The sequence below is a fragment of the Pseudomonas sp. RGM 3321 genome (assembly GCF_022836805.1).
In the GTDB taxonomy this organism is placed as follows: Bacteria; Pseudomonadota; Gammaproteobacteria; order Pseudomonadales; family Pseudomonadaceae; genus Aquipseudomonas.
The window spans coordinates 346,029-444,124 of the sequence record NZ_JALHBH010000120.1 but is presented as its reverse complement, the minus strand read 5'-3'; the positions used below and the strand labels follow the sequence as shown (position 1 = coordinate 444,124).

Below are 98,096 nucleotides of genomic sequence, written 5' to 3'. Positions count from 1 at the left end.
TCAACCTGGTCTACGACCGATAATTTAAAGGCTAGCGTGTAATCGCGTTGGCTGCGCCTTTTACCCGAATCCATTAAGTCCTCCTGAGGAAAGGTCAGAAGGTGTAAACCTTATTCAGGACGGGACAGGGCGGTAAAAAAAGGGTCAGCCGAGAGGTTGACCCTTTTTTGTTGCGCCTTTTCGCCCGAAGCAAGTGCCCGCTCTTGTGCCAACGCAGAGCCTTGGCACGAGAGGGCAAGTAGCTTCAGGGGATCAGTCGATCACGGCGCAGCGTTTCAAATACCTCGAAAAACGCATCGTCACTCGCCTGGAACGCCGTGAAGCCCAGTTTGCGACTTTTCGACATATCCGTAACCACTTCGATCGGGCGACCCAGGTCGGCGTCGGTGTGCCACGGCGAAATCAGGCGGCTGATATCACTTTCCTTGAGTTGGTGCTCGCGGACAAGATCGGTCCAGGCTGCCTGATCATCGGCCATTTGCGTTTCCAGCGGGGCAGGCTGGGTCGGGAACTCGGCTGGCTGCAGGCCGAAGTACTCGGCAATCTGCCCCCACATCCAGCTCCAGCGGAATACGTCGCCATTGGTGATATTGAACGCCTGATTGGCCGCAGCAGGCGTCGTGGCGGCCCACAGTTGCTGATGGGCCAACTGACGTGCATCGGTCATGTCGGTCAGGCTGTCCCACTGCACACGCGAGCCCGGGAACACGAAGGGCCGGCCGGTTGCCTTGCAGATAGAGGCATAGACGGCTAGGGTGGTCGCCATGTTCATCGCGTTGCCGACCGCGACACCTGTCACGGTGTGCGGGCGATGGACGCTCCAGGTAAAACCGTCCTTCCTGGCGGCAGCGAAGACTTCATCTTCTTGCGCGTAATAGAAGTTTTCGATATCCAGGCGCGCTTGCGTCTCCCTGAACGGCGTTTGTGGCAGAGTGCCTTTGCCATATGCTTCGAACGGACCGAGGTAATGTTTGAGCCCGGTGACCAGCGCGACATGTTTCACACTGCCAGCGGGCCGCAAAGCGTCCAGCACATTGCGCACCATTGCAGCATTGACGCGAATGTTCTCTGCTTCAGTGGCCTGACGCGACCATGTGGTAATGAAAACGTGGGTGGGCTTCAAATCAGCGAGGGCCGCACTGACGGACTCCGGGTTCTGCAAGTCTGCAGCCACCGGAATTACGCCGGGCCGCGATGAAGGGCTACGGGAGAGGGCGGCAACCTGCCAATCGTTTTCCAGTAACAACTGTGTGATTGCACTGCCGACAATGCCACTTGCGCCAACAACCAGGGCGGTCTGAGTCATGGGGGATCTCCTGAGACGGGGATGAAGGTAATGAACCGTCTGCTGTCTCAGAACAGCATCAGGCCTGACCGTTCAACCTGATCCGGCTGATCACCCTTTGGCGTTGCGCCATATGCTCTCAGGCCCGCTGGGCATATGACTTGACGATGGTCTTGGTCGCGCTGCTGGCCTTCAAATCTGCGAGTTTCTTCGGAGCCAGCCATTTGCAGGCGGCAATCTCATTCTGTGGCGAAGGCTCGCTTGAGGCCGGGACCTGCGTAGTGAATACGTAGTGAGTAACCTGATCTTTCTCATAGACCTCGAGGTAGAGCAGATCAAGATTTTTCAAGCCTGTTTCCTCGCACAATTCGCGCATGGCGGCCTGAGCGGGCGTTTCACCGGCCTCGATCTTGCCACCTGGCAATGCCCAGCGCGATTTTGGTTTGCGTACGTAGAGGACCTGGCCGTCGCGTTTGCAGATGACTGTCGCTCGTTGTTTCATGATTCGTTCACCTGTTAAAACGTCCGTTGACATGAGTATCTGCAAGGACTTCGTGAACTTGAGACCCAGAGGCAGTCAGTGATAGTCACTAAAATGTAATAAATAGTTCATTTTTATGACCGCGACAAGTTCAAGCTGCCGTGCAGCAGCGCAAGCGCGGGCGTAGTGCCGGTGCCGACACTTACAGTGAGTATGAGTATCAGTGGGTTATTGTCTGCAAACAGTTCACGCCTTGCGACGTACGGCATGTTTTCATGCGCGCAGCCATCCGTGGCCGCGCTAGGCACTTCAGGTGCATTCAGCCCGCATCATGCGGCGTTTGAGTCAGCAGGAATTTCCTGCTTGAGGCTGGCCATGTCGATGACGAAACGATATTTCACGTCGCCTTTGAGCATCCGCTCGTAAGCTTCGTTGATGTCCTGCATGGCGATCATTTCAATGTCTGAAACGATGCCGTGTTTAGCGCAGAAATCCAGCATTTCCTGGGTTTCCTGAATGCCGCCGATCAACGACCCTGCCAGGCTGCGGCGTTTGAAGATCAAATTGAAGACTGCCGGTGACGGGTGCGGTTCTGCCGGTGCGCCGACTAGGGTCATGGTGCCGTCACGCTTGAGAAGCGACAGAAATGCATCCAGATCATGCGGTGCTGCGACTGTATTGAGGATAAAGTCCAGGCTATTGGTCTGGGCTGCCATCTGTGCCGCATCTTTGGATACAACAACTTCGTCGGCACCCAGCCGCAAGCCATCTTCACGCTTGTCGGGCGATGTGGTGAACAGCACCACATGAGCGCCCATGGCGTGGGCGATCTTGACTCCCATGTGGCCGAGTCCTCCTAGCCCGACAATGCCCACTTTTTTGCCGGGGCCGACCTTCCAGTGGCGCAATGGCGAGTATGTGGTGATACCTGCGCACAACAGCGGCGCGACAGCGGCCAGATTAGCGTCGTGAGAGATGCGCAGGACGAACTTCTCCTTGACCACGATCTTGTCGGAGTAGCCGCCGAAGGTGTTCTCGCCGCCAAACACCGGACCGTTGTAGGTACCGGTGAAGCCGCTCTCGCAATATTGCTCGTCACCCTCTGCGCAGGGTGTACATTGCTGGCAACTGTCGACCATGCAGCCGACACCCGCGAGGTCGCCGACCTTGAAATGTTTGACGTCTGCACCGACTGCCGTTACCCGGCCAACGATTTCGTGACCCGGAACCGACGGGTAAAGAGTGTTATGCCACTCGTTGCGTGCTGTATGTAGGTCCGAGTGGCAAACGCCGCAGTAGAGAATGTCGATCTGAACGTCCTCGGCACCGGGTGAGCGGCGTTCGAACTGATACGGTTTGAGCACTTCCTGAGCAGACTGCGCTGCGTAACTGTAAGTCTTGACCATGACTGTCACCTGTTCAGTGGGGGGATGTGTAACGCCGCGAGCAAGCATAGCCGAGCTCTGCTCATTTACCTTGCCGGTCGCGACACACCTGAATCTGACCCGCATGGCAGCCGGGTAGTGCCCCACGTCACATGGATGTCATCGGACAGGCAAAGGGTCTGCCAAAAAGGTATGAACTTTGCAACAATGCAGCACCACACTTGTTACCTTTGGTCATGGTTTTTAAGGATGACCGTCGTCGGCTCATGCATCTGGTGTTTCCATGACAGTCTCACATCTGGCCACGGGTATATGCCCGAGCGTAGCGTTCAGTCCAGACACCACGTTGGCTGCCAACCATGACAGATTCGCCAGTCACGCTCCCATAGACGCACTTTTGAGCGCTGCACGGGAACAGATACCGGATATCGCCTGGGCGGCCTACGCTGCAGGCGAGCTGAAATGTCTGCTCGGGCAGGGCGACCCCGCAGTCGTCTGGCCTGCGCACATCGCTGCTGAAGACTTCGACGCATACTGTGCTCAATTGCAGCTCCATCGCAGAATCGCAGGGCAGGGCGAGGGCGTGCTGGGCTGGGTGCTGGCGCCAATGGCCGAAAAAGACCATCCCGTGCTGGTGGATCTGGCTGCCAGGCTGGGCTCACTGTTGCAGACCGCTGCGTTGATCCGGGCGCAGAACACCCAGCGGGTGCTCTATGAAATCAGCCTGCTGGCCAGTTCCACGCTGGATCGCGGGGCTTTTCTGCAGGGTATTCATGAGCAGCTGGGTGCGCTGATCGATGCCGAGAACTTCTACGTCGCACTGTATGACCAGCAAAGCCGCAAGATCACTTACCCGTATTACATCGACCGTTTCGATGACGAAGCGATGGCGCACGAGACGTTCGAATTCATCGACGCCGATCGAATGTCGCTCACCGGGTATGTCTTGAGCACCGGGCAACCCTTGTTTCTGGAAGCTGCTTGTATTGAGCGGGCAAAAGGCGAAGGTCGTTTTTTCTGGGTGGGGCGTCTACCGGAGTTCTGGATGGGCGCGCCCTTGAAAAACGCCTCGGACGAAGTATTCGGCATGGTCGCGATGCAGGTCTATGACGTGTCCCGCGTCTACAGTGCTCAGGACCGCGCTTTGTTTTCCGTGGTGTCGCGGCATGTGGCGATGGCCTTGGACCGGCTGTTGCGGCGTACCGACCTGGAGCAGATCGTGGCACTGCGCACGCAACAGCTTTCGGCAGCTAACGACGCGTTGCGCCAGGAAGTGCGCGACCGTGAACGCGCCGAGCATTTGCAGAGCGCCCTGTTCCAGATTGCCGAGCTGTCCAGCCAGCCCGGCGACATGAATGAGCTGTTTCGCAGCCTGCACATGATTGTCGGCGAACTGCTGGTAGCACTCAATTTCTACATCGCCCTTTACGACAGCGCTACAGGCGAAGTGACCTTTCCTTACTACATCGACGAATACCAGCCCACGCCGCCACGTTCACGGCGTGGGCAGCGTGGCTTTACCGAGTATGTGATAGGCCAGCGGCGACCTTGTCTGATCGATTACGACGATGCCCGCAGGCTGGAAAGCCTCGGCGAAATCGAGGTGCAAAAAAATACCGGTCGTTCTTCTTCCTGGCTGGGCATTCCGTTGTTCGATGGCGAGCAAGTGCGCGGCGTTCTGGTGGTGCAAAGCTATTCGAAGGATGTCAGCTATACCTTGCGTGATCAGGAACTGCTGACCTTTGTCTCTCGCCACATCGACACGGCACTGTCCCGCCGCAGCGCGGCAGAAGCGATCCATACCGCTAATGTGCTCCTGGAAGCCCGGGTTCGCGACCGGACCCGGGAGCTGGATCAGGCCAACGCCAGGTTGCAGCATGAAAACTCCCACGACTCGTTGACCGGGCTGCCTAACCGCAGTCACTTGCAACATCGCCTGAAACAGGCATGGCAGGACTTTTGCCGGAACGGCCAGCAGCTGATTGTCATGTTCATCGATCTGGATCGTTTCAAGATGATCAATGACAGCCTTGGTCACCACTGCGGCGATATCCTTCTGGTGCAGGCCGCCGAGCGGCTGCGCAGTTGCATGCGTGAAGGGGATCTGCTGGCCAGGCTTGGAGGTGACGAATTTGCGGTGCTGAGCATCGATACGCCGTTGCAGACCGGCAAGGACATCGCTCAGCGGATCCTGACCGCGTTCGAGCAGCCGTTCGTGATCGACGATCACAGCGTCTTTTCTTCCTGCAGTATTGGCGTGGTGGGCGCCGACAGCCGCTTTCATCAGGAGCCGGCTGACCTCTTGCGCGATGCCGACACCGCCATGTACCGGGTCAAAAATGGCGGGCGTGACAGTTTCGCGGTGTTCAATCAGGCTCTGCGTCGGGAGGTTTCGGATCAGGTCGAGCAAGAGGGCGCGTTGCGCACCGCCCTGAAGCGTACCGATCAACTGATCCCCTATTTTCAGCCGGTCATCTGTGTCAGGACCGGAGAGTTGCTGGCGTTTGAAGCCCTGATCCGCTGGCGCATGCCGGATGGACGGATCGTCGGGCCGGAAAGCTTTTTGCCCGCGCTGGAGGGGTCGCCTGATTGGCCGGCTGGATATCTACATGCTCAAATGTGTGGTGAACATTTTGGCGCAACCCGAGAACGGCCACTGGCCGCCAGTGCATGTGAATTGCTCCAGCTACAGCATCACCCGTCCGGCATTCGCTGCAGAAGTGCTGGCGATGCTTGCTGAACAGAATGTTGCGCCCTGGCGTCTGTGTCTGGAACTCACAGAGGGGGCTCTTGTGGCCGACCCCGAGCAGGCACGCCTGTCAATGAAGCAACTGGCCGAGCAGGGCATGTCGGTCATGCTGGATGATTTTGGCGCGGGGTTTTCTTCGCTCAGCTATGTGCATCAGTACCATTTCAGCGGCTTGAAAATCGACAAATCGTTTATCTTCGAACTGGCCTCCAGCGTACGCAGCCGGGCCATCGTGCGGGCTATTGTGCGCATGGCCGAGTCCCTTGATCTGAGCGTCGTCGCCGAAGGGGTCGAAGATCTGGAAACACTCGAGCTGCTGCGCGAGATCGGTGCCACCCAGGCGCAGGGTTATTACTTCTCTGAACCGTTGCCGATCGAGCTTTTGACCGTCAATACCGGTCGTGCGGCAGGCTGAAAGCAGCCTGTGTCGGTGAATGTTTGCCGCAAACGGCAGAATGTATGGGTTTTTTTGACAGTGCTGATCCTGAGTGTCTGAATTTAAGTTATAAAAATCAGTGGTTTATGAATTTATTGCGCACTTGGCACTGGACTTGCTGTTGAACCTGCGCAACAGGTTCCTCAGGAGGTGAAAGATGATTATTGGCACGAGTGCGCTTGAGCAGCTTGTTTCCCGGGCTGTGGTTGGGCGCAAAACCGTAGATGAGGTGTCTCAGGACGCATTCAGCTCGGTTGCCGCCGCTGGCCTGACATCAGGTTCGGCACCGGTTACCACGCCGGTCAGCAATTCAACATCGCAAGACAGCAAGCAGGACAACAGCGGTTACAACGAATCCTTCGCGCGGATGATGATCAATCTCAAGTCTGCCGGTGATTCGTCACTGTCGGAAAAGACGGCTGATCGCGACAACGGTGTCATCGGTTCAGTGGCCAGCGCCACCAGCACCACTGACACTGCATCGACGGGTTCGGTAGAACAGAAGTTCATGGACTCTCTGAAGCAGACAGCCGAAGAGAAAGTGCGCGAGAAGCTGACGGGCGTCACCCAGAAAGACTACGACGCCATGGCACCTCAGGACCAACTGGCCATTGACCAGAAAGTCCAGGACGCGCTCAAGGACAAGCAGAACAATGTTGCGGATGACATCAACACCCGCATCAGGGGTATCAAGGCCGGCATGTTGGCTTGATGTTTGCTCGGCGACTTTGATGGCCGTTTCGTGAGCCGGGCGACGCTTCGCTTGCTCCCGAAGACTATCGTCCATACACCGCAACTGATGCGGATGTATGGCGGTAGCGTTTAAGCCTTTTCACCCCAACTGATGCCGATACGGCAGATCCGGCCCGACCTTTGTGCAGGTCAGCGCGGCTGCGCCGACGGCAAAATCCAGCATCTCGTCCAGTGTTTCCCGTGATAGCGTCGACAAGCCTTGTGGCGTATCGAGCTGACGCTCGCTGAGGAAGGTCAGCAGCGCCGCCTGAAAAGTATCCCCGGCCCCGACAGTATCGGCGGTGACCACCGTTTTTGCCGGCACCGACCAGGTGCCGTGCAGGCGGGTAAAGACGCTGGCGCCTTGCGTGCCGCGGGTGACGATGACCAGTTGCGTACGCTTGCCGAGCCAGCCTTCTGCGATTTTTTGTGGGTCGCTGTCCGGGTACAACAGGTGCAGGTCTTCGTCACTGACCTTGATCAGGTGCGCATGTTCGGCGAACGCTGCGACCTGGCTGCGCCAGCGCTGAATGTCCGGTGCCGGGTTGAGGCGCACGTTGGGGTCCAGTGAAATCAGGCGCGCCGCACTTTCGCGGGCGACCAGCGCCAACAGTGTGTCGGCAATCGGCTGCACCACCAGCGAAAACGAGCCAACGTGAATGCCGCGTACCTGCGCATCAAGTTCCGGCAGATGTTCAAGGCGCAACTGCCGGTCCGCGCAGCCGTCGCCGCGAAAGCTGTAAGTCGGCGAGCCATCGCTGCCAACGGCGACCATGGCCAGTGTCGTGGGCGCGTCGAAGTCGATCAGGTGATCGGTATTGACCGTTTCCTTTTCCAGCACGGCACGCAGACGGCGGCCCAGATAATCGGTGGACAGCCCGGCAAGAAAGCTGGCTTCCACACCCAGACGGCGCAGTCCGATCGCAACGTTGAACGGCGAGCCGCCGGCAATCGCATCGAACCCCAATCTGTTCAGGGAACCGCTGTCATCAGCGCGGGTGAAAATATCGAACAGTGCTTCGCCACAAACCAGAAACATAAGTGCTCCATGAAAAAACGGTTCAAACCTTGCGCAGTTGCGCCTGATAACGCTGATAGGCCTGCTGATAGGCGGCCACATTATGCACCACGGGGTGCGTCTCACTGCTTTGATCGAGGCTCACACAGCGTTCGCACAGTTGCCGCAGGTCCTCAGCCTTGCCGTGGGCATGCGACCAGCACCATGCGGCCTGAATGGCCGCGCCCAGCGCGGCGGCTTCTGCGTGGTCGGTGCAGATCACCGGGGTGTCCATGATGTCAGCCACAATCTGCCGCCACACCGCACTTTTGGAACCGCCGCCAATCAGGCGGATTTTCTCGCTTTTGATGCCGCTGTCGCGCAGCAGGTCCAATCCGTAGCGAAGGCCGAAGGTGGTGCCTTCGACCACGGCGCGGGACAGGTTGGCCTGGGTCAGATTGGTACTGTCCAGGCCGACGATGCTGCCGGTGGCATCGGGCAGGGCGGGCACGCGTTCGCCGTTCAGAAAAGGCAATATCAGCACGCCTTCGGCCCCTATCGGTGCCTGGGCGACGGCCTGGTTGAACCCGGCGATATCCAGAGCGAACAACTCACGAATCGCCGTAGTCGCATTGGTCAGGTTCATGGTGCAGATCAATGGCAACCAGCCACCGGAGGATGAGCAGAAGGTAGCGACCGATTCATGTTCGCTGACCCGCGCCTCATCGGCGTAGGCATAGACAGTGCCTGACGAGCCCAGGCTCATGGTGATCAGACCTGGCTGGATATTGCCCGTGCCAATGGCGCCCATCATGTTGTCGCCGCCACCACTGGACACCAGTGCGTCGGGGTTCAGATCCAGCAGTCGGGCGATTTCAGGACGCAATACGCCAACCGCTTCGTGTGCTTGCACCAGTTGCGGCAGCGCCTTGCCCAGACGGCCGCTCGGGTCGATGTGCGCGAGCAGCGGCAGGTCCCACTCACGTGTGCGCACATTGAAATAACCGGTGCCCGATGCGTCTCCGAATTCAGTGCAGCAGTGGCCTGTCAGCCAATAGTTGAGGTAATCGTGGGGCAGCAGCACCTTGTCTATGCGCTCAAACAGTTGCGGGTACTGTTCCTTGGTCCAGAGCAGTTTGGACACGGTATAGCCAGGCGCAATGACCAGACCAAGGCGTTGCAGGGAACCCTGCGCGCCGCCCAGGTAATCCAGCAAACGCTGGTTTTCCGGGGCCGATTCAGTGTCGCACCACAGTTTGGCCGGGCGCAGCACCTCACCTTGAGCATCTAGCAGCACCAGGCCATGTTGCTGACCCGATACGCCGATGCCGAGAATCTGCTGTCCCGACACACCCGATTGTGCCAAGGCATCGCGGGTGGCCAGTTGCAGCGCGTTCAGCCATTGCCCGACGTCCTGCTCGCGGCGGCCGTTATGGTCGCTGATCAGGCTATGTGAGGCCGAACCCTCGCCCAGCACAGTATCGCTTTGGGTATCGAGCACCAGCACCTTGGTACCTTGGGTGCCGCAGTCAATTCCAAGAAACATGAGCGCACCTCAAAGGCGGTTGGCCAGAAGTTTTTCCAGCGTGCCACTGACGCCGAGCTTGCGCAGGTCATTGAGGTTCTGCTCGAAAGCTGCGACAAACCCGGCTGATTTCGGAATGGCAACGCCAAATATTTCCTCAACCTGCAACAGACGCTGGGCAATCAGCGCGTCGTCGGCCACCAGTGCCTGACAGAACTCGGCGCGCGGGTCGGGAATTTTGTAGGCCGTGCCGTTCTCGTCGACACCCTTCAGATACAGCGCCCACGCGGCGACCACCAACGAGGCGCGCTCGAAATTGCCCTGATCGACGATCAGACGATTGATCGTCGGAATGGTGAACTTGGGGAATTTGGACGAACCGTCCGAACAAACCCGCTCCAGCTGATCGGCGATCGCCTGGTTGGAAAAGCGCTCGATCAGTGTGTCTTTATAGCCTTCCAGGTCGATGCCCGGCACCGACGCCAGCTGCGGCGTGACGTCGAGGTCCATGTAAGCGCGGATGTAGCGTACGAACAGCGGGTCATTCATGGTTTCGTGGACAAAACGATAACCCTTGAGGAAGCCCAGATAGGTCAGGGCAAGGTGGCTGCCGTTGAGCAGCTTGATCTTCATTTCCTCGTAGGGCGTTACATCATCGGTAAACTGCACGCCGACCTTTTCCCAGGCCGGGCGACCGTTGACGAACTTGTCTTCCAGCACCCATTGCACGAAGGGTTCGCAGACCACCGGCCAGGCGTCATCGATTTGTTTTTCGTCCGCCAGCTTCAGCCGGTGAGCAGCGCTGGTCATGGGTGTGATGCGGTCGACCATCGCGTTGGGGAAGCTTACGTTGTCTTTGATCCAGTCATGCAGATCGGCATCGCGCAAGGTGGCAAATGCAAGCAACGCCTTGCGAGTGACTGCGCCATTGTGCGGCAGGTTATCGCAGGACATCAGGGTAAAGGCTGGCGTACCTTCGGCGCGACGGCGAGCCAGTGCGGCGCAGAGGAAGCCGAACACCGTCCTGGGCTGATCCGGGTGTGCCAGGTCGTGCTGGATCTGTGGCAGATGCGCCATGAACTGGCCATTGCTGTCGTCGATGCAATAGCCACCTTCGGTGATGGTCAGCGAGACAATGCGGATGTCCGGGCTCGCCAGTTTGTCGATCAATGCCTGCGGGCTGTCGTCGGCCAGCAGCATGCCGCTGATCGAGGCAATGACGCGGGTTTCGGTATCTGGCGTGTCGCCCAGTTCGTAGAGCGTGTACAGATAGTCCTGCTGCGCCAGCGCGTCACGCACGGCTTTGTCTTCAGGTCGCAGGCCGACGCCGCAGATGCTCCATTCAAAGCCTTCGCCGCTGTTCATCAGCGCATCGGTGTAAAACGCCTGATGCGCCCGATGGAAGCCGCCAACGCCGATATGGGCAATGCCCTGACGGGTGTTTTCGAGCGCATAGTCGGGCACAGCGATGTCTGCACCCAGTTGTGACAAATTGTTTTTGGTCAGTTTCATGAAGGGCTCTCCGTAACTCAGGCAGCGACAGTCTGCAAGGCTTTGGTAATCACCAGACCTTGAGCGTCGAACAGGTGGCATTGGGCACTGTCCAGGTGCAGGTTCAGCGTCTCGCCGTACTGGCTGGCCAGGTCGCCACGAATACGCATGGTCAGCGCCTCGCCCGAGCGGGTGCGCACATGGCAATAGGTGTCGCTGCCGAGGCGTTCGCTGACATCGGCGATAACCTGCAACTGGCAATCGCTGTTCTGTGCAAGATTCAGGTGTTCCGGGCGAATGCCCAGCGTCACCGGTGCTCCGACACTCAACCCTGCGCCGTTGACCGGCAGGCTGATGCGGGTTCCGGCATCCAGTTCGACTTCACAGCTGGCGTTGTCCACTCGACTGATTTTGCCCTTGAGGAAGCCCATTTTCGGCGTGCCGAGAAAGCCTGCGACAAACAGATTGGCAGGGTGGTGATAAAGCTCCAGCGGCGAGCCGACCTGCTCGACCTTGCCGCCGTTGAGCACCACCACCTTGTCTGCCAGGGTCATGGCCTCAACCTGGTCGTGAGTCACATAAATCATTGTGGCCTGCAGCTCTTTGTGCAGGCGCGACAGCTCCAGGCGGGTTTGCACGCGCAGCGCGGCGTCGAGGTTGGACAGCGGTTCGTCGAAGAGAAAAATCTTCGGATTGCGCACGATGGCCCGACCAATCGCAACACGTTGGCGCTGACCGCCGGACAACTGCTTGGGCTTGCGTTCCAGCAACGGGCCGAGCTCCAGAATACGCGCGGCTTCATCGACCTTCTTTTTGATCTCGGCCTTGTCGCCACCCGCCAGGTCCAGCGCGAATGACAGGTTCTTGCCCACCGTCATGTGCGGGTAAAGCGCGTAGGTCTGGAACACCATCGCCAGATCGCGCTTGGCCGGAGTGACCTGGGTAATGTCGCGGCCATCGAGTTCGATGGTCCCCGAGGTGACTTCCTCCAGCCCGGCGATGAGTCGCAGCAGGGTGGATTTGCCACAGCCCGAAGGCCCGACGAAGACCACGAACTCGCGGTCATTCACGTCCAGATCTATACCCTTGATGATTTGATGACCATCAAAGCCTTTTTGCAGGTTGCGGATGCTCAGGTTAGCCATGTTGGATTCCTTCTTGTTCTTGGGGTCGGGCTATTTGACAGCGCCGAACGACAGGCCGCGAACCAGTTGTTTCTGACTGATCCAGCCGAAAATCAGGATGGGCGCACACGCCAGGGTCGAGACCGCCGACAGCTTGGCCCAGAACAGCCCTTCGGGACTGGAGTAGGAAGCGATCAGTGCCGTCAACGGTGCTGCTGCGGACGAGGTCAGGTTCAGTGACCAGAACGCTTCGTTCCAGCACAGGATCAGCGATAGCAGTGCTGTGGAAGCCAGCCCGCCCTTGCAGATCGGCATCAGCACGCGAAAGATCTCCTGGCGGGTGCTGGCACCGTCCAGCCGTGAGGCCTCGAGGATCTCGCCGGGAATATCCTTGAAATAGGTGTAGATCATCCAGACCACGATCGGCAGGTTGATCAGCGTGTAGATAATGATCAGCGCCAGCCGCGAATCCAGCAGGCCAAAGGTCTTGGCCAGCAGGTAGATCGGCATCAGCACGCCCACCGGCGGCAGCATCTTGGTCGAGAGCATCCACAGCAGGGTGCTTTTGGTGCGTTTTGTTTCGAAGAACGCCATGGAATACGCCGCAGGAATGGCGATCAGCATTGCCAGGGCGGTGGCGCTGAAGGAAATCAGCACCGAGTTCCAGGCAAAGTGAAAGTAATCGCTGCGCTCCTGAATGTGCAGGTAGTTTTCCAGAGTCGGGGTAAAGAACAATTGTGGCGGTGTCGCAAACGCGTCGATCTCGGTCTTGAAGCTGGTCAGCACCATCCAGAAGATCGGGAAGAACACCAGCGCAGCGATCAGCCAGGACAGGCTCCCGAGCAGAAGGCTTTGCAGGCGGCGTGATTGTTTGAGGGTCATCATGGCAAGGTCCTCATGACTTGTCGGTGAGGTTTTTGCCGATCATCCGGATCAGGATGATCGCCGCGATGTTGGCGATTACTACCGCGATCAGTCCGCCCGCCGAGGCCATGCCGACGTCGAACTGCAGCAGCGCCTGGATGTAGATCAGATACGCCAGGTTGGTCGAGGCAAAGCCGGGTCCGCCATTGGTGGTGGTGAAGATTTCAGCGAACACCGAGAGCAGGAAGATCGTCTCGATCATGACCACCACGGCAATCGGCCTCGCCAGGTGCGGCAGGGTCAGGTGCCAGAAGATCGCAATCGGGCCGGCTCCGTCCAGACGCGCTGCTTCTTTCTGCTCCTGGTCCAGCGACTGCATGGCGGTCATCAGGATCAGAATCGCAAACGGCAGCCACTGCCAGGACACGATGATGGTGATCGACAGCATCGGGTAATGGGCAAACCAGTCGATGGGCTGCGCACCGAAGAACTTCCACACCGCCGCGAGTACGCCGGACACCGGATGGAAAATCAGGTTTTTCCAGATCAGCGCGCTGACCGTGGGCATGATGAAGAAGGGCGAGATCAGCAGTACGCGAACGATGCCACGGCCGAAAAACTCACTGGCCTCGAGCAACGCCGAGATCAGCACGCCGAGGATTACACTGATTGCCAGCACGCTGCCGACCAGCAGCAAGGTGTTACCGGCACCCGGCAGAAAGCCGCTGTCGGTGACGAAATACTGGAAGTTCTCCAGCCCGACGAACTCGTTTTCGCCAGGTGACAGCAGGTTGTAGCGGATCAGCGAGAAATAAATGGTCATGCCCAGCGGCACGATCATCCACACCAGCAGAAGCGCCACTGAAGGACTGACCAGAAACCAGCCCGGCTTGAATCGACGGCTTTTGAGCGGTTGCTGTTCGCCGGACAGGTCCGTGCGTTCAGGGGAGGCTGAGGTATTCATGGGGAGCTCCGAACCGGATTGCACCAGAGTTGTTGCGCAGGTGAGCGGCAGGGCGAAAGCGTTGGCCTTCACCCTGGTACAGGACGGTTACTTTTTCGGGTAACCCGCTCGTTTCATGTCACGTGCAGTCGCTGTTTGCGCATTCTGCAAGGCTTGATCCACGGTGGACTGGCCTATGAGTGCTGCGGAGAACTGCTGGCCGACGCTGGTACCGATGGCCTGGAACTCAGGAATGGTGACCAGTTGAATACCCACGTAAGGCACTGGTTTGAGCGTCGGCGACTTGGGATCGACCTTTTTCAGCGATTCAAGCGTGATGTTGGCGAAAGGTGCGGCTTTCTTGTATTCATCGGTGTAGGTCGAGGCACGGGTGCCTGGCGGCACGTTGGACACACCGTCGGTATCGGCAACCAGTTTGGCGTACTCTTTCGAGGTGGCCCACTGGGTGAACTCGGCAGCATCCTTGGTATTCTTGGCGCTGGTCGGGATCGCCAGCGACCACGAATACAGCCACGACGAGCCCTTATCGGTTGCTTCATGCGGGGCGTAGGTGAAACCGACGCTGTCAGCCACTTTGCTCTGCTTCTTGTCGGTCACAAACGAACCGGCAACGCTGGCGTCCACCCAGATGGCGCATTTGCCGCTGTTGAACAGCGCAAGGTTTTCGTTGAAACCGTTGCTGGATGCACCCGGAGGGCCGGACTGCTTCATGGTGTTGACGTAGAAATTCAGCGCGTTTTTCCACTCTGGCTGATCGAACTGTGGCGTCCACTTTTCATCGAACCAGCGTGCACCATAGGCGTTGGCCAGCGTGGTGATCAGCGCCATGTTTTCGCCCCAGCCAGCCTTGCCACGCAAGCAGATACCGTACTGTTCCTTGGACTTGTCGGTCAGTTTGCCAGCGAATTCGGCAATCTGTGTCCAGGTAGGGCGCTCGGGCATGGTCAGGCCAGCGGCCTTGAACAGGTCGGTGCGGTAGTAAGTGATCGATGCTTCAGCATAGAACGGCAGGGCGAACAGTTTGCCATCCACCGACAGGCCGTCACGCACCGAGGGGAAGACATCGTCCAGTTCATAACTGGCAGGCAGGTCTTTCATTTCCTGCAGCCAGCCTTTCTGGCCCCAGAGTGAGGCTTCGTACATGCCGATGGTCAACACGTCGAACTGACCGCCCTTGGTGGCGATGTCGGTGGTCAGGCGCTGACGCAGGACGTTCTCTTCAAGCACAACCCAGTTGAGTTTGATGTCAGGGTGTTTTTCTTCGAAAGTCCTGGAGAGGCGCTGCATGCGAATCATGTCGCTGTTATTGACCGTGGCGATGGTCACGGTCCCGGCCGTGGCGCTGCCACTGAACACGAAACAGGTGCTGAGGACGGAACTGGCGAGCAGAAGTTTTGCTGAGTTCTTCATTGATCACTCCTCTTCCACGCCCAGTGAGCAGTAGAAGGATGGTTATTGTTTTTTTCTCTTCCGGAGGTGAGGAAGATGTGGATTGATTACACCGGCGTTTGGTCTGAAAGACAAATCCTGCGCCGCACTCTGACTGATACTTTTTTGCACTGATGCACGCAAGGCCGATAGAGCCGAATCGCCCATAGGCTGGCTTCGCCGCAACTGCAGCGTAGACGATAGGCGCTAGGGCAGGGTGAATCAGTACAGGTTTTGTTCGGTCAGGCGCTGCACGGCCAGGCGGCGATAATGCGAGGGCGTCATGCCCTTGAGTTGCTGGAAGCGCCGATTGAAGTTGGAAATATTGTTAAAGCCGGATTCAAAGCACACATCAGTGACCGGTTTGTCGCCATCAGCCAGCAATTCGCACGACTTGCTGATGCGCAGTCGATTGACGAACTCCACAAAGCATCGGCCTGTAGCCTGCTTGAACACTCTGGAAAAGTAGGTTGGCTTCATGCCCAGATACTCGGCAACTTCCTCCAGCGGCAGCTCCCGGCCATAGTGGGCAAAGATGTAATCCACCGCCCGGTTGGTACGATCGACGCTGTGCTCGTCAGCCGTATGGGCGACCGCAGTGCCGGAAAGCAACTGATAATCGTCGCTGGCGGCCAGCAACTCGAGAAGAATGAAGAAATGCCCCAAGCGAGTGATGCCACGTGAGTCGGCAATCTTCTGCATCTGCTTCATGGCCTGACGAATCGTGCGTTTGCAGCGAAATTCGATACCGTAGCGGGCGCGTTCCAGCAGCGGGGTGAGGGTTTTTAGTTCGGCAAACACCTGATTGCCACTTTCCAGCAGTTCATCGGTGAAGTTGACCAGCATGTCGCGCTTGGCCACAACTTCACCCTCGTCGATCTGGCTGATCCAGTTATGCGGCAGGTTGGGGCCGGTCAGAAACAGGCTGGCAGGATTGAAATTGCCGATGTAATCGCCGACAAATACCTTGCCGGAGCTGGCAACAATCAAATGCAGCTCGTATTCCTTGTGAAAGTGCCAACGCACCAGCGGACAGGGGAAACCGTGCTCGCGATAAATGATCGACAGCCCGTTGTGGTCGTCCATCAGTTCGTAGGAAGGGTCGGCGATTCTTGTTGTTTTGCTCATGGCTATGTCGTGTTCAGCAGTTGCCAGAACAATAATGTGCCTGATTTTCAGCTTCAATGCCCGGTCGCTGACAAAAATCACCTACGATCACGCGTCTCACATGATTTGCCACAGTGGAGTGGTTATCCGATGAAACAGATCCTGCTGATCGGCATGGGGGCCGGTGATCCCGAGCAGATCACCTTGCAGGCCATTGCTGCGCTGAACCGTGCCGATGTGATTTTCATACTCGACAAGGGCTATGTCGACGATGAGTTGCTGCGCCTGCGCAAAGAGCTTTGCCAGCGTCATATCACTCATCAGGGTTACCGTCTGGTACAGGTTCAGGACCCACGGCGCGAAGGCGACCCTGACGTCTACGAGCGGGGTATCGAGAGTTGGCACGAGCAGCGCGCCGCATTGTTCGAACGGCTGTTGACCGATGAGCTTGGCGCAGATCAGGTCGGCGCGTTTCTGGTCTGGGGCGATCCGTCACTGTATGACAGCACCATGCGCATCCTTGATCGCGTATTGTCGCGCGGCAGGGAAGCATTCGAGTATCAGGTAATTCCCGGCATCACCAGTGTTCAGAGCCTGGTGGCGCAACATCGGATACCGCTCAATCGCATTGGTGAGTCGATTCACATCACCACAGGGCGACGCCTGGCGACGGCTGTGCTTGAGCAGCACAGCAATGTCGTGGTGATGCTGGACGCACAGTGCACATTCGAGCGTTACGTCGGGCAGGGGCTGGATATCTATTGGGGCGCTTATCTGGGCACTGCGGACGAGATACTGGTGTCTGGCAGGCTCGATGACGTGTGCGAGCAGATCAAGCGGCTACGTAGCGAGGCACGCGAGCGCAAGGGGTGGATCATGGATACGTATCTGCTGCGCAAACCGGGCTAAGCCGGTTTCTCACCCTTGTTGCGGTTCTTCGCTTCGATCCACTGCGCCATGTACTTGGTGCTCTTGTGGTGATGGTGGCGCAGCATGGCGCCGGTGAAGTTCGCCAGCCGATGCTCGGGCAACTGGTTACGAAGGGACTGAATGCGCTCGATCAGGCTCGCGCAGTGTTGCCTATGCTGGTAACGCGCCTGCAGCAACGCCAGCCCGGCGCTCTGCGCCTCCAGCCAGCGGGGCTGGTCTTTATAGAGTCTGACCGCCGCATCAGCGATGTCTTTCGGGTTATCGGCAATGACGCCAGGCCACGCCAGCCCGCCGCTCATGGCTTCTGCGCCAATCGCAGTGGTGATTGACGGAGTGCCGCAGAGCATGGCATCCATCAGTTTGCCCTTGATGCCGGCACCGAAACGCAACGGCGCAAGACAAATACGTGCAGATGACATGACCTGCAGCGCGTCTTCGGCCCAGTGCTTCACATGAAACCCTTGTGCGCCATTGTGCAGCGCCGTTGCCTTGGGTGGCGTGTAGGCACCGTAGATATGCAGCTGCGCTTCAGGCAATTGCTGGCGGATCAGCGGCCAGATCGCGGTTTTCATCCATAACACCGCATCCCAGTTGGGGGCGTGACGGAAATTGCCGATGCTGAGGAAGTGCGCGCGCTCTGCAAAAGGCCGAAAGCTGTCAGGAACGCCGTCAATCATCAGCGGACACCAGTGCAGCAGCGAGGCGGGCAGCCCAAAGGAACCGGTCAGCAATGCCATTTCAACGTCAGATGTCATCAGGTTCAGGTCGCAGCGATACAACGATGCGACCTCGCGCTGCGCCAGCTCGCTGGAGGCTATCTGCTTGAAAAGCCGAGGCGTCGAGGCGTCACAAATATCCCCCGGATCAGCCGCCGAATCACTGTTCAGCGAGTCCTTCAGGATCTGATGGCGTGCATGGCGCAGGCTTTGAAAATCCGACGTTTCCAGAATGCGCAGAGCGTTGGGGCATTGCTGCTCGACGCGCCAGCCGAATTGTTCCTCAATCATGAACTGATCAAAAACAACGACATCGGGCTGCAATTCGCTGACAAACAGGTCAAAACTGCTGTCGTTGAGCGCAATGCGTACTTCCTTGATGCCCAGGCTGACCAGATCGGCCCGATGCTCACCTTCAGTGGCAGGGCTGGCGAAGGTAATCTGCCAGTCCTGCTCGAGGAAGCATTGAATCATTTGCATTATGTGCCCGCTGGCTGCCGAAGAACGCGGCTCGGGCCATACGTAGCCGATGATCAATACGCGTGTACTGGCGTGCGTGTCGGTGTGACTGAAAACAGTTTTGATGTCAGTCAAGGATGCTTTTTACCTTGTCACGCAACTGGTCGATGGAAAAAGGCTTGCCGATCGAGTGCATGCCTGGCGGCACGTCGATATTTTCAGAGTAACCGCTGGCGAACAGCACCGGCAATTGCGGGCGAAGGTCGATGACCTTTTTTGCCAGTGCAGTGCCCTTCATATCGGGCAACCCCTGATCGGTCATCAACAGGTCGATGTGCGTGGTGCTGTCAGCAACAAAAGTCAGGGCCGAAGTGGCGTCCTCGGCTTCCAGTACCTTGTATTCCAGCTCTTCGAGCACATCGACAATCAGCATGCGCACAATGGCGTCGTCTTCGACCACGAGAATGGTGCGGGCTGTGTCCGGCATTGTTGACTCCTTAAACCTGAAAAGTGGTGATAGCGCAGACAGCATGGAATGCCATGTTTCCTTTTCCGGCAGCTCAGAGTAACCGAGAGGCGGCCTGTCCACTGTTAATACAGTCCTTGTATCAGTAAATAAAAACCGGGTGGAAGTTCAATCAACGCACAAATACTGGGAATTGTGAGGGCGATTGACGGCTTTACGTCATGAACGCGATATGTGCGTGAGCTTATCGCCGATTTATGTGTGAAATTTCAATCCTCTATGTCAGAAATAAGAGTGTTTTTCGTTGCTTTGCGGCAAACTCTACGGTTTTGATCCACTCGTCAGGGATATTTCATGAATCGGACGTCTGTTGTCGATGAGCAACGCTTTCGAAAACTACTGGGGCGTAACGTCGGCTTGCCATTGGGTGTAGGGGTACTGAGCGCCGTTTTCTTCATTTTGCTGATCAGTTATCTGCTCACGGCCATACAGTGGGTCGAGCACACTGACCGGGTGATCAATAACACCAACCGCTCGATGAAACTGTCGATAGACATGGAAACCGGCATGCGCGGTTTTCTGCTGACCGGTGATCAGCATTTTCTCGACCCCTATGAAATCGCCAAACCCTTGCTGGTTGCCGAGCTGGACGGACTCAAGAGTCTGGTCGAAGACAACCCGACGCAACAGGACCGCTTCAGGCGTCTGTCCACAATGCAGCAGGAGTGGAATGCGTTTGCTCAGGAGATGATCAATCTACGGCGCAACAACGGCGACTATCAAACTGCCGTGCTGGCCGGACGCGGCAAACGAATTACTGATCAGATCCGCACCGAGTACGATCAGGCTGTCGAAATGGAGCAGCAACTTCGTTTGACCCGCAACGCAGAGGTCACGCGCAGTACCATTCTTTCCGTCAGCCTGTATCTGATATTCGTGGTCACTGTCAGCGCTATCCTGGCGTATATCGGGCGACGGGATTTGCTCTCGCTTTCGGCCACCTACAGCGAAAACCTCAGACTGCAGGAAATCAATGCCGAGCGTCTGCAGAAAGTCGCGTGGCTGCGCAACGGTCAGAGCGAACTGGCCGAACAGGTACTGGGACAGCTGACACTCAATATGTTGGGTCGAAACATCCTTCAGTTTCTGGCTCAGTATCTGGGCGCGTCGGTGGCGGCGGTCTACATTCGCCAGGATCACGGCGGCTTGACGCGTGCTGCTTCCTACGGTTTATCTCGCGAACAGGAGCAGCAGGATCAGACCATTCACAGCGCTGAAGGCATTGTGGGGCAGGCCGCACAACAGGACCGGATCATCACGCTGGATGAACTGCCCGAAAATTACTTCAAAGTGGCTTCCGGTCTGGGTGAAGGCTCGCCGCGCAGCATAGTGGTAGTGCCGACCAGCAATGACGATCAGGTCAACGGGGTGATCGAGTTGGGCTTTTTGCGCGAGCTCACCGAGCAGGATGTAGAGTTTCTTGAACTGATTGCGGACAACATCGGCACCTCGATTGAAGCGGCCCGTTATCGCCAGCGTCTGCAAGAGGTGCTGGCCGAGACCCAGCAACTCAACGAAGAATTGCAGGTACAGCAGGAAGAATTACGCACAGCCAACGAAGAGCTGGAAGAGCAGTCGCGTATTCTCAAGGAGTCTCAGGCACATCTGGAAACTCAGCAGGCCGAGCTTGAACAGACCAACGAGCAACTGGCTGATCAAAGTCAGGCACTGGCCGATCAGCGTGATGCGCTGGACCGCAACAACGAAGAGCTGAGCATCGCTCAGGCCGAGTTGCAGGCGCGAGCGGACGAGCTGCAGCGTGCCAGCAAATACAAGTCCGAGTTCCTTGCCAACATGTCCCATGAGCTGCGCACGCCGCTCAACAGTTCGTTGATCCTGGCCAAACTGCTGGCCGAAAACCCGGGCGAAAACCTGACCGTCGAACAGGTAAAGTTTGCCGAGTCAATCTATTCGGCGGGTAATGATCTGTTGAACCTGATCAACGACATTCTGGATATTTCCAAGGTCGAAGCCGGCAAGCTCGAAATGCGCCCGGAAAACAGCAGCGTATCTCGTCTTGTCGAAGGCCTGCGCAGCATGTTCCAGCCGCTGGCTGCCGAGAAGAAGCTGGCGTTCACGGTCGACATCCAGGCAGGCGCGCCGACCATGCTGTTCACGGATCGCCAGCGTCTTGAGCAGATCCTCAAGAACCTGCTGTCCAATGCAATCAAATTCACCGAAGCGGGTGCAGTCAGCATGGTCGTTTCGCGCCAACCTGGCGCAGGCATCGTGTTTATCGTGCGCGACTCGGGCATCGGCATCGCCGAGGAGCATCAGCAGGGTATTTTCGAGGCATTCCGTCAGGCAGATGGCACCACCAACCGGCGTTATGGCGGTACCGGGCTGGGATTGTCGATTTCCCGTGATCTGGCGGCATTGCTGGGCGGGTCCATCAGTGTCACCAGCGCGCCAGGGCAGGGCAGTATTTTCAGTCTGGTGTTGCCGGAAAGCTATGTCGAGCAAGGCTCTCAGGAGCCAGGCATTGAGCCTGCGGTTTTACTCGCGCCTCCCGCGCCACCGTTGCCGGTTCCTGCCGCGCCGGTCATCCAGCAGTCGGCCCCGCTGCAGGTGGAAACACCTGTGCCTGTATTCGCCGATGATCGTGACAAGGCACCGTTCCAGCGGCGCTGCATTCTGGTCATCGAAGATGAAGTGCGCTTCGCTCAGATCCTCTTCGATCTGGCCCATGAACTGGGTTACGACTGTCTGGTCGCGCATGCCGCGGATGAGGGCTTCAACCTGGCATCGCGCTACACGCCGGACGCGATCCTGCTGGACATGCGCCTGCCGGATCACTCGGGCCTGACCGTACTGCAGCGTCTCAAGGAGCTGGCACCTACCCGACACATCCCGGTGCATGTGATTTCTGTCGAGGATCGCCAGGAAGCTGCGCTGCACATGGGGGCCATTGGCTACGCCGTCAAGCCGACCACCCGCGAAGAGCTCAAGGATGTGTTCGCCAAGCTGGAAGCCAAACTGACCCAGAAGGTCAAGCGCATCCTGCTGGTCGAAGACGATGCGCTGCAACGTGACAGCATTGCACGCCTGATCGGCGACGATGATATTGAAATCACTGCGGTAGGTTTTGCTCAGGAGGCACTGGACCTGCTGCGCAATAATGTCTACGACTGCATGATCATCGACTTGAAACTGCCGGACATGCTCGGCAATGAATTGCTCAAACGCATGTCCACGGAAGACATCTGCGCCTTTCCGCCGGTGATTGTCTATACCGGGCGCAACATGACCCGTGATGAAGAAGCCGAGCTAATGAAATATTCGCGCTCTATCATCATCAAGGGCGCACGCTCGCCTGAGCGCCTGCTGGACGAGGTCACGCTGTTCCTGCACAAGGTCGAGTCGCAACTCTCCAACGAGCGGCAAAAGATGCTCAAGACCGCGCGCAGCCGTGACAAGGTCTTTGAAGCACGCAAGATCCTCGTGGTCGATGACGACGTTCGTAACATCTTCGCCCTGACCAGCGCTCTGGAGCACAAGGGTGCAGTGGTGGAAATTGCCCGCAATGGTCTTGAAGCGATTGCAAAGCTCAATGAGGTCGACGACATCGACCTGGTCCTGATGGACGTGATGATGCCTGAAATGGACGGCTACGAAGCGACTATCGAGATCCGCAAAGACCCGCGCTGGCGCAAGCTGCCGATCATCGCCGTTACTGCCAAGGCCATGAAAGATGATCAGGAGCGTTGTCTGCAGGCAGGTTCCAACGATTACCTGGCCAAGCCCATCGACCTGGATCGACTGTTCTCACTGATTCGCGTCTGGCTGCCGAAGATGGAGCGCATTTAAATGAGGGCTCAATGGCCGGATTTTCCGGAGCGCAAAAACGGATGGCATCATGCACCTTGATCGAAGCATCGAGATCGAGCTGCGCCTGCTGATAGAGGCGATCTACCTCCAGTACAGCTACGATTTTCGCGACTATTCCGGTGCGTCAATCAAGCGCCGCGTGATCCATGCGTTGCGCCAGTTCGATTGCGCGACCATCTCGGCCCTGCAGGAGCGTGTGCTTCACGACCCGGCAGTGTTCATGCAGCTGTTGCAGATTCTCACCATCCCGGTGAGTGAGATGTTCCGTGACCCTTCGCACTTTCTGGCGATCCGCAACGAGGTCGTGCCGGTGCTGCGCACTTACCCGTCGATCAAGGTGTGGATTGCCGGTTGCAGTACAGGCGAAGAGGTCTACTCCACGGCGATTCTGTTGCGCGAAGAGGGGCTGCTGGAGCGGACCATCATTTATGCGACCGACATCAATCCCAGCTCTTTGGAAAAGGCCAAGCAGGGCATCTTTTCCATGGATAACCTGCGCACCTATACCGAGAATTACCGTAATTCGGGCGGGCAGCGCAATTTCGCCGATTACTACACTTCCGCCTACGATTACGCGATCTTCGACAAGACACTGTGTGAGAACGTCACTTTTGCCGATCACAGTCTGGCCACAGATAGTGTATTCTCCGAAACGCAATTTGTTTCCTGTCGTAACGTGCTGATTTACTTCAACAAAAAGCTTCAGGACCGAGCTTTTGGGTTATTTCATGACTCGCTGTGTCATCGAGGCTTTCTGGCGCTGGGCAGTAAGGAAACCCTGGATTTCTCTGCGTACGGCGGGGCTTTCGAGACGCTGGTGAAACCCGAGCGGATCTACCGGAAATTATGAGAACCACCTTTGACGATGACGTGTCCTGCGGGCCGTTGCCCGTGGTCGATGCTATTGTCGTAGGCGCGTCAGCGGGTGGTGTGGAGGCCCTGCTGAAAATATTCAGAGACCTGCGGCCGGGTTTCAGTCTGCCTGTATTGATGGTGTTGCATTTGCCGGATGACCGGCGCAGCCAGTTGGCCCATGTATTTCAGAATCGCTTGGCGATTCCGGTCAAGGAAGCCGATGACAAGGAAGATATCGTGCCGGGCACTTTGTACGTTGCGCCAGCGGGTTACCACGTCTCGGTGGAGTCTGACTTTTCACTGTCATTGAGTCAGGAAGACAGGGTGTTTTACTCAAGGCCCAGTATCGACATTCTGTTCGGTTCAGCCGCGGATGCCTATGGGCCGCGACTGGCTGGCGTATTGTTGACCGGCGCGAATAATGACGGCGCACAAGGTTTGCTGCAGATCAAGAAGTATGGTGGTTTCACGGTGATTCAAGACCCCTCACAGGCCCAGGCGTCGACCATGCCCGAGGCTGGCCTGGCGTTGCACTCGCCGGATTACCTTCTTTCCCTGAACGATATTGGCCGCTTGCTGGTCGAGTTGGAACGAACCGCATGTTAAGTGAAATTCAGGCAAAACTGCTTATCGTTGATGATTTGCCGGAAAACCTGCTGGCGCTCGAGGCGCTGATCAAGCGCGGTGATCGACTCGTCTACAAGGCGCTCTCGGCGGACGAAGCGTTGTCTCTGCTGTTGCAGCACGAATTCGCGCTGGCCATCCTCGACGTCCAGATGCCTGGGATGAACGGGTTCGAGCTGGCCGAGATGATGCGCAGCACCGAGAAAACCAAGAGCATACCGATCGTTTTCGTCAGTGCTGCCGGTCGCGAGCTCAATTATGCCTTCAAGGGCTATGAAAGTGGTGCCGTGGACTTCCTGCACAAGCCGCTGGATATCCATGCGGTAAAGAGCAAGGTCAATGTTTTCGTTGATCTGTATCGGCAGCGCAAGGCCATGAAACTACAGGTCGAAGAGCTGGAGCGCAGTCGTCAGGAGCAGGAAGCCTTGCTCAAGCGTCTGCAGTCGACCCAGGGCGAACTGGAGCACGCGATCCGTATGCGTGATGACTTCATGTCCATCGTTTCCCACGAGGTGCGTACGCCGCTCAATGGTCTGATTCTGGAGACCCAGCTGCGCAAGCTGCACCTGGCCAAGGACAACGCGTCGGCGTTCACCATGGAAAAGCTGCGGGCAATGGTCGACCGCGACGAGCGGCAGATTCAGAGCCTTATCCGCCTGATCGAAGACATGCTCGATGTCTCCAGAATTCGCACCGGCAAGCTGTCGATCAGGCCGAGCCCGTTTGACTTGAGCGAACTGGTCAGTCAATTGCTGGAAAGTTTTGCCGCACAGATCGCCGCCGCCGATTCGACGATCACCCGGTTTGCCGACGAGCCGGTGATCGGTGTCTGGGACGAGTTCCGTATCGAGCAAGTGGTTGCCAATCTGTTGACCAACGCATTGCGCTACGGTGCGCGCAAACCGATTGAAGTGCATGTGTACAGCAGGGAGAGTGAGGCCTTCATTGAGGTTCGGGATCAAGGCATCGGTATCACGGCTGAAAACCAGAAGCGCATCTTTCAGCAATTCGAGCGAGTATCGAGCAACCATGCTGTTGCCGGGCTTGGCCTGGGACTGTTCATTTCCGACCAGATCGTCATGGCTCATGGCGGTCGTATCGAGGTGGAGAGCGAAGAAGGCAAGGGTTCGGTCTTTCGTATTTGCCTGCCTTTATAGATGACAGCTGCTGTCGATACAGGTGGCGGCCGGTGGCGATGTAGGTGATAGCCACTGGCAATCAAGTTTAATCACACATCGGCGCAACCTCCCATGCATGCCGTGGTCGTAATGGCAGCTATTTATAAGATCAAAGGCAGTTCAATGAGCGCTGATGCAGAAAACGTCGTATTAATCGTCGAAGACGAACCCCTGATCCTGATGCTTCTGGCCGATTATCTGTCTGGAGAGGGTTATCGTGTCCTGAAAGCCGAAAATGGCGAACAGGCTTTCGAGATTCTGGCGACCAAGCCCCATCTTGACCTGATGATCACCGATTATCGGCTGCCGGGTGGTATTTCCGGTGTACAGATTGCCGAGCCTGCGGTGATGCTTCGGCCGGAGTTGAAAGTGATCTTCATCAGCGGCTATCCGGCGGAAATACTCGATTCGGGTAGCCCGATTGCGCTGAAGGCACCCATTCTCGCCAAGCCGTTCACCATGGAAACGCTGCATTCACGGATTCAGGAACTGCTGGCCTGAAGACGCGCTTTAACCGTCGAGTGAGCAGGCTGTCTTACAGGCAGGAGTCATGCGCAGCCTGAGCGTTTCTCAGGCTTCTATCATTTCCCGCACTTTCGAGGTCAGGTGGTCGAACGCAAAGGGTTTGGTAATCAGCTGCATACCGTTCTCCAGAAAGCCTCCGCGGACGGCGGCATGCTCTGCATATCCGGTGATGAACAACACTTTGAGTTCCGGTCGCAGTTGCCTGGCGATTTCTGCAAGCTGCCGGCCATTCATGCCCGGCAGCCCTACATCGCTGATCAGCAAATCAATACGCTGGCCTGATTCCAGTATCGGCACGGCGTCCAGTGCTTCGCCGGCCTCAATGAAGGTGTAGCCCAATTCGCTCAGTACCTCACTGACCAGCGCCCGGACAGCCGGGTCGTCTTCAACAATCAGTACGGTTTCGCCATTTTCGGCGTAAGCGGCATTACTCTGGAAGCTCTGCTCGGCTTCATCTGCAAGCCCCTTAAAGCGCGGCAGGAACAGCTGTACCGTGGTGCCCTGGCCTACTTCACTCTTGATTGAAACATGACCATGCGACTGTTTGCTGAAGCCGTAGATCATTGACAGGCCCAGGCCGGTGCCCTGACCGATAGGCTTGGTGGTAAAGAACGGGTCAAACGCACGGCTGATAACTGTTTCCGGCATGCCGCAGCCATTGTCACTGACACTCAGCACCACGTAATCACCGGGCAGCAGGTTCTCATGGGCATTGGTAAACGATCTGTCCAACTGCTGATTGAAGGTCTCGACCACCAGCGTGCCGCCGTCGGGCATTGCATCACGGGCATTGAGCACGAGGTTGAGCAGGGCGCTCTCCAGCTGATTGGGGTCTGCTTCTGCAGTCCACAGATCATTGGCCATACGCAGTTGCAAATGAATGCTTTCGTTGACACTGCGCTGCAGCAGTTCGTCCATGGCATTGACCAGGTGGTTCATCTCCACCGGCTTGGAGTCCAGTGACTGGCGCCGCGAGAATGCCAGCAGGCGGTGGGTAAGTGCTGCTGCACGGTTCGCCGAGGTCACACCCAGGTCGATCAGGCTGTTGAGGTCCTCGATATTGCCCCGCGCCAGGCGTCTTCTTATCAATTCCAGGCTGCCGATAATACCGGTCAGCATGTTGTTGAAGTCATGAGCAATGCCGCCGGTCAATTGGCCGACTGCTTCCATTTTCTGTGACTGACGAAGAATGTCTTCCTTATGGCGTAACTGCGAGGTGCGTTCTTCGACCTGTTGCTCGAGTGTTTCATTGAGGCGTCGCAATTGCGACTCGGCTTGCTTGCGCTCGGTGATGTCCGAGGTTACACCGGCCAGAGAGCTGATCAGACCGTTTTTGCCGCGAATGGCGCGAGCGCGCACATCGACCCAACTGAGTGAGCCATCCGGCCAGACGTTGCGGTATTCGATGATCAGATCGACACCTGTGTCCAGGCTGCGCTGAAGTGCTGACTGCATTCTGGGCTGATCTTCGAAATACACCGCGGCGAGCCAGTCTTCGTAATTGAACGTGTCCTGCTCGTTGCGGCCATAGTGACTTTTAGTAATATCCGAACAAGTCAGTTTGAGGTATTCCGCTTCCAGCAACCACGAGCCCAGCCTGCCGGCCTTCAGCGCATTCTGCAGACGGCCTTCACTTTCGTGCAGGTCCTCCATGCGTGCCCGCGCTTCATACTGGCGCCTGCGACCGCGCACAGCCGTGACGACCAGGCTGACCAGTGTCACTGGATGGAAGGGGCGCTCGAGAAAGGTCACATTGCCCAGCAGGTTACCCATCCGTGCAGACGGATTGTGATCCGGGCCACCATGATGAGTCATCAGGACGATAGGCAGATCTGACCACGCCGGCTGGCGACCGATGAGGTCCAGCAGCGGTTTAATATCACTATTACGCAACGCCTCATCGGCGATGATTGCCAGGCCTGCGCCCGCGCTCAACTCTTTGACCAGTTCGAACAAGTCCTGGGCCACCGTTGCCAGGTAGCCTGCCTCATCGAGGATCCGCATAGCGATCTGACTGTCTCGTCCTCTCGGCGCCAGAATGACTGCGCGCTCCGACAACAGCCCTGGAATACTCACAGGTCGTCATCCTCAAGCAGCGGTTTCTTGTCGCCAAAGTATGAAGGCACCCCGCGCAGTACGCCCTGAAAGGCTTCAAGCGGCTCACCGATCTTCAGACCGCTGGCACTGATGCGGTATTCACGAATAGTGGACTCGTGAGTGCCCGTGCGCTTCTTGATGATGGATATCGCGCGCCGCACCTGACCCAAGGCTTCGAAGTAACGCAACAGAATAACGCTGTCGGCAAGGTAGGTTATGTCGACCGGTGAGCGCATGTCGCCGACCAGCCCGTGTTGTGCAACGGTCATGAAGGTCGATGCACCCTGGCGGTTGAGGTAGAGCAGAAGCTCATGCATGTGCAGAACCAGCGCACTCTCTTCCGGCATTGCAGCCTGATAACCATTGATGCTGTCGATGATCACTGTTTTTATCTGCTTACGGTCCACTGCACGCCTTACGCGATGCGCAAATTCGCCAGGAGAAAGCTCTGCCGCGTCGATCTGCTCGACCACCAGATTTCCGGTCTCCTGAAGCGCCCGCAGGTCAATGCCGAGCTTGAGCATGCGTTCGAATAGCAGGCCCATTTCTTCGTCGAATATGAACAGCCCCACGCGCTCGCCACGTGCCACTGCCTGCACCGCGAAAACCAGCGAAATGAGCGATTTCCCGGTCCCGGCAGGGCCTAGAATCAGCGTGCTGGAGCCGCTTTCCATGCCGCCGCCCAGCAGATCGTCCAGTTCCGTAATGCCACTGCTGACCTGAGTGCGAGCGTAATTGGAACGGTGTTCGGCCGCTACCAGACGTGGGAATACATGGATGCCGTTCTCGGCGATGGTGAAGTCGTGGAAACCGCCGCGGTATTTCTGGCCGCGGTATTTGACGATCTTCAAACGTCTGCGCTCGGCACCATAGGTAGGTGTCAGCGCTTCGAGACGGATAACCCCGTGGGCGACACTGTGTACGGTTTTATCCAGCGCTTCGGTGGTCAGGTCGTCGAGCAGCAATACCGTCGCGTTATAACGTGTGAAGTAATGTTTGATTGCCAGAATCTGGCGTCGGTAACGCAATGAACTTTGCGCCAGAAGACGAATTTCCGAGAGGCTGTCGATCACCACGCGAGAAGGTTTGACCCGCTCGACCACCTCGAATATCTGCCGCGTCGCTTCGCCCAGCTCCAGATCCGAGGAGTACAGCAGGCTTTGATGATGGTCCGCATCAAGCAGGCTTTCAGGCTGCGTCAGCTCGAAGATATTGATTTGCTCGTCAAGCTCCCAGCCATGTGAGGCAGCACCCGAGCGTAGCTCGCTTTCAGTCTCGGACAGAGTGATGTAAAGCGATATTTCACCCGCTGCTGCGCCTGCCTGCAGGAACTGTAGTGCCACGGTTGTCTTGCCGGTTCCGGGTTCTCCTTCAAGGAGGAAGACATGACTGCGTGAAAGACCACCCGCAAGGATGTCATCCAGACCTTCAATACCGGTTGCCGCTTTTGACGTATTCAAGTATCGCCCTCTAATAACCCATATAGGTTTTGCTATCACTGATTACTGGACCTCCCGGCATTCTGACCGTTCACACTATTTAACGGTAGCGGGTACAGTGAATATAGAAGAGCGGCTGGCACGGTCCGGCAAATGTCACTTAAGCCCGGTTACGATGATTACGCAGCTGTTGTTATAGTCCAGCGCCTGAACACTCAACATGCCCTGAGGATCACGTCGTGACCGATTATCAAAGTTTCCGGGTCGAGCTGGCTGACAGCATTGCTCACGTACAGATCAACCGGCCTGAAAAGCTCAATGCAATGAGCGAGGCCTTCTGGACCGAAATAATCGGCATATTCGACTGGATCGAGCGCAATGATGAAGTGCGGGTAGTGGTACTGAGTGGCGCGGGTAAACATTTTTCCTCGGGTATCGATCTGGCATTGCTGGCCTCGGTTGCCAACCAGATGGGCAAGGATCCAGGTCGTAATGCCCGGTTGTTGAGGCGCAAGATCCGTGACATGCAGGCTTCGTTCACGGTGGTGGCCGATTGCCGCAAGCCGGTTCTGGCTGCCATTCAGGGCTATTGCCTGGGCGGTGCCATCGACCTGATTTCGGCCTGTGACATGCGTTACGCCGCCGCCGACGCACAGTTTGCCATTCGCGAGATCGACATGGGCATGGCGGCGGATGTAGGCACTCTGCAACGTCTGCCGCGGATCATCGGCGATGGCGTGCTGCGCGAAATGGCTTATACCGGGCGTACTGTCGGTGCTGAAGAGGCGCAGAGGATCGGTCTGGTCAATCGCACCTTCGATGACCTGGAAGGTCTGTTGCAGGGCGTCTTCGCGGTGGCCGGGGAGATAGCCGGAAAATCACCCATTGCCATTGAAGGCACCAAGCAAATGATCAGCTACATGCGCGATCACCGAGTGGAGGACGGCCTGGAACACGTTGCCATCTGGAACGCAGCCATGCTGCAATCACCTGACCTGAAGCTGGCGATGGTTGCGCAGATGAGCAAGCACAAGCCGGTCTTCGATAATTGATTCATGATAGCGCTCGAGTCTGAGCAAAGGAGTTTTTCCATGGCGCGCCCGGAGCGTTGGACAACTGCAGTTCTGGATGTCGAGGCCGATGGTGGTTTGGCTGTGGTCCAGAGTGATCAAGGGTTTTTACTGGATAGCAACGGGGCAATGTTCCCCAGAAGCTGGCTGGCGGGGCTGGATTTGCCAGTGCAGAGCGAGCACGGCATCGGCTATTTTGAGGGGGAACCTGTCTACCTGTTGGTGCTTGAGCGCTCGATTGCGGTTGAGGGCTGTTCGTGGCAAGGCTTGCGTCAGTTCATGCTGGAAGGCGATTTTGCGGTTTTCCAGATGCTCGGCTACGCCGCGCAAGTCAGCACCTGGGCCAGAGAACATCGCTTTTGCGGAGCCTGTGGTCGTGCGACGGTGCAGATCCGCGGAGAGCGGGCGATGTTCTGCGAGCACGACAATCTGCGTCTTTACCCGCGTATCTCTCCGAGCATGATTGTGCTGGTCACGCGGGGCGATGAAATACTGCTGGCCCGCTCACCACGTTTTGTCAGCGGCATGTACAGCGCGTTGGCCGGGTTTGTAGAGCCGGGCGAGTCTGCCGAAGACTGCGTGCACCGCGAAGTGATGGAAGAAGTGCAGGTGCGCATCAAGAACCTGAAATACATGGGTAGCCAGTGCTGGCCGTTTCCGCATTCGATGATGCTTGGCTTCCATGCCGAATATGACAGCGGTGACATAGTGCCCCAGGTGGAAGAAATCGAAGACGCACGCTGGTTTCATGTCGATGACTTGCCGCCGCTACCGGCCAACCGCTCTATCGCCCGCTATCTTATCGAGGCGTATCTGGCCGAGCGCTCAGGCACCCCCGAACCAGTGCTGCCAGGCTAGGCGCACGGTCAGGCCCAATACCACGGTGATGAACACAGGGCGGATGAATTTGGCACCGCCCTTGATTGCAGTGCCTGCGCCGAAGTAGGCACCGAGCATTACCGCAAGGCCCATGCTCAAGCCGATGATGTAGTCCACCTGGCCAGAAAATATGAATACCGAAAGCGCCACGGCATTGCTGACGAAATTCATGCTGCGTGCCACGCCGCTGGCCTTGACCAGATCCACCGGGTAGAGCAGCAGCGTGCTGACCGTCCAGAAGGCACCGGTACCCGGCCCGGCAACACCGTCATAGAAGCCCAGTCCCAGTCCTTGCGGCAGTTGCCATTTCTTTTTGATCGGCGTATTGCTGTCCAGTGGTGCCTTGGGCGTGCCGCCAAACAGCAAGTAAAGCCCGCAACCGAACACAATGACCGGCAGCATCTGGTTCAGCCATTCGGCTGGCAGATAATGCGCAATGACCGCGCCAACTGCGGCACCCACCGCGGTGCCAACCACTGCGTGTATCCACTGCCTGGGGTGAAACAGTTTGCGGCGATAGAACGTGAAACTAGCGGTTGCCGAGCCGAACGTCGAGCTGAGCTTGTTGGTACCCAGCACCAGATGCGGCGGCAGGCCGGCCGTCATCAGGGCGGGTGTGGTAAGCAGTCCGCCGCCACCGGCGATGGCGTCTATGAAACCCGCGAGGAACGCAACGACAGCAAGAATGGCGAGGGTGGTCAGGTCGACGCTGAGTTCAAAAGGCATGGTGGCAAGCGTGCTTATAGGAAAGGCGGGAGGGGGCAGAATGGCTGCCTGAACGTGGCGCATTCTACCCCCTTGCCAAGCGTTGCAGGAAGTCAGATATCGCTGAGCGCGACCCAGCGCTGCTCGGCGGCGGCGAGGCGAATGGCAGTCGCCAGACGCTCGATCTGCCAGGCTTCTTCGAAGTCAGGACCACGGCTGCCCTTGCCGCATACCGCAAGAATCAGTGCCTGTACCTCAAGTGCCTTGAGTTCGTTGTAACCCAACTGGTGACCCGGAGCCGGGCAAAACGCCGCGTAACCGGGTTGCGCAGGACCTGCCAGAAGACGTTGAAAACCATCGCGCCCAGCTGCGCCAGTGCGATAGATGCGCAGTTCGTTAAGGCGCTCCTGATCGAATGCCAGTGTGCCCTTGGTGCCGCTGATTTCGAAACTCAGGTGGTTTTTGTAGCCGTGTTTCAGCCAACTGCTACTGAACGTTCCGCGCGCACCATTGGCAAAACGCAGCAGTGCGTGGGTCTGGTCATCCACTGCGATGCTACGCATTTCCTGGCTTCCGTTACTCGCAGGGCGTTGGCGGTGTACGGTGCTGGAGTCTGCGCAGACCGCTTCGACATCGCCCAGCAAATGGCGAGCCATCGCCAGCAAGTGACTGCCCAGATCGGCCAGTGCGCCGCCCGCATGGGCCGCTTCGCAACGCCACGACCAAGGGGCAGACGGACTACCCATGAAGTCCTCGCTGAACTCGCCCTGAAAGCTGACGATATCGCCCAGTTCGCCCGCGTCGATCATTTCCCTGGCAAGGCCAATCATCGGGTTGTGCTGGTAGTTGTAGCCAACCTGAGTAACAACCCCGGCGGACTTGGCGCTACGGCGCATTTCGTCGGCCTGGGCGAGGCTCACCGTCAGCGGTTTTTCGCAATACACCGCCTTGCCTGCGGCGATGGCGGCCATGGCCATGGGGAAGTGCAGATGATTGGGTGTTGTGATCGCCACGATTTGCACCTGCGGATCACTGATCAGGTGCTGCCAGTCAGCGTGGCTGTGATCGAAGCCCCAGGCGCTGGCGCACTGCTCGGCCCTGACGCTGTCCGCATCCGCAAGGGCGGTCAGCCGAATGCGTGCCGGCAGATCAAGGGCGGCATTGGCATTGCCGAAGGCCAGGGCGTGGGCACGGCCCATGAAACCGGTGCCGATCAGCCCGATGCCCAGTTGCGCCTGCGACGTAGAAGGGGATTCCCGCATGACATTCTCCAGAGAGGATTGTTGTTGTGCGGAAAATATATTCCATAAATTTAAAATATGGAAAATTAATTCATTTTCTAGGCGTGACAGTCAATTCAAGCCATCAGGATAAAAATCCGCCGTCTACATTAAGTGCAACGCCGGTGGTGTAGCTGGATGCTGCGCTTGCCAGATACAGGACCGCGCCAGCCATTTCGCTGGGCGCTGCGACGCGTTTCAGCGGGATCTGCGCCAGGGCCATATTTAGAATCGCATCGTTCTTGACCAGCGCCGATGCAAATCGGGTATCTGTGAGGCCCGGCAGCAGAGCGTTGCAGCGAATTCCGAACTCGGCGCATTCCTTGGCGAACACCTTGGTCATGTTGACCACCGCCGCTTTGGTCATTGAATAGACACCTTGATAGGCACCCGGCGACACTGCATTGATGGATGCAACATTGATGATGCTGCCACCGCCGCCTTCGCGCATCAGCTTGCCGGCTTCTACCGACATGAAGAAATAGCCGCGAATGTTCACGTCGATGGTCTTTTGAAACGCGCTGAGGTCGGTGTCCAGCACATTGCAGAACTGCGGGTTGGTGGCGGCGTTGTTGACCAGTATATCCAGGCGTCCGAATTGCTCGCGAATCTGGGCAAAAACGCTGGTTATCTGCTCCATCTCGCCGATGTGGCAGGCAATGGCTGTGGCCTTGCCGCCCTCGCTGATGATGGCGTCGGCAACCGCCTGACAACCGTCGAGCTTGCGGCTCGACACAACAACATGCGCGCCTTGCTGAGCGAGCAGTCTGGCAATCGCTTCACCGATTCCCCGGCTGGCACCTGAAACAAAAGCAACCTTGCCATCAAGGTCGAAAAGCTGGGTTCTGGACATGTCGTTTCCTTGTCTTGGCGTTAGCGGTCAAAGGCTGGATTTGGTGATCACATTCAGGCTCATCTGCTCCAGCAGCCTGTTCATGTCAATGAACCGGGCAAAGCGCTTGTCCTGAGTCTGTCCATGGAAAAACCGGTAGTAAATCTGTTGCACGATACCGGCCAGACGAAACAGGCCGTAGGTGTAGTAGAAGTCGAAATTGTCGATACGGATGCCCGAACGCTCGGCGTAATAGTCGACGAACGCCTGGCGCGTCAGCATGCCGGGGGCATTGCTTGGCTGGCGACGCGTCAACTGAACCGGTAGCGGGTCGTCAGCCTGGACCCAGTAGGCGAGGGTATTGCCCAGGTCCATCAGCGGATCACCGAGCGTGGTCAGTTCCCAGTCCAGTACGCCGATGATGTTCATCGGGTTGTCAGGATCGAGGATCACATTGTCGAAGCGATAGTCATTATGCACGATGCTAGAGGTGGGCGAGTCGGCGGGCATTTTGTCTGCCAGCCAGGCCTGGACCTGCTCCCAGGCCGGGGCGTCCGGGGTTCGCGCTTTTTCATAACGCTCGGTCCAGCCCGAAATCTGCCGCTGCACGTAACCCTGGGGCTTGCCCAGATCACCCAGGCCGCACGCCTGGAAGTCAACGCGGTGCAAGTCCACCAGTTTGTTGATGAAGCTCTTGCACAGGTCTTCGGTCTGTCGTGCATCCAGCGCCAGCTCGGACGGCAGGTCAGAGCGCAGGATGATCCCCTTGACGCGCTGCATCACGTAAAACTCCGAGCCGATTACCGATTCATCCGTGCAGTGCAGGTACGCTTGCGGGCAATAGGGGAAGGCATTCCTGAGCTGATTGAGAATGCGATATTCACGACCCATGTCATGTGCCGATCGCGCCTTGTGTCCGAACGGTGGGCGCCGCAGCACCAACTCGCGCTCGGGGTACTGAATAAGATAGGTCAGGTTCGATGCGCCACCGGGGAACTGACTGATCGCCGGGGTGCCATGCAGATCCGCCAGATGCGCCTTCAGGTACGGATCTATCAGAGAGGCGTCCAGTTCTTCGCCACTGCGAATCCCGGTGGACTGGTCAGTCAGTGCCATGCGTATACCTTATGTTTATTATCGTCAGCTCAAACTATTGACTAATCTAATGATCGTCCGATCCGCGAGCAAGCTCGCGGCAGCGTTATAGACTAGCGTGTTGCCGGGCAATCAGCGGCTCTGATTGCTGCTTTGTACAGAACGGCACAGACAAAAAAACCGAAGCCGGCGGGGCTTCGGTTTTTTGGTGGTGCAGCCTGCAAAGTGCCAGGTGTTTACACCGGGAACAGTTCGCTGAGCTTCATGGCCAGCATCATGTCGCCTTCGGCGCGCAGCTTACCGCCCATGAACGCCTGCATGCCATCAGTCTCGCCGCTGACGATGCCCTTGAGGGTTTCGCTGTCCATTACCAGGGTCACGTTGGCGTCAGGGTTTTCGCCTTCCTGCAATTCGCAGGTGCTGTCCTTGACGATCAGGGCGTAGTGTTTGTCTTCGTCGGTAATATTGAAGCCGAAGACCAGGTCCAGACCGGCAGCAGCAGCCGGGTTGAACTTGTTCTTCATGGTTTGTACGGCGTCTGCTACTGAGGTCATGTCTTGATCCTTTTGTGGTGAGTACTAGCGTCCGCAAGGACGTGATTGGCCGAGCTCAGCGATAGGTAATGAGCTCCGGCATCTTCAGCAGTTGCAAATGTGTGTAACCGTTGAAGGAAGCCAGGGTAACGTCGTTGCCTTTGAATTTGAGCTGATGCAGAGAAGTGTTGACGATATGCCAGTGCAGCTCCAGTGCCTTTGCTGCAGGCATTCCGGTAACAAGGTGGAGCAGGGCGGTAATGGTGCCGCCGGAGGTGAACACGGCAATACGCTCATGCGGACCTGCGTCCTGAAGAATTCTGTCCAGGCCTGCCTTGACGCGGTCCACGAAACCTTGCCAGCTTTGCAGCCCCGGCGTGTCGTGCTCGCCACTCAGCCAGCGTTTGGTGATCAGGTTGAACAACCGATGAAACCCTGCGGGGTTGCCAGCGACGTCGCGCAGAATATCCAGCGCCTGCGGCTCATCGACAAGCATCGTGGGTATCAACGCCCTGATCACGCCTTCAGCGTCGAATTCATCGAAAGCGCTGTCGAGCTGCACGGGAGGCGTTTCGATACCTGCTTCGGTGTACTGGCCCAGCACATGCTGTGCGGTATCTTTCTGGCGCAGAAGCTCACCCGATACACACCGGTCAAAGGTTATGCCCGACTGCGCGAGGTGAGCACCCAGCACCTGTGACTGACGAACACCCATAGGCGACAGTACGTCGTAATCGTCTGCACCAAATGAGGCCTGGCCATGTCGTATCAGGTAGATGCTGCCCACGTCCGTGTCGTCTCGGTACGTTGAAGGTCGGTCGAGGTTATGAGGGATGCCGGGCGACTGTCAATGAAAAAACATACGCTCGTTTGAAATCATCGTTTTAATGGTTTGTAACGCCTCGATAGCTGGTGCGTCGCACAGGGCGTCGGTATGCTGCATTCATTGCGGCCCTTGATTGGTAAGGGCCTGACGCAAATGAGGGATATTCGTGGATTTCGTTGTCGATTACGCAAGTTTTCTGGCTAAAACCGTGACGCTGGTAATCGCTATCGTGGTGGTGCTGGTTGCCATTGCGTCCATGCGTGGGAAGGGGCGTCGCAAAACGGCGGGGCAGCTCCAGGTCACCCGGCTCAATGACTTCTATAAAGGCCTGCGTGAGCGGCTTGAGCAATCCTTGCTCGACAAGGAGCGCCTCAAGGCACTGCGCAAAGAGCAGGGCAAGGCCCTGAAAAAAGAAAAAAAGCAGGCCGAGCCCAAAGCCCGTGTCTATGTGCTGGATTTCGACGGTGACATCAAGGCCTCGGCCACTGAAAGCATGCGTCATGAAATTACCGCGCTGCTGACGCTGGCCACCGACAAGGACGAAGTGGTCCTGCGTCTGGAAAGCGGTGGCGGTATGGTGCACAGCTACGGTCTGGCGTCCTCGCAACTGGCGCGCATCCGGCAGGCCGGTATTCCGCTGACCGTATGCATCGACAAGGTCGCGGCCAGTGGCGGGTACATGATGGCCTGCATCGGCAACAAGATCATCAGCGCACCCTTCGCCATTCTCGGGTCCATCGGCGTTGTTGCGCAGTTGCCCAACGTCAATCGACTGCTGAAGAAGCACGACATTGATTTTGAAGTGCTGACCGCAGGCGAATACAAACGAACCCTGACGGTGTTCGGCGAAAACACCGAGAAGGGTCGCGAGAAATTCCAGCAGGACCTGGACATCACCCACGACCTGTTCAAGAACTTCGTTGCCAGCTACCGCCCGCAATTGTCCATCGACGAAGTGGCGACGGGCGAGGTATGGCTCGGCATGGCCGCGGTCGATAAACTGCTGGTCGACGAACTCAAGACCAGCGACGAGTACCTGGCCGAGCGCGCCAAGGATGCCGACGTGTTCCACCTGCACTACGTGCAACGCAAAAGCCTTCAGGAACGCATGGGAATGGCAGCTGCAACCTCGGCGGACCAACTGGCTGCTAAGTGGTGGGGACGTTTGACTCAGCAGCGGTTTTGGTAGGTGTGGATGGCAAGGTGGCCTGAGTCGAGCCTCAAGTTACCCGATATCACAGAACCGCTGTGTGACGCAGAGCGTCACGAACTGCATGCCGACGCGGAGCGTCGGCACGATCGTCATTAGTATCTAAGCCGTGCTTTAGCCACCTGCTTTAAAGTGCTTTTCAACCGAAGGAACCCGACGAAGTCGGGCCGGAAACAGGAGCGAGGACTTTGCCTGCTTTGGTCCCTCAAAGTAGGGCGCCGAGAGGCGAAAAGGGGGCTTGAGTCTTATCTGAATCTACCTGACATCGAAGAACCCTTTTGTGACGCGCAGCGCCACAAACGAGGGCGCAGAGCGCCCACAACTGCGTTCCCACACCGGAGCGTGGGAACGATAGTCATCTTATGTGAGCGATGACTCAAAGGTGCCTGAATCAGCGGCGCCGGAACAGCGGTAGCGGCTCATCGGTTGCAGCCTGATAGGTGACCGAGAAGTCCTTGAGACCTTCCAGCGCTTCATACGGATCCTTGTCGGCACGTACCGCAAACGCATCGAAGCCACAGCGGCGCATGTAGAACAACTGATCGCGCAACACGTCGCCGATGGCGCGCAATTCGCCCTTGTAGCCAAAACGATCACGCAACAGGCGCGCGTTCGAGAAGCTACGACCGTCAGTGAACGCCGGAAAGTTCAGGGCGATGACCTGAAACTGGTCCACATCTGCGCCAATCTCTTCAGCTTCTTCATCACTGTCCAGCCATACGCCAAGGCCGCCGTCACGTGCCTTGAGTGCGTGAGCGTGTTCACGCCACAGCGCCAGCGGCACGATCAGGTCATCAGCGTTCGACAGGCTGTCAAAGGTGGTTTCCTTCGGCAACAGGTGCCAGGTTTCATCAATGACTTCGTTGTTCTTAATGATTCGCTGCATAGACGCGCTCCTTGAAAGGGTCAATGCCAATACGTTGGTAGGTGTCGATAAAGCGCTCGTCTTCGGTACGTTTTTCAACGTAGACGTCGATCAGCTTCTCGATCACGTCCGGCATCGCCTCCTGGGCAAAGGAAGGACCGAGGATCTTGCCGAGGCTCGCATCGCGGCTGGCACTGCCGCCGAGTGAGACCTGGTAGAACTCTTCACCTTTCTTGTCCACGCCCAGCACGCCGATATGGCCGACATGGTGGTGGCCGCAAGCGTTCATGCAGCCGGAAATGTTCAGGTCCAGCTCGCCGATATCGAACAGGTAGTCCAGATCGTCGAAGCGGCGCTGGATGGATTCTGCAATCGGAATCGATTTGGCGTTGGCCAGCGAGCAGAAATCCCCGCCAGGGCAGCAGATGATGTCGGTCAGAAGACCAATGTTCGGTGTGGCAAAACCATTGTCGCGCAGCTCGTTCCACAGAGTGAACAGCTCGGCCTGCTCGACGTCGGCCAGGATGATGTTCTGCTCGTGGGAAGTGCGCAGTTGACCAAAGCTGTAGCGATCGGCCAGATCGGCGATTGCGTCCAGCTGCTTGTCGGTCACGTCGCCCGGCGCAACGCCGGTTGGCTTGAGCGACAGGGTCACAGCAATGTAGCCAGGCTTTTTATGGGCCAGCACATTGCGTTGACGCCAGCGAGCGAAGCCTGGGTGCTGAGCGTCCAACGCTGCCAGTTCGGCGTGCTGGTCGCTGAGAGCCTTGTATTGCGGGTCGACGAAGTGCCGGGAAACGCGCTGCACTTCGGCTTCGGTCAGGGTGGTCTGACCGCCACGCAAGTGAGCCATTTCGGCGTCTACCTTGGCGGCAAAAACTTCAGGCGTCAGTGCCTTGACCAGAATCTTGATCCGCGCCTTGTACTTGTTGTCGCGACGGCCATAACGGTTGTAGACCCGCAGGATGGCGTCGAGATAACTCAGCAGGTCCTGCCACGGCAGGAACTCGTTGATGAAGGCACCAACAACCGGCGTACGGCCAAGACCGCCACCCACCAGGACACGGAAGCCCAGCTCGCCGGCTTCGTTGCGCAACGGCTCAAGACCGATGTCATGCACTTCGATGGCGGCGCGATCACTGGTCGAGCCGTTGATTGCGATCTTGAACTTGCGCGGCAGGTAGGCAAACTCCGGGTGGAACGTGGTCCACTGACGGACGATTTCGCACCATGGACGTGGGTCCACCAGCTCGTCTGCGGCAACACCGGCAAACTGGTCGGTGGTCACGTTGCGCAGGCAGTTGCCGCTGGTCTGGATCGCGTGCATCTGCACGGTCGCCAGTTCAGCGAGAATATCCGGTACATCTTCAAGCGCAGGCCAGTTGAACTGTACATTCTGGCGGGTACTGATGTGCGCGTAACCCTTGTCGTAGTCACGGGCAATTTTGGCCATCATGCGCGCCTGACGCGAGGTCAGCTGGCCGTATGGAACCGCCACACGCAACATCGGCGCAAAGCGCTGTACATAAAGACCGTTTTGCAGGCGCAACGGTCGAAATTCTTCTTCGCTCAGTTCCCCGGCCAGATAGCGTCGGGTCTGATCCCGGAACTGCTTGACGCGGTCCTCGATGATCTTCTGATCGTAATCGTCGTATACGTACATATAGGTCCTGTTCTCAGGCTTCGTCATGAAGCAGGGCAGCTGCGTCAGTCCAGGCACACACCCGTCACTCGCGGTAGCCTGCTTCATCTGGTCAATTCTGCGCGCACGGCCGCGCACTCCGTCGGGAGCGAAGGCGACGATAGCAGTTTGCAGATATCGATAAAAGTGATGTTTATATATATGCAAATCACTAAAAGCGATAAGCAAAAAAGGTTTGATCATATCCCTGCTTGCCGTGTGGGCAAGACTCGACTTAACTGTGCATTGACCGATGCCGAATGAGTGTCGTAACCCTTCCTTTCATATGCAATCACCCATAAGACCGACAAGAGGCGATGCGATGAGCAAGCACCCGAAAGTAACCAAGCCGGGCAGATCCGTGGACACCTGGGCCATTCTGTTCATTGTGATACTGGCCGTGGGCGCCGCGATGTTCTGGGCCAGCAGCCAGTGACAGGCTGAACAAAGAATTTGCCGGAGTCTCCAGAACCTTGCTGTAGCAGCCGATAACTCGCGTGTAGCGATAAATTCCTGCTACTTCAAGGTTCGTTGATATGAAGGCGCTATTTGTTGGCTGGCTGGTGCTATCCGGCTTTCTGTGGACCGGATCTGCATGTGCTGCCTCGGTGGTATTTCTGAGTCCCGGTACAGAAACCGATGGCTATTGGCAGAGCCATGCCCGGGTGATGCAGACGGCCGCCGATACCACCGGTATGTCGCTCAAAATTCTCTATACCGACCGTGACACCCGCAAATTGCTGGCCATGGCGCGCGAGACGCTGCAAGGGTATGTACGTCCGGATTACCTGATGTTTTCCAATGAGCTGAATGTCGCCCCTGAAATCCTGCGTATGTCTACAGGCAGCGGGGTCAAGCTGTTTGCCGTCAACAATACACTGACGGCGGATCAGATTCGTATTCTGGGTGATCTGCCGTCGCGTTATCCGGATTTCATTGGCAGCCTGGTCGGCAACGACGAGCAGGGCGGTTACCTGACGGCGAAAAGGCTTATCAGCCTTGCTCAGCCGGTCATGGATGGTCAGGGGCTTGAAATGCTCGCGTTCTCCGGCACTAACACTACGCCAGTGTCCCTGTTGCGTGAAAAAGGCATGCTGCGCGCCCTGTCAGAGCACCCGGAGGTGCACTTGCGGCAAATTGCGTTGGGAGGATGGCGTCGGGATCGCGCACTTGAGCAGGCGCGCGTGTTGTTCAAACGCTATCCGCAGACACGCCTGGTGTGGGCTGCCAACGAGCAAATGGCGTTCGGTGCGATGGATGCATTGCGGGAACAAGGCGGCAAACCGGGTGAAGATGTGTTGTTCAGCGCCATCAATGGCACCTCGCTTTCATTGCAGGCCCAGCTCAATGGCAACCTGAGCGTGGTTGCTACCGGGCATTTCACCCTGGGCGGATGGGCAATCATCCTGTTGCACCGCTATGACACTGCCCAGCGGCAAGCCCGGCAACAGGTCGGCGCACGCACTATCGATGTGTTGCACCTGGTCGAGCCGCAGGACACGCAACGCTTTCTGAACGCAACCCGCGAGGAGAGCTACCGGCTTGATATCCAGGCATTCAACGTGGGGGCTTTTGGCGAGGACTCACCATTTTCTCTGAAAAGCATGTTGCCGCCTGATCGCCCAGGCGGCAAGTAACCGGTCAGTGCTTACTCGTCATAACCCAGGTTGGGTGCCAGCCAGCGCTCGGTGACGCTCAGGTCCTGGCCTTTGCGGGCGGTGTAGCTTTCGACCTGATCCTTATCCACCTTGCCTACCGCAAAGTACTGCGCCTGAGGATGGGCAAAGTACCAGCCGCTGACGGCCGCAGCCGGGAACATTGCGTAGTGCTCGGTCAGGAACACGCCGCTTTTGCCGGGCGTATGTTCGGGTGTGCCTTCCGGCAGCGGGTCGAGCAGGGCGAACAGGGTGCCTTTTTCGGTGTGATCGGGGCAGGCCGGGTAGCCAGGAGCCGGACGAATGCCCAAGTATTGCTCCTTGATCAACGCCTCGTTGTCCAGCGCCTCGTCTTTGGCGTAACCCCAGTATTCCTTGCGCACCTGCTGGTGCAGCCATTCGGCACAGGCTTCAGCCAGACGGTCGGCGAGAGCCTTGACCATGATCGAGTTGTAGTCGTCGCCCTTGTCCTGATAGGCCTTGGCAACTTCTTCGGCACCAATGCCGGCGGTGGTGATGAAGCCACCGATGTAGTCGGTCAGGCCACTGTCTTTCGGTGCGACGAAGTCGGCCAACGAGAAATTCGGCTTGCCGTCAGGCTTTATGGTCTGCTGGCGCAGGTGATGCAGCTTCGCCAGCGGCTTGCCGTCGTCGCCGTAAACTTCCAGATCATCATCATTGATTTGGTTGGCTGGCCAGAAGCCGAACACCGCACGGGCGCTGATCAGTTTCTCGTCGATCAGCTTGCGCAGCATCTGGGTGGCGTCCGCATACAGCGCGGTGGCCGCTTCACCAACTACCTCGTCGGTCAGGATGCGCGGGTATTTACCGGCCAGGTCCCAGGAGATGAAGAACGGCGTCCAGTCGATGTACTCGGCCAGCACGTTCAGGTCGATGTCCTGCAAGACCCGCGTTCCGGTGAAGGTCGGTTGGGCAGGGGTATAGTTTTCCCAGTCGAATTGCGGCTTTTTCGCCACTGCCGCGCCATAACTCAAACGCTCGGTGCGCGCACTGCGTGCCGAGGTACGCTCACGTACTTCGACGTATTCCAGACGGGTCTTTTCGATGAAGGCCGGTTTCAATTCTTTCGACAGTAGCTGGGTCGCCACGCCCACCGCGCGTGAAGCGTCAGTGACGTAGATGACTGCGTCGTTGCTGTATTTAGGCTCGATCTTGACCGCCGTGTGCGCCTTGGAAGTGGTCGCGCCGCCGATCATCAAGGGCAGGTGGAAGTCCTGACGCTGCATTTCCCGGGCAACATGGACCATTTCGTCCAGCGATGGCGTGATCAGGCCTGACAGACCAATGATGTCGCACTTTTCGTCGCGCGCTACCTGAAGGATTTTCTCGGCAGGCACCATCACCCCGAGGTCGACGATGTCGTAACCGTTACAGCCCAGCACCACGCCGACGATGTTCTTGCCGATGTCATGGACGTCGCCCTTGACTGTGGCCATGAGGATCTTGCCCTTGGCTTCGGGTTTGTCGCCTTTTTCCAGCTCGATGAACGGGATCAGGTGCGCCACTGCCTGTTTCATGACCCGTGCGGACTTCACCACCTGAGGCAGGAACATCTTGCCTGCGCCAAACAGGTCGCCGACCACGTTCATGCCCGACATCAATGGGCCTTCAATCACCTCAATGGGGCGATTGAAAGCAAGACGCGACTCTTCGGTGTCCTGCACGATATGAGTAGTGATGCCCTTGACCAGCGCATGCTCCAGCCGCTGATTGACCGGCCAGCTGCGCCATTCTTCGGTTTCGGCTTCCTTGACGCTGCCATCGCCCTTGAACTTGTCGGCAATTGCCAGCAGTGCGTCGGTGCCTTCGGGGTTGCGGTTGAGCACCACGTCTTCGACGCAGTCACGCAGTTCGGCCGGGATCTGGTCGTAGATTTCCAGCTGGCCGGCGTTGACAATGCCCATGCTCAGGCCGTTGCGGATCGCATGCAGCAGGAACACCGAGTGGATCGCCTCGCGCACCGGGTTGTTGCCGCGGAACGAGAACGAAACGTTGGATACTCCACCCGAGGTCAGGGCATACGGCAGCTCGTCACGGATGTAGGCGCAGGCGTTGATGAAGTCCACGGCATAATTATTGTGCTCTTCGATACCGGTGGCGATGGCGAAGATGTTCGGGTCGAAGATGATGTCTTCTGGCGGGAAGCCCACTTCGTTGACCAGAATGTCGTAGGAGCGCTTGCAGATTTCCTTTTTACGCGCCTCGGTGTCGGCCTGCCCCTGTTCATCGAAGGCCATCACCACCACGGCCGCACCATAGCGCTTGCACAGGCGCGCGTGATGGATGAACTGCTCGACGCCTTCCTTCATGCTGATGGAGTTGACGATGCCCTTGCCCTGGATACATTTGAGACCGGCCTCGATCACTTCCCACTTGGAGGAGTCGATCATGATCGGTACGCGGGAAATGTCCGGCTCGCCTGCGATCAGATTGAGGAAGGTCACCATGGCCTTCTTCGAGTCGAGCATCCCTTCGTCCATGTTGATGTCGATCACCTGGGCGCCGGCTTCGACCTGCTGCAGGGCGACTTCCAACGCTTCGGTGTAGTTGTCTTCACGAATCAGACGGGCAAAGCGGGCAGAGCCAGTGATGTTGGTGCGCTCGCCGACGTTGACGAACAGCGACTGACGATCAATGGTGAACGGCTCCAGGCCCGACAGGCGGCAGGCTTTTGGAATGTCCGGAATTTCGCGTGGCGCGTAGCCCGAAACAGCCTCTGCAATCGCCTTGATGTGCGCTGGCGTCGTACCGCAGCAGCCACCGACGATGTTCAGGAAGCCGCTTTGCGCGAACTCTTCGATGATCTTCGCCGTCTGGCTCGGCAGCTCGTCGTATTCGCCAAAGGCGTTGGGCAGACCGGCGTTGGGGTGCGCAGATACATGGGCGTTGGCCTTGTTGGCCAGCTCTTGCAGGTAAGGGCGCAGCTCGCTGGCACCCAGTGCGCAGTTCAGGCCGACCGAGATTGGTTTGGCGTGGCTGATCGAGTTCCAGAAGGCTTCTGTGGTCTGTCCCGACAGGGTGCGTCCCGACGCATCGGTGATGGTCCCGGAAATCATGATCGGCAGTTCAAAACCCACTTCTTCGAACACGCCCTGCACGGCAAAGATCGCCGCCTTGGCGTTAAGGGTGTCGAAAATGGTTTCGATCAGGATCAGGTCGGCACCGCCCTCGATCAGCCCCTTGGTGGCTTCGCTGTAGTTCTCGACCAACTCGTCGAATGTGACGTTGCGATAGCCAGGGTTGTTGACGTCCGGCGACAGCGAGCACGTGCGGCTGGTAGGGCCGAGCACGCCGGCGACGAAGCGTGGCTTGTCCGGGGTTTCAAGGGTCTTGGCATCTGCGACCTTGCGCGCCAGGCGTGCGCCTTCGACGTTCAGCTCGTAGACAATCGACTCCATACCGTAGTCGGCCTGGGAGACCTGAGTGGCGTTGAAGGTATTGGTTTCAAGGATGTCGGCGCCGGCATCCAGATAAGCCTTCTCAATGGCGCCGATCACGTCAGGGCGGGTCAGGATCAAAAGGTCGTTATTGCCCTTCACATCGCTTGGCCAATCGGCGAAGCGCTTGCCCCGATAATCCTGCTCTTCAAGCCTGTAGCTCTGAATCATGGTGCCCATGCCGCCATCGAGGATCAGAATCCTCTGTTTCAGAGCAGTGAGAAAGGCTTGATGGCGGGCGCTGCGGTCAGACATGGGGGCTACCTTGAGAAGGTCGATACTTTAAAGGACGGGATGATAGCAAACCGGAACGGTTTTGGTGGTGCTGCGGCTTTTGCATGAAAATCATTCATGTTGGAGTCGATTACGGCCTTGTAGAATTGTCCGATTTTAATAGCAGAGCCTACGGGATATGCCGCACCGTTTGTTGGCAAGCATCGCCTTGCTTTTTATATGCTGTGCTGCACAGGCCCAGACAACTTCAGCCACACCGGCAACCCCGGCTATTTCCTACGTAAAGGATATTCAGCCGATCCTTACCGAGAAATGCGTTGCTTGCCATGCCTGCAACGACGCTCCCTGCCAGTTGAACCTGGGCAGCGGGGAAGGCGTGAGCCGTGGTGCCAGCAAGATCCCGGTCTACCAAGGCGAGCGCAGTGAGGCGGTAGCGCCAACCCGACTGTTTTATGATGCGCGTGATACCGAGGCTTGGCGCGGCAAGGGTTTTTACTCGGTGCTGGAGGCCCAGGGCAGTCAGGCAGCCCTGATGGCGCGCATGCTCGATCTGGGGCGCAGCGCGCCGTTGCCGGCCAACAGCAAAATTCCGGACGAGATCGCACTGGGCATCAATCGCGAAAATATCTGCCCGCTGCCCGGCGAATTCAACGCCTATGCCGCAGCTCATGCGCAACAAGGCATGCCACTGGCGGTCGCCGGCCTGACCGATGCCGAATACCAGACCCTGCAGCGCTGGCTGGCTGCCGGTGCGCCGGTGGAGCAGCAGACCATTACCCTGAGTGTCACCGAGGCCGCGCAGATCAATGCCTGGGAGGCGCAGCTCAACGAGCCTGGCGCGAATCAGGCGCTGGTCGGTCGCTGGCTGTTCGAGCACCTGTTCCTGGCGCACATCTATTTCGAGGGTAGTGAGGCGGGGCACTTCTTCCAGTGGGTGCGCTCGCGAACTCCGAGCGGCAAACCTGTGGACCTGATCGCTACCCGTCGTCCCGACGACGATCCGGGCAGCGACTTCTATTACCGGTTGATCCCCGTGCAAGGTGTGATCGTTCACAAGACCCACATTACCTACGCCATGAGCCCGCAGAAACTGGCGCGGGTCAGGCAGTTGTTCTACGGGGCCGACTGGAAAGTCAGCGCATTGCCGGGTTACGGCCCTGGCCATCGTGCCAATCCGTTTCTGACCTTCGAAGCCATCCCTGCGGCGGCGCGTTATCAGTTCATGCTCGACAACGCCGAGTATTTCGTTCGTACGTTCATTCGCGGGCCGGTCTGTCGCGGGCAGATCGCCACAGACGTGATTCGCGATCAATTCTGGGTGCTGTTCCAGGACCCGTCGCACGATCGCTACATCACCGATGCGACGTATCGCGGGGAGGTCACGCCATTGCTGGCCATGCCGGGTCAGAACGATGACGTGGGCAGCGTGCTGGGCCTGTGGCTGTCCTACCGCGACCGACGCAATGAGTATGAAGACCTGCGCCGCGACAGTTACGCGAAAATGCCAGCGCCGGGGTGGAGCACGCTGTGGGCTGGCAATGACAATGCCTTGCTGACCGTTTTCCGTCATTTCGACAGCGCTTCGGTCAATAAAGGCTTGATCGGCGACGTGCCGCATTCCATGTGGTTGTTCGACTTCCCGCTGCTGGAACGCACCTATTATCAGTTGGCGGTGAACTTCGATGTCTATGGCAACGTTTCACATCAGGCACAGACCCGGCTGTATTTCGATTTGATCCGCAACGGCGCTGAAATCAACTTCCTGCGCCTGATGCCTGCCGATCGCCGGGAAGACATACTCAGCGATCTTTATCAGGATGGCGGCAAGATCAAGATGTGGCTGGATTACCAGAAGATCGACGACGATACGCCGACAGGTATCAAGCTCGATGAAAAGGCCGCGCAGCGCGACTTTGCGTTCAAGCTGATCGAGCGTTCCGGCAGCCTGAATGCCGCGCCTGATCCGATCAATCGCTGCAGCGGGGCCTATTGCTCCAGGCCGAACCTCGATAGCAGTTTTGCCCAGGCGGAACAGGCACTGAGCCGTTTGACGTCACGCCCGGCGGCGGGCCTGAAAGTCATCGATCAATTACCGGAAGCAAGCATGCTGCGTATCGAGGGCAGCAACGGCAAACGCATGATCTACAGCATGCTGCGCAACCGTGCACACAGTAATGTCGCGTTTCTGCTGGGCGAGTCTTATCGCTATATCCCGGGGCTGGACACACTGACAGTCTATCCGGGCGTACTCAGCAGTTACCCGAACTTCATGTTCAACATTCCTGTCACGCAGGTGCCTGCTTTTGTCGACGCCATGCAGCAGAGCAAGGACCAGGCAAGCTTTGAGCAGATCGTCCAGCGTTGGGGCGTGCGGCGGACTCATCCGTTGTTCTGGACCTACTTCCACGATCTGAATCGCTATATTCAGGAAACTGAACCGCATGAAGCAGGCGTGCTGGATATGAACCGCTACGAGAACCTTTAAAACCGGCGTCATTCAACCGCAGGCCATATAAAACATGGCCTGCGGCCATCGTTACTTCCTGAACGAAATGTATCTTGCGCGACCTTTTTTCCAAAAAGGTGGTCCGAAATGGTGCGCGTCATAGGCCGGTTTATTCAGCGGCTCATGATTGAAAGTCAGGAAGTAGAGGTTTTTTGTGATGTTGATTTCAGTTCAGGCGCTACGGGCGTTCGCAGCGTGGGTCGTGGTGTGTCATCACTTCATGCAGATTTTTTTCGATTTCAAGGCGAGCAGCCCGGTAGGGCAGTTCTTTGTCTCGAAGGGCGCGGTCGGCGTTGATATCTTCTTCGTCATCAGTGGTCTGGTTATCTTTTTGTCTACGCAGAACAGCGATATGCCTGCACGGCGCTTCATTCTGCATCGTCTGATTCGCATCGTTCCGGCCTACTGGCTGTACACCGCCGCCATGGCGTTGTTGTTGCTGATTGCAGCGCCGATGCTCCCGCATCAGGTCATCGGCTGGCAGAACTTCCTCTTGTCACTGGTATTCATTCCTTCCGAAAACCCCGGTGGTTATGGCCTCTACCCAACGCTTAACGTCGGCTGGACGCTCAACTATGAGATGTTTTTCTACCTGCTGTTCTCGATGGTGTTCCTCTTCCAACAGCGTCACCGGCCGCTGATCATTGCCGCAGCGCTGTTTGCGGTCAGCGAGGTTCTGGCTCGCGCCGGGCTGATCAGCCGCTTCTACGGCAACGACATCATTTACGAATTCCTGCTGGGGATCGGCATCGGCATTCTCTATCGCCGTGGCTGGATCAAACAGGCGCTATGGCTGCCGCTGGCGGGCATTGCGGTAGGGCTGTATGCGATCAATAACCTGACCAACGAGCAGCGTCTGCTCAACTGGGGCCTGCCGAGTGCCTTGATCGTACTATCGTGCATCTCGCTGGAACCGTATTTCCAAGGCAACAGGCTGCTCAAGGTACTGGGCGACTGCTCGTACTCGGTCTACCTGCTGCATGTGTTGGTGCTGTACGGCGGGTTGCTGATGGCGCAACGCTTTGGCCTCAGTCCTTATGTGGTGTTCGCGTTCTGTGTGCCGATTATCGCCATCGGTGCCTGGGTCAGTTATGAATGGATCGAGAAGGGCCTTTACCGACGGATGAAGAGCTGGCTGGACGGGCGCCGAGCGGTCAGCCAGGCGCAGGCATTAACCTGACAAAAATACTAGGACTTTGTGTGGCGGTGCCGATTGGCGTAAACTGCCAGCACGTCTGCGAGGAATTTTCATGACCGCTATCACTATTACCGATGCCGCCCACGATTATCTGGCCGATCTGCTGGAAAAGCAGAACACCCCGGGCATTGGCATCCGCGTATTTATTACCCAGCCCGGCACTCAATACGCTGAAACCTGCATTGCCTACTGCAAGCCGGGTGAAGAAAAGCCGGAAGACAAGGCTATCGGCCTGAAGAGCTTCACAGCCTGGATCGATGGTTTCAGCGAAGCCTTTCTGGATGATGCCGTGGTTGACTACGCCACTGATCGCATGGGCGGCCAGTTGACCATCAAGGCACCAAACGCCAAGGTGCCGATGGTTAATGCCGACAGCCCGATCAACGAGCGCATCAATTATTATTTGCAAACCGAGATCAATCCGGGCCTTGCCAGTCACGGTGGCCAGGTCACGCTTATCGATGTGGTCGAAGAAGAGGCGAAAAACATTGCCGTTCTGCAATTCGGTGGCGGTTGCCAGGGTTGCGGTCAGGCTGATGTCACGTTGAAGGAAGGTATCGAGCGTACGTTGCTTGAGCGCATTCCCGAGCTGTCGGGCGTTCGCGATGTGACTGACCATACGCAGAAAGAAAACGCTTACTACTAAGCCGTTCTCTGCTGCGCAAAACGCCCTGACTGTTCAGGGCGTTTTCGTGTGCGGCCGTCGCTGATGGTCAGGTCAGTTCCACCAGTACTGCGCCTTCGTTGACCATCTCTCCCTCATGGCAGTAAAGCGCTGTGACAACGCCGGCACTGGCAGCGCGGATGCTGTGTTCCATCTTCATGGCCTCCAGCACCACCAGTTGCGCCCCGATCTCGACCGCCTGACCCACGTCAACCAGCACGCGCACGATGCTGCCATTCATGGGCGCTGTCAGGCCGCCATGCTGGCCATAACCGGCATCGGCCTGCGCGATGGGGTCAAGTCGGGTGATGATGTGCAGGTCGCCTTGCCATTTGAGGTAAAGCGCATCGCCACGGCGTATCGCCAGATGTGAGCGGCGCACGCCGTTGTGTTCGACAGTCAGATGCTCGTTGCTGAGTTTGAACGGTGAGTCGCTGCTGTTGCGCAGGTAGACGGTTCGGGTTTGACCATTGCAGTTCAGTCGCAGATCCGTCTCTGCAGGCAGGCCTGCGCGAAAGCCTGTCGTGACCGCCCAGGGCGAGTGCAGGTCGGCTTGATCGACGCGTGCCGTTTCGCTCTGGCTGAAGGCCTCGGCGGCGGCCTGCCAGAGTTCCTCACATAGTTCACCCGCTTGCGGCAGCAATTGATCCTGATGGCGGGGGATGAAGCCAGTGTCCAGTTCAGTGGCGGCAAACGCCGGATGGGCGATAATTCTGCGCAAAAATGCCAGGTTGGTTCTGACACCGCCCACTGCGAACTCATCCAGCATGCCGAGCAGGCGCAAACGGGCCTGCTCACGGTTTTCGCCCCAGGCAATCAGCTTGCCGAGCATGGGGTCGTAGAAGGGTGAAATGTTGTCGCCCTCGCTAACGCCGCTGTCCACACGCCTGCCGGAGCCAGACGTGGATTCTCTGTAGAGCGCCAGCGTGCCGGTTGCGGGCAGAAAATCGTTGGCCGGGTCTTCGGCATATAGCCGGACCTCAATGGCGTGGCCGATCAGTGGCACTTGTTCTTGAGTAATGGGCAGTGGTTCGCCTCTGGCCACCCGAATCTGCCATTCCACCAGATCCAGGCCTGTGATGTACTCGGTCACCGGGTGTTCGACTTGCAGGCGGGTATTCATCTCCATGAAGAAAAACTCGCCGCGCGCGTCCAGCAGGAATTCCACCGTGCCTGCGCCCACGTAACCGATGGCCTGTGCGGCCCTGACCGCCGCTTCACCCATGGCCTTGCGCAGTTCGGGTGTCAGGCCGGGCGCAGGTGCCTCTTCGACGACCTTCTGGTGTCGGCGCTGAATGGAGCAGTCGCGCTCATTGAGGTAGAGACAGTGACCATGGCGGTCGGCAAACACCTGAATCTCGACGTGGCGCGGGGTGAGGACGTATTTCTCCACCAGCATTCGCGCGTCGCTGAACGAAGAAAGCGCCTCGCGTTGAGCAGAGGCCAGCGCTTCGGCCAGTTCGCCGCTGTACTCCACCACCTTCATGCCTTTGCCGCCACCGCCTGCCGTGGCTTTCAACAGCACGGGATAACCGATGCGTTCAGCGGCGCTGCGGAACGTCTCGATGTCCTGCGCGTCGCCGTGATAGCCAGGCACCAACGGCACGCCAGCTTGATCCATCAGCGACTTGGCGGCAGATTTGCTACCCATGGCGTCAATGGCCGAGGCGGGTGGACCGAGGAAAATCAGCCCGACCTCTTCGATGGCGCGGGCAAAGTCGGCATTTTCGGACAAAAAACCATAACCGGGGTGAATCGCCTGCGCACCGCTTGCCCTGGCCGCATCGATAAGCTTGTCGATAGCCAGGTAGCTTTCTGCTGCCTTGCTGCCTCCAAGGTCCACACGGACATCAGCCTCACGGCTATGCCGAGCATCACGGTCAATGGCACTGTGCACGGCGACCGTGGTGAGCCCCATGGTTTTCGCGGTACGCATGATGCGACAGGCAATTTCACCGCGGTTGGCGATCAGCAGCGTGGTCAGCTCGGGAGTGCTCATGATTGCGAGTCCTTCTGTGATTCTTGCCGGGCTGCAAGCTTTGCTGGCGATTGATCGCAGCCTGGCTGCCAGGCGGATGTGCGTTTTTGCAGGAAGGCGCGCAGGCCTTCCTGGCCTTCGGCGCTGGTGCGGATGCGCGCGATGGCGCTTTCACAGTAGCGACGCAATGCAGGTGTGAGTTCGCCGCTGCCGACTTCGCGCAGCAACTCTTTGCTGACTCGCATGGCCTGAGGGCTATTGAGCAGCAGGTTGTCGACCCACTCCTGCGTGCGGGCTTGCAGGTCGGCAGCCGGGTAGCACTCGGCTATCAGCCCCATCTGCTGCGCTCGCTGGCCATCGAAACGCTCGGCGGTCAGCGCGTAGCGCCGCGCCGCGCGTTCGCCGATTGCCTGCACCACAAACGGACTGATAACCGCTGGAGCCAGGCCGATGCGTACTTCCGACAGGCAGAACTGCGCATCCGTTGCCGCAATGGCCATGTCGCAGCAACTGATCAGGCCAAGCGCTCCACCGAAAGCTGCACCTTGCACCACCGCAAGCGTCGGAATTTTCAATTTGGCGAGGCTGTACATCAGCTCTGCCAGTTCACGGGCATCGTCCAGATTGGTGTTGTAGTCCAGCTCTGCTGCCTGCTGCATCCAGGCCAGATCGGCACCCGCGCTGAAATGCCTGCCACGCCCGCGCACCAGCAGGAAGCGCAGGCTGGCATCACTTTGTACCTGGTCCAGCGCGAGGATCAGCTCGCGAATCATCTGCGCATTGAAGGCATTGTTCTTGTCCGCTCGATTCAGCCACAGCGTGGCGAAGCCACGTGGGTCGGTGATCAACTCTACGGTTGTGAATGAGGTCGACGTCATGGTGATTTCCCGTCTTACATCCGGAACAGGCCGAAGGTAGTAGGTTCGATGGGCGCATTGAGCGAGGCGGACAGGGCCAGCGCAAGAATGTCGCGGGTTTGTGCCGGGTCGATTACTCCGTCGTCCCACAGGCGGGCGCTGGAGTAATAAGGGTGGCCTTGATGCTCGTACTGATCGAGAATCGGCTGCTTCAGTTCGGCCTGCTGTTCGGCGCTGAAGGCCTGGCCGGCACGTTCCGCCTGCTCGCACTTGACCTGCACCAGCACGCCCGCTGCCTGCTCGCCACCCATCACGCCGATTCGCGCGTTGGGCCACATCCATAGAAAGCGCGGGTCGTAGGCGCGGCCACACATACCGTAATTTCCTGCACCGAAACTGCCGCCGATAATGACCGTGAACTTCGGCACCTTCGCGCAGGCAACGGCGGTCACCAGCTTGGCCCCATGCTTGGCGATACCCCCGGCTTCATACTTCTGACCGACCATGAAGCCGGTGATGTTCTGTAGAAAGAGCAGGGGAATTCCCCTCTGGCAGGCCAGTTCGATAAAGTGCGCGCCTTTCTGGGCGGCTTCAGCGAACAGGATGCCATTGTTGGCCAGAATCGCGATCGGGTAGCCATGCAGGCGGGCGAAGCCGCAGACCAGCGTGGTGCCAAACAACGCCTTGAATTCATCCAGTACCGAGCCATCCACCAAGCGCGCGATGACTTCGCGTACGTCAAACGGCTGTTTTGTGTCGGCTGGAATGATGCCGTACAGGTCCTCGCTGGCGTACAGCGGCGCAATGGGCGTGACAGCGTTCAACTGGCCCTGTTTGCGCCAGTTCAGATTGGCAATGCTGCGTCGCGCCAATGCCAGCGCGTGCTCGTCGCTGTCGGCATAATGGTCGGCCACCCCGGATGTGCGGCAATGCACATCCGCACCGCCCAAGTCTTCAGCGCTGACTATTTCGCCGGTGGCGGCTTTTACCAGTGGCGGGCCTGCGAGGAAGATGGTGGCTTGCTGGCGCACCATGATCGCTTCGTCGGCCATGGCTGGAACATAGGCCCCGCCTGCGGTACAGGAACCCATGACCACGGCAATCTGGGGAATGCCTTGTGCGCTCATGTTGGCTTGATTGAAGAAGATGCGCCCGAAGTGTTCGCGGTCCGGAAACACTTCGTCCTGGCGCGGTAGGTTGGCACCACCGGAATCCACCAGGTAGATGCACGGCAGGCGGTTTTGCTGGGCAATGGTCTGCGCACGCAGGTGCTTTTTGACGGTCAGCGGGTAATAGGAGCCACCTTTGACCGTCGCGTCGTTGGCGATGATCATGCATTCGACGCCCTCGACCCGGCCGATACCGGCAATTACCCCCGCGGCCGGAACCTCTTCGCCATACACCTGATGGGCGGCCAGTTGGCCGATCTCCAGAAACGGTGATCCGCTGTCCAGTAAACGGTTGATACGCTCACGGGGCAGCAACTTGCCGCGTGACGTATGGCGCTCCTGGGCCTTGGGCCCGCCGCCTTGGCGAACGATGCTCAGCAGCGTACGGAGTTCTTCGACCTGCTTGAGCAGCGCGGTGCGATTAAGGGCAAATTCCTGCGAGCGGACGTTGATGCGAGTCTGCAGAATAGTCATGGTAGCTCCGCAATCAACGGGTTTCGTTGAACAGTTCGCGACCGATGAGCATGCGCCGGATCTCGCTGGTGCCTGCACCGATCTCGTAGAGTTTGGCGTCGCGCAACAATCGACCGGCCGGGAACTCGTTGATGTAGCCATTGCCGCCCAGAATCTGGATGGCATCCAGCGCCATCTGCGTGGCGCGTTCGGCGCTGTAGAGGATCACGCCCGCTGCGTCCTTGCGCGTGGTCTCGCCACGATCACAGGCCTGGGCAACCGCATACAGGTAGGCGCGACTGGCGTTGAGCTGGGTGTACATGTCTGCGACCTTGCCCTGAATCAGCTGGAACTCGCCGATGCTCTGGCCAAACTGCTTGCGGTCGTGAATGTACGGCACCACCACGTCCATGCAGGCCTGCATGATGCCGGTCGGCCCGCCAGACAGCACCACCCGTTCATAATCGAGGCCGCTCATCAGGACTCTGACACCACCATCAAGCACGCCCAGCAGATTCTCTTCGGGCACCTCGACATCATCGAAAAAAAGCTCGCAGGTATTGGAGCCGCGCATGCCCAGCTTGTCGAACTTGCTGCCGCGGGAGAAGCCTTTCCAGTCCCGCTCGACGATGAATGCGCTGATGCCATGCGCAGCCTTTTGCAGATCGGTCTTGGCGTAGATCACATAGGTGTTGGCGTCCGGCCCGTTGGTGATCCAGGTCTTGCTGCCGTTGAGTACGTAGTGATCGCCGCGCTTGTCGGCGCGCAGCTTCATCGATACCACGTCCGAGCCTGCATTGGGTTCGCTCATGGCCAGCGCGCCAACGTGCTCGCCGCTGATGAGCTTGGGCAGGTATCGGGCTTTCTGTGCCGGGCTGCCATTGCGGTTGATCTGATTCACGCACAGGTTGGAGTGTGCGCCGTAGGAAAGCGCCACCGATGCCGAGCCACGGCTGATTTCTTCCATCGCCACCACATGCGCCAGATAACCCAGGCCTGCGCCACCGTATTCATCGCTGACGGTGATGCCGAGCACGCCCATCTCACCGAATTTGCGCCACATGTCGACAGGGAAAAGGTTGTCCTTGTCGATCTGCGCAGCGCGAGGGGCAAGCTCTGCGGCGACGAAGGATTGCAATTGATCGCGCAGCATGTCGATGGTTTCGCCCAGGGCGAAGTTCAGGCTGGGGTAACTCATGGGTAGCGTTCCTGTTTTATTCTTGGAGATGGTTCTATGTGGATTGGCCATGACCTTTACGTTAACGTAAACCTGCGGGTGTGTGCTGTCAATCAGGCTTGTGCGCGGAGGGTGGGGGAGGGTCGGGAGGCAAAAGCAAACGCTGGAAAGCACGAAGGGGAGCCTGGGCTCCCCTTCAAGGTATGTATCTATGCTCTTTTTTGTTTTTCGGGTGGCCTGTTGTTGTTTTTGGCGACCTGGCCCTTCACTGCTTTTTTGAGCGGTCCGCATGCGGGACCAAGAGCAAACGTATTTTTTTGAGCGCTGATCAAGCTTTCATCATGTTGATCCAACCAGTTCCGGAGCTGCCTCAGGGCAGTTTTGTTGTTCTCTGTCTGGCTGCAGAACGACTTGCAATGCAAGCAGTTCAGAAAAGCTGTCCACTTCAAAAAAATCTGTTAGCTACGTCTCTGTCCGTGTTGTTCTTGTTATGTCAGAGCCGGTACGTGTTGTTTTTATTGGGTTGCTGCGTGTTTTTATTTTTGTTGTACAAGTGATATAGCAGGACCCGTGCCAGTTTTTTAAAAGCCCCGTAATACCGGGAGCTGAACGTCTTTTTCGGGCATCGGGCCATCTGATTCGGTTGTCGAGTGTTTCCGTGTTACCCGTTTGTCTAGACTGGACGCGGGGCAGGGTAACACTGTGTGACAAGTTGTCGCACCCTGTTACCGACAGGTGACAGTCGTTAAGCAGACAACCGCGCCTTGGCCACGCGCGAGCCATTGCTGCGTTGCAGTACGTCGCAGATGCGCTGGCCTGCGGCAATGACCTGGTCCAGATCTACCCCGGTTTCAATGCCCATGCCCTGCAACATGTACAGCACGTCCTCGGTGGCAACATTGCCGCTGGCACCCTTGGCGTACGGACAGCCGCCGAGGCCTGCCACGGAACTGTCGAAGACCTGAATACCTTCCTCCAGGCTGGCGTAGATGTTCACCAGCGCCTGGCCGTAAGTGTCATGGAAGTGCCCGGCGAGCTTGCCACGCGGGATCTGCGCAGAGACAGCGTTGAACAATGCCCGCGTGGCACCCGGCGTGCCGGTGCCGATGGTGTCGCCCAGCGAAACTTCATAGCAGCCCATTGCGTAGAGTTCGTTGGCAACGGCGGAGACCTGCTGAGGCGAGACACTGCCCTCATAAGGACAGCCCAACACGCACGACACATAACCCCGAACCTGCACACCATGCATCCGCGCCGCCGCCATGATGGGCGCAAAGCGCTCCAGGCTTTCGCTGATCGAGCAATTGAGGTTACGTCGGGAGAACCCTTCGGTTGCCGCTGCAAACACCGCGACCTCTCTGACGCCCGCCACCAAAGCATCTTCGAACCCGCGCAGGTTGGGTGCCAGGGCAGAGTAGATAACGCCTTCACGCCGCTGGATATTTTCGAACACCTGGGCGGAGCCAGCCATCTGTGGCACCCATTTGGCCGAAACAAAACTACCGACTTCAATGTGGCTCAGTCCGGCTGCCGTCAGGTCATCCACCAGACGCACCTTGTCGCCGATACTGATGGGTTGTGCTTCATTCTGCAGGCCGTCACGCGGGCCGACTTCAACGATATTTACCTTTTGTGGAAGAAACATGGCAGCGCCTTGTGGTAGTCAGTGTGAAGTGGCAGCAGTTTTATCGAGCGCAGCCCGGCAACGCTCTTCGGCGGTGTCCAGCTCCAGTTGCATTTGCCGGATGTCCAGCAATTGTTGTTCGAGCTGTTCACGTCGTTCGGCGATCTTGCCGAGCATGGTCTGCAACTGTTTCTGGTTGCCACCGGCAGGGTCGTAGAGCGAGATCAGGTCCTTGCATTCAGCCAGCGAAAAACCGATGCGTTTGCCGCGCAGGATCAGTTTCAGGGTGACTTTGTCACGGGCCGTGTAGATGCGCTCCAGGCCCTTGCGTTCGGGGCAGAGCATGCCTTGCTCTTCGTAAAAGCGGATGGCGCGGGTGGTGATATCCAGCTCACGGGCGAGCTCGGAAATGCTGTAGGTCTGACTGTTCATGGTGTCGCTCGGCGAGGTATGCAGCACTCAACCTACGGCTTGCTTTACGTAAGCGTCAAGCAGAAGTCGTGTTGTCAGGGCGCGCCAAGAGGCGCCCGCCAGGTTAGAAACGACTTTAATAATTTAATATATTTTATTTGAAAACAATTACTTATTAGATTTATCTCATGCTTTATCGAGGCTCTGTTCCTGCGCCACGACTCGCTGTGAAAGCTCGATGATCTGCTCGCGCATCCAGCGGTTTGCCGGGTCCTGATCAGTGCTTTCATGCCAGTACAGATGGGTTTCGACCGAAGGCACATCGTTGACCGGCAGGTAGACATAGTGCAGATCGTTACGGCGGGCGAAGCGTTCCGGTATGGTCATGACCATATCGGTCTGCTGCAGCACCTGTGTCGCCATCAGGTAATGCTGCGAGCGCAACGCAATCCTGCGCTGAATGCCCATCTTGCCCAGCGCCAGGTCCACATGCCCCAGTCCGCTGCGCCGACTGGAAATATGGATGTGTGCCTGGCTCATGTAATCATCCAGCGTCAGCGTGGCCTTGTTCGCCAGCGGATGCGCCTTGCGCATGCCGCACACATAGCGGTCTTCCAGCAGCTTGACGTGGCGAACCTGCGGGTCGGTATTGAGCGGTGCATCCACGGCGAAGTCGAGGCGCCCGGCAGCCAGCTCCTTGGTGGTTTCCCGACGCTTGGACAGAAAGCTTTCGATGGTCACGGCAGGCGCAAGGCGCCGCAGCCGCTGGAACAGCGTCGGCAGGATCACGGCCTCGGTCAGGTCGGTCATGCTGATGCGGTAGTTCTTGTTGGCCTGCAACGGGTTGAATATACGGCTTTCCTGCACCGAGACCCTGAGCAATGAGAGTGCGTTGCGCACCGGGCCGATGATGTTTTGCGCCATCGGTGTCGGCACCATGCCTTGGGCCGTTCGCACGAACAGCGGGTCGTTGAAGGTCTCTCGCAGCCGCGCCAGTGCGTTGGACACCGCAGGCTGGGTAATGCCGACGATCTGCCCGGCCCGGGTCAGATTGGCTTCGGTGTAGATGGCGTCGAAGACAATGAAAAGATTGAGATCGACCTTGCTCAGGTTCATTGATGGGCGCCTCGTGCTGTTATTTTGATTCGCTGTTCGGCAGGCTGGGGACGCCGCAGCGGTGATGGATCATATATCGGTTATGAATGTTTATACACGCCGAGAATAGATTAGATAAATGTACGGCGTTTCTCTAGCATCAGGATCATGCATTCGACACCCTGATCGAGAAGGTAGTGGCCCATGGATTTCGCGTATTCCCCGAAGGTGCAGGCATTGCGTGAGCGCGTCACCGCGTTCATGGATGCATACGTTTATCCGGCCGAGCCGGTTTTCGAACAGCAAGTGGCCGAAGGCGACCGCTGGCAGCCCACCGCGATCATGGAAGAACTGAAAGCCCGTGCAAGAGCCGAGGGGTTGTGGAATCTGTTTTTGCCGGAGTCTGCGCTCGGTGCCGGCCTTAGCAATCTGGAATACGCGCCGCTGGCGGAAATCATGGGGCGTTCGATGCTGGGCCCCGAGCCATTCAACTGCTCGGCACCCGACACCGGCAATATGGAGGTGCTGGTTCGCTATGCCAGCGATGAACAGAAAGCTCGCTGGCTGGAACCGTTGCTGCGCGGCGAGATTCGTTCTGCTTTTGCCATGACGGAGCCCGACGTGGCGTCATCGGACGCCACCAATATGGCCGCGCGCGCCGAGCGCGATGGTGATGAATGGGTAATTAACGGTCGAAAATGGTGGACTTCCGGTGCCTGCGACCCACGCTGCAAAATCCTGATTTTCATGGGTCTGAGCAATTCTGACGGCCCACGCCATCAGCAGCATTCGATGATTCTGGTCCCGGTCGACACGCCGGGCGTGAAGATTGTCAGGCCGCTGCCTGTGTTCGGCTACGACGACGCGCCCCACGGGCATGCCGAAGTGGTCTTCGATAACGTCAGGGTGCCGTTTGAAAACGTCTTGCTGGGTGAGGGGCGCGGCTTTGAAATCGCCCAAGGCCGATTGGGGCCTGGCCGCATTCACCACTGCATGCGCTCCATCGGCATGGCTGAACGGGCACTTGAGTTGATGTGCAGGCGCTCCGTCGACCGGGTTGCCTTCGGCAAGCCGCTGGCCAGGCTGGGTGGCAACATCGACAGGATCGCCGATTCACGCATGGAGATCGATATGGCCCGCCTGCTGACCCTGAAGGCGGCCTACATGATGGACACGGCAGGTAACAAGGTCGCCAGAAGTGAAATCGCGCAGATCAAGGTGGTAGCGCCGAACGTGGCGCTGAAGGTTATAGATCGGGCGATCCAGATGCACGGCGGGGCGGGTGTTTCCAATGATTTCCCCTTGGCCTATATGTACGCCATGCAGCGCACACTGCGTCTGGCGGACGGTCCGGATGAGGTGCATCGCGCCGCTGTCGGCAAGTATGAACTGGGCAAATATCTGCCGGCGGACAGGGAACGCAGCCAGTCCTCAGCCGGTAGCCGATAACTGCGCCCAGGCTACTGCACCCAGACTTCGACCCGACGGTTCTTGATCCGGCCGTCATCAATGTCATTGGTAGCTACCGGCATCTCATCCCCCAGGCCAACGATATCGCGAAATGTCACGCCGCTTTTCAGCAGCTCGCGGCGCACTGCCATGGCGCGCAGCCTTGATAGCAGGGCTGCCCGGGCCGGGTCGCTTTTGGCATCACCAAAGCCGACCAGCGTGACGTGTTGATTGAGCTTGTCGCTGGTTTTCAGGTACTCCGCCACTCGCTTGAGGTCCTGCTGCGCCTTGTTATCCAGCTTCGCACTGCCCTGGGCAAAGCGAAAGTTGACCGACAGCCGTTCGGCCTTGCGCGCCAGCGCCTGGTAATCCGCAGGCATCTGCGCGGTAGGCTGCACCTTGAGTGCCTGCACGGTCTGCGCGACAAAGCCGCTCTGCGCCACGATGGCCTGACCCTCGGCGCTTTGCGCGAAACGGACCAGCGCCTGCGCCCAGCGTTGATGAGCTGAGGTGGGCACATAGAAGTAGAGCCGTCGCGACAGAGGATAGTCTTCGGTGGCAATCAGACTGACAGTCGGGAGCATGGGGCTGGAATCACCATCGGCAATGGCCACCGCTTTGGCACGCCTGATGGACGGTAGCCCGATAAAACCGATGCCATTGATGTCCTTGCTGACGTCGTCGGAGAGCTGCTCGCTGGATTCAAAGCGGGCGGCTGTGCCGGACAGGTTCTTGCCGTACTTTGCAAGTATCAGGTCCTTGAACGTTTCGTAGGTGCCGGACTTCTCATCGCGAACATAAAGATGAATAGCTCCCGGATTTCCGCCCACTTCTGCCCAGTCCCTGACTTCCCCGCTGAAAATGCGCGCCAGTTGCAGCGTATCCAACTGTCTTACCGGGTTGCCTGGATGCAGAATCACGGCAACGCCATCGATAGCAATGGTTTGCTCGCTTGCTGCGCTTTTCAGGTCGCCCAGGCCGGTCAGGTCCTTGGCTTCCTGATCCTTGATAGGTCGGGAAGAGGCGGCGATATCGGCATTACCTGCTTTGAGCGCAGTAAAACCGGTGCCTGAACCATGTGCGGCGATTTCGATGCTGACCGTCTGCCCTGTGGCGGTAGTGCCGACGACGCGCTGTTCATTCATGGCATTGCCAGCAACAGTCTGCACCGATTGCAGGCCTTGCTTGCGCATCAATCCCTCAACCAGCGCGGGGCCCAATTGAGCATTGATGGTGTTTGAACCTTGAATGCGCAAGGCAGGTATTTCGCCCGCGGGCAGCGGCAGTGCTGCCAGCGCAAGGGCGGGCAGGGTGGCGCTCGACAGAGTCAGCGCCGTTAGCAAAGCGCGCAACATCGGCGTCACCATGAGTCACGGGAGGGTGCCGGGAGAATAAGACAGAAAGATTTCCGGAATATGACGATTGCTCGACCACTGCGCGCACGACCCGTTTCTGCATAAAGCCGGGTCGCGCGCGAGGGCATTTTTTCAGTTCAGTTCCAGCCAGATCGGCGCGTGGTCCGACGGCTTTTCCATGCCGCGCAAATCGTAGTCCACCCCGGCGGCCTTGATGCGTGGCTGCAGGCCGGTAGAGGTCATGATCAGGTCGATACGCAGGCCGCGTTTGGGTTCGTCTTCGAAGCCGCGGCTGCGATAGTCGAACCAGCTGAATCGGTCGACGACCTCCGGGTACAGATAGCGGAAGCTGTCCACCAGGCCCCAGTTTTTCAAGCGTTCCATCCACTCGCGCTCTTCGGGGAGAAAGCTGCACTTGCCGGTTTTCAGCCAGCGCTTGGCGTTGTCTGCGCCGATGCCGATGTCGCAGTCCTGCGGAGAAATGTTCACATCACCCATCACGATCAGCGGCTGTTCATTGCTGAAACAGCTCTCCAGCAGGGTCTGCAGGTTCTCGTAAAAACGCTGTTTGGCTGGAAATTTGGTCGGGTGATCACGGCTCTCGCCCTGCGGAAAGTAGCCATTCATGATGGTGACCGGTTGCCCATTGCTGTCGGCATACGTGCCCCAAATGAAGCGCTTCTGCGATTCCTCGTCGTCGCCGTCAAAACCCTTGTGCAGGGCCAGCGGAGGGTTGCGTGATAGCAGGGCAACGCCGTAATGGCCTTTCTGGCCGTGGAAATGCACGTGATAGCCCAGCGCTTCGACTTCAGCGTGGGGGAACTGCTCGTCAGAAACCTTGGTTTCCTGAAGACCGATCACGTCAGGCTGGTGTTTGTCGATCAGCGCCGCCAACTGATGAGGTCGAGCGCGCAGACCATTGATGTTGAACGAGACGATTTTCATAAAACAGCGGTCCTGAGCAAAAACAAACAGCGATGCTAGCTGACCTGTGGTTTCAGGACCAGCACCGTGTCAGACACCGCCCAAACAGAGGCCCGGACAAATCGTTGGAACTGTTATCAAGTGCCATCACTCGAAAGCCTGCTTGCCAAAACTGCTGCGCCAGACGCAGTTCCGTTAACACGAGGCCCTTTATGTCCCTACCTGCTGCCATCACGGGTGAAATTCGCCAACTCGACAGTGGTTATTCCCGTGAAACCCGCTCCTTGCTGTTCAGGGGCTATCGGCACGATCCGACGTTTGCCTATCTGTTCAACGCCGAGCGTGAGGGATATGAGCAACGCGTGTTGGCGACCATTCGCCAACTGGTCAAACAACACTTCCTGCAAGACCAGCCTGCACTCGGTCTGTTTCTGCAGGATCGGCTGGTCGGCGTAGCGCTGATCGCGCCACCGCAACGTCGTCTGGGTGTGACTGAAAGCTGGGCATGGCGTCTGCGCATGGTGATGGACACCGGCCTGGGTTGCACCCAGCGTTATCTGGCTTATTACAACGCGGTGCTGGCCTGTGTGCCGTCCGAAACCGTGCATGTGCTGCCCTTGATAGGCCTGGATCCGGAATTTCAGGGCCAGAAGCTGGGGCAGGATTTGAGCGAACAACTGCTTGGGGCGCTGCACGATTGGTGCGCGGTGGATGAGCACTCTCAGGGCATCGTCGTAGACACGGGAAATCCTCGTTATCTCGAGTTCTATAAGCGACAAGGCTATGAGGAAATCGGCGAGATTGCGGTAGGACCTGTCCGAGAGCATGTGTTCTTTCATCCCAATCCTCAGGTTTCACTGCCGGTCCCCGACGTAACGGTCTGAATCTCCGACAATTCATGGGCTTCCAGTGCCGCCCTTCGATCGTGTTAGCATCTACGCCCATGAAGCTTTTCAGACTATTCAGCAGCCTGTTTCTGATGACCATGAGTGCAGCGGCGCTTGCCCAGGCCCGTCTTGACGTCAGGATCAAGCCCGCCAACCCGGAACTCAAGGCCAACGTCCAAGGGTATGTGGGGGACTTGGGCGAGCGTGACGTTCCGGCATTGCGCAACTTCAGCCTGGGTGCCGAGCAGCAGGCAGAGAAAGCGGCTCAGGCGCTTGGTTATTATCAGGCGCAGATCGACAGCGAGATCAAGGACGAAGACCAGCCACGTCTGGTGATCAATATCCAGCCGGGCGAGCCGATTCACCTGCGCAATGTGGTAATCCGCGTCGAGGGTCCGGCAGCATCGCTGAAAGCCTTTCGGGTACCCAAAAGCGACGCGCTGAAAACCGGCGCGGTGCTCAATCATGGCAATTATGAAGATGCCAAACGCCTGATCCAGAATCAGGCGTCGCGTTACGGTTTTTTCAGCGGCCACTTTACCAGCCAGCGCCTGGCTATTGACCCGCGAGCCGGGGTTGCCGACATCGAGCTGGTCTATGACAGTGGTCCGCGCTACTCGCTGGGCAAGGTCATGTTCAGTGGCAATGCGCCCTTCGATGACGATTTGCTCAAGCGCATGGTGCCGTTCAAGGAAAATACCCCTTACGACTCACAACTGATCGCCGAATTGACCCAGGCCATGCAGGGCAGTGGCTATTTTGAAGGCGTACGGGTCGATGCCGCGCCTACGGCAGCTGAACATCAGGTCATTCCGGTGACCGTTCAGCTCGAAACCCGCAAACCCCGCACCATGGGCCTTGGCCTGGGCTACTCGACCGATGTCGGCCCGCGTGGCAAAGCCAATTGGACCCGGCACTGGGCCAATCCACAGGGCCACAGCTACGGGTTCGAGTCGGAAATATCCGCGCCTCGACAGAATGTCGGCCTGTGGTACGACGTGCCGCTCGATCCGCCGTTGACTGATAAACTGCGTTATGCCGGTGGCTATCAATACGAAGAGATTGCCGGAACCGACAGCCTCAGCAAGCTGTTGACTGCAGGCCCTGAATGGCACAGCAAACTGCCCAGCGGCTGGGAGCGAGTCATCTCGCTGAAATGGCAGCGTGAAGAGTACCGGCTGGGCGACGATTCGGGCCTGAGCACGCTGTTGATGCCCGGTATCAGTTATTCGTACCTGCGCAGCGATAACAGTATCGACCCCCACAAAGGCTACCGTTTGCAATTCGACACCCAAGTGGCCAAGGAGGGCATGTTGTCGGATGCCAATCTGGTGCATGCCAATGTGCTGCTCAAAGGTCTGACGACAGTCGCTCAGAATCATCGCCTTCTCGGCCGTGTGCAACTGGGTGGCAACCTTACTGATGGTTACACCTCGATACCGCCGTCGCTGCGTTTTTTTGCCGGTGGCGATCAAAGCGTACGGGGTTATGACTACCAGAAACTGTCACCAACCAACGCTGACGGCGACCGCATTGGTGGACGTTACATGTTTGCCGGGAGCGTCGAGTACCAGTACTCCATTGCGGATAAATGGCGGCTCGCGACCTTCATCGATCAGGGCAACTCATTCAACAGTCTGGACAAGCCAGACCTGAAAACCGGCGTCGGTTTCGGGGTGCGCTGGGTATCTCCGGTGGGTCCGTTGCGTCTCGACCTGGCGCACGCGCTGGATGACGAGGGTGGCATCCGCCTGCACTTCTCGATGGGGCCGGAACTTTGAACAGGATGAACATCAAGCGTGTTGCAACGATTGCCGGACTGAGCGTGATCGCGTTATTGCTGCTGGTGATCGTCAGTGTCGGGGTACTGCTTGGAACCCAGGCAGGCAGCCAATGGGCGCTGGCCCGCGTGCCCAGCGTGCAACTGGAAAACTTCCAGGGTCGCCTGGGCGGGCAGTGGAGTGCCGAGCGCCTGGTGTGGCAGCAAGGCGCAGACCGTGTCGAGGTGCATTCTGTCGATTTCGCCTGGACGCCCGCCTGCCTGCTGAAGATGACCTTATGCATTGATCGCCTGCACGCGGGGCAGGTACTGCTGCGTTTTCCTCCGAGCGGTGCGCCGAGCAACGAGGGCCCCGTGAATTTGCCAGTCGTCAAGTTGCCGCTTGCCCTGCGCCTGGGTGATATACAGCTGAGCAGTCTGCAACTGGATGGCGTCGAACAGCTGCGCGACCTCAAGCTGGCTGCGCACTGGACCGCCGAAGGATTACAGATCGACAGCGCGCACCTGCAACGCGATGCGTTGGTGCTGGACCTCAATGGTCTGCTGAAGCCTGAGGGCGACTGGCCATTGAGCGTAAAAGGTCAACTGCAACTGCCGCCTCAGGACGGTAAGCCCTGGACGCTGGCGCTGGATATTCAAGGTGACGTGCTCAAGACCCTGCTACTCAAGGCTGACAGTAGCGGCTATCTACCAGGACAACTGACCGGTGAACTGCAACCTTTGGCTGAGCATGTGCCAGCACGATTGAAACTGACTGCAGAGCATTTCAAACCCGGCGCGGCATTGCCCGATACCCTGCAACTCGACCAACTGCTGTTGACTGCCGAAGGCGATCTCGACTCGGGTTACCAGATCAACGGCACTGCCAGCCTGCCCGCAGAAAAAGGCCCTGTGGCGTTGTCGTTGCAGGGGCGTGCGGATGCTAATGGGGCAACTATCGCAGCGCTTGATCTGGCCGCCAACGATCAACAGCGTCTGGCCATCAACGGCACGTTGAACTGGCAGAGTGGTCTCTCGGCTGATGCGAGCATCGACTGGCTGGATTTCCCCTGGCAGCGTCTGTATCCGCTGGAGTCCGAACCGCAAGTGTCGTTGCACGCCTTCAAAGGTGAGATTTCCTACACCGACGGCAATTATCTTGGCAATTTCAACGCCAGCCTCAAAGGGCCTGCTGGCGCGTTCACGCTGATCAGCCCCTTCAGTGGCAATTTGCAGGAAGTCCATCTGCCGCAACTGGAGCTGGTCGCAGGGCAGGGCAAGGCCAGCGGTTTCCTGAACCTGCAATTTGCCAATGGCGTTGGCTGGGACACCGCACTGGACCTGAGCGCGCTGGACCCTTCATTCTGGGTTGCCGAACTGCCCGGGACGCTGGCAGGGCCCTTGCGCAGCAAAGGTCAATTGGTCAACGAGCAGCTCGAACTTACCGCCGACCTGGACCTCAAGGGACGTCTGCGTGGCCAGCCCGCGCTGCTGCAAGCCAAGGCTGACGGTCGTGATCAGCAGTGGAATGTCAGCAACCTGAACATTCGATTGGGTGACAATCGGGTTCAGGGTAATGGCAGTTTGCAGGAGCGTCTCAAAGGGCAACTGGATCTTGATCTGCCGCGTCTGGCTCAATTGTGGCCGCGTTTGCAGGGGCAGGCCAAAGGCAGGCTTGACCTGACGGGAACGCTTCAGGCACCACAAGGGCAACTGTCGTTGCAGGGCAGTCAGCTAGCGCTGCAGGACAATCGCCTGCAAAACCTGACACTCAATGCCCGTCTGGATCAGTCGCAGCGCGCGACCATCAACCTCAAGGGCGTTGGCATTCAGGCTGGCGACACCGGGTTGGGGACGTTGCTGGTGGACGGTCAGGGTACGCTCAAGGCGCAACAATTGAAGCTGGACCTGCAAGGGCCGTTGCTCAAGCTTGCTATCGCACTGGACGGCGGCCTGGACAAGGGCGACTGGCGCGGTCGGCTGGCCAGCGGCACGGTACAGAGCGGCGGACAAAACTGGCGTTTGCAGCAACCGGCAAAGATCGAGCGTCTGGCCGATGGTCGGCTGAACTTCGGTGCGCATTGCTGGCTGTCCGGTGCTTCCAGCCTGTGCGGTGGCGATCAACGACTGATGCCGGAGCCACGTTTGCGCTATCAGCTGAAGAATTTCCCGCTCGACAGCCTGGCGCAATGGATGCCAAAGGACTTTGCCTGGAAGGGCGCGCTGAATGCCGACGTTCAGCTTGATCTTCCGGTAGCAGGTCCCACCGGCAAGGTTACGATTGATGCGGGAGGCGGCACATTGCGGGTGCGCAGCAATGACCAGTGGCTGGACTTTCCGTATCAGACACTCAAACTCGACACCACACTGGCACCCAGACGTATCGATACGCGGCTGGATTTCGAAGGCGGCAAGCTGGGCCGGTTGCTGCTCAATGCGCAGATCGATCCGCTGGCCAAAGACAAGCCTCTGTCAGGCGATTTCGGTCTCTCCGGGCTGGATATCTCGGTGGCACGACCCTTTGCGCCAATGGTGCAGAAACTCAATGGCCGCCTGAACGGCAATGGTCGATTGTCAGGCAGCTTGCTGGCACCTCTGGTCAACGGCAGCGTGACACTTGAAGGCGGTGAAGTGGCGGGTGCCGAGTTGCCGATGGAACTGCATGACCTCAAGGTGCAGGCGTTGATCGCCGGGGAGAGCGTACAGCTAACCGGTGGCTGGAAAAGTGGCAGCACCGGGCAGGGGAGCATCGGCGGTCAGGTGGCCTGGGGGCAGAATCTGAACGTTGATGTGAGCCTCAAGGGCGCGCGTCTACCGATCAATGTCGAGCCCTACGCGGAAGTGGAGGTAGCGCCTGACCTGAAAATTTCCATGCAGGGTGAGCGGCTGGCCATTTCCGGCAAGGTGCTGGTGCCCAAAGGTGCGATCACCGTGCGTGAGCTGCCGCCGTCCACGGTCAAGCTGTCGGGCGACACGGTGATCGTCGGGCAGCAGACCGAAGAGGGCGCGCCACCGCTGGCAGTCGCCATGGATATCGATGTGGAAGTCGGCCAGGAAAAACTCGGTTTCAGCGGTTTCGGGCTCACCGCCAATCTGGTCGGACGTGTGCACATTGGCGACAACCTGGACACCCGTGGCGAGCTGAACCTGAACGACGGCCGCTATCGTGCCTATGGACAGCGGCTGACCATCCGCAAGGCGCGCCTGCTGTTTGCAGGCCCTGTGGACCAGCCCTATCTGGATATCGAGGCCATTCGCCAGACAGATGATGTGATCGCAGGCATTCGTCTGACCGGCAGTGCCGAGCAACCCACAACCGAAGTGTTTTCCGAACCCGCGATGAGCCAGGAGCAGGCGCTCTCCTATCTGGTCATGGGCAGACCGCTGAGTACCTCGGGCGAAGACAACAACATGGTCGCTCAGGCTGCACTGGCGCTAGGCGTTGCCGGCAGCTCGTCGACCACCGGCAAGCTCGCGGACAATCTGGGTATCAAAGACTTCGAACTGGACACCTCGGGAACCGGCGACAAGACCAATGTGGTTGCCAGTGGAAAGATCACCGAGAAGCTCAGCCTGCGTTATGGCGTCGGCGTTTTTGAACCGGCCAATACCATTGCGTTGCGCTATCTGCTCAGCAAGCGCGTGTACCTTGAGGCGGCAAGCGGTGTTGCCAGTTCGCTGGATATTTTCTATAAAAGAGACTTCTGAATACTGGCCAGCGGCTGTAATGGCACTGGCCTGCGTTCAACCGGTTTACCCTGTTAAAACAGTGTGACCCATCACACGCTCTCTCTATTCAGGCTGCCGGTAATCATGGATCGATTCAACGCCATGCGCGTATTCACCCGTATCGTCGAGCTGGGCGGTTTCGCCAGGGCGGCCGAGAGCTTGCACATGCCCCGTGCATCCGTGACGATTCTGATCAAACAACTGGAAGCTCACCTGGGTGTGCAGCTCTTGCAGCGCACTACGCGTCAGGTCAGCACCACGCCTGACGGCAAGGCCTATTACCAGCGCTGCGTAAGCCTGCTGGCCGATCTGGACGACGCCGAAGCGTCCTTCTCAGCGGCGGGTGCCGAGCCCAAGGGGCTGCTGCGCGTCGACCTGCCGGTCAGCCTGGGGCGCATGGTCGTGATACCCGCGTTGCCTGAATTTGCACGGCGATACCCTCAGATCCGGTTGGAGATCGGCATGAGCGACAGACCGGTCGACCTGATCCGCGAGGGCGTGGACTGTGTCTTGCGCGCCGGAGCAGCATTGGATGAAACGCTGGTCGCCAGGCCGCTGGGCAGCCTGACCCAGATCACTTGTGCCAGTCGCGAGTACCTGCAGCGATACGGTACGCCGCTGAACCTGCCGGACCTCGCGCAACATCAGGTAATCGAATATTTCTCGACCAGCACCGGCAAACGCTATGGCCTGGAGTTCATGGCCGATGGCGTGGAGGTCGATCAAGCGTTGGCCTGTTCTATCTCGGTCAACAGTGCCGACGGTTATGTAGCGGCTTGCGAGGCGGGTTTCGGCCTGATACAGGTGCCGCGTTACCATGTCGCCGCACAGTTGCGCAGCGGCATACTGGTCGAGGTGCTGCGGTTACATCGTCCGCCGCCGCTGGCGTTGACGGTGCTTTACCCACCTCATCGTCAGTTGTCACGACGCATCAGGGTATTCGTCGATTGGCTGGTGGAATTATGTGCCCACCCAGATATCAGGGACAGGCTGGTTTCCTGAGAAAATTCGGAATTATCCGATATAGGACACGGCACACTTTCGTGTTTAACTTCCGGTTCTTTTATTCATTTCAAAAAAGGAATGTGTTTCATGGCTCAAGTAACCCTCAAAGGCGGCCCTGTTCAAGTCAATGGCAAGCTGCCTGAAGTCGGCAGCAAGGCACCTGCCTTCACGCTGGTGGGTGAAGGTCTTGCCGACAAGACCCTGGCTGACTTCGCTGGCAAGCGCAAGGTGCTGAACATTTTTCCGAGCGTCGATACACCGACCTGTGCAACGTCGGTACGTAAATTCAACGCCCAGGCAAACGAGCTGAGCAATGCCGTTGTTCTGTGTATCTCTGCTGACCTGCCGTTTGCCCAGGCCCGCTTCTGCGGCTCCGAAGGTCTGGAAAACGTCAAGAACCTGTCTTCTTTCCGCGCAACCGATTTCAGCCAGCATTACGGTGTTGCAATTGCAGACGGTCCGCTGAAAGGTCTGACCGCTCGTGCGGTGGTTGTTCTGGACGAAAACGATAAAGTGCTGCACAGCGAACTGGTAACAGAGATCGCTCACGAACCCGACTACGACGCTGCATTGGCTGTGCTTAAGTAACTTTCCGCAACACTTCGACGGCCTGAATCCGCTCAGGCCGTTTTTTTGTTTGTGCTTCATACGTTTATCGAAAGTAAGCGCTTGGTAAAGGCGCTTTGCTTGTAACGCATCTGTGCTTATTGTTCAGCCTTCTGAAGAAGCCCCCACCTGTAATGGTTGATTTATTCATGCAATCGTCTGGCTCTCGTAAATCCCGTCGCTGGTTGATCAGTTTGTTGGTTCTGTTGGTCATTGTTGCGCTGTGCTGGTGGTTCTGGCCTGCCTCCACTCCCGGCAAAGGGGCCGAGAGCAAGAAGCATGTTGCAGGTGGCATGGCGCGGCCTGGCTTCGGTGCATCGGCTGTCGCTGTCCCGGTGCGGGTTGCACCGGCAACCGAAGGCGATTTTCCTATCTACTACAAGGCGCTTGGCACGGTAACGGCGATGAATACCATCAATGTGCGCAGCCGGGTGGCGGGAGAGCTGGTCAAGCTTTATTTCCAGGAAGGGCAGATGGTCAAGGCGGGTGACCTGCTGGCGGAAATCGATCCGCGCAGCTATCAGGTGGCATTGCAGCAGGCCGAAGGTACGCTCGCCACCAATCAGGCGCTGCTCAAGAATGCTCAGCTCGACGTACAGCGTTACCGTGGGCTTTTTGCCGAGGACAGCATCGCCAAACAGACTCTCGACACTGCCGAGTCGCTGGTCAATCAGTACAAGGGCACGATCAAGACCAATCAGGCGGCCGTGGCTGATGCGAAGCTGAGCCTGGACTTCACACGCATTCGTGCGCCGATTGCCGGTCGTGTCGGCCTCAAACAGCTGGACGTCGGCAACCTGGTTGCCGCCAACGACACCACCGCGCTGGTGGTAATTACCCAGACCCAGCCCATTTCGGTCGCCTTCACACTCCCGGAAAAGGACCTGTCGAAAGTCATTTCCCGCTACCGCACCGGCGACAAGCTGCCCGTCGAAGCCTGGGACCGTGGCGATACGAAAATGCAGGCTTCCGGTGTACTCGCCAGCCTTGACAACCAGATCGACGTGGCGACCGGCACACTGAAGTTCAAGGCTCGTTTTGATAACGGCGACGAGATCCTGTTCCCCAACCAGTTCGTCAATGTGCGTCTGCGCGCCGATACGTTGAAACAGGTGACGCTGGTGCCAACGGCCGCCGTGCAGTTCGGCACCGACGGGACCTTTGTCTATGTCCTGGACGGTGACAAGAAGGTCAAACTCAAACTGTTGAAGACCGGCCCGAGCGACGAGACATCGACGGTGATCACCGAAGGTCTGGCAGCCGGCGAACGTGTCGTGCTCGAAGGTACCGACCGTCTGCGCGACGGTGCTGAAGTCGAGGTCGTCAACGACAGCAAGGATGTACCGGCGGGTCCCGTTCAGAAGTTGCAGGGCAAGCCTGACAGCAAGACAGACAAGTCGGCAGCACTCGGCAAGGTGGAAAAACCAAACGTATGAACATGTCGCGCCTGTTCATCCTGCGTCCGGTTGCCACCACGCTCAGTATGCTGGCAATCGTTCTGGCGGGTCTGATTGCTTACACACTGCTGCCGGTGTCGGCGCTGCCTCAGGTCGACTATCCGACCATTCGTGTGATGACGCTGTATCCCGGCGCCAGTCCGCAGGTCATGACCAGCTCCGTCACTGCGCCTCTTGAGCGTCAATTCGGGCAGATGCCTGGTTTGACCCAGATGGCCTCGACGAGCTCGGGCGGCGCGTCGGTCATTACCCTGCGTTTCAGCCTCGAAATCAACATGGATGTGGCTGAGCAGCAGGTGCAGGCAGCGATCAACGCGGCCACCAATCTTCTGCCTACCGATCTTCCGGCACCCCCGGTCTATAACAAGGTCAACCCGGCAGACACGCCGGTTCTGACCCTGGCGATTACCTCGAAAACCATGCTGCTGCCCAAGCTCAATGATCTGGTTGATACACGCATGGCGCAGAAAATCTCGCAGATCAGCGGCGTCGGCATGGTCAGCATTGCCGGCGGGCAGCGTCAGGCTGTGCGGATCAAGGTCAATCCGGAGGCGCTGGCCGCCAACGGCCTGAACCTGTCTGATGTGCGGACCCTGATCGGCGCGTCCAACGTCAACCAGCCCAAGGGTAACTTCGACGGGCCGACCCGGGTTTCGATGCTCGATGCCAACGATCAGTTGAAGTCTCCAGAGGAGTACGCCAACCTTATTCTGGCCTACAAGGATGGCGCTCCCCTGCGTTTGAAGGATGTGGCCGAAATCGTCGATGGTGCTGAAAACGAACGCCTGGCGGCCTGGGCCAATCGTAGTCAGGCGGTGCTGCTGAACATTCAGCGCCAGCCGGGCGCCAACGTGATCGAGGTGGTCGACCGGATCAAGGCATTGCTGCCGTCAATCACCGAGAACCTTCCGGCCGGCCTCGACGTTGTGGTCCTGACGGACCGCACACAGACGATTCGCGCGTCGGTAACCGATGTTCAGCACGAGTTGCTGATCGCGATCATTCTGGTGGTCCTGGTCACGTTCCTGTTCCTGCGTCGCTTCAGCGCGACGATCATTCCCTCCATCGCCGTCCCGCTGTCACTGGTAGGCACCTTCGGCGTCATGTACCTGGCGGGCTTCTCGGTCAACAACCTGACACTGATGGCCATGACCATCGCGACCGGTTTCGTTGTCGATGACGCCATCGTGATGCTGGAAAACATCTCCCGGCATATCGAGGAGGGCGAAACACCTCTGCAGGCCGCCCTGAAGGGCGCGAAGCAGATCGGTTTCACCCTGATTTCCCTGACCCTGTCGCTGATTGCAGTCCTGATCCCGCTGTTGTTCATGGCTGACGTGGTCGGGCGACTGTTCCGCGAGTTCGCGATTACCCTGGCGGTCGCCATCCTGATATCGCTGGTGGTATCGCTGACCCTGACGCCCATGATGTGCGCGCGTTTGCTCAAGCGCGAGCCAAAGGAAGAAGAGCAGAGCCGTTTCTATCGCGCCAGCGGTGCCTGGATCGACTGGCTGATCAATATCTACGCGGGCGGGTTGCGCTGGGTGCTCAGGCATCAGCCACTGACCCTGCTGGCGGCATTGGCCACTCTGGCACTGACTGTGCTGCTGTACATCGTTGTGCCCAAGGGCTTCTTTCCGGTGCAGGACACCGGCGTGATCCAGGGTATTTCAGAAGCGCCACAGTCGGTCTCCTTTGCTGCCATGAGCCAGCGCCAGCAAGCGCTGGCTGACATCATTCTCAAAGACCCTGCGGTGGTCAGTCTATCTTCCTACATCGGTGTCGACGGTGATAATGCAACGCTCAACAGCGGGCGTCTGCTGATCAACCTCAAGCCCCACGCAGAGCGTGACCTTACCGCATCCGAGGTGATCCAGCGCCTGCAGCCAGAGGTAGACAAGCTTTCGGACATCCGTCTGTTCATGCAGCCGGTGCAGGACCTGACCATTGAAGACCGGGTCAGTCGTACTCAGTATCAGTTCAGCATGTCATCGCCCGACGCCGAGCTGCTGACGCTGTGGAGCGAAAGGCTGGTCGAGGCGCTCGGCAAACGGTCCGAGTTGACGGATGTGGCCAGTGACCTGCAGGACAAGGGCCTGCAGGTGTATCTGAACATCGATCGTGATGCGGCCAGTCGGGTAGGAGTCACCGTTGCGAATATTACCGATGCGCTTTACGACGCATTCGGTCAGCGACAGATTTCCACCATCTATACCCAGGCCAGCCAGTACCGCGTGGTGCTGCAAGCCGCGTCGGGCAGTGAGCTCGGCCCTGCCGCACTTGAGCAGATCCACGTCAAGACCACCGATGGCGTACAGGTAAAACTGTCGAGCCTGGCACGCGTCGAGCAGCGTCAGGCACAGTTGGCCATCGCTCACCTCGGGCAGTTTCCGGCAGTGATGATGTCGTTCAACCTTGCGCCCGGTGTCGCGTTGGGCAAGGCGGTGCAGGTCATCGAACAGGTTGAGCAGGACATCGGCATGCCGATTGGTGTGCAGACCCAGTTTCAGGGCGCTGCCGAGGCATTTCAGGCATCGTTGTCGAGCACGTTGCTGCTGATTCTGGCGGCTGTAGTGACCATGTACATCGTGCTGGGCGTGCTCTACGAGAGTTATATCCACCCGATCACCATTCTCTCGACACTGCCGTCGGCAGCAGTGGGTGCCTTGCTGGCCTTGCTGATCAGCGGCAATGACCTGGGGATGATCGCGATCATCGGCATCATTTTGCTGATCGGCATCGTCAAGAAGAACGCGATCATGATGATCGACTTCGCGCTCGACGCAGAGCGCAACCGGGGTGTTGCTCCGGAAACGGCGATCTACGAAGCGGCGCTGCTGCGTTTCCGGCCGATTCTCATGACCACTCTGGCGGCATTGTTCGGCGCCATTCCGCTGATGCTCGCCAGCGGCTCAGGCGCAGAGTTGCGTCAACCGCTCGGGCTGGTGATGGTCGGCGGTCTGCTCGTCAGCCAGGTACTGACGCTGTTTACCACGCCGGTCATCTACCTGTATTTCGACCGGCTTGGCCGTCGCTGGAGTCGCAGGCCTGCCGACCCGGACCGACTGGAACGGGCTGACACATGAACCTGTCAGCGCCGTTTATCCGTCGCCCGGTTGCGACCGTACTGCTGAGCCTGGCGATCATGCTGCTGGGCGCGGTCAGCTTCCGCTTGTTGCCGGTCGCGCCATTGCCGAACATGGACTTCCCGGTAATTGTGGTATCAGCCAGTCTGGCGGGTGCCAGCCCCGAGGTGATGGCCTCCACCGTGGCCACTCCGCTGGAGCGTTCGCTGGGCAGTATTGCCGGGGTCAATACCATGACCAGCAATTCAAGCCAGGGCACGACACGGATCATTCTGCAGTTCGATCTCAATCGCGACATCAATGGCGCGGCGCGGGAAGTGCAGGCGGCAATCAATGCTTCGCGCAACCTGCTGCCCAGCGGTATGCGCAGTATGCCGACCTACAAGAAGGTCAATCCGTCCCAGGCGCCGATCATGGTGTTGTCGATGACGTCGACGGTGCTGGAAAAAGGTCAGCTTTACGACCTGGCATCCACCATCCTGTCACAGAGCCTGTCGCAGGTTTCCGGGGTCGGCGAAGTGCAGATCGGCGGCAGCTCGCTGCCAGCGGTGCGTATCGAGCTGGAGCCACAGATGCTCTCCCAGTACGGCGTATCGCTTGACGACGTGCGTACCTCGATAACCGGTGCGAACGTACGGCGTCCAAAGGGCTTTGTGGAGGATGACCTGCATAACTGGCAGGTGCAGGCCAACGACCAGCTGGAAACCGCCAAGGACTATGCGCCGCTGATCATTCGCTACAAGGACGGGGCGACCTTGCGCCTCAAGGACGTCGCGAAAGTCAGCGATGCCGTGGAAGATCGCTACAACAGCGGGTTTTACAACAATGACCGGGCGGTGTTACTGGTCGTCAACCGGCAGGCGGGCGCCAACATCATTGAAACCGTGGCGCAGATCAAGGCGCAATTGCCAGCCCTGCGGGCCGTGCTGCCCGCCAGCGTAAGCCTCAATGTCGCGATGGACCGCTCGCCGGTGATCAAGGCGACGCTGCACGAGGCAGAGATGACTCTGCTGATTGCCGTGGTTCTGGTAGTGATAGTGGTGTTTCTGTTTCTCGGCAGCTTTCGCGCATCGCTGATCCCCACTCTTGCGGTTCCGGTATCGCTGGTAGGCACCTTTGCGATCATGCACCTGTTCGGTTTTTCCCTGAACAATCTGTCGTTGATGGCCTTGATCCTCGCCACCGGGCTGGTGGTGGACGATGCAATCGTGGTGCTGGAAAACATTTCCCGGCATATTCACAGCGGTCTCGACCCCATGAAGGCGGCATTTCTGGGGGCTAAAGAGGTGGGGTTCACCTTGCTGTCGATGAACGTCTCGCTGGTGGCGGTGTTCATTTCCATTCTCTTCATGGGTGGGCTGGTGGAAAGCCTGTTTCGCGAGTTTTCCATCACCTTGTCGGTGGCGATCGTCGTCTCGCTGATCGTGTCCCTGACCCTGACGCCGATGTTGTGCGCGCGCTGGCTGAAGCCCCACGAGCCTGGCAAGGACAATGCCTTTCAGCGTTGGAGCGAGCGTGTCAACGACCGCATGGTCGCCGGTTATGACCGCTCGCTAGGCTGGGTCATGCGTCATCGCAGGCTGACATTGCTCAGCCTGCTGATTACCGTTGTGGTGAATGTTGCGCTGTATGTAGTGGTGCCCAAGACTTTTCTGCCACAGCAGGACACCGGGCAACTGATGGGTTTTGTACGCGGTGACGACGGTCTTTCGTTCTCGGTCATGCAGCCGAAAATGGAAATCTTCCGCCGCTCGATTCTGGCAGACCCGGCCGTGGAGAGCGTTGCCGGTTTTATCGGCGGCAGCGGTGGCACCAATAACGCCTTCATGATCGTACGCCTCAAGCCGATTGCCGAGCGCAAGCTGTCTGCCGAAAAAGTGGTCGAGCGCCTGCGCAAGAACATGCCGCATGTGCCCGGCGGCAGGCTGTTCCTGGCGCCTGATCAGGACCTGCAACTGGGTGGTGGTCGCGAGCAGACCAGTTCGCAGTATCAGTACATTGTGCAAAGTGCAGACCTGAGCAGCCTGCGGCTGTGGTATCCGAAGATCGTTGCGGCGCTCAAATCGATTCCGGAGCTGACGGCCATTGACGCCAGGGAAGGGCGCGGGGCGCAGCAAGTGACCCTGGTAGTCAATCGCGATACGGCCAAACGGCTGGGCATTGACATGAACATGGTCACGGCGGTGCTCAACAATGCCTACAGCCAGCGTCAGGTATCGACCATCTATGACAGCCTCAACCAGTACAAGGTGGTCATGGAGGTCAGTCCCAAATACGCTCAGGACCCGGTGACGCTGGAGCAGGTTCAGGTGATTACCGCCGACGGGCAGCGCGTACCGCTGTCGAGCATCGCTCATTACGAGCGCAGTCTGGCGAACGATCGGGTTTCGCATGACGGTCAGTTCGCTGCTGAAAACATCTCCTTTGACCTGGCCGAAGGCGCCAGCCTCGACAAGGCGACTGTGGCTATCGAGCGCGCAATTGCCGCAATCGGGCTGCCGTCCGACATCATTTCCAAGATGGCCGGGACCGCCAACGCCTTCGCCTCGACCCAGAAAAGCCAGCCCTGGATGATTCTCGGTGCGTTGCTGGCGGTGTATCTGGTGCTGGGGATTCTTTATGAAAGCTACATCCATCCATTGACGATCCTCTCGACGCTGCCATCGGCCGGTGTGGGCGCATTGCTGACGATCTATGTGCTGGGCAGCGAATTCAGCCTGATCTCCCTGTTGGGGCTGTTCCTGCTGATTGGCGTGGTGAAGAAGAACGCAATCATGATGATCGACCTGGCCCTGCACCTTGAGCGTGATCAGGGAATGACGCCGCAAGATTCGATACGCAGTGCTTGCCTGCAACGCCTGCGCCCCATTCTGATGACCACGATGGCCGCCATTCTGGGTGCATTGCCGTTGCTGCTGAGTACCGCGGAGGGCGCTGAAATGCGCAAGCCGCTGGGCCTGACCATTATTGGTGGGCTGATCTTCAGCCAAGTCCTGACCCTCTATACCACCCCGGTGGTTTACCTTTATCTCGACCGTCTACGCCATCGTTACAATAAATGGCGTGGCGTGCGTACCGATGCTGCTCTGGAAACCCCGCTATGACCGAACGCCTGGCCTTTATATCCCGCCCGACCGGGCTGATTCGTCCACTCGCGCTGGGGCTCTTCGTTGTGCTGCTCAGCGCTTGCGCTGTCGGTCCGGATTACCAGAAACCGTCGATGGCCGCGCCTGCGCAGTTCAAGGCCGCTGAAGGCTGGCGTGCAGCTACACCCAGTGATGCGACGGCCAAAGGTGCATGGTGGGAGGTGTACAGGGATCCGCAACTGAATGCGCTGGTCGAACGGCTCAACACCTCCAACCAGACCGTCGCCCAGTACGATGCGCAGTACCGGCAGGCACAAGCACTGGTGCGCAGCTCCAGAGGCGCATTTCTGCCGACACTGGACCTGACCACCGGCAAGACCCGCTCGGGGCAGGGCACAGGTACATCGAATACCGGTACGAATACCAGCGCCTCGGGAATTCGCAACAGTTACAACGCGCAGTTGGGCGTCAGTTGGGAAGCCGATGTATGGGGTAAATTGCGTCGCGGGCTGGAGGCTGACACCGCCAGTGCGCAAGCAAGTCTTGCGGACCTGGCAGCGATGCGCCTTAGCCTGCAATCGGAGCTGGTGCAGAATTATCTGCAATTGCGGGTCATTGACGAACAGAAACGCCTGCTGGAATCCACTGTGGACACCTATCAGCGCTCTCTGACCCTCACCCAGAATCAATACCGCGCCGGTATTTCAGGAAGTGACGCTGTCGCCCAGGCGCAGACACAGTTGAAAAGTACTCAGGCCGACCTGATCGATCTGGCCTGGCAGCGTGCGCAATTCGAGAACGCCATTGCCGTGCTGATGGGCATGGCGCCCGCAGACTTCAATCTGCCGGCCAGCACTTCGATTCCGCAATTGCCGCAGATCCCGCCAGGGCTGCCGTCCCAGTTGCTTGAACGCCGACCGGACATCGCCGCAGCCGAACGCTCGGTGATGGGCGCCAATGCCAACATCGGCGTCGCTAAGGCCGCTTACTATCCAGACTTCACGCTGAGCATGAGTGGCGGTTACAGCAGCAGTACGTTCGCCAACTGGATCAGCCTGCCCAACCGCTTCTGGTCGGTAGGGCCGCAACTGGCGCTGACGTTGTTCGACGGTGGCAGGCGGACGGCGGAGGTCGATCGTACCGAGGCCGTGTATGACCAGACTGTCGCCCAGTACCGGCAGACCGTGTTGAATGGTTTTCAGGAGGTCGAAAATTACCTGGTTCAGCTCAAGGTCTATGAGCAGGAGGCCGCCGTGCGCCATGAAGCGCTGGTGTCGGCGCGTGATTCGCTGCGCCTGACCAACAACCAGTACAAGGCCGGGCTGATCGGCTATCTTGACGTCGTCAACGTACAGGCTACTGCTTTGAGCAATGAACGCAGTGTGCTGAACGTGTTGCAAAGTCGCTTGATTGCCAGCGTCCAGCTGATTGCCGCATTGGGTGGCGGCTGGAATGCTGAAACGGGTTTGACCCTCAGGGAGTAAGTGCTTCACGGGGCAAAGGCGGTTTTTCTTGAACTGTTCGTGATAAATAAAAAATTAATAGCTAGTTGCCATCTTTTCGACCAGATACCGCGACATTTGGCAGCGATTGCGTACAATCATCCCCCGCAGTATCGGCATGGACGCGCTCATTGGGCTCCAGGTGCGTTTTATGTTGATTGGTAGCTATACCCCGTCGCTCGTCGTGGTCTCCGTTCTCGTCGCAATTGTTGCTGCATACGCTGCTCTCGATCTGGTTGGCCGTATTATTTCGGCCAGGGGCCGCGCCGTTTATGTATGGATTGCGGGCGGCGCATTCGCAATGGGCGTTGGCAGTTGGTCGACGCACTTCATCGGTATGCTGGCATTCGTCCTGCCTATCGACGTTGGCTATGATGTGCCGCTGGCACTCTTGTCCTTGCTGATCGCAATACTGTCTTCTGGTTTCGCGCTGTGGCTGGCCGCCCGGCCGCTGTTGTCCGCCGCGCAGTTTGGCCTGGGTGGGTTGTTGCTGGGGCTTGGTATCAGCGCCATGCATTACACCGGCATGGCGGCAATGCGCATGCAACCTGGCATCGAATACACGCCCTGGTTGTTTGCGCTTTCCCTGGCTATCAGCATTGCTGCCTCTGCGGCGGCGTTATGGATAGCGTTTCGTCTTCGCCAGCAACGGCCCAGGGTATACCTGATGCGCGCAGTAGCGGCAACTCTGCTGGGCACGGCCATTATCGGTATGCATTACACCGGGATGGCGGCGGCCACCTTTGCCGATGGCAGCTTTTGTGGTGCGTTGCCCGAGGGGTTGAGCAGCAATGGACTGGACCGAATTGTTCTGGTCGCCAGTCTTTCGATACTGGGTATCGCGCTGCTCAGTTGTATTCTCGACTCCCACCTCGAAACACGTACCGCCGTCCTGGCCAATTCCCTGACTGAAGCCAACCAGGAGCTTACTCACCTGGCTCTGCATGACAACCTCACCGGGCTGCCGAACCGTGTGTTGTTGACGGATCGCATCGAGCAGGCGATGAAAAAAGTCAGCGAGAGCGGCGGTTGCTTTGCGTTGATGTTCATGGACCTTGATGGTTTCAAACCGGTGAATGATGCGTTCGGCCACCATACCGGGGACTTGCTGTTGCGGCAGGTCGCTTTGCGTCTTCGTCACAACCTGCACCGGCACGACACGCTGGCAAGGATCGGTGGTGATGAATTCGTGCTGCTGGTCGAGCTGCATGACCAGCAGGATGCGTTGGCTGTCGCAACACGTCAGGTCAATGAAATAGGCAATCCGTTTACCATCGGCGAGCATCAATTGCAGATTTCGCTGAGTATCGGCATCTGCATGTACCCCGGCAATGGCAATACCCAGCACGAACTTCTGATCAACGCCGATGCCGCCATGTATCACACCAAAGCGGCCGGCAAGAACGGCTACAGCTTTTTCGATGCATCGATGAACAGCAACGCACGCAATCAGCTGCAGATGTCTCAGGACTTGCGCAAGGCGATCAAGCACAGGCAGTTCTGTATCTATTACCAGCCCAAGTTCGACGCCTTGACCGGACTGCCCCTTGGCGCAGAAGCGCTATTGCGCTGGAACCATCCGGAACAAGGCGTTATGGGCCCCGACCAGTTCATCGCCATGGCAGAGAAAACCGGCCTGATCATTCAGATCGGCGAGTGGGTACTGGATGAGGCTTGCCGACAGATGCGTGAGTGGTACACCCAGGGCTACGCGCACTGGCGCATTGCGGTAAACCTGTCAGCGCTGCAGTTCTGCCATGCCGGTTTGGTCACTGCGGTGGCGGATACCCTGGCCAGGCATCAGCTCCCGCCCAATTGCCTTACCCTGGAAATCACCGAGACTACGGCCATGCATGACGCCGATGCCAGCCTGGCGGTGTTGCAAAGGCTTTCGGAAATGGGTGTGGATCTATCGATTGACGATTTTGGCACCGGTTATTCCAGCCTGATGTACCTGAAGCGCCTGCCCGCCAATGAAATCAAGATTGATCGAGGTTTCGTGCGCGACCTTGAGCATGACACCGACGATGCCGCCATCGTGTCGGCCATCGTGGCGGTAGGGCAGGCGTTGAACCTGCGGATTGTCGCCGAAGGCGTGGAAACCGCGGTTCAGAAGCGCTTCCTGACTCACTTGGGATGCCACTCCCTGCAAGGCTTTCTGCTCGGATATCCTTTGCCTGCCGAGCAATTTCTCGACGAAATTCGCGCCGCCGAAGCGAAGGCGGCAGTCGACGTGCCTGATGTCGGGCAACCGGCTTTCTGAAGCGCGTGGATGGCGCTGGACGGCAAAGGCTGGCACGATCAGAACCGTTTGGCTAACCTGCGGGTGTTAGCTGGGCCTTGATGCTGGCTTCTGAGAAAAATCATGGAAAAAGTCTTCATTATTACCGGTGGCTCGCGCGGAATCGGCGCAGCCACTGCGCGTCTGGCTGCTGTACAGGGCTATCGGATCTGTATCAATTATCTGTCTGATCATGCCGCAGCCGAAAAAACAGCAGGGCAGGTCAGGGCTCTGGGGGCTCAGGCGATTACCCTGCAGGCCGACGTCAGCAACGAAGACGAGATCATGCGCCTGTTCGCCAGGGTCGATTCGGAACTCGGCCGCGTTACCCATCTGGTCAACAATGCAGGCACGCTCGCTCAGGCTTCAAGAGTCGAGGACATGTCCGAATTCCGCATGCTCAAAATGATGATGACCAACGTCGTCGGGCCGATGCTGTGCAGCAAACATGCCTTGTTACGCATGCTGCCGAGTCACGGCGGGCACGGTGGCAGCATCGTCAACGTATCCTCGCTGGCGGCCCGTCTGGGCTCGGCAGGCGAATATGTGGACTACGCGGCTTCGAAAGGCGCGCTGGACACGTTCACCATCGGGCTTTCCAAGGAAGTGGCCGGGGAGAACATTCGCGTCAACGCGGTGCGGCCAGGGTTCATCTTCACCGACTTTCACGCCCTGAGCGGCGATCCGTTCCGCGTCAGCAAGCTTGAGGGCGCATTGCCAATGGGCCGTGGCGGTACTGCCGAGGAAGTGGCCGAAGCCATTCTCTGGTTGCTGTCGGACAATGCGTCTTATGCCACGGGAACGTTCATCGATTTGGCGGGAGGGCGCTGAAGGCGTCCATACTCGGGCAGACCCCTTCAGACCCTGCTTACTGGTCACACCGTGACGGGCGGCGCATTGGCTGGCGGATCGCCAACTGGCGTTTCATTGGGTGGCGGCGTGGATGGCGGCGGCTCCTGCTCGGGCACTGGCTCGGGCAGGACGGGGTCATCGATGTTCGGATCGGGTACTTCTACCGGGTTGGGTAAGGTCATGGTTGTTGCCTCTAGCTGGAGAAAACAGTGAAATCATAGCTCATTACGGAATGGCTCTGAATAAAAGCTAGCCATGGAAGAGTTGATAAATGCTTCATCCAAACTAGAGGCATTGTAATACGTAACGTAATTTTGAGCTGAATCAAACTGAGTGAATTTTAAATTTCCTATCATGTAAAAGTTATTGCAGTTATTGACAATCTCTTCTACGTGGTTTGAAGAAACTAGCACAGTGCTGCCTTTTTCAACTGCACCATGTAGACATTTCCATATATGGAAACGAAATTCCGGATCTACACCTGCAGTGGGTTCGTCCAATATATATAACTCAGCGCCTAATGATAAAAGACTAAGGGTGAAAAACCATCGTTTTTCTCCATAGCTGCAGATCGCAGCTTTTTTGTTCCAGACATCCGTATAACGGTTAGATATCCCTGGGCTCCAGTCTGTCAAATTTTCTAATATATTGTCTAATGTTCTTATATATTGGGGGGGGAGCGCCGAGATCATATGGAATATGTCACACATCTTTAATGATGGTGATACCGTGACTGTCTGAGATAGGTAAAGTAAACTTTTAAACGGATTTTCAAAATTCCCAATGTCGAGTTTGTACAGCCCACAAATCAAATCGAACAGAGTGGTTTTTCCTGCGCCATTTGCTCCTAATAAGCCGGTGATACTTTGCCTAGGAACGACAAAGTTTGCCTTTTTAAAAATTTGGCGCGGTCCATGAGCGTACGCGATGTCAATTGCTTTAAATGCTTCCATTATGGACGCCCCCATACAGGATTTATTCTAAATAGGTGGTAGCAAGCAATAAGCGTCACTAAAAAACCAAATAATATAGCCCAGATCAGTTCGAGTCTCATATCGCCAAGCATTATATTTTTAGCAATGTTCACAGGGTTCCAGATGTTTATCAAATTCACCCATTGTTCTTGTCTTACCGAACCTATAATACCAATCGCTATCATTGAAAATGAAAAAATCGATATAATCGTATTGGCATTTTGAAAGTTTAATGCCGCGAGAGTAAGCATCAGCCCTGGAATACAAAAAAGTACAAAGCATAAGTAAAATCTTATTAGTATACTTAAGTACTCGGCTATGTTGTATGCGCCAAATAATGGGCGGCTACTTAAATAAAATAAGCTGCAATACAGTAGTGATATAAGGGAATATGAGAAAAAATGCGAGATGAGAAATCTTCTGCGTGAATACGGTGTGTATATGAAGGAGCGTACAAAGCCGCTTTCTCGCCTGCCAATAATATAAAAACAGAAGCCGAATAATGCAACGCTTGAGGCCACGTATGCAAAGAACCAAGCTGCTGAGTGAAGATATTCTGCTTCAAAAACAGTCGAATCGTTTTTCGAGAAAATCATCATGTAGAATACTGCACATGGCGATATCATTATCCAAAAAAAAGCCACAGGCTCATTTAGCTGCTCTTTGATAAAGAGGCGGCTAAGCACGAAGATCTGTGATAAAAACATCCTGGGAGTTATTCTCATGGGAATGGCACCATCATTGACTTACGGGTTGAGTAGATATCTTTGGTGAATTGACGTGAATAATCGTTATCAAGGTTTATCGATGACGAGGAATCCATATGCAAAAACAATGAGGGTGAAAAAAATTTACAATAAACATAGTTTGCACCAGCAATCCATACTGGCTTTGTATATAAGTACCCCTGCATGTTTAAGCTGACAAAAGATCTTATAAGTGCTTGTAGGTTTAGAGCGTCTCGCGGTCGTTTGGATTTCTTGTGCGTTATAATGACATCAGTTATTTCGTTAAAGGTTTGGAAGTTATTGGGTTTTAGAAAGTGCAAAAGGTATCTGTCTTTTATTGTGGATATGCAAGTATTTAGGCTGTAGAAAAGATTCATAAATCGAAACGTCTGCCACAGTTCAAGAACTGACTTCTCAAAGGCTTGCTCTATAGTTTCAGCATATGACATGCCAGCGCAATAGCTTACATTGCAGTTTTCTTTATCATTCCCATACACTATAAGTACGCAGTGTCCCGGGAAATTTGGATCAGAAATATCTAAAGCTTCAATGTGTCCGGATTTTTTGAGTGCATTATAAAGTGAGTAAATTGATGTGTTTTTAAATTCGCCTTCGAATTTTTGAGGGGCTAGTATTGCTAAACATTTTTTTGTTAGCCAGAAACGAATGAGAAATTGTCTTTCCATGGTTTCCTTAATGGCACCATATATTGAGGTTTCATAGTTTCTGTGAAAACTGCATCCGCATGTATCGCGAGAGGGGTAAAATTGTGTGTCTTTTTCGAGATTATGATAGCTGAGAGAAATTAAGATTGTTGGGATTTGGCATTGAGTAAAAGTCGGAAATTCGATGAGCAGTAGAAGTTCGAAATGAATGTTTCGAAACTAAACCTTCTTCAATATCGCACAGGGACGTTTGGACGAAGGCGCGGGCAAACTTCTGTATTTCGTCTGATGATAGTGTTTGATCTAAAGTATTTTCTTCATCAGACAATATTTCCATATAGAAATGCCTACGCTCGAAATACTCACCTAGTGCAGTCTGCAGTGCATTATCTTCGTTGCCTATTCCTGAGCCCACTTTTGCCCAAGAGTCTGTGACTTCTACGTTGAAGGGGAAACCTGAAACACAATTTGGCTGGAAATGGCATGCCCCGGGCAGGCTGGCAAAGCTATCAAAGTCTAGATTATTCATATTTTGAACCAATTAGATGTGTGCACAGCGGGAAGAATAAAGTCGGATTAAGTCCTAAGCTTTTACAAAGCATGTCATCGCAGTAGCCTGACCACACTCGGCTTTGAATTTTTAGATTTGAACACAAAAGATCAATTAGCATATATAGAGATCCTACCTCTAGGTTTGCGAGGCGATAACCACGGTATCGATATTTGAATACTGTTTTTGGCCTATATGCAGCATAAACAATTGCGACATTGGGCTCTCCAATTCTGACATTGTTTGGCAGTAGTGCTTTCTTTAGTAAATCGATGCTTTTTATATTCTTAACTACCTAAAATGTCCTGGTTTTAGAAAGTAAATGCAGTACCTTTCCTTCGGCGGGCCAGCCGTGAGTTTCACCAGATAGATCGCAGATAAATACTTCAACGGGATATAGCCCACCTCCACTAGGGTAACCTCTTTTGTAGTCATGTTTTTCTAATTTTATTAGGGGTGATAAGATTTCTTTTATTTCCGTGAATGAAACACCTCCTTTGATAAAGAAATCACAAGATTCCTTTCGCGCTAATGGATGATCATTCGGTAGCGGTTTCATTTTTTGGTTTGAAGTATATGCATGCATATCTGGGTAAAGGTGAAGTTCATTACCAGTCAGGTCTTGCAATGTTTTCTCAGTTATATTATGAAGATAAGTAATGTCCTGGATCGCATCATGCATAGTAAAATTTGTCAGGTTGTGAAACGTAGATATTTTGTCGTAGACATCGCTGTCCAGGAACTTTATATAATAGTCGTGCGGAATTGATTTCAAGTATTGCTCCTCAAGCATTGGCGTATCGGCCAATGCGGTATTTGCTCTTCAGTAACAGAACCATTATGCAGCTTCATGATCGATGATGAAAAAACCGAATCCTGATGCCTGCGCTGATCATTAGATTTGGTATAAAAATTTATTTTCTGAGCTAGCAAACCTATAGCCAAGCTTTCCTGAAGCAGGGTTGTCTTTACCTTGGGGATTGGAACTTTTCGTGTTTTGCAAAAATTTAGTAATTTAGACCAGTTGTTGTTGCTTGAAGAGTTTTGTTCATAATTTATTATTCTGTCAATTCCACAAAAATGACATGGCGAGCCAATTTCAGGGATGTATGCCTGGCTTACGACGAATGTTTTTTTTGTAAAATAGCTCACGCTTAATGCAGATTGCGGCGCAGCGATAGCAGCCTTAAAATATTTCTCTTGAAGCAGTTCATAATTGTATTCTTCGCAATGAAAATGAATAAAGTATTTTTTATCCTTTATTCTGTGTTCATCGAAGTCTGTTATAAAGATGAGCTTGTGGCTGATTGCTAGCTCGCTCGATAATAGCGTGTATGCCGAATTTGTACTTTTATCAACAATAATAAGGGCTTGTTCAAAGTAATCGGGTTGCACTCTGTTGTTGATTTTTAATATTCCCTCTAGAAATGTTTTGGTTTCTTCTTTTGGTAAATGCTGATTTTGGATGATTTTATCTAACTGGTCTTCGGTTATAGCTATGTCGCTTAGCTCTTTGATTTCTTGCAGTGCAGTCCAAAGCTTAGAAGATTTAATATTTGATATGCCTCTTTCTGACAATATAATTCTTGTGTTTTCAAAGTTAAGAAGTTCGTAATTGTGGATTCTAATTATCATGAGTTCGACACCATGTTTTAAGGTGATATCGATTACAGTCGATATCACCTTTGTCTTCCTGGTTTAAAGTCGATGGTTTTTCAGAAATGGTATTCCCACCTCCGCAGCCGCCACTGCAACCACCCCCCCCCTTCCGCAGCCACCACTACATTTTTTATTCCTAATAGATGCCGTCAAATTGCGGCAATAAGAGTTTTGTTTTTGAATCCTGTTTCGTCAATGTTTCTGATCGTGCCAGTTTTGATTGTTTATTTTTTGCGAGATACAGCCCACGGCTGTTTGGGATAATTCTCACAAGACATATTGCATATCAGCTAATTTTATCGCTGTAGGATTTTTCCGAAGCCCGAAAAATAGGCTCGGTAAACTAACGGATGACTCTATTTTTCTACATTATGAGATTGATCTTCTTTTTGCGGCGATTCCGCGATTTTTCTGAAAGTCGACTAAAAAAAATCAAAAATTCCCGACGAACGGTCGCCGTGTTCGGTTTTTTATAAGGCTCCCTTTATTGGATGTATCCGCTTTCTAGGATTTTTACGAAAAGGACTGCCGCATATAACGTTTACTGCAGGCCAGTGTATGCACGGCTGAAAAGCTTCTCGCCAGCTTGTCGTAGATTCTGTATGAACGTCGACGTCGCGCAATGGCTTTTTCTAAAGCAGGTTCTCGGAACGCAGACGCGTTGTTTCGGAACACGTCTTGCATTTGATATTCAGGTACATATTGTTTTACAGCAGAGTGCTTTGAACTGGGTAGGATGGCACTACCTGGTCGCAGTGATTTTTTGGTCTTCGTATGCAGATTCACCTGAGAACATTGATTCGCTTTCCTACAGTAGTTACCTGTTCGGCAGTGCTTCCCACCCCGTTTGCCACGCAGCAGCAATCCTCAAAACCTTTGAACTTTACCCTCGTTGACCGCTCGGAACCTAGGCAGCGGAAATAGACGAGTCGCCAGCACAGTGCGATCGTACGCTGCCATACCGTCAATTTTTCCATTGCATGGAATGCACAGGAGCGTCCCTGGGGCGTGAGGAGTGATGCTCGATGAATGAACAGCCATACGGTCCGGATTCCCTGGCCACCGATGTCCCGCAAGCAACCCTTCCGCTGTCACTGACCCAGGCGCTGCAATTACCCCGCATCGTGATTGAAGACACGTTGCCGGTAATCGACGGTGGCTTGTTCGCGGCCAAGGCGATCATCGGGCAACCGGTTACCGTGACCAGCAAGGTCTATGCCGATGGGCACGACAAGATGGCGGTCAATATCCGCTGGCGTGCTGCCGATGAAGAACACTGGCACAGCGCGCCAATGCGCGAGCTTGGCAACGACAGCTGGGTCGGTGAATTCACCCCGACCTCGGTCAGCCGCCATGTGTTCCGCCTTGAAGCCTGGATCGATCAGTTCGGCAGCTATCGTTATGAACTGGAGAAGAAGTTCGGCGCCGGCGTTCCTGTCGATCTGGAACTGGAAGAGGGCCGCATTCATCTGGTGCACGCCGCCGAGCGCAGCCAGAACGAGCAGCGCCAGCAAATCGAAGGCCTGCTGGGCCAGCTTGAAGAGGGTGATAAAGACGAGAAAGTCGCGCTGCTGTTACACAGTGAAACCGCCAGCCTGATGAAACTGGTCGACAATCAGGCCTTCCTGAGCCGCAGCGTCGAGTTCCCGCTGGATGTCGAGCGTGAGCTGGCGCAGTTTGCCAGCTGGTACGAGCTGTTTCCCCGTTCGATGACCGACGACCCGGCGCGCCACGGCACGTTCAACGACGTTCATTCGCGTCTGCCGATCATTCGCGACATGGGCTTCGACGTGCTGTATTTCCCGCCGATTCATCCTATCGGCCGTGCCCACCGCAAGGGGCCTAACAATTCCCTGACCGCTGGCCCTGATGATCCGGGCAGCCCGTATGCGATCGGCAGCGAGGATGGCGGTCATGAAGCCATTCACCCGCAGCTGGGTAGTCGTGAAGATTTCCGTCATCTGGTAAAAGCCGCGGCCGAGTATGGCCTGGAAATTGCGCTGGATTTCGCCATCCAGTGTTCCCAGGATCACCCGTGGCTCAAGCAGCATCCGGGCTGGTTCTCGTGGCGTCCGGACGGCACGATCCGTTATGCGGAAAACCCGCCGAAGAAGTATCAGGACATCGTCAACGTCGATTTCTATGCACCAGACGCCATCCCCGGCCTGTGGATGGAGTTGCGCGACATCGTTCTGGGCTGGGTCAAAGAGGGCGTGAAAATCTTCCGCGTCGACAACCCGCACACCAAACCGCTGCCGTTCTGGCAGTGGATGATCGGCGAAGTGCGCAGTCAGCACCCCGAGGTGATGTTTCTGGCCGAAGCCTTTACCAAGCCGGCAATGATGGCGCGCCTGGGCAAGGTCGGTTACAGCCAGAGTTACACCTATTTCACCTGGCGCAACACCAAGGCGGAGCTGTCCGAGTATTTCACCCAGCTCAACGAAGTGCCTTGGCGCGACTGTTATCGTCCGAATTTCTTCGTCAACACGCCCGACATCAACCCGCGCTTCCTGCATGAGTCTGGTCGTCCCGGGTTTCTGATCCGGGCGGCGCTGGCCACCATGGGTTCCGGGCTGTGGGGTATGTATTCCGGGTTCGAGCTGTGCGAAGCGGCGCCTATTCCCGGCAAGGAAGAGTATCTGGACTCGGAGAAATACCAGATTCGGGTTCGCGATTACGCAGCGCCGGGCAACATCATTGCCGAGATCGCGCAGCTCAACCGCATTCGCCGGCAGAACCCTGCGTTGCAAACCCACTTGGGTCTGAAGCTGTATAACGCGTGGAACGACAACATTCTGTACTTCGGCAAGCGCTCGGCGGACGGCAGCAACTTCATTCTGGTTGCCGTCAACCTCGACCCGTACAACGCACAGGAAGCGGATTTCGAGTTGCCGCTGTGGGAAATGGGCCTGCCGGATGACGCCGCTACGTCGGGTGAAGACCTGATGACCGGGCACCGCTGGACCTGGTACGGCAAGTATCAGCACACGCGTCTCGATCCATCCCAACCGTTTGGAATCTGGCGTATCCAGGCTGCGCAATAACACTCCCGAGGAGTCAATAATGGCCAAAAAGCCCGGTGACGCGACATTTATCAAAGACCCGCTCTGGTACAAGGATGCGGTGATTTATCAGGTTCACGTGAAATCGTTCTTTGATTCCAATAACGACGGAATCGGCGATTTCGCGGGCTTGATCGAAAAGCTCGACTACATTGCCGCGCTGGGCGTCAACACCATCTGGTTGTTGCCGTTTTATCCGTCGCCGCGCCGGGACGATGGCTACGACATTTCCGAATACCGGGATGTGCACAGCGACTACGGCACCATGGCCGATGCCAAGCGTTTCATCGCCCAGGCACACAAGCGCGGCCTGCGAGTGATCAGCGAACTGGTCATCAATCATACTTCCGACCAGCATCCCTGGTTCCAGAAAGCCCGCAATGCCAAGCCCGGTTCCAAGGCGCGGGACTTCTATGTGTGGTCGGACACCGATCAGAAGTACGACGGCACGCGGATCATCTTTCTCGATACCGAGACGTCCAACTGGACCTGGGACCCGGTCGCCGGGCAATACTTCTGGCACCGTTTCTACTCCCACCAGCCGGATCTGAATTTCGACAATCCGCACGTGCTGGATGCGGTTCTGGAAGTCATGCGCTTCTGGCTGGATCTGGGCATCGACGGTTTGCGTCTGGATGCCATTCCGTATCTCATCGAGCGGGACGGCACCAACAACGAGAACCTGCCGGAAACCCATCAGGTGCTCAAGCGCATCCGTGCCGAGATCGACGCGAACTATCCGGACCGCATGCTGCTGGCCGAGGCCAACCAATGGCCGGAAGATACCCAGCTGTATTTTGGTGAAAGCAAGGGCCCGGACGGCGATGAATGCCATATGGCCTTTCACTTTCCGTTGATGCCACGCATGTACATGGCGCTGGCTCAGGAAGATCGTTTTCCGATCACCGATATTTTGCGGCAGACGCCGGAGATCCCGGAAAACTGCCAATGGGCGATTTTCCTGCGCAACCATGATGAACTGACCCTGGAAATGGTCACCGATCGTGAGCGTGATTACCTGTGGAATTACTACGCGGCAGACCGCCGTGCACGAATCAACCTGGGTATCCGTCGGCGCCTGGCACCCTTGGTGGATCGCGACCGTCGCCGGGTCGAGTTGCTGAATAGCATGCTGTTGTCGATGCCCGGCACACCGACGCTGTATTACGGCGACGAGATCGGCATGGGCGATAACATCTACCTGGGCGACCGGGACGGTGTGCGTACGCCGATGCAGTGGTCGATCGATCGCAACGGCGGTTTTTCGCGTGCCGACCCGGCCAGCCTGGTGTTGCCACCGATCATGGACCCGATGTACGGCTTTCAGTCGGTCAACGTTGAAATTCAGGAGCGTGACCCGCACTCGCTGCTGAACTGGAATCGACGCATGCTGGCGGTGCGCAAACAGCAGAAGGCATTCGGGCGTGGCACGCTGAAAATGCTCTCGCCGTCGAATCGCCGCATTCTTGCGTACACCCGCGAGTACGCGGCACCCGATGGTCACAGTGAAGTGGTGTTGTGTGTTGCCAACGTTTCCAGCGCCGCCCAAGCTGCGGAGCTTGAGCTGTCGGCTTACGCAGGCACAGTGCCGGTGGAAATGCTCGGTGGCAGCGCATTTCCGCCTATCGGGCAGTTAAGCTATTTGCTGACGCTCCCGCCGTATGGTTTTTACTGGTTTTTACTGGCTTCGGAGAATCAAATGCCCAGTTGGCACGTTGAACCCGCGCAGAGCATGCCGGACTTCCCGACCCTGGTGCTCAAGAAGCGCCTTGAGGAGTTGCTCGAAGAGCCGCTGCGCAGCACCATGGAAAAAACGTCACTGGCTGTTTATTTGCCAAAACGCCGCTGGTTCGCAGGCAAGGGTAAGGACATAGAGCAGGTCAATATCGCGTATGCGGTGCGTTTCGGCGATGAGGCGCACCCTGTGTTGCTCAGCGAAATAGAAGTGACTGCAGATGGCCAGACCGATCGCTATCAGCTGCCATTCGGCTTGCTCGCCGAAGACGACATCAGCAGCGCGTTGCCACAGCAACTGGCACTTGCCAGAGTGCGGCGTAATCGTGATGTCGGGCTGATCACCGATGCATTTACTCTGGAAACCTTCATTCGTGCAGTGATTCAGGGCATGCAGTCGGATACGGTTATCCCCTGCGCTGACGGCGAGTTGCGTTTCGAGCAAAGTTCGCAGCTGGCACCGCTCGGCCTCACCGCAGAGTCGGAAGTGCGCTACCTGTCTGCCGAGCAGTCGAACAGCTCGGTGGTTGTTGGTGGCAGCCTGGTGCTCAAACTGATTCGTAAAGTCAGTGCCGGGACGCACCCGGAGCTGGAAATGGGTGCTTTCCTGACCAATGCCGGCTTCAAGAATATCTCGCCGTTGCTGGGTTCTCTGGTGCGTGTCGGCAACGACGGAAAACCGAATCTGCTGATGATTGCCCAAGGCTACCTGAGCAATCAAGGTGACGCTTGGGAGTGGACGCAGAACAATCTGGAACGCGCAGTACGCGATGAGTTGGCGCATGGTGTTTCTGGTCAGGAACAGCATTACAACGCTTTACTGGAGCTGGCGGACTTTTCGCGCAGTCTTGGTCAGCGTCTCGGTGAGATGCACCAGATTCTGGCGTCGCCTACCGACAACGCAGACTTTGCTGTTGAAGTCACCAGCAGTCAGGACAGCAAGGCCTCCGGAAGCAGCGTCAATGCTCAGCTTGAGCGCGCCTTGCAGCTGCTTGAGCAGCGCAAGGGCGATCTGGAGCAGGACGATCAGCAACTGGTCAGCGATTTGCTCGCCCGGCGCAAGCAGATTCGTCAGCGCGTCGAAGGTCTGGCCAAGCGTTCGGCAGGTGGCCTGCGCATTCGCGTGCATGGTGACTTGCACCTCGGCCAAGTGCTGGTGGTCAAGGGCGATGCCTATCTGATCGATTTCGAGGGTGAACCGGCCCGCGCACTTGAAGAACGCCGTGCCAAGCACAGCCCGTTCAAGGATGTCAGCGGTGTTTTGCGTTCGTTTGACTACGCTGCCGCCATGGCAGTACGCAGCGCGCAAAGTGTCGATACCTCGCCTGAGGCTGCCGGCGCTCGCAAACGTGTCGCCGAGACCTACCTGGCGCAGGCGCGGGAAGCCTTTATCGAAGGCTATCGTTCGGCAACAACCGGAATGGCCCATGCCTGGAAAGATGCAAAAGGGGAGGACGCCGCACTGGAATTGTTCACCCTTGAAAAAGCTGCTTATGAAGTGATCTACGAAGCCGAGAATCGTCCAGCCTGGTTGGCCGTTCCTTTGCAAGGCTTGCGTGGGTTGCTGCAACCGTCTGATGGAGAGCCAATATGAATGCGCCTGACAAAACCGGCACAGGCCGCCGCGCGATTCCCGCTGCTGTGGACCTCGACGCGCTGATCCGCGCTGAACACCGTGATCCATTTTCGATCCTTGGTCTGCACGGTGACGGCGGCAGCGGGCAATACGTTCGTGCCTATCTACCCGCTGCGTTGAGCGTGCGTCTGCTGGCCAAAGATGATGGCCGCGAGCTGGGCGAGATGGAAATGAGTGAGGTGCCGGGGTTTTTCGTCGGTCATCTCGAGCAACCACAGCCTTACCTGCTGAAAATTCAATGGGCTGGCGGCGAGCAGATTACCGAGGACCCCTATAGCTTCGGTCCGCTGCTGGGCGAGATGGACCTTTACCTTTTTGCCGAGGGTAATCATCGTGACCTGAGCAGCTGTCTGGGCGCACAAGTCACCAGCGTCGATGGCGTGGACGGGGTTCGCTTTGCGGTCTGGGCGCCTAATGCCCGCCGTGTGTCGGTGGTCGGTAGCTTCAACAGCTGGGATGGTCGTCGTCACCCGATGCGCTTGCGTCACCCAACCGGCGTATGGGAGATTTTCGTCCCGCGTCTGCAGCCCGGTGAAGTCTACAAATACGAGATCCTCGGTGCCCACGGGATTCTGCCGCTGAAAAGCGACCCGATGGCACTGGCTACCACGCTGCCGCCCGATACCGCGTCAAAAGTCTCTGCGCCGCTGCAATTCGAGTGGAACGACCAGGAATGGCTGCAATCACGGACTGGTCGTCACGACGTTGCCGCACCGCTGTCGATCTACGAACTGCACGCAGGTTCGTGGCAGATGGAGCAGCACGAAGACGGTCAATGGCGACAGTACAACTGGCGCGAGCTGGCTGACCGACTGATTCCCTATGTCAAGGAACTGGGCTTTACCCACATCGAGCTGATGCCGATCATGGAGCACCCGTTCGGGGGGTCATGGGGCTATCAGTTACTGGCCCAGTTCGCGCCAACTGCCCGTTACGGTTCGCCAGAAGATTTCGCTGCGTTCGTCGACGCCTGTCATCGGGCTGAAATCGGTGTGATTCTTGACTGGGTGCCTGCGCACTTTCCGACCGATACCCACGGCCTGGCACAGTTCGACGGCACCGCGTTGTATGAGTACGCCGACCCCAAGGAAGGCTTCCATCAGGACTGGGACACGCTGATCTACAACCTGGGGCGTACCGAAGTTCACGGCTTCATGCTGGCTTCGGCGTTGCACTGGCTCAAGCATTACCACATCGACGGTCTGCGCGTGGATGCGGTGGCGTCGATGCTTTACCGCGACTATTCGCGTAATGCGGGCGAATGGGTTCCAAATCGCTTTGGCGGCCGAGAGAACCTCGAAGCCATCGACTTCCTGCGCCACCTCAACGATGTGGTTGCCCTGGAAGCACCGGGCACGATGGTCATTGCCGAAGAATCCACAGCGTGGCCGGGTGTCAGCGAGCCGACCCAGCAGGGTGGGCTAGGCTTCAACTACAAGTGGAACATGGGCTGGATGCATGATTCGCTGCAGTACATGGAGGAGGACCCGATCAATCGCGGACACCACCACGGCAAGCTGAGCTTCAGCCTGGTGTACGCGTGGTCAGAGCGCTTCGTACTGCCTATTTCCCATGACGAAGTGGTACACGGCAAGCATTCGCTGATCGACAAGATGCCGGGTGACCACTGGCAGAAGTTCGCCAACCTGCGCGCTTACCTGTCGTTCATGTGGACGCACCCGGGCAAGAAACTGCTGTTTATGGGCTGTGAATTCGGTCAGTGGCGTGAGTGGAATCACGACCGTGAACTGGACTGGTACTTGATGAAATACGCTGAACATATTGGCGTGAAGAAGCTGGTCAGTGACCTGAACCGAATCTATCGCCAGGAAAAGGCGCTGCACCAGCGCGACGCTGACCCAGCCGGATTTCAGTGGCTGATCGGCGACGACCAGGCCAACAGCGTGTTTGCCTATCTGCGCTGGAGCAATGATGGCGAGCCGCTACTGGTGGTGGCCAACATGACTCCAGTGCCGCGTCTGGATTATCGTGTCGGCGCGCCAGTGTCAGGTGCATGGACTGAGTTGCTGAACAGCGACGCGGAAACCTACGCAGGTTCTAACATGGGCAATGGTGGGGAAGTGAACGCCGAAGACGAGCCGGCACATGGGATGAAGGCTTCACTGAAACTGAACTTGCCGCCGCTTGCTGTGCTTATCCTCAAACCGAAGAAAGACTGACCAGGACGCATCCCCGCGCTGACGGTCGCATTACCAAACCAGCCTGAAACCCAGGCTGGTATTTACTCCCTCCGCTCCTTGTCCGCCCAGATCACCAAGGTAATCAGCGCTCCAGTGCAGACTGGCATTGCTGCTCAATGTCGCTATTATCCCGGCGCCGATACCGCCCGTCGTTGATCGATGCCCGGTTTTTATCTGCTCTGCATGATCGAATGTCAGCGTGTCATGGCCGTCTTTGGTGTGCCAGAGGTTGGCTCGCAGATAAGGCTCTATCGGTACGCTACTGAATTGATAGCGCCCCTTGAAACGTATGCCGATGCGCCCTGTGGTGTAAGCCTGACTGTCGAATCCGAGATGGGCAATGCCGTCATGCTGGTCCTGAAGGTCTATGCGTTGGTAGATGATCTGTAGCTGAGGCTCTGCAACCCAGCGTTGTGAGAGTGGCAGCGGATACCCTGCCTCTGCAGACAGGCTCATCACATGGCCTTCAATGTCGACACCTGTGCCCCTGACGGAGCGGCTGCGGCCGTCCAGACGAGTGCCCATCGCTACTGTGTCAATGTACCCGCCACCGGGCGTCGTCAGCGTCCAGTAGGCACCCAGGCTTCCTCCCTCCAGTTTCAGACGCCCTGTTTTGTAGTCGCTGAAACCTTCGGCAAAACCCTTCACCTGGCCGTCCAGACGGTTATGCGCGACGAAAAAGCCGACGCGCTGAGTCTTCCCGCTGTCCTGTTGCCAGGCATACAGGTCATGGCCAATCTGATAACCCTTGAATGAAGCGTCCAGGCCTGGGCTCACGTCTCCGGACCAGTGTTGCTTGAAATCACTGCCGAACACGCGTGCCCAACCCGCTGGCGTCGCGCCGTTTTGCGCCAGCAAGGCCTGATCACCCTGACGCTCATGAAAGGTGCCCAGCGAACTCAGCGCCAAGGCCGCAGCGGTGGGAGCCACCACGGAGTAGTTGGCGACCTCGGGCCGGTACAGCGCGATGGGTGCAGCTCCGCGAACGGGTTCCGGCAGCGGCGGGGTTCCAATGGCAGGCACCGGCAGTGTGGCTGCTGGTGTGACAGGGGGCGGGCTGTTCGGCTCAGGCTCAGGGTTTGGAGGTGGGGCAGGTACAGGTTGCGGTGTTGGTGCAGGTTCTGGAGCAGGCACAGGCACAGGCTGTGGTGTCGGTGTCGGCTCGGGAACAGGTTCTGGTTCTGGTTCAGGCTCAGGGGCGGGCAGCGGCGTTGGCTGTGCAGGTTCTGGGGTGGGCTCGACAGGGGCAGGGGCAGGCGGGGCAATCACCGCAGAGCGCAGAAACCAGCTGTTCTCAGAGCCGGCAGTGGCGCCGCCCTTGAACAGGTAATACTGATAAGCGCCTGCAGACAGCGGACTTTGCAACGAAAAGGCGCTGCTTTCGCTGGTTGCACCGTTGATGGCTTTTACCACTTCGATGCCATTCCCACGGGTCAGGGCGCCCAGCCCACCCGAGTTGCTGACGAGCATGCGCGTAGACCCACTGATACGCCCTTGTGCTACCACCAGTCGGTCGCTGGCGGATGCATCATCGCCCAGTGCCGAGAGCAACAGCAGTCTTCCGTTCTGGCCGGTGTAATTGCCGGTCACCGTCAATGTGCCAGTGAGCGAGCGGCCTGCATCGCTTACATCCAGCGTTCCGGCATTCTGCAGTGAGGCAAGGGATCCGGCGCTGAAGGGGGCAACACTGCCCGAGGTCGAGATCAGCG

The 98,096-nt window shown here is 57.3% G+C and carries 70 protein-coding genes and 2 pseudogenes (1 of these 72 only partly in view); 32 read left to right on the top strand and 40 right to left on the bottom strand.

Features of this window, described 5'->3' with window-relative positions; genetic code table 11:
- Positions 1-244: 244 nt before the first annotated feature.
- From RGM3321_RS25505 to RGM3321_RS25495, 3 genes are all read right to left on the bottom strand, one after another.
- The gene (locus tag RGM3321_RS25505) at positions 245-1,306 is read right to left on the bottom strand and encodes an SDR family oxidoreductase (RefSeq protein ID WP_244395351.1); all 1,062 of its coding nucleotides are present in this window, start codon (positions 1,304-1,306) and stop codon (positions 245-247) included.
- Between the two features lie 118 nt (positions 1,307-1,424).
- Positions 1,425-1,787, bottom strand: a complete 363-nt coding sequence (locus tag RGM3321_RS25500) for an NUDIX hydrolase (protein WP_005743561.1) — start codon at positions 1,785-1,787, stop codon at positions 1,425-1,427.
- A 308-nt stretch (positions 1,788-2,095) separates the two neighbouring features.
- Entirely contained in the window at positions 2,096-3,172 is a 1,077-nt protein-coding gene (locus RGM3321_RS25495) for an NAD(P)-dependent alcohol dehydrogenase (RefSeq protein ID WP_244395350.1), read from the bottom strand.
- 262 nt (positions 3,173-3,434) lie between these two features.
- Between RGM3321_RS25495 and RGM3321_RS25490 the strand changes: the two are divergent.
- Together RGM3321_RS25490 and RGM3321_RS25485 are read left to right on the top strand one after the other, a co-directional pair.
- Positions 3,435-6,315, top strand: a pseudogene (locus RGM3321_RS25490) (EAL domain-containing protein).
- A gap of 178 nt (positions 6,316-6,493) precedes the next feature.
- Positions 6,494-7,048, top strand: a complete 555-nt coding sequence (locus tag RGM3321_RS25485; protein ID WP_004665039.1) for a hypothetical protein — start codon at positions 6,494-6,496, stop codon at positions 7,046-7,048.
- A gap of 120 nt (positions 7,049-7,168) precedes the next feature.
- Here RGM3321_RS25485 and RGM3321_RS25480 read toward each other — a convergent pair whose 3' ends face one another.
- From RGM3321_RS25480 to RGM3321_RS25445, 8 genes are all read right to left on the bottom strand, one after another.
- Positions 7,169-8,107: a carbohydrate kinase gene (locus RGM3321_RS25480; protein ID WP_244395349.1), complete on the bottom strand. Its 939-nt coding sequence runs from the start codon at positions 8,105-8,107 to the stop codon at positions 7,169-7,171.
- Positions 8,108-8,129: 22 nt separating this feature from the next.
- On the bottom strand, positions 8,130-9,611 hold the full coding sequence (gene xylB / locus RGM3321_RS25475) for a xylulokinase (RefSeq protein ID WP_244395348.1): 1,482 nt from the start codon (positions 9,609-9,611) through the stop codon (positions 8,130-8,132).
- Positions 9,612-9,620: 9 nt separating this feature from the next.
- Complete coding sequence (locus RGM3321_RS25470; protein ID WP_244395347.1) at positions 9,621-11,102, bottom strand: mannitol dehydrogenase family protein; 1,482 nt, start codon at positions 11,100-11,102, stop codon at positions 9,621-9,623.
- 17 nt (positions 11,103-11,119) lie between these two features.
- Positions 11,120-12,226 carry a sn-glycerol-3-phosphate ABC transporter ATP-binding protein UgpC gene (gene ugpC, locus RGM3321_RS25465; protein WP_244395346.1) on the bottom strand — a complete coding sequence of 369 codons (1,107 nt, stop codon included), beginning with the start codon at positions 12,224-12,226 and terminating at the stop codon, positions 11,120-11,122.
- Positions 12,227-12,256: 30 nt separating this feature from the next.
- The gene (locus tag RGM3321_RS25460; RefSeq protein WP_002553633.1) at positions 12,257-13,090 is read right to left on the bottom strand and encodes a carbohydrate ABC transporter permease; all 834 of its coding nucleotides are present in this window, start codon (positions 13,088-13,090) and stop codon (positions 12,257-12,259) included.
- A gap of 10 nt (positions 13,091-13,100) precedes the next feature.
- Complete coding sequence (locus RGM3321_RS25455; protein ID WP_244395345.1) at positions 13,101-14,033, bottom strand: sugar ABC transporter permease; 933 nt, start codon at positions 14,031-14,033, stop codon at positions 13,101-13,103.
- Positions 14,034-14,120: 87 nt separating this feature from the next.
- Entirely contained in the window at positions 14,121-15,443 is a 1,323-nt protein-coding gene (locus RGM3321_RS25450; protein WP_244395344.1) for a sugar ABC transporter substrate-binding protein, read from the bottom strand.
- A 240-nt stretch (positions 15,444-15,683) separates the two neighbouring features.
- Positions 15,684-16,589 (bottom strand): AraC family transcriptional regulator, encoded by a 906-nt coding sequence (locus RGM3321_RS25445; RefSeq protein WP_244395343.1) that lies wholly within the window; start codon positions 16,587-16,589, stop codon positions 15,684-15,686.
- Between the two features lie 129 nt (positions 16,590-16,718).
- On the opposite strand from RGM3321_RS25445, the gene cobF reads away from it, so the two are divergent.
- Positions 16,719-17,477, top strand: coding sequence for a precorrin-6A synthase (deacetylating) (gene cobF, locus RGM3321_RS25440; RefSeq protein WP_244395342.1), 759 nt, complete (start codon positions 16,719-16,721; stop codon positions 17,475-17,477).
- On the opposite strand, the gene RGM3321_RS25435 is transcribed toward cobF, so the two are convergent.
- A complete protein-coding gene (locus RGM3321_RS25435) occupies positions 17,474-18,808 on the bottom strand; it encodes a glycosyltransferase family 4 protein (protein WP_244395341.1) in 1,335 nt (444 codons plus the stop codon). The two genes, cobF and RGM3321_RS25435, sit on opposite strands and share 4 nt — an antisense overlap.
- A complete protein-coding gene (locus RGM3321_RS25430; RefSeq protein ID WP_244395340.1) occupies positions 18,801-19,160 on the bottom strand; it encodes a response regulator in 360 nt (119 codons plus the stop codon). The genes RGM3321_RS25435 and RGM3321_RS25430 overlap by 8 nt, the downstream gene beginning before the upstream one ends.
- A gap of 333 nt (positions 19,161-19,493) precedes the next feature.
- Between RGM3321_RS25430 and RGM3321_RS25425 the strand changes: the two genes are divergently transcribed.
- The 5 genes from RGM3321_RS25425 to RGM3321_RS25405 all read left to right on the top strand — a co-directional run bounded on the left by RGM3321_RS25425 (position 19,494) and on the right by RGM3321_RS25405 (position 26,185).
- Positions 19,494-23,006, top strand: coding sequence for a response regulator (locus RGM3321_RS25425; protein WP_244395339.1), 3,513 nt, complete (start codon positions 19,494-19,496; stop codon positions 23,004-23,006).
- Positions 23,007-23,055: 49 nt separating this feature from the next.
- The gene (locus RGM3321_RS25420; protein ID WP_244395338.1) at positions 23,056-23,877 is read left to right on the top strand and encodes a CheR family methyltransferase; all 822 of its coding nucleotides are present in this window, start codon (positions 23,056-23,058) and stop codon (positions 23,875-23,877) included.
- Positions 23,874-24,488: a chemotaxis protein CheB gene (locus RGM3321_RS25415; RefSeq protein ID WP_244395337.1), complete on the top strand. Its 615-nt coding sequence runs from the start codon at positions 23,874-23,876 to the stop codon at positions 24,486-24,488. Before RGM3321_RS25420 ends, RGM3321_RS25415 begins: the two co-directional genes overlap by 4 nt.
- Complete coding sequence (locus tag RGM3321_RS25410) at positions 24,482-25,663, top strand: hybrid sensor histidine kinase/response regulator (protein WP_244395336.1); 1,182 nt, start codon at positions 24,482-24,484, stop codon at positions 25,661-25,663. The genes RGM3321_RS25415 and RGM3321_RS25410 overlap by 7 nt, the downstream gene beginning before the upstream one ends.
- Positions 25,664-25,807: 144 nt before the next feature.
- Positions 25,808-26,185: a response regulator gene (locus RGM3321_RS25405; protein ID WP_054986020.1), complete on the top strand. Its 378-nt coding sequence runs from the start codon at positions 25,808-25,810 to the stop codon at positions 26,183-26,185.
- Between the two features lie 69 nt (positions 26,186-26,254).
- On the opposite strand, the gene RGM3321_RS25400 is transcribed toward RGM3321_RS25405, so the two are convergent.
- Together RGM3321_RS25400 and RGM3321_RS25395 are read right to left on the bottom strand one after the other, a co-directional pair.
- Positions 26,255-28,285 (bottom strand): response regulator, encoded by a 2,031-nt coding sequence (locus tag RGM3321_RS25400; protein WP_244395335.1) that lies wholly within the window; start codon positions 28,283-28,285, stop codon positions 26,255-26,257.
- A complete protein-coding gene (locus tag RGM3321_RS25395; protein WP_244395334.1) occupies positions 28,282-29,766 on the bottom strand; it encodes an ATPase domain-containing protein in 1,485 nt (494 codons plus the stop codon). Before RGM3321_RS25395 ends, RGM3321_RS25400 begins: the two co-directional genes overlap by 4 nt.
- Before the next feature lie 218 nt (positions 29,767-29,984).
- On the opposite strand from RGM3321_RS25395, the gene RGM3321_RS25390 reads away from it, so the two are divergent.
- The gene (locus tag RGM3321_RS25390; RefSeq protein ID WP_244395333.1) at positions 29,985-30,797 is read left to right on the top strand and encodes a crotonase/enoyl-CoA hydratase family protein; all 813 of its coding nucleotides are present in this window, start codon (positions 29,985-29,987) and stop codon (positions 30,795-30,797) included.
- A gap of 39 nt (positions 30,798-30,836) precedes the next feature.
- Entirely contained in the window at positions 30,837-31,673 is an 837-nt protein-coding gene (gene nudC / locus RGM3321_RS25385) for an NAD(+) diphosphatase (RefSeq protein WP_244395332.1), read from the top strand.
- Here nudC and RGM3321_RS25380 read toward each other — a convergent pair.
- From RGM3321_RS25380 to RGM3321_RS25355, 6 genes are all read right to left on the bottom strand, one after another.
- Positions 31,641-32,420, bottom strand: coding sequence for a TSUP family transporter (locus tag RGM3321_RS25380; RefSeq protein ID WP_244395331.1), 780 nt, complete (start codon positions 32,418-32,420; stop codon positions 31,641-31,643). The two genes, nudC and RGM3321_RS25380, sit on opposite strands and share 33 nt — an antisense overlap.
- A gap of 92 nt (positions 32,421-32,512) precedes the next feature.
- Entirely contained in the window at positions 32,513-33,661 is a 1,149-nt protein-coding gene (locus RGM3321_RS25375; protein WP_244395330.1) for a Gfo/Idh/MocA family oxidoreductase, read from the bottom strand.
- A gap of 103 nt (positions 33,662-33,764) precedes the next feature.
- Positions 33,765-34,532 (bottom strand): SDR family oxidoreductase, encoded by a 768-nt coding sequence (locus tag RGM3321_RS25370; protein WP_005743582.1) that lies wholly within the window; start codon positions 34,530-34,532, stop codon positions 33,765-33,767.
- Positions 34,533-34,559: 27 nt separating this feature from the next.
- The gene (locus RGM3321_RS25365; RefSeq protein WP_244395329.1) at positions 34,560-35,627 is read right to left on the bottom strand and encodes a phosphotransferase family protein; all 1,068 of its coding nucleotides are present in this window, start codon (positions 35,625-35,627) and stop codon (positions 34,560-34,562) included.
- A 215-nt stretch (positions 35,628-35,842) separates the two neighbouring features.
- A complete protein-coding gene (locus RGM3321_RS25360; protein WP_055008848.1) occupies positions 35,843-36,160 on the bottom strand; it encodes an SCP2 sterol-binding domain-containing protein in 318 nt (105 codons plus the stop codon).
- A 55-nt stretch (positions 36,161-36,215) separates the two neighbouring features.
- A complete protein-coding gene (locus tag RGM3321_RS25355; RefSeq protein ID WP_244395328.1) occupies positions 36,216-36,926 on the bottom strand; it encodes a histidine phosphatase family protein in 711 nt (236 codons plus the stop codon).
- Between the two features lie 205 nt (positions 36,927-37,131).
- Between RGM3321_RS25355 and sohB the strand changes: the two genes are divergently transcribed.
- Positions 37,132-38,154 carry a protease SohB gene (gene sohB, locus RGM3321_RS25350; protein WP_058401476.1) on the top strand — a complete coding sequence of 341 codons (1,023 nt, stop codon included), beginning with the start codon at positions 37,132-37,134 and terminating at the stop codon, positions 38,152-38,154.
- A 412-nt stretch (positions 38,155-38,566) separates the two neighbouring features.
- On the opposite strand, the gene RGM3321_RS25345 is transcribed toward sohB, so the two are convergent.
- Both RGM3321_RS25345 and RGM3321_RS25340 read right to left on the bottom strand, forming a co-directional pair.
- Entirely contained in the window at positions 38,567-39,061 is a 495-nt protein-coding gene (locus tag RGM3321_RS25345; RefSeq protein ID WP_054988720.1) for a DUF934 domain-containing protein, read from the bottom strand.
- Positions 39,045-40,703, bottom strand: a complete 1,659-nt coding sequence (locus tag RGM3321_RS25340; protein ID WP_002553658.1) for a nitrite/sulfite reductase — start codon at positions 40,701-40,703, stop codon at positions 39,045-39,047. Before RGM3321_RS25340 ends, RGM3321_RS25345 begins: the two co-directional genes overlap by 17 nt.
- A 554-nt stretch (positions 40,704-41,257) precedes the next feature.
- Here RGM3321_RS25340 and RGM3321_RS25335 point away from each other — a divergent pair.
- On the top strand, positions 41,258-42,358 hold the full coding sequence (locus RGM3321_RS25335) for an ABC transporter substrate-binding protein (protein ID WP_244395327.1): 1,101 nt from the start codon (positions 41,258-41,260) through the stop codon (positions 42,356-42,358).
- A gap of 11 nt (positions 42,359-42,369) precedes the next feature.
- Here the strand turns inward: RGM3321_RS25335 and metH are convergent, their stop codons facing one another.
- Positions 42,370-46,089, bottom strand: a complete 3,720-nt coding sequence (metH, locus tag RGM3321_RS25330) for a methionine synthase (protein WP_244395326.1) — start codon at positions 46,087-46,089, stop codon at positions 42,370-42,372.
- A 331-nt stretch (positions 46,090-46,420) separates the two neighbouring features.
- On the opposite strand from metH, the gene RGM3321_RS25325 reads away from it, so the two are divergent.
- The 3 genes from RGM3321_RS25325 to nfuA all read left to right on the top strand — a co-directional run bounded on the left by RGM3321_RS25325 (position 46,421) and on the right by nfuA (position 50,418).
- On the top strand, positions 46,421-48,553 hold the full coding sequence (locus tag RGM3321_RS25325; RefSeq protein ID WP_244395364.1) for a fatty acid cis/trans isomerase: 2,133 nt from the start codon (positions 46,421-46,423) through the stop codon (positions 48,551-48,553).
- 178 nt (positions 48,554-48,731) lie between these two features.
- Positions 48,732-49,754 carry an acyltransferase gene (locus RGM3321_RS25320; protein ID WP_244395325.1) on the top strand — a complete coding sequence of 341 codons (1,023 nt, stop codon included), beginning with the start codon at positions 48,732-48,734 and terminating at the stop codon, positions 49,752-49,754.
- A gap of 70 nt (positions 49,755-49,824) precedes the next feature.
- Positions 49,825-50,418, top strand: a complete 594-nt coding sequence (gene nfuA / locus RGM3321_RS25315) for a Fe-S biogenesis protein NfuA (RefSeq protein ID WP_002553665.1) — start codon at positions 49,825-49,827, stop codon at positions 50,416-50,418.
- A gap of 67 nt (positions 50,419-50,485) precedes the next feature.
- Here nfuA and RGM3321_RS25310 read toward each other — a convergent pair whose 3' ends face one another.
- The 4 genes from RGM3321_RS25310 to RGM3321_RS25295 are packed head-to-tail and all read right to left on the bottom strand — an operon-like array spanning position 50,486 to position 56,091.
- Positions 50,486-52,435: an acetyl/propionyl/methylcrotonyl-CoA carboxylase subunit alpha gene (locus RGM3321_RS25310; protein WP_244395324.1), complete on the bottom strand. Its 1,950-nt coding sequence runs from the start codon at positions 52,433-52,435 to the stop codon at positions 50,486-50,488.
- Positions 52,432-53,292 carry a gamma-carboxygeranoyl-CoA hydratase gene (locus RGM3321_RS25305; protein ID WP_244395323.1) on the bottom strand — a complete coding sequence of 287 codons (861 nt, stop codon included), beginning with the start codon at positions 53,290-53,292 and terminating at the stop codon, positions 52,432-52,434. Before RGM3321_RS25305 ends, RGM3321_RS25310 begins: the two co-directional genes overlap by 4 nt.
- A 14-nt stretch (positions 53,293-53,306) precedes the next feature.
- Entirely contained in the window at positions 53,307-54,914 is a 1,608-nt protein-coding gene (locus tag RGM3321_RS25300) for a carboxyl transferase domain-containing protein (protein WP_244395322.1), read from the bottom strand.
- Positions 54,915-54,927: 13 nt separating this feature from the next.
- The gene (locus tag RGM3321_RS25295) at positions 54,928-56,091 is read right to left on the bottom strand and encodes an isovaleryl-CoA dehydrogenase (RefSeq protein ID WP_244395321.1); all 1,164 of its coding nucleotides are present in this window, start codon (positions 56,089-56,091) and stop codon (positions 54,928-54,930) included.
- 182 nt (positions 56,092-56,273) lie between these two features.
- Here RGM3321_RS25295 and RGM3321_RS25290 point away from each other — a divergent pair.
- Positions 56,274-56,532: pseudogene (locus RGM3321_RS25290) on the top strand (hypothetical protein).
- 283 nt (positions 56,533-56,815) lie between these two features.
- On the opposite strand, the gene RGM3321_RS25285 reads toward RGM3321_RS25290, so the two are convergent.
- The 3 genes from RGM3321_RS25285 to RGM3321_RS25275 all read right to left on the bottom strand — a co-directional run bounded on the left by RGM3321_RS25285 (position 56,816) and on the right by RGM3321_RS25275 (position 59,221).
- Positions 56,816-57,715, bottom strand: a complete 900-nt coding sequence (locus RGM3321_RS25285) for a hydroxymethylglutaryl-CoA lyase (protein ID WP_244395320.1) — start codon at positions 57,713-57,715, stop codon at positions 56,816-56,818.
- A gap of 18 nt (positions 57,716-57,733) precedes the next feature.
- A complete protein-coding gene (locus tag RGM3321_RS25280) occupies positions 57,734-58,126 on the bottom strand; it encodes a MerR family DNA-binding transcriptional regulator (RefSeq protein WP_244395319.1) in 393 nt (130 codons plus the stop codon).
- A 165-nt stretch (positions 58,127-58,291) separates the two neighbouring features.
- Positions 58,292-59,221 (bottom strand): LysR family transcriptional regulator, encoded by a 930-nt coding sequence (locus tag RGM3321_RS25275; protein WP_058401486.1) that lies wholly within the window; start codon positions 59,219-59,221, stop codon positions 58,292-58,294.
- 183 nt (positions 59,222-59,404) lie between these two features.
- Between RGM3321_RS25275 and RGM3321_RS25270 the strand changes: the two genes are divergently transcribed.
- The gene (locus RGM3321_RS25270; RefSeq protein ID WP_244395318.1) at positions 59,405-60,649 is read left to right on the top strand and encodes an acyl-CoA dehydrogenase; all 1,245 of its coding nucleotides are present in this window, start codon (positions 59,405-59,407) and stop codon (positions 60,647-60,649) included.
- Positions 60,650-60,660: 11 nt separating this feature from the next.
- Here RGM3321_RS25270 and RGM3321_RS25265 read toward each other — a convergent pair whose 3' ends face one another.
- On the bottom strand, positions 60,661-62,004 hold the full coding sequence (locus RGM3321_RS25265; RefSeq protein WP_244395317.1) for a phosphate ABC transporter substrate-binding/OmpA family protein: 1,344 nt from the start codon (positions 62,002-62,004) through the stop codon (positions 60,661-60,663).
- Positions 62,005-62,136: 132 nt separating this feature from the next.
- The gene (gene xthA / locus RGM3321_RS25260) at positions 62,137-62,949 is read right to left on the bottom strand and encodes an exodeoxyribonuclease III (protein WP_244395316.1); all 813 of its coding nucleotides are present in this window, start codon (positions 62,947-62,949) and stop codon (positions 62,137-62,139) included.
- Positions 62,950-63,140: 191 nt separating this feature from the next.
- On the opposite strand from xthA, the gene RGM3321_RS25255 reads away from it, so the two are divergent.
- From RGM3321_RS25255 to RGM3321_RS25205, 11 genes are all read left to right on the top strand, one after another.
- The gene (locus RGM3321_RS25255; RefSeq protein WP_244395315.1) at positions 63,141-63,812 is read left to right on the top strand and encodes a GNAT family N-acetyltransferase; all 672 of its coding nucleotides are present in this window, start codon (positions 63,141-63,143) and stop codon (positions 63,810-63,812) included.
- 59 nt (positions 63,813-63,871) lie between these two features.
- Positions 63,872-65,596 (top strand): autotransporter assembly complex family protein, encoded by a 1,725-nt coding sequence (locus RGM3321_RS25250; protein ID WP_244395314.1) that lies wholly within the window; start codon positions 63,872-63,874, stop codon positions 65,594-65,596.
- A gap of 5 nt (positions 65,597-65,601) precedes the next feature.
- The gene (locus RGM3321_RS25245) at positions 65,602-69,282 is read left to right on the top strand and encodes a translocation/assembly module TamB domain-containing protein (RefSeq protein ID WP_244395313.1); all 3,681 of its coding nucleotides are present in this window, start codon (positions 65,602-65,604) and stop codon (positions 69,280-69,282) included.
- 105 nt (positions 69,283-69,387) lie between these two features.
- Positions 69,388-70,305: a LysR family transcriptional regulator gene (locus RGM3321_RS25240; protein ID WP_244395312.1), complete on the top strand. Its 918-nt coding sequence runs from the start codon at positions 69,388-69,390 to the stop codon at positions 70,303-70,305.
- Positions 70,306-70,395: 90 nt separating this feature from the next.
- Positions 70,396-70,896 carry a thiol peroxidase gene (gene tpx, locus RGM3321_RS25235; protein WP_244395311.1) on the top strand — a complete coding sequence of 167 codons (501 nt, stop codon included), beginning with the start codon at positions 70,396-70,398 and terminating at the stop codon, positions 70,894-70,896.
- A gap of 152 nt (positions 70,897-71,048) precedes the next feature.
- Positions 71,049-72,350, top strand: coding sequence for an MdtA/MuxA family multidrug efflux RND transporter periplasmic adaptor subunit (locus tag RGM3321_RS25230; protein WP_244395310.1), 1,302 nt, complete (start codon positions 71,049-71,051; stop codon positions 72,348-72,350).
- Positions 72,347-75,457: an MdtB/MuxB family multidrug efflux RND transporter permease subunit gene (locus RGM3321_RS25225; RefSeq protein WP_244395309.1), complete on the top strand. Its 3,111-nt coding sequence runs from the start codon at positions 72,347-72,349 to the stop codon at positions 75,455-75,457. The genes RGM3321_RS25230 and RGM3321_RS25225 overlap by 4 nt, the downstream gene beginning before the upstream one ends.
- Entirely contained in the window at positions 75,454-78,561 is a 3,108-nt protein-coding gene (locus tag RGM3321_RS25220) for an efflux RND transporter permease subunit (protein ID WP_244395308.1), read from the top strand. Before RGM3321_RS25225 ends, RGM3321_RS25220 begins: the two co-directional genes overlap by 4 nt.
- Positions 78,558-80,027, top strand: a complete 1,470-nt coding sequence (locus tag RGM3321_RS25215) for an efflux transporter outer membrane subunit (protein WP_244395307.1) — start codon at positions 78,558-78,560, stop codon at positions 80,025-80,027. Before RGM3321_RS25220 ends, RGM3321_RS25215 begins: the two co-directional genes overlap by 4 nt.
- 169 nt (positions 80,028-80,196) lie before the next feature.
- A complete protein-coding gene (locus RGM3321_RS25210) occupies positions 80,197-82,308 on the top strand; it encodes an EAL domain-containing protein (RefSeq protein ID WP_244395306.1) in 2,112 nt (703 codons plus the stop codon).
- Positions 82,309-82,410: 102 nt separating this feature from the next.
- Positions 82,411-83,157 (top strand): SDR family oxidoreductase, encoded by a 747-nt coding sequence (locus RGM3321_RS25205; protein ID WP_244395305.1) that lies wholly within the window; start codon positions 82,411-82,413, stop codon positions 83,155-83,157.
- Between the two features lie 44 nt (positions 83,158-83,201).
- Here RGM3321_RS25205 and RGM3321_RS25200 read toward each other — a convergent pair whose 3' ends face one another.
- The 6 genes from RGM3321_RS25200 to RGM3321_RS25175 all read right to left on the bottom strand — a co-directional run bounded on the left by RGM3321_RS25200 (position 83,202) and on the right by RGM3321_RS25175 (position 87,730).
- Complete coding sequence (locus tag RGM3321_RS25200; protein WP_244395304.1) at positions 83,202-83,360, bottom strand: hypothetical protein; 159 nt, start codon at positions 83,358-83,360, stop codon at positions 83,202-83,204.
- 33 nt (positions 83,361-83,393) lie between these two features.
- Positions 83,394-84,131, bottom strand: a complete 738-nt coding sequence (locus RGM3321_RS25195; protein ID WP_244395303.1) for an AAA family ATPase — start codon at positions 84,129-84,131, stop codon at positions 83,394-83,396.
- Positions 84,132-84,873: 742 nt separating this feature from the next.
- The gene (locus tag RGM3321_RS25190; RefSeq protein ID WP_244395363.1) at positions 84,874-85,686 is read right to left on the bottom strand and encodes a YcaO-like family protein; all 813 of its coding nucleotides are present in this window, start codon (positions 85,684-85,686) and stop codon (positions 84,874-84,876) included.
- A complete protein-coding gene (locus RGM3321_RS25185; protein WP_244395302.1) occupies positions 85,667-86,074 on the bottom strand; it encodes a hypothetical protein in 408 nt (135 codons plus the stop codon). The genes RGM3321_RS25190 and RGM3321_RS25185 overlap by 20 nt, the downstream gene beginning before the upstream one ends.
- A gap of 316 nt (positions 86,075-86,390) precedes the next feature.
- Positions 86,391-86,870, bottom strand: coding sequence for a hypothetical protein (locus tag RGM3321_RS25180; protein WP_244395301.1), 480 nt, complete (start codon positions 86,868-86,870; stop codon positions 86,391-86,393).
- Positions 86,867-87,730, bottom strand: a complete 864-nt coding sequence (locus tag RGM3321_RS25175) for an McbB family protein (protein ID WP_244395300.1) — start codon at positions 87,728-87,730, stop codon at positions 86,867-86,869. Before RGM3321_RS25175 ends, RGM3321_RS25180 begins: the two co-directional genes overlap by 4 nt.
- 626 nt (positions 87,731-88,356) lie before the next feature.
- Here RGM3321_RS25175 and RGM3321_RS25170 point away from each other — a divergent pair.
- The 4 genes from RGM3321_RS25170 to glgB all read left to right on the top strand — a co-directional run bounded on the left by RGM3321_RS25170 (position 88,357) and on the right by glgB (position 96,366).
- On the top strand, positions 88,357-88,650 hold the full coding sequence (locus tag RGM3321_RS25170; RefSeq protein WP_244395299.1) for a hypothetical protein: 294 nt from the start codon (positions 88,357-88,359) through the stop codon (positions 88,648-88,650).
- Positions 88,651-88,779: 129 nt separating this feature from the next.
- On the top strand, positions 88,780-90,798 hold the full coding sequence (locus RGM3321_RS25165; RefSeq protein ID WP_244395298.1) for an alpha-1,4-glucan--maltose-1-phosphate maltosyltransferase: 2,019 nt from the start codon (positions 88,780-88,782) through the stop codon (positions 90,796-90,798).
- Between the two features lie 19 nt (positions 90,799-90,817).
- A complete protein-coding gene (treS, locus tag RGM3321_RS25160; protein WP_244395297.1) occupies positions 90,818-94,144 on the top strand; it encodes a maltose alpha-D-glucosyltransferase in 3,327 nt (1,108 codons plus the stop codon).
- Entirely contained in the window at positions 94,141-96,366 is a 2,226-nt protein-coding gene (gene glgB, locus RGM3321_RS25155; RefSeq protein WP_244395296.1) for a 1,4-alpha-glucan branching protein GlgB, read from the top strand. The genes treS and glgB overlap by 4 nt, the downstream gene beginning before the upstream one ends.
- Before the next feature lie 30 nt (positions 96,367-96,396).
- Here glgB and RGM3321_RS25150 read toward each other — a convergent pair whose 3' ends face one another.
- Positions 96,397-98,096 carry the 3' portion of an autotransporter outer membrane beta-barrel domain-containing protein gene (locus RGM3321_RS25150; protein WP_244395295.1) on the bottom strand. It continues 1,009 nt past the right edge of the window, so only the last 1,700 of its 2,709 coding nucleotides appear in the window; its start codon lies off the right edge, out of view; it ends in the stop codon at positions 96,397-96,399.

Bases quoted from the DNA above. Each gene is read 5' to 3' on its own strand.
- RGM3321_RS25505 (WP_244395351.1), bottom strand. From the start codon at position 1,306: ATGACTCAGACCGCCCTGGTTGTTGGCGCAAGTGGCATTGTCGGCAGT.
- RGM3321_RS25500 (WP_005743561.1), bottom strand. From the start codon at position 1,787: ATGAAACAACGAGCGACAGTCATCTGCAAACGCGACGGCCAGGTCCTC.
- RGM3321_RS25495 (WP_244395350.1), bottom strand. From the start codon at position 3,172: ATGGTCAAGACTTACAGTTACGCAGCGCAGTCTGCTCAGGAAGTGCTC.
- RGM3321_RS25485 (WP_004665039.1), top strand. From the start codon at position 6,494: ATGATTATTGGCACGAGTGCGCTTGAGCAGCTTGTTTCCCGGGCTGTG.
- RGM3321_RS25480 (WP_244395349.1), bottom strand. From the start codon at position 8,107: ATGTTTCTGGTTTGTGGCGAAGCACTGTTCGATATTTTCACCCGCGCT.
- xylB (WP_244395348.1), bottom strand. From the start codon at position 9,611: ATGTTTCTTGGAATTGACTGCGGCACCCAAGGTACCAAGGTGCTGGTG.
- RGM3321_RS25470 (WP_244395347.1), bottom strand. From the start codon at position 11,102: ATGAAACTGACCAAAAACAATTTGTCACAACTGGGTGCAGACATCGCT.
- ugpC (WP_244395346.1), bottom strand. From the start codon at position 12,226: ATGGCTAACCTGAGCATCCGCAACCTGCAAAAAGGCTTTGATGGTCAT.
- RGM3321_RS25460 (WP_002553633.1), bottom strand. From the start codon at position 13,090: ATGATGACCCTCAAACAATCACGCCGCCTGCAAAGCCTTCTGCTCGGG.
- RGM3321_RS25455 (WP_244395345.1), bottom strand. From the start codon at position 14,033: ATGAATACCTCAGCCTCCCCTGAACGCACGGACCTGTCCGGCGAACAG.
- RGM3321_RS25450 (WP_244395344.1), bottom strand. From the start codon at position 15,443: ATGAAGAACTCAGCAAAACTTCTGCTCGCCAGTTCCGTCCTCAGCACC.
- RGM3321_RS25445 (WP_244395343.1), bottom strand. From the start codon at position 16,589: ATGAGCAAAACAACAAGAATCGCCGACCCTTCCTACGAACTGATGGAC.
- cobF (WP_244395342.1), top strand. From the start codon at position 16,719: ATGAAACAGATCCTGCTGATCGGCATGGGGGCCGGTGATCCCGAGCAG.
- RGM3321_RS25430 (WP_244395340.1), bottom strand. From the start codon at position 19,160: ATGCCGGACACAGCCCGCACCATTCTCGTGGTCGAAGACGACGCCATT.
- RGM3321_RS25425 (WP_244395339.1), top strand. From the start codon at position 19,494: ATGAATCGGACGTCTGTTGTCGATGAGCAACGCTTTCGAAAACTACTG.
- RGM3321_RS25420 (WP_244395338.1), top strand. From the start codon at position 23,056: ATGCACCTTGATCGAAGCATCGAGATCGAGCTGCGCCTGCTGATAGAG.
- RGM3321_RS25415 (WP_244395337.1), top strand. From the start codon at position 23,874: ATGAGAACCACCTTTGACGATGACGTGTCCTGCGGGCCGTTGCCCGTG.
- RGM3321_RS25410 (WP_244395336.1), top strand. From the start codon at position 24,482: ATGTTAAGTGAAATTCAGGCAAAACTGCTTATCGTTGATGATTTGCCG.
- RGM3321_RS25405 (WP_054986020.1), top strand. From the start codon at position 25,808: ATGAGCGCTGATGCAGAAAACGTCGTATTAATCGTCGAAGACGAACCC.
- nudC (WP_244395332.1), top strand. From the start codon at position 30,837: ATGGCGCGCCCGGAGCGTTGGACAACTGCAGTTCTGGATGTCGAGGCC.
- RGM3321_RS25380 (WP_244395331.1), bottom strand. From the start codon at position 32,420: ATGCCTTTTGAACTCAGCGTCGACCTGACCACCCTCGCCATTCTTGCT.
- RGM3321_RS25375 (WP_244395330.1), bottom strand. From the start codon at position 33,661: ATGCGGGAATCCCCTTCTACGTCGCAGGCGCAACTGGGCATCGGGCTG.
- RGM3321_RS25370 (WP_005743582.1), bottom strand. From the start codon at position 34,532: ATGTCCAGAACCCAGCTTTTCGACCTTGATGGCAAGGTTGCTTTTGTT.
- RGM3321_RS25365 (WP_244395329.1), bottom strand. From the start codon at position 35,627: ATGGCACTGACTGACCAGTCCACCGGGATTCGCAGTGGCGAAGAACTG.
- RGM3321_RS25360 (WP_055008848.1), bottom strand. From the start codon at position 36,160: ATGACCTCAGTAGCAGACGCCGTACAAACCATGAAGAACAAGTTCAAC.
- RGM3321_RS25345 (WP_054988720.1), bottom strand. From the start codon at position 39,061: ATGCAGCGAATCATTAAGAACAACGAAGTCATTGATGAAACCTGGCAC.
- RGM3321_RS25340 (WP_002553658.1), bottom strand. From the start codon at position 40,703: ATGTACGTATACGACGATTACGATCAGAAGATCATCGAGGACCGCGTC.
- RGM3321_RS25335 (WP_244395327.1), top strand. From the start codon at position 41,258: ATGAAGGCGCTATTTGTTGGCTGGCTGGTGCTATCCGGCTTTCTGTGG.
- metH (WP_244395326.1), bottom strand. From the start codon at position 46,089: ATGTCTGACCGCAGCGCCCGCCATCAAGCCTTTCTCACTGCTCTGAAA.
- RGM3321_RS25320 (WP_244395325.1), top strand. From the start codon at position 48,732: ATGTTGATTTCAGTTCAGGCGCTACGGGCGTTCGCAGCGTGGGTCGTG.
- nfuA (WP_002553665.1), top strand. From the start codon at position 49,825: ATGACCGCTATCACTATTACCGATGCCGCCCACGATTATCTGGCCGAT.
- RGM3321_RS25310 (WP_244395324.1), bottom strand. From the start codon at position 52,435: ATGAGCACTCCCGAGCTGACCACGCTGCTGATCGCCAACCGCGGTGAA.
- RGM3321_RS25305 (WP_244395323.1), bottom strand. From the start codon at position 53,292: ATGACGTCGACCTCATTCACAACCGTAGAGTTGATCACCGACCCACGT.
- RGM3321_RS25300 (WP_244395322.1), bottom strand. From the start codon at position 54,914: ATGACTATTCTGCAGACTCGCATCAACGTCCGCTCGCAGGAATTTGCC.
- RGM3321_RS25295 (WP_244395321.1), bottom strand. From the start codon at position 56,091: ATGAGTTACCCCAGCCTGAACTTCGCCCTGGGCGAAACCATCGACATG.
- RGM3321_RS25285 (WP_244395320.1), bottom strand. From the start codon at position 57,715: ATGTTTCTTCCACAAAAGGTAAATATCGTTGAAGTCGGCCCGCGTGAC.
- RGM3321_RS25280 (WP_244395319.1), bottom strand. From the start codon at position 58,126: ATGAACAGTCAGACCTACAGCATTTCCGAGCTCGCCCGTGAGCTGGAT.
- RGM3321_RS25275 (WP_058401486.1), bottom strand. From the start codon at position 59,221: ATGAACCTGAGCAAGGTCGATCTCAATCTTTTCATTGTCTTCGACGCC.
- RGM3321_RS25270 (WP_244395318.1), top strand. From the start codon at position 59,405: ATGGATTTCGCGTATTCCCCGAAGGTGCAGGCATTGCGTGAGCGCGTC.
- RGM3321_RS25265 (WP_244395317.1), bottom strand. From the start codon at position 62,004: ATGTTGCGCGCTTTGCTAACGGCGCTGACTCTGTCGAGCGCCACCCTG.
- xthA (WP_244395316.1), bottom strand. From the start codon at position 62,949: ATGAAAATCGTCTCGTTCAACATCAATGGTCTGCGCGCTCGACCTCAT.
- RGM3321_RS25255 (WP_244395315.1), top strand. From the start codon at position 63,141: ATGTCCCTACCTGCTGCCATCACGGGTGAAATTCGCCAACTCGACAGT.
- RGM3321_RS25250 (WP_244395314.1), top strand. From the start codon at position 63,872: ATGAAGCTTTTCAGACTATTCAGCAGCCTGTTTCTGATGACCATGAGT.
- RGM3321_RS25245 (WP_244395313.1), top strand. From the start codon at position 65,602: ATGAACATCAAGCGTGTTGCAACGATTGCCGGACTGAGCGTGATCGCG.
- RGM3321_RS25240 (WP_244395312.1), top strand. From the start codon at position 69,388: ATGGATCGATTCAACGCCATGCGCGTATTCACCCGTATCGTCGAGCTG.
- tpx (WP_244395311.1), top strand. From the start codon at position 70,396: ATGGCTCAAGTAACCCTCAAAGGCGGCCCTGTTCAAGTCAATGGCAAG.
- RGM3321_RS25230 (WP_244395310.1), top strand. From the start codon at position 71,049: ATGGTTGATTTATTCATGCAATCGTCTGGCTCTCGTAAATCCCGTCGC.
- RGM3321_RS25225 (WP_244395309.1), top strand. From the start codon at position 72,347: ATGAACATGTCGCGCCTGTTCATCCTGCGTCCGGTTGCCACCACGCTC.
- RGM3321_RS25220 (WP_244395308.1), top strand. From the start codon at position 75,454: ATGAACCTGTCAGCGCCGTTTATCCGTCGCCCGGTTGCGACCGTACTG.
- RGM3321_RS25215 (WP_244395307.1), top strand. From the start codon at position 78,558: ATGACCGAACGCCTGGCCTTTATATCCCGCCCGACCGGGCTGATTCGT.
- RGM3321_RS25210 (WP_244395306.1), top strand. From the start codon at position 80,197: ATGTTGATTGGTAGCTATACCCCGTCGCTCGTCGTGGTCTCCGTTCTC.
- RGM3321_RS25205 (WP_244395305.1), top strand. From the start codon at position 82,411: ATGGAAAAAGTCTTCATTATTACCGGTGGCTCGCGCGGAATCGGCGCA.
- RGM3321_RS25200 (WP_244395304.1), bottom strand. From the start codon at position 83,360: ATGACCTTACCCAACCCGGTAGAAGTACCCGATCCGAACATCGATGAC.
- RGM3321_RS25195 (WP_244395303.1), bottom strand. From the start codon at position 84,131: ATGGAAGCATTTAAAGCAATTGACATCGCGTACGCTCATGGACCGCGC.
- RGM3321_RS25185 (WP_244395302.1), bottom strand. From the start codon at position 86,074: ATGAATAATCTAGACTTTGATAGCTTTGCCAGCCTGCCCGGGGCATGC.
- RGM3321_RS25175 (WP_244395300.1), bottom strand. From the start codon at position 87,730: ATGATAATTAGAATCCACAATTACGAACTTCTTAACTTTGAAAACACA.
- RGM3321_RS25170 (WP_244395299.1), top strand. From the start codon at position 88,357: ATGAACGTCGACGTCGCGCAATGGCTTTTTCTAAAGCAGGTTCTCGGA.
- RGM3321_RS25165 (WP_244395298.1), top strand. From the start codon at position 88,780: ATGAATGAACAGCCATACGGTCCGGATTCCCTGGCCACCGATGTCCCG.
- treS (WP_244395297.1), top strand. From the start codon at position 90,818: ATGGCCAAAAAGCCCGGTGACGCGACATTTATCAAAGACCCGCTCTGG.
- glgB (WP_244395296.1), top strand. From the start codon at position 94,141: ATGAATGCGCCTGACAAAACCGGCACAGGCCGCCGCGCGATTCCCGCT.